General features: G+C 35.0%; 90 protein-coding genes, 4 tRNA genes and 1 pseudogene (1 of these 95 running past the window's edge). 18 read left to right on the forward strand and 77 right to left on the reverse strand.

Annotated features, from left to right (window positions below; all coding sequences use genetic code 11):
* Positions 1-391 precede the first annotated feature (391 nt).
* Entirely contained in the window at positions 392-910 is a 519-nt protein-coding gene (locus BUA03_RS08955; RefSeq protein ID WP_066082226.1) for a hypothetical protein, read from the forward strand.
* 67 nt (positions 911-977) lie between these two features.
* On the opposite strand, the gene BUA03_RS08960 is transcribed toward BUA03_RS08955, so the two are convergent.
* The 5 genes from BUA03_RS08960 to dapF form a co-directional block, all read right to left on the reverse strand.
* Entirely contained in the window at positions 978-1,619 is a 642-nt protein-coding gene (locus tag BUA03_RS08960) for a peptidoglycan-binding protein LysM (RefSeq protein WP_066082228.1), read from the reverse strand.
* Between the two features lie 96 nt (positions 1,620-1,715).
* On the reverse strand, positions 1,716-2,639 hold the full coding sequence (locus BUA03_RS08965; protein WP_394333628.1) for a DUF2279 domain-containing protein: 924 nt from the start codon (positions 2,637-2,639) through the stop codon (positions 1,716-1,718).
* The gene (gene mltG, locus BUA03_RS08970) at positions 2,636-3,676 is read right to left on the reverse strand and encodes an endolytic transglycosylase MltG (RefSeq protein WP_066082232.1); all 1,041 of its coding nucleotides are present in this window, start codon (positions 3,674-3,676) and stop codon (positions 2,636-2,638) included. The genes BUA03_RS08965 and mltG overlap by 4 nt, the downstream gene beginning before the upstream one ends.
* 90 nt (positions 3,677-3,766) lie before the next feature.
* Positions 3,767-4,300 (reverse strand): GNAT family N-acetyltransferase, encoded by a 534-nt coding sequence (locus BUA03_RS08975; RefSeq protein ID WP_066082234.1) that lies wholly within the window; start codon positions 4,298-4,300, stop codon positions 3,767-3,769.
* A 107-nt stretch (positions 4,301-4,407) separates the two neighbouring features.
* Positions 4,408-5,190 (reverse strand): diaminopimelate epimerase, encoded by a 783-nt coding sequence (dapF, locus tag BUA03_RS08980; RefSeq protein ID WP_066082237.1) that lies wholly within the window; start codon positions 5,188-5,190, stop codon positions 4,408-4,410.
* A gap of 138 nt (positions 5,191-5,328) precedes the next feature.
* Between dapF and BUA03_RS08985 the strand changes: the two genes are divergently transcribed.
* A complete protein-coding gene (locus tag BUA03_RS08985; RefSeq protein WP_066082239.1) occupies positions 5,329-6,729 on the forward strand; it encodes a trypsin-like peptidase domain-containing protein in 1,401 nt (466 codons plus the stop codon).
* Between the two features lie 158 nt (positions 6,730-6,887).
* The gene (locus BUA03_RS08990) at positions 6,888-8,336 is read left to right on the forward strand and encodes a glyceraldehyde-3-phosphate dehydrogenase (RefSeq protein ID WP_066082242.1); all 1,449 of its coding nucleotides are present in this window, start codon (positions 6,888-6,890) and stop codon (positions 8,334-8,336) included.
* A gap of 498 nt (positions 8,337-8,834) precedes the next feature.
* On the opposite strand, the gene BUA03_RS08995 is transcribed toward BUA03_RS08990, so the two are convergent.
* Complete coding sequence (locus BUA03_RS08995; RefSeq protein ID WP_066082244.1) at positions 8,835-10,241, reverse strand: APC family permease; 1,407 nt, start codon at positions 10,239-10,241, stop codon at positions 8,835-8,837.
* A 398-nt stretch (positions 10,242-10,639) separates the two neighbouring features.
* Between BUA03_RS08995 and BUA03_RS09000 the strand changes: the two genes are divergently transcribed.
* The 6 genes from BUA03_RS09000 to BUA03_RS09025 all read left to right on the forward strand — a co-directional run bounded on the left by BUA03_RS09000 (position 10,640) and on the right by BUA03_RS09025 (position 15,492).
* The gene (locus BUA03_RS09000; RefSeq protein WP_066082246.1) at positions 10,640-11,500 is read left to right on the forward strand and encodes an NAD(P)-dependent oxidoreductase; all 861 of its coding nucleotides are present in this window, start codon (positions 10,640-10,642) and stop codon (positions 11,498-11,500) included.
* Positions 11,501-11,722: 222 nt separating this feature from the next.
* Positions 11,723-12,811, forward strand: a complete 1,089-nt coding sequence (locus BUA03_RS09005; RefSeq protein WP_066082249.1) for a DUF262 domain-containing protein — start codon at positions 11,723-11,725, stop codon at positions 12,809-12,811.
* Between the two features lie 3 nt (positions 12,812-12,814).
* Positions 12,815-13,402, forward strand: a complete 588-nt coding sequence (locus BUA03_RS09010; protein ID WP_066082251.1) for a hypothetical protein — start codon at positions 12,815-12,817, stop codon at positions 13,400-13,402.
* A gap of 256 nt (positions 13,403-13,658) precedes the next feature.
* Positions 13,659-14,039, forward strand: a complete 381-nt coding sequence (locus tag BUA03_RS09015; RefSeq protein WP_245792600.1) for a hypothetical protein — start codon at positions 13,659-13,661, stop codon at positions 14,037-14,039.
* Positions 14,040-14,206: 167 nt separating this feature from the next.
* Positions 14,207-14,731: a hypothetical protein gene (locus tag BUA03_RS09020; protein WP_066082255.1), complete on the forward strand. Its 525-nt coding sequence runs from the start codon at positions 14,207-14,209 to the stop codon at positions 14,729-14,731.
* 284 nt (positions 14,732-15,015) lie between these two features.
* Positions 15,016-15,492 carry a hypothetical protein gene (locus BUA03_RS09025; RefSeq protein WP_066082257.1) on the forward strand — a complete coding sequence of 159 codons (477 nt, stop codon included), beginning with the start codon at positions 15,016-15,018 and terminating at the stop codon, positions 15,490-15,492.
* Between the two features lie 158 nt (positions 15,493-15,650).
* Here BUA03_RS09025 and BUA03_RS09030 read toward each other — a convergent pair whose 3' ends face one another.
* Entirely contained in the window at positions 15,651-15,878 is a 228-nt protein-coding gene (locus BUA03_RS09030) for a CDGSH iron-sulfur domain-containing protein (RefSeq protein WP_066082259.1), read from the reverse strand.
* Between the two features lie 255 nt (positions 15,879-16,133).
* Between BUA03_RS09030 and BUA03_RS09035 the strand changes: the two genes are divergently transcribed.
* From BUA03_RS09035 to BUA03_RS09050, 4 genes are all read left to right on the forward strand, one after another.
* Entirely contained in the window at positions 16,134-17,453 is a 1,320-nt protein-coding gene (locus BUA03_RS09035; RefSeq protein ID WP_066082261.1) for a serine hydrolase domain-containing protein, read from the forward strand.
* Positions 17,454-17,671: 218 nt separating this feature from the next.
* Positions 17,672-18,724, forward strand: a complete 1,053-nt coding sequence (locus BUA03_RS09040; RefSeq protein ID WP_066082263.1) for a glycosyltransferase family 9 protein — start codon at positions 17,672-17,674, stop codon at positions 18,722-18,724.
* Positions 18,725-18,877: 153 nt separating this feature from the next.
* Complete coding sequence (locus BUA03_RS09045) at positions 18,878-19,270, forward strand: VOC family protein (RefSeq protein WP_066082265.1); 393 nt, start codon at positions 18,878-18,880, stop codon at positions 19,268-19,270.
* A 204-nt stretch (positions 19,271-19,474) separates the two neighbouring features.
* Positions 19,475-19,984, forward strand: coding sequence for a pyridoxamine 5'-phosphate oxidase family protein (locus BUA03_RS09050; protein ID WP_066082267.1), 510 nt, complete (start codon positions 19,475-19,477; stop codon positions 19,982-19,984).
* A 66-nt stretch (positions 19,985-20,050) separates the two neighbouring features.
* Here the strand turns inward: BUA03_RS09050 and BUA03_RS09055 are convergent, their stop codons facing one another.
* The 5 genes from BUA03_RS09055 to BUA03_RS09080 form a co-directional block, all read right to left on the reverse strand.
* A complete protein-coding gene (locus BUA03_RS09055; RefSeq protein ID WP_066082269.1) occupies positions 20,051-21,505 on the reverse strand; it encodes a peptidoglycan endopeptidase in 1,455 nt (484 codons plus the stop codon).
* Between the two features lie 721 nt (positions 21,506-22,226).
* A complete protein-coding gene (locus BUA03_RS09065) occupies positions 22,227-24,494 on the reverse strand; it encodes an aconitate hydratase (RefSeq protein ID WP_066082273.1) in 2,268 nt (755 codons plus the stop codon).
* A gap of 146 nt (positions 24,495-24,640) precedes the next feature.
* The gene (locus BUA03_RS09070) at positions 24,641-27,412 is read right to left on the reverse strand and encodes a bifunctional aconitate hydratase 2/2-methylisocitrate dehydratase (RefSeq protein ID WP_066082376.1); all 2,772 of its coding nucleotides are present in this window, start codon (positions 27,410-27,412) and stop codon (positions 24,641-24,643) included.
* A gap of 332 nt (positions 27,413-27,744) precedes the next feature.
* Entirely contained in the window at positions 27,745-28,698 is a 954-nt protein-coding gene (locus BUA03_RS09075) for an AAA family ATPase (protein ID WP_066082275.1), read from the reverse strand.
* Positions 28,699-28,816: 118 nt separating this feature from the next.
* Positions 28,817-30,247, reverse strand: coding sequence for a peptidylprolyl isomerase (locus BUA03_RS09080; protein WP_066082276.1), 1,431 nt, complete (start codon positions 30,245-30,247; stop codon positions 28,817-28,819).
* Between the two features lie 779 nt (positions 30,248-31,026).
* Between BUA03_RS09080 and BUA03_RS09085 the strand changes: the two genes are divergently transcribed.
* Together BUA03_RS09085 and BUA03_RS09090 are read left to right on the forward strand one after the other, a co-directional pair.
* Positions 31,027-32,469: an alpha-amylase gene (locus BUA03_RS09085; protein ID WP_066082278.1), complete on the forward strand. Its 1,443-nt coding sequence runs from the start codon at positions 31,027-31,029 to the stop codon at positions 32,467-32,469.
* A gap of 101 nt (positions 32,470-32,570) precedes the next feature.
* Complete coding sequence (locus BUA03_RS09090) at positions 32,571-34,160, forward strand: peptide chain release factor 3 (protein ID WP_066082280.1); 1,590 nt, start codon at positions 32,571-32,573, stop codon at positions 34,158-34,160.
* Between the two features lie 199 nt (positions 34,161-34,359).
* Here the strand turns inward: BUA03_RS09090 and BUA03_RS09095 are convergent, their stop codons facing one another.
* The 20 genes from BUA03_RS09095 to BUA03_RS09190 all read right to left on the reverse strand — a co-directional run bounded on the left by BUA03_RS09095 (position 34,360) and on the right by BUA03_RS09190 (position 53,146).
* Positions 34,360-34,719, reverse strand: coding sequence for a hypothetical protein (locus BUA03_RS09095; protein WP_066082281.1), 360 nt, complete (start codon positions 34,717-34,719; stop codon positions 34,360-34,362).
* A gap of 490 nt (positions 34,720-35,209) precedes the next feature.
* The gene (locus BUA03_RS09100) at positions 35,210-35,521 is read right to left on the reverse strand and encodes a DUF3467 domain-containing protein (protein WP_066082283.1); all 312 of its coding nucleotides are present in this window, start codon (positions 35,519-35,521) and stop codon (positions 35,210-35,212) included.
* Positions 35,522-35,524: 3 nt separating this feature from the next.
* Positions 35,525-39,838, reverse strand: a complete 4,314-nt coding sequence (gene rpoC, locus BUA03_RS09105) for a DNA-directed RNA polymerase subunit beta' (protein WP_066082285.1) — start codon at positions 39,836-39,838, stop codon at positions 35,525-35,527.
* Positions 39,839-40,079: 241 nt separating this feature from the next.
* Positions 40,080-43,892, reverse strand: coding sequence for a DNA-directed RNA polymerase subunit beta (gene rpoB / locus BUA03_RS09110; protein WP_066082287.1), 3,813 nt, complete (start codon positions 43,890-43,892; stop codon positions 40,080-40,082).
* A 275-nt stretch (positions 43,893-44,167) separates the two neighbouring features.
* Positions 44,168-44,536, reverse strand: a complete 369-nt coding sequence (rplL, locus tag BUA03_RS09115; RefSeq protein WP_039109063.1) for a 50S ribosomal protein L7/L12 — start codon at positions 44,534-44,536, stop codon at positions 44,168-44,170.
* 90 nt (positions 44,537-44,626) lie between these two features.
* Positions 44,627-45,139 carry a 50S ribosomal protein L10 gene (gene rplJ / locus BUA03_RS09120; RefSeq protein ID WP_066082289.1) on the reverse strand — a complete coding sequence of 171 codons (513 nt, stop codon included), beginning with the start codon at positions 45,137-45,139 and terminating at the stop codon, positions 44,627-44,629.
* 22 nt (positions 45,140-45,161) lie between these two features.
* On the reverse strand, positions 45,162-45,851 hold the full coding sequence (gene rplA / locus BUA03_RS09125; protein ID WP_066082291.1) for a 50S ribosomal protein L1: 690 nt from the start codon (positions 45,849-45,851) through the stop codon (positions 45,162-45,164).
* Between the two features lie 13 nt (positions 45,852-45,864).
* On the reverse strand, positions 45,865-46,302 hold the full coding sequence (gene rplK, locus BUA03_RS09130) for a 50S ribosomal protein L11 (RefSeq protein WP_066082293.1): 438 nt from the start codon (positions 46,300-46,302) through the stop codon (positions 45,865-45,867).
* Between the two features lie 66 nt (positions 46,303-46,368).
* Entirely contained in the window at positions 46,369-46,920 is a 552-nt protein-coding gene (nusG, locus tag BUA03_RS09135; RefSeq protein ID WP_066082295.1) for a transcription termination/antitermination protein NusG, read from the reverse strand.
* A gap of 10 nt (positions 46,921-46,930) precedes the next feature.
* Positions 46,931-47,128, reverse strand: coding sequence for a preprotein translocase subunit SecE (gene secE / locus BUA03_RS09140; RefSeq protein ID WP_066082297.1), 198 nt, complete (start codon positions 47,126-47,128; stop codon positions 46,931-46,933).
* Positions 47,129-47,145: 17 nt separating this feature from the next.
* Positions 47,146-47,216, reverse strand: a tRNA-Trp gene (locus tag BUA03_RS09145).
* A 54-nt stretch (positions 47,217-47,270) separates the two neighbouring features.
* On the reverse strand, positions 47,271-48,458 hold the full coding sequence (gene tuf, locus BUA03_RS09150) for an elongation factor Tu (protein WP_066082298.1): 1,188 nt from the start codon (positions 48,456-48,458) through the stop codon (positions 47,271-47,273).
* Positions 48,459-48,511: 53 nt separating this feature from the next.
* Positions 48,512-48,583, reverse strand: a tRNA-Thr gene (locus BUA03_RS09155).
* 191 nt (positions 48,584-48,774) lie between these two features.
* Positions 48,775-48,855: transfer RNA gene (locus BUA03_RS09160), tRNA-Tyr, on the reverse strand.
* Positions 48,856-48,990: 135 nt separating this feature from the next.
* Positions 48,991-49,064 (reverse strand) — tRNA-Thr (locus BUA03_RS09165).
* Between the two features lie 89 nt (positions 49,065-49,153).
* Positions 49,154-49,456 carry a ribosome hibernation-promoting factor, HPF/YfiA family gene (gene hpf / locus BUA03_RS09170; protein WP_066082378.1) on the reverse strand — a complete coding sequence of 101 codons (303 nt, stop codon included), beginning with the start codon at positions 49,454-49,456 and terminating at the stop codon, positions 49,154-49,156.
* 34 nt (positions 49,457-49,490) lie between these two features.
* A complete protein-coding gene (locus BUA03_RS09175; RefSeq protein WP_066082300.1) occupies positions 49,491-50,387 on the reverse strand; it encodes a tyrosine-type recombinase/integrase in 897 nt (298 codons plus the stop codon).
* A gap of 68 nt (positions 50,388-50,455) precedes the next feature.
* On the reverse strand, positions 50,456-50,650 hold the full coding sequence (rpsU, locus tag BUA03_RS09180; protein ID WP_035670421.1) for a 30S ribosomal protein S21: 195 nt from the start codon (positions 50,648-50,650) through the stop codon (positions 50,456-50,458).
* 259 nt (positions 50,651-50,909) lie between these two features.
* The gene (locus tag BUA03_RS09185; RefSeq protein ID WP_066082302.1) at positions 50,910-52,079 is read right to left on the reverse strand and encodes an acyl-CoA dehydrogenase family protein; all 1,170 of its coding nucleotides are present in this window, start codon (positions 52,077-52,079) and stop codon (positions 50,910-50,912) included.
* Between the two features lie 179 nt (positions 52,080-52,258).
* Positions 52,259-53,146: a ComEA family DNA-binding protein gene (locus BUA03_RS09190; RefSeq protein WP_066082304.1), complete on the reverse strand. Its 888-nt coding sequence runs from the start codon at positions 53,144-53,146 to the stop codon at positions 52,259-52,261.
* 257 nt (positions 53,147-53,403) lie between these two features.
* On the opposite strand from BUA03_RS09190, the gene BUA03_RS09195 reads away from it, so the two are divergent.
* Complete coding sequence (locus BUA03_RS09195) at positions 53,404-54,855, forward strand: amino acid permease (RefSeq protein WP_066082305.1); 1,452 nt, start codon at positions 53,404-53,406, stop codon at positions 54,853-54,855.
* A 74-nt stretch (positions 54,856-54,929) separates the two neighbouring features.
* Here the strand turns inward: BUA03_RS09195 and BUA03_RS09200 are convergent, their stop codons facing one another.
* From BUA03_RS09200 to BUA03_RS09230, 7 genes are all read right to left on the reverse strand, one after another.
* Entirely contained in the window at positions 54,930-55,157 is a 228-nt protein-coding gene (locus BUA03_RS09200) for a PspC family transcriptional regulator (protein ID WP_066082307.1), read from the reverse strand.
* An 85-nt stretch (positions 55,158-55,242) separates the two neighbouring features.
* The gene (locus BUA03_RS09205; RefSeq protein ID WP_066082308.1) at positions 55,243-56,517 is read right to left on the reverse strand and encodes a DUF2851 family protein; all 1,275 of its coding nucleotides are present in this window, start codon (positions 56,515-56,517) and stop codon (positions 55,243-55,245) included.
* Between the two features lie 159 nt (positions 56,518-56,676).
* The gene (locus BUA03_RS09210) at positions 56,677-57,159 is read right to left on the reverse strand and encodes a 3'-5' exonuclease (RefSeq protein WP_066082310.1); all 483 of its coding nucleotides are present in this window, start codon (positions 57,157-57,159) and stop codon (positions 56,677-56,679) included.
* Between the two features lie 244 nt (positions 57,160-57,403).
* Entirely contained in the window at positions 57,404-58,765 is a 1,362-nt protein-coding gene (locus BUA03_RS09215; RefSeq protein ID WP_066082312.1) for a pyridoxal-phosphate dependent enzyme, read from the reverse strand.
* Positions 58,766-59,017: 252 nt separating this feature from the next.
* Positions 59,018-60,943, reverse strand: coding sequence for a putative porin (locus tag BUA03_RS09220; protein ID WP_066082314.1), 1,926 nt, complete (start codon positions 60,941-60,943; stop codon positions 59,018-59,020).
* A gap of 375 nt (positions 60,944-61,318) precedes the next feature.
* A complete protein-coding gene (locus BUA03_RS09225) occupies positions 61,319-62,869 on the reverse strand; it encodes a RagB/SusD family nutrient uptake outer membrane protein (RefSeq protein WP_066082315.1) in 1,551 nt (516 codons plus the stop codon).
* Between the two features lie 12 nt (positions 62,870-62,881).
* Positions 62,882-65,926 carry a SusC/RagA family TonB-linked outer membrane protein gene (locus BUA03_RS09230; protein WP_066082317.1) on the reverse strand — a complete coding sequence of 1,015 codons (3,045 nt, stop codon included), beginning with the start codon at positions 65,924-65,926 and terminating at the stop codon, positions 62,882-62,884.
* Between the two features lie 744 nt (positions 65,927-66,670).
* Between BUA03_RS09230 and BUA03_RS09235 the strand changes: the two genes are divergently transcribed.
* A complete protein-coding gene (locus tag BUA03_RS09235) occupies positions 66,671-67,411 on the forward strand; it encodes a tyrosine-protein phosphatase (RefSeq protein ID WP_066082319.1) in 741 nt (246 codons plus the stop codon).
* A 629-nt stretch (positions 67,412-68,040) separates the two neighbouring features.
* On the opposite strand, the gene BUA03_RS09240 is transcribed toward BUA03_RS09235, so the two are convergent.
* The 38 genes and pseudogenes from BUA03_RS09240 to recR all read right to left on the reverse strand — a co-directional run bounded on the left by BUA03_RS09240 (position 68,041) and on the right by recR (position 114,861).
* Positions 68,041-70,401 carry a GumC family protein gene (locus BUA03_RS09240; RefSeq protein ID WP_066082321.1) on the reverse strand — a complete coding sequence of 787 codons (2,361 nt, stop codon included), beginning with the start codon at positions 70,399-70,401 and terminating at the stop codon, positions 68,041-68,043.
* Between the two features lie 9 nt (positions 70,402-70,410).
* On the reverse strand, positions 70,411-71,184 hold the full coding sequence (locus tag BUA03_RS09245; protein WP_066082322.1) for a polysaccharide biosynthesis/export family protein: 774 nt from the start codon (positions 71,182-71,184) through the stop codon (positions 70,411-70,413).
* A 313-nt stretch (positions 71,185-71,497) separates the two neighbouring features.
* Positions 71,498-73,396, reverse strand: coding sequence for a polysaccharide biosynthesis protein (locus BUA03_RS09250; RefSeq protein ID WP_082854358.1), 1,899 nt, complete (start codon positions 73,394-73,396; stop codon positions 71,498-71,500).
* Positions 73,397-75,342: 1,946 nt separating this feature from the next.
* On the reverse strand, positions 75,343-76,488 hold the full coding sequence (locus BUA03_RS09255) for a DegT/DnrJ/EryC1/StrS family aminotransferase (RefSeq protein WP_066082324.1): 1,146 nt from the start codon (positions 76,486-76,488) through the stop codon (positions 75,343-75,345).
* On the reverse strand, positions 76,481-77,098 hold the full coding sequence (locus BUA03_RS09260) for an acetyltransferase (RefSeq protein ID WP_066082326.1): 618 nt from the start codon (positions 77,096-77,098) through the stop codon (positions 76,481-76,483). Before BUA03_RS09260 ends, BUA03_RS09255 begins: the two co-directional genes overlap by 8 nt.
* Positions 77,091-77,690: a sugar transferase gene (locus BUA03_RS09265; protein WP_066082328.1), complete on the reverse strand. Its 600-nt coding sequence runs from the start codon at positions 77,688-77,690 to the stop codon at positions 77,091-77,093. The genes BUA03_RS09260 and BUA03_RS09265 overlap by 8 nt, the downstream gene beginning before the upstream one ends.
* On the reverse strand, positions 77,683-78,840 hold the full coding sequence (locus BUA03_RS09270) for a glycosyltransferase family 4 protein (RefSeq protein WP_245792601.1): 1,158 nt from the start codon (positions 78,838-78,840) through the stop codon (positions 77,683-77,685). Before BUA03_RS09270 ends, BUA03_RS09265 begins: the two co-directional genes overlap by 8 nt.
* On the reverse strand, positions 78,827-79,921 hold the full coding sequence (locus tag BUA03_RS09275; RefSeq protein WP_066082329.1) for a glycosyltransferase: 1,095 nt from the start codon (positions 79,919-79,921) through the stop codon (positions 78,827-78,829). Before BUA03_RS09275 ends, BUA03_RS09270 begins: the two co-directional genes overlap by 14 nt.
* Before the next feature lie 6 nt (positions 79,922-79,927).
* Positions 79,928-80,296, reverse strand: coding sequence for an LbetaH domain-containing protein (locus BUA03_RS09280; protein ID WP_211266392.1), 369 nt, complete (start codon positions 80,294-80,296; stop codon positions 79,928-79,930).
* A 178-nt stretch (positions 80,297-80,474) separates the two neighbouring features.
* A complete protein-coding gene (locus tag BUA03_RS09285; protein WP_066082331.1) occupies positions 80,475-81,350 on the reverse strand; it encodes a glycosyltransferase family A protein in 876 nt (291 codons plus the stop codon).
* Positions 81,350-82,438 (reverse strand): EpsG family protein, encoded by a 1,089-nt coding sequence (locus BUA03_RS09290; protein WP_066082333.1) that lies wholly within the window; start codon positions 82,436-82,438, stop codon positions 81,350-81,352. The genes BUA03_RS09285 and BUA03_RS09290 overlap by 1 nt, the downstream gene beginning before the upstream one ends.
* A gap of 3 nt (positions 82,439-82,441) precedes the next feature.
* Positions 82,442-83,551 carry a glycosyltransferase family 4 protein gene (locus tag BUA03_RS09295; protein WP_066082336.1) on the reverse strand — a complete coding sequence of 370 codons (1,110 nt, stop codon included), beginning with the start codon at positions 83,549-83,551 and terminating at the stop codon, positions 82,442-82,444.
* A complete protein-coding gene (locus BUA03_RS09300) occupies positions 83,548-84,645 on the reverse strand; it encodes a glycosyltransferase family 4 protein (protein ID WP_066082338.1) in 1,098 nt (365 codons plus the stop codon). The genes BUA03_RS09295 and BUA03_RS09300 overlap by 4 nt, the downstream gene beginning before the upstream one ends.
* Positions 84,614-85,690: an acyltransferase family protein gene (locus tag BUA03_RS09305; RefSeq protein WP_066082339.1), complete on the reverse strand. Its 1,077-nt coding sequence runs from the start codon at positions 85,688-85,690 to the stop codon at positions 84,614-84,616. Before BUA03_RS09305 ends, BUA03_RS09300 begins: the two co-directional genes overlap by 32 nt.
* 652 nt (positions 85,691-86,342) lie before the next feature.
* Positions 86,343-86,807, reverse strand: a complete 465-nt coding sequence (locus BUA03_RS17175; protein WP_394333629.1) for an acyltransferase family protein — start codon at positions 86,805-86,807, stop codon at positions 86,343-86,345.
* Positions 86,808-87,076: 269 nt separating this feature from the next.
* Positions 87,077-87,958: a glycosyltransferase family 2 protein gene (locus BUA03_RS09320; RefSeq protein ID WP_066082345.1), complete on the reverse strand. Its 882-nt coding sequence runs from the start codon at positions 87,956-87,958 to the stop codon at positions 87,077-87,079.
* Between the two features lie 4 nt (positions 87,959-87,962).
* Complete coding sequence (locus tag BUA03_RS09325; protein WP_066082347.1) at positions 87,963-88,880, reverse strand: glycosyltransferase family 2 protein; 918 nt, start codon at positions 88,878-88,880, stop codon at positions 87,963-87,965.
* Positions 88,867-90,003 (reverse strand): hypothetical protein, encoded by a 1,137-nt coding sequence (locus BUA03_RS09330; RefSeq protein ID WP_066082349.1) that lies wholly within the window; start codon positions 90,001-90,003, stop codon positions 88,867-88,869. Before BUA03_RS09330 ends, BUA03_RS09325 begins: the two co-directional genes overlap by 14 nt.
* Positions 90,004-90,433: 430 nt before the next feature.
* Positions 90,434-91,519, reverse strand: coding sequence for an acyltransferase family protein (locus BUA03_RS09335; RefSeq protein WP_072675730.1), 1,086 nt, complete (start codon positions 91,517-91,519; stop codon positions 90,434-90,436).
* A gap of 10 nt (positions 91,520-91,529) precedes the next feature.
* Positions 91,530-92,168 carry an acetyltransferase gene (locus BUA03_RS09340; RefSeq protein ID WP_066082353.1) on the reverse strand — a complete coding sequence of 213 codons (639 nt, stop codon included), beginning with the start codon at positions 92,166-92,168 and terminating at the stop codon, positions 91,530-91,532.
* A complete protein-coding gene (locus BUA03_RS09345; protein WP_066082355.1) occupies positions 92,162-93,238 on the reverse strand; it encodes a DegT/DnrJ/EryC1/StrS family aminotransferase in 1,077 nt (358 codons plus the stop codon). Before BUA03_RS09345 ends, BUA03_RS09340 begins: the two co-directional genes overlap by 7 nt.
* Positions 93,235-94,674, reverse strand: a complete 1,440-nt coding sequence (locus BUA03_RS09350) for a lipopolysaccharide biosynthesis protein (RefSeq protein ID WP_066082358.1) — start codon at positions 94,672-94,674, stop codon at positions 93,235-93,237. The genes BUA03_RS09345 and BUA03_RS09350 overlap by 4 nt, the downstream gene beginning before the upstream one ends.
* A gap of 428 nt (positions 94,675-95,102) precedes the next feature.
* Positions 95,103-95,675, reverse strand: a complete 573-nt coding sequence (gene rfbC / locus BUA03_RS09355; RefSeq protein WP_066082360.1) for a dTDP-4-dehydrorhamnose 3,5-epimerase — start codon at positions 95,673-95,675, stop codon at positions 95,103-95,105.
* Positions 95,665-96,558 carry a glucose-1-phosphate thymidylyltransferase RfbA gene (rfbA, locus tag BUA03_RS09360; RefSeq protein ID WP_066082362.1) on the reverse strand — a complete coding sequence of 298 codons (894 nt, stop codon included), beginning with the start codon at positions 96,556-96,558 and terminating at the stop codon, positions 95,665-95,667. Before rfbA ends, rfbC begins: the two co-directional genes overlap by 11 nt.
* Before the next feature lie 18 nt (positions 96,559-96,576).
* Positions 96,577-97,620: pseudogene (locus tag BUA03_RS09365) on the reverse strand (dTDP-glucose 4,6-dehydratase).
* A 19-nt stretch (positions 97,621-97,639) separates the two neighbouring features.
* The gene (gene gmd, locus BUA03_RS09370; RefSeq protein ID WP_066082364.1) at positions 97,640-98,779 is read right to left on the reverse strand and encodes a GDP-mannose 4,6-dehydratase; all 1,140 of its coding nucleotides are present in this window, start codon (positions 98,777-98,779) and stop codon (positions 97,640-97,642) included.
* A gap of 132 nt (positions 98,780-98,911) precedes the next feature.
* On the reverse strand, positions 98,912-99,844 hold the full coding sequence (locus BUA03_RS09375) for a GDP-L-fucose synthase family protein (protein ID WP_066082366.1): 933 nt from the start codon (positions 99,842-99,844) through the stop codon (positions 98,912-98,914).
* 1,479 nt (positions 99,845-101,323) lie between these two features.
* Positions 101,324-101,764, reverse strand: coding sequence for an endonuclease domain-containing protein (locus tag BUA03_RS09380; protein WP_245792602.1), 441 nt, complete (start codon positions 101,762-101,764; stop codon positions 101,324-101,326).
* 462 nt (positions 101,765-102,226) lie between these two features.
* Positions 102,227-103,234 carry a mannose-1-phosphate guanylyltransferase gene (locus BUA03_RS09385; RefSeq protein ID WP_066082368.1) on the reverse strand — a complete coding sequence of 336 codons (1,008 nt, stop codon included), beginning with the start codon at positions 103,232-103,234 and terminating at the stop codon, positions 102,227-102,229.
* A 45-nt stretch (positions 103,235-103,279) separates the two neighbouring features.
* Positions 103,280-104,563 carry a nucleotide sugar dehydrogenase gene (locus tag BUA03_RS09390; RefSeq protein WP_066082370.1) on the reverse strand — a complete coding sequence of 428 codons (1,284 nt, stop codon included), beginning with the start codon at positions 104,561-104,563 and terminating at the stop codon, positions 103,280-103,282.
* A gap of 303 nt (positions 104,564-104,866) precedes the next feature.
* Positions 104,867-105,913 carry a dTDP-glucose 4,6-dehydratase gene (rfbB, locus tag BUA03_RS09395; RefSeq protein WP_066082372.1) on the reverse strand — a complete coding sequence of 349 codons (1,047 nt, stop codon included), beginning with the start codon at positions 105,911-105,913 and terminating at the stop codon, positions 104,867-104,869.
* 361 nt (positions 105,914-106,274) lie between these two features.
* Positions 106,275-106,739, reverse strand: a complete 465-nt coding sequence (locus BUA03_RS09400) for a UpxY family transcription antiterminator (RefSeq protein ID WP_066082375.1) — start codon at positions 106,737-106,739, stop codon at positions 106,275-106,277.
* Between the two features lie 122 nt (positions 106,740-106,861).
* Positions 106,862-108,253 carry a UDP-glucose 6-dehydrogenase gene (locus tag BUA03_RS09405; protein WP_066082387.1) on the reverse strand — a complete coding sequence of 464 codons (1,392 nt, stop codon included), beginning with the start codon at positions 108,251-108,253 and terminating at the stop codon, positions 106,862-106,864.
* Positions 108,254-109,044: 791 nt separating this feature from the next.
* On the reverse strand, positions 109,045-109,320 hold the full coding sequence (locus tag BUA03_RS09410; RefSeq protein WP_245792603.1) for a four helix bundle protein: 276 nt from the start codon (positions 109,318-109,320) through the stop codon (positions 109,045-109,047).
* 561 nt (positions 109,321-109,881) lie between these two features.
* Positions 109,882-110,865: an SDR family oxidoreductase gene (locus tag BUA03_RS09420; protein WP_066080965.1), complete on the reverse strand. Its 984-nt coding sequence runs from the start codon at positions 110,863-110,865 to the stop codon at positions 109,882-109,884.
* 25 nt (positions 110,866-110,890) lie between these two features.
* Positions 110,891-113,359: a polysaccharide biosynthesis tyrosine autokinase gene (locus tag BUA03_RS09425; RefSeq protein WP_066080968.1), complete on the reverse strand. Its 2,469-nt coding sequence runs from the start codon at positions 113,357-113,359 to the stop codon at positions 110,891-110,893.
* A gap of 16 nt (positions 113,360-113,375) precedes the next feature.
* Positions 113,376-114,167: a polysaccharide biosynthesis/export family protein gene (locus BUA03_RS09430; protein WP_066080971.1), complete on the reverse strand. Its 792-nt coding sequence runs from the start codon at positions 114,165-114,167 to the stop codon at positions 113,376-113,378.
* A 73-nt stretch (positions 114,168-114,240) separates the two neighbouring features.
* A complete protein-coding gene (gene recR / locus BUA03_RS09435) occupies positions 114,241-114,861 on the reverse strand; it encodes a recombination mediator RecR (RefSeq protein WP_066080976.1) in 621 nt (206 codons plus the stop codon).
* A 283-nt stretch (positions 114,862-115,144) separates the two neighbouring features.
* Here recR and BUA03_RS09440 point away from each other — a divergent pair, with 283 nt between their 5' ends.
* Positions 115,145-115,343: the 5' portion of a sodium:solute symporter gene (locus tag BUA03_RS09440; RefSeq protein ID WP_066081241.1), read on the forward strand. 1,310 nt of this gene lie beyond the right edge of the window; the window shows 199 of its 1,509 coding nt (coding positions 1-199); it begins with the start codon at positions 115,145-115,147; its stop codon lies off the right edge, out of view.

Genomic DNA, 115,343 nt, shown 5'->3' on the forward strand with positions numbered 1-115,343 from the left:
CGCTTATAACGAATCTTAAAAATTCGATTATAAGCGTTTTTTTTGGTCTATAAAAATGACACAAATCAAAACAGACGATGTTTTTCAGTGCCCTCCGAAAGCTTGGTGTTTTTTTATTTTTAATTAAAATAAAAAAACACAAAAATCTTAAGAAAAAGAATCTAATTTGACTCTTTTTATTAACATAAATTATAGTAAAATTAACGCTAAATTCTGAATTAAAAAACTAAATTTACATGTATATATTTCTTTTTAGCAAAGAATTTAAATTTTAAAATACTGATCTTAAGACAATTAACAAATATAAAAAGGGGAAGTAAAAAGTAAGCCTTAGAATCTTTTAGTTGAATATAATTGAAAAAATCATTAATTAATTTAAAACTTAAATAGTATGAAAGCACTTATTATTATACTTTTTTTAAGCGTTACACTAGCAGTAAATGCTCAAGTAACTGAAAAAGGAAAAATCAAAATCGAGGAATTACCTGGAGTGATAATTAAGAGAGTAGGAACTGATTTTTCAGTATACATTCCTGATAATAATCCGGATCAAAAGGTCAAAATGGTAGAAGAGAAATTCATTGCTTATGATTTAGGAAAAGATGCTGAAGGATACGAAGAGTATCTTGTGGTTATGGAAGTAAAAAATGGATCGTTAACCGCTACCTACAACGAACAAGGAAAATTAGTACGTGTTGTAGAACAATTCAAGAATGTGGTTCTTCCTAGCGAAGTAATCTACTCCATCTACCGAACATATCCCGGCTGGTTTATTGTAAATGATAGTTTTGTTTACACACAAGAGGATGGAGACATTATCAAAAAACAATACAATGTAAAAATAAAAAAAGATAAGGAAACCATTAAATTATTGGTTAGCCCTAATGGCGAAATTCTTAAAGCAAAGTAATCTAATAATAAAAAAAATAGGCTGTCAACCTTGCTTGACAGCCTATTTTTTTTATCCAATAATGTTATTATCTGATTTTGGCTTTCGCATTGCTGTCTGCAACAATAAACGAAGTATCATAACCTCCAAACATTTTCATGTAACTGCGTACGGAACTTCCATAAGCATCTCTAAAATTTCGCTTGCCTTTGTATCTAAAATATTTTTTAACGGATCCCGCACCGCCAAGGTGAGCAGCTGCTAATATCCCAGATTCTGTGACACGGATGCCATTTAAGATTGTTCCCTCGTATTTTTCAATTTCTTTTTTTAATTCCCACTTGTTCTGTGCCAGAAGGGCTAAAAATGCCTTTTCTTGCAGTTCAGGACTATTTAAAAAAGCGGAGCGATTGTAGATGCCCACTGATTTTAAGGTTTCAATACCAAATTGGTATTTACCCATATATCCCAAAGAATTAATTTTTTTGTATTTGCTTTCTGATTCCCGATAGCCTAGCGCTTCTCTAAAACCAATAAAGAAATTTCCGGTAAAAGGGATGTTTAAATTCGTGTATTCTTCTTGTTCTTGAGATGGATATAAGTAGTGTGTACCATCTTCTTCATTGATAAGAAACCATGGGTTGGTTTCTAAATTAAAAGGTCTAAAACCTGAGCTCAAAAAAACTGTAATTACAGTCAAACTTGTATAAAAATACCATTTCTTTATCATAAATTGTTTTTCTTCAAACGCTGTCCCGTTGTGAAATTTCTACGGGCAAAGATACAATAAAAATAATTATACTGATAATCAGATAGTTAAACTTTTCTAAAAATAGATAAAGTGATATTTAACATCGTTAAAATGCACCAATTCGATTGTTGGCGCAGGAATTTTAACGGTATTTAATACCGAAAAAACAGTCTTCAAAAAAGGAGAATTTGTCTTTATTTTTGTTAAATCGACATCTACACTCAAGTAAAATTGTCTAAATCTTTCTGGGTTCGAAGCTAAAAAAGTGCTGTTAATTTCCTCTTTTCCACTTACCATTCCATCTGCTCCATAGCCCAATGCTACATTCAGCCATTTTGGTATTTTGGAGTCTTTAGCAAACGAATGTAGATTGACCGAAAGCCAATACGTTTGACCATTGTAGTCTTTTAGTATTTGCTCTGAAATTGAACTTCCTAAAACTTCGGGTCGATCATTGGCATATTTCGTAGTAAGGAAAGAAAATTTCGGAGTAATACGCTGTTCCTTCCAGATTAATTCTTGCGAGACATACAAAGCGGTTCCAGAAGCATTAGCTACTATATCTCCAGAAGAAGCGCCCCACTCAGCAGAAAACCCGTCTAAGACCTCAACAGCGGTAAGAAATACAAATCCCAAACCGGCGCCGTAAAGCAATTGATTCTTTTTTGAGGTGCCGCTCCATTCTAACATTTCTGCACCAAATCGTCCCAAATGGTAAGATGAAAACACATGACCTGCTTTATCCATTTGCAGCCAGTCTGCATTGTCATTTATAAAATGGAAATCAGATTTAGCATAATCAGCATACCACAGTTTATTCAGGCTAACTAAGGCTCCCGTTGCTAAAACTGCCTCTGAGATAACAACTGAATTTTGTCTTTTAGGATTTAAAGAATCGGATGGTTTAAAGAAATTTCTAACTGGGCTATTTTGTGAATAACCAATTTGAAAACTAATTATGAACGCTACTATAAGAAGGACTTTACAACTCACAACTATCTTTTAACGCCTTGACTGTTGATCCAATCTGAATATTTTTTGGCGTTTTTATTGTGCTCGTCTAAGGTGACTGCAAATTCGTGGTAACCAAAACGATCTACACTAGCACAGAAATAAATAAAATCATTTTTCTCTGGATCCAAAACAGCTTCAAGTGCGGTGATATCTGGCATAGCGATAGGTCCTGGAGGAAGACCAGTATTTTTATAGGTGTTGTACGGATGACTCATTGTCAAATCGTTGTAAAAAACTCTTTTGATGACTTGATTAAAATCATTTGACTTCTTTTTCAGCGCATAGATTACGGTCGGATCCGCTTGTAAGGGCATTCCAGCTCTTAATCGATTCAAGTACACCCCTGCAATTCTAGGTCGCTCGTCTTTTTTTACGGATTCTTTGTGTACAATTGAAGCGAGAATAGTTGCTTCAACAGGTGTTAATCCTTGTTTTTCAGCTTTAGCAACGCGTTCTTTATTCCAAAAATTACGGTATTCTTTGATCATTTTATCTCGAAACTTTTCGGCTGTGGTATTCCAATAAATCTCATACGTATTGGGAATAAACAATGCCAAAATAGTCTCTTCATTGAATCCGTTTTCTTTTAAGAATATAGAATCTTTGAACGAATTCAACAATGACAAGCTATCGGCTTCTATTTGTGAACCCACACGTCCCGCTAAATTCTCTACTCGTTCTTGATTATTGAATGCTAGTTTCACCGCTGAATTAAGTCGTAACGTCTTTACCAACTCATAGCTATTCATTCCTTTGGTCAGTAAAAAACGGCCTGGTATCACATTCTCAGCATAGCCCCTTTTGTTTGCAACCATCTCAAAGCGATCTACGTTTTCAATATAGGGTGCCACTATTTTTTTTACCGCTTCATAATTCGAATCCGTTGGGATATAAACATAGACTTCATTTTCTGAAAATTTTGTGTTGGAAGAAAAAATCTGACGCAAAATAATTAATCCGTAAATCATTAAAATTGATATTAAGACTACGGATACTATTGTGATAATTTTCTTTAAATTCATGTGTGGTATTTTTTAGTTTTATGGAATCAAAGCGTTACTTTTTTGCTAATTATTTGCTTTTAAAATGGCAACCATTCAAAACTTAACAATTTAAAATTTAGTATTGATTAATTGAAAAATAAATTCGTCTTTGTATTTTCCATTCACAAAAGTCCATTCTTTTTTTACGCCTATCATTTCGAATCCAAATTTAGTAAAAAGCGCCTTACTTGCTACATTTTCAGCACCAATATTTGCATACAGTTGGTGTAAATTTAGATTGCAAAACGCATATTCAATTAATAACGCTAAAGCTTCCGATCCTATATTCTGATTTCTATTTTCATTTCCTTGAATAACAATACCCACTCCTGCTCTATTATTCTTTGGATCAAAATCAAATAAATCAATTAAACCTAAGGCTGGAAAATCCTGATCTTTACAAATAGCCAACCGCAATTGCTTGGCTTCGTAGATATCCTGATGGGCATTTTCTAAATATTGCTTGACGAGAAACCGACTGTACGGAGTATGTGTGTTGCTAACTTCCCAAATGCTTTGGTCGTTTTCTATAGCGTAAATAAACTCTAAATCATTGGGCTCTAATGCTCGTATGTAGATGTTATCTCCTTTTAATGTTTTCATTTAATTATTTCACAAAGTTACACTGAGGTTCCAGGAAGTCACACAAAGTTTAATTCTAATTTTTATTACTAGCAAAAGCTTCTTTAAATAGTATTGAACGCTAAAATTTAAATCTCAATTACTCCTTTAAATACAAATTCTGCTGGGCCTTTGAGAAAAACTTGGGTAAACTGCCCTTCTTTTTTAGTGAATGAAACTACTAATTTTCCGCCTTCGACATTTAAATCTATTGCCGTAGCAGCTGTTTTCCCCAGAACATTCATGGCAATTGCAACAGCCGTTGCTCCTGTACCGCACGAAAGTGTTTCATCTTCAACTCCTCTTTCATACGTTCGTAAGGAGAATGTATTGGCATCGATTTGTTTGACAAAATTAATATTGCTTCCCGTTTTGCCATACAAATCACCGTATCGGATTCGGGCACCGTTCTCCTTTATATTGTAATTTTCTAAATCATCCACCAGTTGCACGTGATGAGGTGAACCCGTATTTAGAAACACATGATCTGAACTGACTTTTACCTCATCCACATCAATCATTTGTAGTGAAACCAAGCCGTCTGCTTCTATTGTTGCGTGATGTACTCCATCTGCTGCTATAAAAGTAGTTTCATTTTGGATTACCTGTAGCTTTTTGGCGAAAGCCACTAGACACCTTCCTCCGTTGCCACACATCGAACTTTGATTGCCATCAGAGTTGTAATAGACCATTTTAAAATCAGTTTTTACGTCATTTTCCAATAAAATCAAGCCATCACCACCTATCCCGAAACGTCGGTCACATAACTGCGCTATTCGTTTCGTATTCTCTTTTGGAAAAAACTCCGTGCGATTATCAATCATCACAAAATCATTTCCTGTCCCTTGGTATTTATAAAATTCTAATTGCATTTAAATTTGTATTTCGTTCTACAAAAGTACGAACTATTAATGAAATGTTAATCATTGTTAAAGAGCGTTAAACTGTATTTCGAAAAGTGAATTTAGTACTATTTTTACATGTAAATATTTTAATAAACGAATTTACTTATGAAAAAAATTTCAACACTTTTTTTGGTTTCCTTGTTGAGCGGAGTAGTAACACTAGGTTCATACAAATTATTATTTGACACCAATGGCTATTTTGCAAACGACAAAAACTCAGTAGTGACATTAGCAACTGATTCCTATGGTAAAAAAATTGGATTGTCACCTGATGTGCTAGATTTTACTGAGGCTGCAGAGAAAACCATCCACACCGTCGTTCACGTAAAAAATGTGTCCAGAAGGACCGTCACCAACCCAATATTAGACTATTTTTATGGATACAAAGGCGGACAATCACAGGAACAAGTGGGAACGGGTTCTGGAGTAATTATTTCCGAAGACGGGTATATCGTAACTAACAATCACGTGATTAAAGGCGCATCTGAAATTGAAATCACGTTAAACAATAAAAAATCCTATCAGGCAAAACTCATTGGAACCGATTCAAAAATGGATATTGCCTTATTGAAAATTGATGCGAATGAAAAATTACCCTACACTGTTTTTGCCAATTCGGATTCGGTTAAAATAGGAGAATGGGTTTTAGCAGTAGGAAATCCGTACAATTTAACCTCTACGGTAACCGCCGGAATTGTTTCGGCGAAAGCCAGAGATCTAGACACTAGCGGCATCCAGTCTTTTATACAAACAGATGCGGCGGTAAATCCAGGAAATAGTGGTGGCGCATTAGTCAACACCCGCGGCGAACTGATAGGCATTAATACGATGATTTCATCGATGACAGGTTCTTATGTGGGCTATTCGTTTGCGGTTCCATCGAATATCGCCCGAAAAATCATTGAAGATCTGATGGAATTTGGCAATGTACAGCGTGGAATTTTGGGTGTTGAAGGAGGCGAATTAAATGGTATTGCTTCAAAAGAGTTAGGAATTTCCCAAACGCAAGGATTCTACATTAATAAAGTGACGCAAAATTCTGGTGCGCAAAAATCAGGACTTACTAAAGGCGATATCATTATTAAATTAGACGATCAAAACATCGCTACTTTTGCTGATCTCTCGGGATACATCAATACTAAAAGACCAAATGACAAGGTTCAAGTGACGTATATTAGAGATGGTAAAACTAAAATAATTCCCGTAGTGCTTAGTAAAAATGAATTTTTCAGTACAGAATTTAAAGGAATTGAATTAGAAAACATAGAAGCAGCAGATAAAAAGAAATTCAAAATAGATTATGGCGTAAAAATCAAATCGATCACCAGCGAAAATTTAAAACAATACAGAGAGGAGTTAGTAGGAAATATTATCTTGAGTATTGACAATGTTAAAGCTACAGATATAGAAACGGTATCTCAACTTTTAAGCAAAAAAGAAGAAACGCAAACCGTACGTATTGAAATGATTACTAAAAGTGGAGAAGTAATGCGAGTGATTCTCTAATGCTACCTTTTTTTTATAAAACGAAAGCCATCTTGAAAAAACAAGATGGCTTTTTTATTTACAAATAAATAACAAAAGACGTTACGAAATCGATTGAAATGGGTACTTTTGCGGAAATTTTAAAAAATACAATTCTTTATTTTCATTAAATTTTCAACATGGCAACTACCACTTTATACGAAAAAGAAGTTTCTTTTCAAGCCGACAGGCGACGCGCAGGAGTAAAACTGATTAAAATCATCAGTGATTTATGGTATGACAAATCCATTGAGATGGTCTTATTCCGCAATCAACTGCTAGACAGAAATGTCAGTGACATCATTAACCTACATGAATATGCAGCCGAATTTGTAGGGAAACCCATTTCGATATTCGATTCTGTTAAAATTGCAAAAGCGATTCTAGAATTGAACTTGTTGCCTGCAAAATTAGACATTGGCAAACTAACCTATGAATATGGCTTAGAAGAGGACAAGTATCCAGATGCTAAGTATTTTGTGATTGACAAACTTAAAAATGCAAAACACTCAGAAGAAATTCAGCCTAAAGATGTTGTTTTGTATGGTTTTGGACGTATTGGTCGTTTGTTAGCCAGAGAGCTGATGTCTAAAACGGGGAAAGGAAGTCAGTTGCGCTTGCGAGCGATTGTTACACGTGATAAAAATGATGCAACCTCACTCGAAAAAAGAGCTTCTTTATTGCGATATGATTCTATTCACGGAGACTTTCAAGGTTCCGTAATTGCCGACCCAGAAAATAACGCATTGATTATCAACGGAACCACCGTTCATATTATTACTGCAAACGCTCCAGAAGAAATTGATTATACCCTTTTTGGTATTGACAATGCTTTGGTTATTGACAACACGGGTGCATTCACCACACACGAAGCCCTGAGCCGACATTTAGTCTCCAAAGGTACCGATAAAGTGCTGCTTACCGCTCCCGGAAAAGGAGTTCCGAACATTGTTCATGGTGTAAACCAGAACGAGTACAATCCAGATGAAATCAATATTTTTTCTGCTGCATCCTGCACTACGAACGCGATTACTCCTATTTTAAAGGCGGTTGAAGATACTTTAGGAGTTGTAAAAGGACATCTAGAAACGATTCATGCTTACACGAACGACCAGAATCTTGTCGACAACATGCACAAAAAATACCGTCGTGGAAGAGCCGCAGCATTGAACATGGTGATTACCGAAACTGGTGCTGGAAGCGCTGTTGCAAAAGCTTTGCCATCATTGGAAGGGAAACTGACCTCTAATGCGATTCGGGTTCCAGTTCCAAATGGCTCTTTGGTTGTCTTAAACCTTGAAGTTTCAAGAACTACTTCGGTGCAGGAAATCAATGCTATCATAAAAAAATATGCTTTGGAAGGCGAGCTGGTAGAGCAAATAAAATATTCTATGAATAATGAGTTAGTTTCTTCAGATATTGTAGGTACTCCACAACCTGCTATTTATGATAGTAACGCGACCATCGTTTCAAAAGATGGAAAGAATATCGTATTATACATTTGGTACGATAACGAATACGGTTACAGCCACCAAGTAATTCGATTAGCAAAATACATTGCTAAAGTAAGACGTTTTACGTATTACTAGCATTCCCTTACAGGTTGCACATTGCGGTTGTAATTTTTTAGTTATTAGTTTTTAGTCATTAATTTGTAGAATTAAAACATCCGCAATACAACCTGAATTCAATAGAAAATCCGTCACGTTATGAAAACGAGACGGATTTTTTTTATTCAAAATTTTTATAAAGAATCGAATTGGCACGCCGATGACACGAATCAAACGTATTATCACTGATTTTTTTATGGTAATTCTTAAAAAATACCCCACTATGCATTGAAAGTGCTTAGATTTAGGCGGCAGACTACAATTCTACGTAGTTGAATTACGGGAAATCAGTGAAATTTGCCACAGATGCACAGATTAAAAATGATTTTGAAAGCTGTGAATCTGTGGCATTTTTTTAAGAAGCTAAAACGAACGGTACTGAAAGTGCATCGTTTTAAACTTCTTTTCAGACCAATAAATTTAATCGCTTATAAACGGATTACTGAACTCTGAATACTGATTACTGAATACTGAATACTATTCCTTCGCTTTCGTCAAATAATACACTGGAATACCAATCAGCATAATCAAAACTCCCCAGCCACTTGTGCTCGTTTTAGTATAAAGCAAAGCGACGCAAATCGCACTAGCAACAACAATATAAAGTGCCGGCAAAAATGGATATCCAAAAGCTTTATACGGTCTTTCAACATTTGGCATTTTCTTGCGAAGAATAAAAATTCCTAATATTGTCAAGATGTAAAATATCAACACGATGATTACTACAAAATCCAGTAAATCTCCGTATTTCCCTGTCAAACAAAGTGCCGAAGCCCAAATACATTGCGCCCAAATAGACCAAGCTGGAACACTCGCTTTATTTAATTCAGCAGCTTTCTTGAAGAAAAGGCCGTCTTGAGCCATGGTATAATACACTCTCGCACCCGCCATAATCAGACCGTTATTACAAGCAAAAGTAGAAATCATGATCATTACCGCAATAATTAAAGTTCCGATGGAACCAAAAATACTTTGTGACGCCACCACAGCCACACGATCGGATTCGGCCGTTGCAATATCATATAAAGGCACTACTGCCAAATACATAATATTAGCCAAAATATAAATCACACTCACAATCAACGTTCCTAAAAACAAACTCAATCCTACATTGCGTTTTGGATTCTTGATTTCCCCTGCAATAAAAGTTACCCCTTCCCAAGCCACACTGGAAAACAGCGAACCCACTAAGGCTGCTGAAATGGCTGATATTAATGTTACTCCACTAATAGGCATCCAAGTCCCTGAAGTCGTATCAAGCGTTTGTGAAACCCAAGCATTGGTCCAGTTGGCATCCCAAACTTCCATTTTAGCAGCCATAAAACCAAAAATAATCAAACCAGCCAGCGACAAAATCTTGATTACGGTAAGAACCGTTTGTAAAATCTTAGAGTTTTTAACGCCACGACTGTTAATATAACTCAATAGAATAATGGTGACTATAGAAACAATCTGGGCCGCATTGAGTTTAAAACTACCTACCTCATACAGAATATTCTTATCGCTCAAAGGCGCATACAAATACGCAGCAAATTTAGCAAAAGCCACACCCACTGCGGCAATCGTTCCCGTTTGTATCACGGCAAAAAAGCTCCAGCCGTATAAAAAACCGACTAGTTTTCCGTACGCTTCCTTGATGTACACATATTGCCCACCCGCTTTAGGAAACATCGCACTCAATTCGCCATAACTCACAGCCGCAATCACCGTAATAGTGCCTGTAAGCACCCACATCGCAATAAGCCAACCGGCAGAGCCTACCTGGCGCACCATATCGGAGCTCACAATAAATATCCCGGAACCTATCATAGAACCCACCACAAGCATGGTTCCGTCAAGTAATCCTAATTCTCTTTTAAAATCGTCTGGTTTTTGGTCTTCCATAAAGCGGATTTTTGGTTTTTAGTTGGCTAAAGATATACTTTTTTTATAAATGTAAAATCGAATTCCTATTTTTAGGGCATGACCTTGCTTTCACTCTCGTTGCAGCAAGGTCGGGCGGTACGCTGTATCTTTATTTTCTTAAAGAAAGAAAATAAAGGATGCCGCTTCCATCCCTCATGCAAACCGCGGTGAATTGCTGTTTATCTATTTCACAACAAAACTAGAGAACCATCTTCAGTAATAAAGTAATACCCTCTTTTTAAACAGATAAGTCATTTAAGTTTTTTGTGCTATCCCAATAAAACGTACTTTAGTAAGCGCGTATTTAAGGAACATTATACTTCATTCTATACCCTTACAACACTAGGATAAATATAAAACAAACAACACCAAAAATCATGAATGCATTACAATTAGGATGGGTTGGATTAGGAAACATGGGAAACCCAATGGTTTTAAACTTACTCAAAGCCGGTTTTGAAGTAACCGTTTTCAACCGCACCAAAGACAAAGAAGGACCTTTACTTACAGCAGGCGCAACAGCAGCCACAAGTTTACACCAGCTTATTGAAACGGCTGATGTTGTAGTGACCATGTTATCTAACGACACTGCTGTAAAGGAAGTTTTTGAAGGCCCAACGGGATTACTAGCTGCTGCAATTCCCGGAAAAATCATCATCAACATGAGTACCGTTGCTCCAGAAACCTCCCGTTATCTCCACACGCTTTGCCAGCTGCATCAAGTTCATTTTATCGATGCACCGGTTTCAGGAAGCGTCAAACCAGCGCAAGACGGAACCTTAGTTATTCTTGTGGGTGCTTCCAGCGAAGATTATGAAACAGCCCAACCTCTATTTGACGCTCTCGGGAAAATCGCCATTCACGTCGGTGCGCCGGGCGTGGCGAGCTCCGCAAAACTAGCCATCAATTACCTGTTAGGATTAAACCTTCAAGGAATAGCCGAAACCGTTTTGTTTGCCGAAAAAAATGGCGTAAGCAAGCAAGACATGCTCAACATTATCAATCAAGGCGCTTGTGGGAACGGAATTTCGAATATCAAAACACCTGCTATTTTAAACGACTCTTTCCCCGCCGCATTTGCCTTGAAACACCTCGTTAAAGATTTGAGACTAGCCAAAGAAGCGGGACTCGATTCGCCACTCATTCATCCTTTGTATGACAGTTATGCTGCCGCAGAACAAGAAGGATTAGGCGACCAAGATGTAATGGCGATTATTAGTAGTTTGCAGCTTAAATAATATTTGGAATTTTATAATTAATTGTAGTTTGTTATTTTGATAAGTTACAATTTGTTCTTAATTGTAAGAAAATTTTATATATTTGAATATAAATAATACTAAATAAAGCTTCGCCAAGCTATCCAATTAATGGTGCATACACGAAGGTTTGTTTCGCATATATACGAGTTGGTGGTAATACTAAAGCAGAACATAAAATCAATCATAATTACATAAAAAAACATGAGTGAAATTAAAGATACAAAAGCATACAGCATAAATGACATTTTGAATTGGAATGATAATAAGGAATTATTACTTTCTCCAAAATACCAAAGAAATCAAGTTTGGAATCAAAATGCAAAATCATATTTAATTGATACTATTGTTAGAGGATATCCTATTCCTCAAATTTTCATTAGACAAACAATTGATATAAATACAAGACAAACATTCAGAGAAATAATTGATGGTCAACAAAGAACAAGAACTATAATTGAATTTACACAAAACCTATTCCCTATTTTAAAATCGCACAACAAAGAGTATGGCGGTTTATATTACGAAAACTTAGATAATGACATAAAAGAACAAATTTTGCATTACAACATAAGTGTTGAAATAATCAAAATTAAAGATGATGCCAGAATTTATGAAATGTTTGCTCGTTTAAACACAAATAATATGGCTTTAAATAAGCAAGAATTGCGAAATGCACAATTTTGGGGTGAATTCAAAGTTTTCGTTTATCGTAAGTCTTCAGAATTTAAAAATTTGTTTATCGAAAATAAAATTTTCAAAGACAAAGATTTAATGAGAATGATTGATGTAGAGTTTTTTAATTCCCTTATAATCCATCTAATGGAGGGAATAACAACCGATAGTTCTAAAAAAACTGATACTTATTATAAAAAATATGACAAAGAAATTGATGACATTGATGAAGTTGAATTTAAACTAAATAGAATTTTAGAATTGATTGAAAGAATTCTAGAAAACAATCTATTTACTTCTAAAATATTTCTGCGTAAAAGTTATTTTTATACATTATTTTGTGTTTTAAATCATCAATTATTCCATTCTTTAGATGATGATATTCAAGTTACTGAAACATTTAATAATGCTTCTATTGATGAACATTTAAATAATTTAATAAACAAATTGTCAATCTTTGAATCAGAATTAAATAGTGCGATTTATGACTTAGACGATGGTAATGATCCAAGCGTACAAAAATATTTAACTTTCGAAAAATACCACAGAACTAGAACGACTAGTAAAGCTGAAAGAAAAGAACGTATAAAAATATTGTCTGATTTTATTTCTGCATAAATTATGAATAATTCAGACTTAATTGACGAAATAGAAAAGTGGAGCCTAACACTTACAAGTAAATCAAATAAAGATTTATATGAATTAGCTTTTTTTAAGATTTTTATAAAATTTGAAAAATTTCTTTCTGATGCATTTGAAAATTATTCAATAGGTCTGCAAAGCGATTACGGTTATTGTCCAGAAAGAATATTGTGCTTTATTGATACTGACCATTTGTACAAAATCATAAAGAAAGATAACAAATCATTTGTAAATCATTATGAAAGCATAAAAAATTTATCTCACTGTATTTTTCAAGATAATCCTTTTGAAATTTTAACTACTGATGCAAATTATTCAACTGATATAAATAACATGAAAATACTAAGAGATTATATTGCACACGAAAGCAGTTCTGCAAGAAATAGGTTTATTAAAAGCTTACTGAATAACAAAAGTTTTATATCACCAAATGAATTTCTTTTGAAGAAGAAAAAAATATTGAATATCTCAAATTACACACATTACACAAATATAATGATGGAAATATCAGGTTATTTAATTAACGTCCCTCCGAAAGTACTACCACCAACAGCTGTTTTGATATAGTGGGGTTTTAGTGGAATTAACGTTTCGCATCAAGTTTTCGTTAAGCGGAAAATTGAGTAGTTACGTTTACCCCACCATCTCAAAGCAGCAAAACGTTATGTATTATTAATAAAAAGCGAAAAGGAATATGCATAGTTTTGAAGACTTAATATACAGAAGCACATCATTTACATTAACCACATTAGAAGACACTAATTCTAAAATTATTGATGCACTACAAACAAGTGGATCAACTGTTCATGTAAAAAATCTACAAATGATTCAACTTCAAAAGACAGTATTTGCAATCGGAATGTTCTCAATGTTTGATGCAATATTACAGGACGAATTAACTTGTCGAAATGGATTTGAAAGTGCGAAAAGAATACTTAAAGAAAAAAAAAAATTAGAACTACATGATCATTTTGATCACTTTATCAGCGCAATTAATGTATTAAAACACGGAGAAGGGAGAAGTTATGATCATTTATTATCAAAAATCGAATTGTTACCTTTTAGAATAAAGTTGAAAGATGAGAATTTCTTTGACGAAGGTGATGTTTCGGAAGTTAATACTTTAGTAGAAGTTGATGACAATTTTGTCTTGAACTGCGCAAACTTAATTGAAACGGTTTCACACGAAATTAGGAATGAATAAATTAACAACTCATAACAGCCATTTTGAGCTAGCTGGAGTTTAGTGGAATCACCGTGTCGCATCAAGTTTTCGTTTAGCCAAAAATTGAGTGGTTTAGAATTTACAGTCATCTCAAAGTGGCATAACGTACGCGGTCAGGTGGGTGCGACGGAAAAATTGAACTTAAAATGAAAGAATTTGACATTAATCTCTATTTATCAATAATATCCATTATCATAGGATTTGGTTATGTCTTTTTTTATATGTTGTCAGGAAGAAATCAAAATCCATTAACATATCGATACCAAAAAGTACTAAATAATAAGATACTTTTAAAACGACATTTAATTTTCGCTTGCTTATTAACAGCGGTAGGAATCTTTAGATATAATAGTTTAACCCTTGAAACTTATCTCTTTTCACCAATAATTTTTTTAATATTTCTTTTAATTTCAAATAGCATAATGCGAAAAATATATAAAAGAAATATACTTATCGAAACTCGCAATAAATATAGTTGTAGCCCGAGAGTTAATAAAAGTGCAAAGTTTTTAGATATTTTTTTAGGAGCTTTAATTGGACTTTTGAGTTTAGTAAGTCCAATTATTATGAAACACGATAAATTTGATGAAATAAATAAAGAACGTAGAAAATTTAAATCTGAAAAGGATTTATCAAATAATAATTATAATTCTCAACTTAAACTAGATTGAAAAACAGAAATAAAAAACTACTAAAAAACGAAATGTAAATTCCGAAAGCAAAAACAACCGAACCGCTAACCCCGACCGCGCGGAATTGCAATCTGTGCCCATTACAATTGGGTTTTTACATAATATTTGAAGCCTTTTTACTATTGTAAATCCTTAAAATTCAATTGCAAAGCATTTTACAAAACCCTTTTTTATTGTACGACAAATCAATTATATTTACCAAATAGTCAGACTGTCAAGGTTTGTAAACACACTAGCAATAGCTACAAAATTGAAAAAAAAAGATGGCAAAAGCAAGATGCTTTGATATAGCATTGATTAAATTTAAGGAAATACAAAATCGTTTCCCACATTTAATTATGACTCTAGATTATGATGATGAATTTGTTGATTTATCTATGGAAATTCCGAAACAAAGTGGAATTGATTTCGATATTTGTTTGAATTTACAAAATGAGGATGAACTCCATATCGTAACTAATTATCTTTGGTGTCAGTTCTTTTCAGCCCATTCTGAACTTTTGGTAGAAAAATTCTTTGAAAGCGTAGTAGGATTAATCAATGGAAATTATAGAATTTTGCAATATGTAAGAAATGACGAGGTTTATAAAGCATTTTTACAAAAGCCAAAAGATGATAATTGGGAAACAATTTATAAAGGATATCAAAAAATAAGAATGCCGTGGACTACGGTAAAAAAGAATGTCATTCAAAATGGTAAAGATAGTAAGTTGATTACAATACACAAAGTCAACAGCTGATACTTCGTTGAACTTGAAAAACCACAACCAAAGCAATCAGCAGCTAAAGTGTTGAATACTAATTGGAACAAAATCATTTTATCAAACCAACGCTTCCCAAAACTAAAAAAGCTAAACCAATCAAGGTTCAGCTTTTTTTAGTTTAAATCAAAAAAAATCTATTTCGTTTTTAATGGAGGCAAGTTGAAGGCGGCGGATTCATGCTCAAAACCATTGCGGTGTGAACCATCACAAAAAGGTTTGTTGGCTGACAAACCACAACGGCAAAGACCCAAAGCCGTTCTTCCTTCTAATCCGTATGTTTTTCCTTCGCAGTCTGTTATTTCAAAATCGCCTTCTATTTTTATAGATCCATTGCGATTGATTGTTAGTTTTGTTGTGCTCATAATAGTGTTCTTTTAGATGTCAAAGATTATAATTATTTTTAGAATCCTGTGACTTTACCATACTTTTTTACACGACCAGCGCATAATTTACATTAATTCTATTTTAGCTGTCTAGATTGAGAAGGAATTTTACAAAATAGGATCATGACACACTCTTTTGCTATAAATAAAATTATTCATAGTCTTTAAATCATTCTACTTTCCAAAAAAAATATTATTTTTAGAGAATAAAATCAAACCAACAATCTAACTACCATGACAAAGAAAATCGCAATTACCCTATTTTTAGCACTACTAGGTGGGTCAAGCTATAGCCAAAAGATGAACGTTGCCAAATTAGACAGTTTATTTCAAATTTTGGAAACCAAAGATAAATTTATGGGTAGCATCGCCGTTTCTCAAAATGGCACACTTCTGTATTCAAAGTCCATTGGAATGGATGACACAGAAAGCAATAAAAAATCTGGTGCTCTTTCAAAATATAGAGTGGGTTCCATTTCAAAAATGTTTACTTCCGCGCTAGTATTTAAGGCGGTTGAAGAAAAAAAATTAATGTTAACTCAAACTATTGAAACGTTTTTTCCAACCATAGAAAACGCTAGCAAAATAACTATTGGTTACTTATTAAATCACCGAAGCGGTATTCAAAATTTTACCAGTAATCCTGAATATTTGAACTACAACACGCAACCAAAATCGGAAAAAGAAATGGTTGCCATCATTACCAAAGGAAAAAGTATTTTTGAACCAAACAGCAAAGCCGATTACAGCAACTCCAATTATGTCTTATTGAGCTATATTCTTGAAAAAACCTATAAAAAGCCATTTAAAACTATTTTAAATGATAAAATTATAAAACCATTAGGTTTAAAAAATACCTATGTTGGAGGTAAAATTAACATTCTAAATAACGAAACCAACTCGTATTCCTTCTCTGAAAAATGGATTAAAGAACCCGAAACGGACATGTCAATCCCAATGGGAGCAGGTGCTATAGTTTCTAACCCACAAGATTTAGCGGTATTTATTGAAAAGCTTTTCGCAAATGCCATTATCACGGAGAATAGTCTGAAACAAATGACGAAATTGCAAGACAATTACGGCATGGGAATTTTCCAGTATCCATTTTATGAGAAAAAGAGTTTTGGACATACCGGAGGAATTGATGAATTCAGATCGACATTATCTTATTTTCCAGACGACAAACTAGCTGTTGCTTTAACCTCCAATGGCAGAACTTATGAGAATAATGATATTATGATTGCCGCTTTAAGTGCGTATTACAACAAACCGTTTACAGTTCCGACTTTTAAAACTATCATACTAAAAACCGAAGATTTAGACCCTTACCTCGGAGAATACTCCGATGCTGGATTTCCAATGAAAATCACAATCACAAAAGAAAACACAACACTTTTTGCCCAAGCAACAGGTCAAGCAGCTTTTCCACTGGAGGCTACTGAAAAGGATAATTTTGAATTTAAAATGGCTGGGATAAAGTTGGAATTCAAACCTGTTGAAAGACAAATGATTTTAAAACAAAGCGGGGGAAAATTTACTTTGACAAAAAAGTAAAGCTCCTAATCTAATTTACGGTGTACCGTATTAAAGCAATTGAATTCCTTTGATTTAAAATACAAGCTACGCCATTATTAAGGTGTTAATTGTACATTTGTCTCGTGACAATGAATTTTAGATCGTGTTTGAAGCACCGATAGTACGCAAATTATTATTTTTCAGGCCTGCTTTATGAATAAACAAAAGGGTCCAATTATAAATTCTATTATAAATCGATGAGTATCTTAAAAAAAGTAAATAAAGTCCGAAGAATTATTACGCATGGACTTACCAAAAATATTGGCAGTTCACAAAACAATCAAATTATAGATTTAACGCAAAAAATTGAAATTAAAAGAGTTTTAATTTCTAGACCCAACCACAGATTGGGAAATTTGTTGCTCATTACTCCGCTGGTTCAAGATGTAATAACTGCTTTTCCCGCGTGTAAAATTGATTTGTTTGTAAAGGGTGGTTTGGCTCCCATTGTATTTAAAAATTATCCAAATATTAATTACATTATTGAACTTCCTAAAAAACCTTTTAAAAATTTGATAGCCTATTTTAAGGTTTGGGTAAAGATCAAACAACAAAAATATGACATTGTCATTAACGTAGACAAAAACTCTTCTTCTGGACGACTATCAGCTCAATTTGCTGATGCGAAATACAAATTTTTTGGGGAAGATGATGAAGCTCTAAAAATAGAGCATATTGACTATGTGCATATTGCCAAATACCCAGTATATGAATTTAGGCATTTTCTAACCAAATTAGGATTTGCTAAAAATGACAATACAATTCCATCATTGGATTTAAAATTAAGTTCTTTGGAAATCAAGGAAGGACATAAAATAATTCAAGAATTGGTTAAAAATGACAAAAAAACGATTTGCATGTTTACGTATGCTACCTCTGATAAATGCTATTCAGAATCGTGGTGGGAGGAATTTTATGAACGATTACTAACCGAATATCAAGACTATAATATTATCGAAATTTTACCTGTTGAAAACATTTCGCAAATCGGCTTTAAAGCACTTACATTCTACAGTAAAGACATTCGTGAAATTGGATCCGTCATCGCTAATACCGAAATCTTTATTGGTGCAGATAGTGGGATTATGCATTTAGCCAGTTCCGTCCTTACGCCAACTGTTGGACTTTTCTCCCGCGCGAATCTAAAAACCTATGAACCTTATAACAACAACAGTGTTGCGATAAACACGAATACTGGCGATAAAGAAGAGTGGATCAAAATAATAAACAAGGCTCTTATAAAATCTTAACGCTCCAGACAATCAACATTCAAAAACAGCAACTTCAATAAAAAATCGCGGAAGATAAATAAAGACACCAAATACTGCAACCACATGAAAACTAAATTTTTAATTCCCTAGCTATTTACTTTCATCTGTTCAGGAGCGCTTTGCGCACAAACGATTGCGTCTTTTACTTTAAAATTAGACCCTATTGCATTGTCGGTTAAGGACCTGGAAAAATCTGTTGGTTTTTATAAAAATGTTTTAAACCTTTCCGAGATTACCAACTTTACTAAAAAAGAAGGGATTCGCTGGATCTCCTTAGGAGAGGGAAAAGAACTTCACCTTGTTGCTACGATCAAAGAACCCGTTAAAATCAATAAAGCGGTGCATTTAGCTTTTAAAGCAACTCATTTTGACGCATTGATTGACCTACTAAAAACTCTTAATATTACATATTCTGACTGGCCCGGTACACTGAATACAATTACCGTTCGCGCTGATGGAATCAAGCAAATCTACAATCAGGATCCTGATGAATACTGGACTGAGATTAACAGTGTTGAAAAATAGTACATAAGGAAGTTTTCCAGTTCAGCCGTTTTTTTTGTACTTTCTAAATTAGGGAATTTGTATGTGCAAGAGCTAAAGGCATTTACTTATACAATATGTAAAAATTGAAACTTTTCTCCTAAATTGTGTAATGCTTTTTGCTGTTTTGTTGACCAACTTTGCATAGCATAAAATAGCGATTTTTAATCATTATAAAATAAGATTATGAGCGATCAAACAAATGAATACACAATTGAAGGAATAGACAAACTTAAAAGCCTCGTTAAAGAAATTAATACTTGCCTTTTTTGCACTAATCTTAAAACAAACGATGGAGCAACGACCAGACCAATGGGTGCCGTAAAAGTCTGTGATAAAGGAAATATTTGGTTTTTCAGTGAAAAAGATAGTGATAAGAACAAAGAAATAGAACAAGATTCTAATGTTCAATTGTTTTTTGCACATCCTGGTAAAGGAAGCTATATGGTTGTAAATGGTGAAGCAACCATTAGTACAGACCGTGAAAAAATCGAAGAGTTGTGGACACCAGTAGTAAATATATGGTTCAAAGAAGGTAAAAATGATCCTAATATTTCCCTTATTAAAGTAAAACCAACGAGTGCCTACTTTTGGGATACTGACGGCAATCAAATGATTAACTTTTTAAAAATGGCTGCGTCTGTTGTTACCGGTACCAATTTAGTGAGCGGAAATGCAGGAGAAATAAAGCTTTAAAAATAGTATAAAAAAAAACGCTCCAATACATTGGAGCGTTTTTATAAAATATAATTTCTGAATAGCTTATTGTAGCACTCTATTTATTTGCGAGAAATTTTTCTCATAGTACTTTTCTTTCGTGGAAGATATAATTACACCGTTGCTGACTGAAGAGTGAATAAATTTAATTTCGCCTTCGCAAACCTCAACTACCATTCCGACGTGATTGATTTGACTTCTACCATTTGTTTTGAAGAAAATAAGATCCCCTTTTTGGGCCTCTTCTGTGTTTATTTTTGTACCAATACTGGATTGCTCGCGGGAGGTTCGAGGTAATTTAATATCAAATGCACCATAAGCAGTACACATAAGTCCTGAACAATCAAAACCCGATTTAGTAGTTCCGCCCGTGCGGTATCTCGTCCCTATATTTTCGGAAGCACGCTCTATTAATTGATCTAGAAATTCATGGCTAAAAGTAGGCTTGATTGCATTGTTAAAATCAATTTTACTACTTTCAATTTTGGTTTCTTTATCTTTTAAATTGATAGCAACAATTTCACTGTGATCAGAAACCGTTTGAGAAAGAATAGTCAATTTATAGCCTACAGGAAGACCATTTTTAATCGCTGGATTTTGTTTTTCTAACTCTTTGACTGTAATTCCGTATTCTTTTGCAATGGCATATTTTGTCTCTTTCGCCAGTACTTCTCTAACAATTTGCTCTTGAAGACCAGTTGCAGTATTTTGTGTTTGCTGCGCTATGGTTTCTTGTGTTTTTGATTCACTTGTTGGCGTTGACACTATGTTTTGAGACCCTATTTCTGCTATAGATGGGATTCCAATTGAGGCTGCAACCACTGCTGAGTCTGGCGCATTAACTCCTGGGATAACTACTTTCTGACCAACTTTAAGGGCCTTAACTCCTAAAGATGGATTAGCCTTATCAAATTCCTTAATTGTAATTCCGTATTTTTTTGTGATCGAATATTTAGTTTCTTTTGCTACTACTTCCCAAATGAAGGATTGTGGACTTTGGGTTGCTTCGGTTGCAGTTTTAGATTCTTTAACTAGTTCTGTATTGGTGGGAAATTGTTTTGATGTTGCAACATTTGCTATTTCGTTTGTAATTGCCGCAGCAGGAATATTTATTTTTTGACCAATTTTCAATTCGGCAGTTGCCAGGGAAGGATTGATTTGGTTTAATTCTTTAACAGAAATTCCATATTGTTTTGCGATTCCGTAAATTGTTTCTTTAGCTTGAACTTCGTGTTCTTTGGTCGCTTGAACTACAGTACTTTTGGTTTTAACGGTAGTGTTTTTGGCTGAAGTTACGGGAATTAATAAAACGGAATTGAGTTTTAAAAGATTTTTAGCATTGGGATTTAATTTAAAAATGGTGCTTTGCTTGACTTCATATTTCTCAGCGATACTCGATATTGTTTCCCCTTTTACTATAGTGTGCTTTGTGATTTTTTCTTGTGAAAAAAGAACGATACTATTCAAAAAAATTAGTGCTACTGTTACCTTTAATCTCATGTTTATTTGTTTCAAATTACCTACCCCTTTGTATTTTTTCTAGCGATTTCGGGATATAATTATTAGATTTCGCTAAACTGTACTTTTTTACAATTTTATTGAAAGATGTAAAAATAATCTCAGGCTCTTTTTATAAAAGAGACTCAGGATGTGTCTGTTTAAAATCCCCGTTGCTTTTTAATTCATTTGCAAAAACACTAAAAAAAGTGAGTCGTTGCAATTCTGCTGCAATTGTTAAACTGGATGTCAAATATTGAAGAATATTGATTACAAAAACAAGCAAAAAAAGCTTCATTCCAAACAGAATATTTCAAAAAAGCTAATATAAGAGATTTAATCAAAAATCAGCCTCTTTTTTTTAATTTTAACGTTCAAAAATTAAAAAACTGCCCTGTTTTTTGAATTTTACTTCTATTTCACACTTTTGACTCTTTTCTTTTTCTTAAAAAAATCTCATTTGACTAAAAAGAAATATCTGAAAACACGGGGTCTCGTTTGTAGCCCTGATGAAAGAGGAAAGCCTTTTGAAATAGAATTGCTTATTTTTCCTGATCATAAAGAGCGACCAGCGGAAGCTCCTTTATGCTCAGGAAAAAGCAATTGTATGAAAAAGCTTGAAACGGCCAGCAGGAAACAGCTCCCAAAACAAAAGTGAATTTGAACCATAAAAAAACTCCCAAGCTTACTTGAGAGTTTTTAATACAAAAATTGTTTGCTTTAATTATATTTTTCCAGCAGCAGCAATCAGGTTTAATGCTGAACCAGCTACGAACCAACCTATTTGACCTTCATTATAAGTATGGTTTGCCAAAATTATATCTTTGGTTCCATCTGCGTGAACGAATTCTAACGTTAAGGGTTTTCCGACAGCAAAATCAACTAAATCCGTGAAATTGATTGTGTCATCTTCTTGAATTTTATCGTAATCTGCTTCTGTTGCAAAGGTCAAACCTAATAGCCCTTGTTTTTTAAGATTTGTTTCGTGAATACGGGCAAATGATTTTACCAATACTGCTTTTACACCTAGGAAACGCGGTTCCATAGCGGCATGTTCACGAGAGGATCCTTCTCCGTAATTATGATCACCCACTACAATCGATGGAACTCCAGCTGCTTTGTACGCGCGTGCAACGGCGGGAACTGCATCATAAATACCAGTCAATTGGTTTTTAACTTTATTTGGTTTTTGGTTGAACGCATTGATAGCACCAATCAACATATTATTAGAAATATTATCTAAGTGTCCACGGAAACGCAACCATGGTCCAGCCATCGAGATGTGATCCGTGGTGCATTTTCCGAATGCTTTGATAAGCAATTTAGCTCCTGTAATATTTTTTCCATCCCAAGGTGAGAATGGTGCTAATAACTGCAAACGCTCCGAAGTTTCGCTCACAGAAACCACGATACCGGAACCATCTTCGGCTGGTGCTTGAAAACCGGAATCTTCAGCAGCAAAACCTTTTGGAGGTAATTCATCACCTGTTGGCGCTTCTAATTTAACTTCTTCCCCATTTTCATTGATCAAAGTATCTGTCAATGGATTGAAACTTAAATCACCCGCAATGGCCAGAGCGGTTACTAATTCTGGCGAACCAACGAATGCTAAAGTATTTGGATTTCCATCAGCACGCTTAGAGAAGTTGCGGTTAAAGGAGTGAACGATCGTGTTGCGCTCTTCTTTCTCTGCTCCTTCTCGATCCCACATCCCAATACAAGGTCCGCAGGCATTTGCAAATACGGTAGCTCCCATTTTATCAAAAATATCAATAAATCCGTCACGTTCTATCGTGTATCGAACCAATTCTGAGCCTGGAGTAATGGTGAACTCCGACTTTATTTTTAAATTTTTATCCGTCACCTGTTTTGCGATGGAAGCTGCTCGCGCGATATCCTCGTAAGACGAGTTTGTACAAGAGCCAATTAAACCCACTTCAATTTTCAAAGGCCAGTTATTTTTGATGGCTTCCTCTTTCATTTTAGAAATAGGTGTTGCTAAATCTGGAGTAAAAGGACCGTTTAAATGTGGTTCTAATTCGTCTAAATTGATTTCGATTACTTGATCAAAATACAGTTCGGGATTAGCATATACGGCAGCATCACCTGTTAAGTACGGTGCAATTTTATCTGCAGCATCAGCAACATCGGCTCTGTCTGTAGACCGTAAATAGCGACTCATAGACGCGTCATAGCCAAATGTAGATGTGGTTGCGCCAATTTCGGCACCCATATTACAAATTGTTCCTTTTCCGGTGCAAGACATAGCAGTAGCACCTTCACCAAAATATTCAACAATAGCGCCAGTTCCCCCTTTTACGGTAAGAATTCCAGCGACTTTAAGGATTACATCTTTTGGCGCTGTCCAACCAGAAAGTTTACCTGTTAATTTTACTCCAATTAATTTTGGGAATTTTAATTCCCAAGCCATTCCTGACATTACATCTACGGCATCAGCACCACCAACACCAATAGCAACCATTCCTAAACCACCCGCATTTACAGTGTGTGAGTCGGTTCCAATCATCATTCCGCCTGGAAATGCATAATTCTCTAACACTACTTGGTGGATAATTCCAGCTCCCGGTTTCCAGAAACCTATTCCATATTTATCAGATACTGATGAAAGGAATTCAAACACTTCATTACTTTGTGTTTTGGCTCTTGCCAAATCTGTCACAGCATTAACTTTAGCTTGAATCAAGTGATCACAATGCACCGTTGTAGGCACAGCTACCTTAGACTTACCAGCATGCATAAATTGCAACAATGCCATTTGAGCTGTTGCATCTTGACAAGCTACTCTATCGGGAGCAAAATCGACATAATCAGCGCCTCGTATAAAAGCTTTTGATGGCATACCATCCCATAGGTGATTGTATAAGATTTTCTCCGTTAAAGTAAGTGGATGTCCAACTATTTCGCGTGCTTTGTCAACACGAGTTGCCATGTTGTCGTACACTTTTTTAATCATTTCAATATCAAAAGCCATAATATATAGGATTGTTTGTTATGTGTAATAAAATTTACGTTTTTAATACTCACAAGATACAAAAAATAGAGAAGCTATACCCATAAAAAAAGCCTAAGTCTTTGTGCAGACCTAGGCTTTTTGATATAATTAACAAATATGCGTTGTTATTTTACTAATAATTTATGAGATGGTGCAAACTGAGTTAAATTGATCCCTTTCACCGCTGCTTTATATTCTTCCATAGTTGGAGTTCTACCTAATATTGTAGACAATACAACAACAGGTGTTGATGAAAGCAAAGATTCTCCTTTTTTACCTTCTGTATCCTCAACAACCCTTCCTTGGAAAAGGCGCGTAGATGTTGCCATAACTGTATCTCCTTTGGCTGCTTTTTCTTGGTTACCCATGCATAAATTACACCCTGGACGCTCTAAATACAAAATATTTTCATATCCAGTACGAGCAACGCCTTTAGGAGCAGTATCATCAAATTCGAATCCAGAATATTTTTGTAAAACTTCCCAGTCTCCTTCTGCTTTAAGTTCGTCTACAATATTGTACGTAGGTGGCGCTACTACAAGTGGCGCTTTGAACTCCACTTTTCCATATTGCTCGTCGATGTTTTTTAGCATTTGAGACAGAATCTTCAAATCGCCTTTGTGTACCATACAAGAACCTACAAAACCAAGATCTACTTTTTTCACTCCGCCATAAAAAGAAAGAGGTCTAATGGTATCGTGTGTGTAACGCTTAGAAATATCGGCGTTATTCACGTCTGGATCGGCAATCATTGGTTCTACAACGATATCTAAATCAATAACAACTTCCGCATAATATTTTGCATTAGCATCTGGAGTCAAAGCTGGTTTCTCCCCTGATTGAATAGCTGCAATTCTATTATTAGCGATAGCAATCAATCCTTTCAGCACTTGCTTTTCGTTGTCCATTCCTTTATCAATCATGATCTGGATTCTTCTCTTGGCGATCTCTAATGATTCAATCAAAGTGTCGTCCTCAGAAATACAAATAGAAGCTTTCGCTTTCATCTCAGCGGTCCAATCTGTAAAGGTAAAAGCCTGATCAGCTGTGAGTGTACCTAAATGAACCTCAATAATGCGTCCTTGAAATACATTTTCACCCCCAAATTGCTTTAACATTTGAGACTGCGTAGCATGAACCACGTCACGGAAATCCATGTAATTTTTCATGTCGCCTTTGAAGGTGACTTTTACTGATTCTGGAATTGGCATAGACGCCTCTCCAGTAGCCAAAGCAAGTGCAACGGTCCCTGAATCAGCACCAAAAGCAACTCCTTTTGACATTCTGGTGTGCGAGTCACCACCAATAATGATTGCCCATTCATCAACAGTAATATCATTTAAAACTTTGTGAATTACATCCGTCATAGCGTGGTAAATGCCTTTAGGATCACGAGCAGTGATTAAACCAAAATCATTCATAAACTGCATCAGTCTTGGGATGTTTGCCTTCGATTTATTATCCCAAACCGATGCCGTATGACAACCCGATTGGTACGCTCCATCGACAATTGGCGAAATCACAGTAGCAGCCATCGACTCTAATTCTTGAGAAGTCATTAAACCAGTCGTATCTTGTGAACCAACAATGTTTACGGTAACGCGAACATCAGATCCAGCGTGCAACACTTTCCCTGGCGTTGAACCAACAGCATTTTTATTAAATATTTTTTCAACGGCTGTAAGACCTTGTCCATCGATCGAAACTTCTTTGGATGGAGCAAAAACGGGAACAATCGCAATTCCTAAAGTCTTAGAAGCAAACGTTTGTAATTTTTTACCAAAAACAATCGCGTAAGACCCTCCAGCTTTGATAAATTCCATTTTCTGAGGAGTAAAGGCCTTAGAAATATCGATCAACTCTGTATCGCCGTTATATAATTTCTTTGTTTTCGTATTGATGGTGAGCACCGTTCCAGTAGCCACAGAATAAGCTTCTTCTAAAACGACATCACCACTTTCATTGCGAATTGGATTACCATTTTCATCTAATTTCTTTACCCAGTTTTTAAGGTCAAGACCAATACCACCGGTCACATCAACAGTAGTTAAGAAAATTGGAGAAATTCCGTTTGTGCCTGCTACAATTGGTGCACTATTTATAAATGGAACGTAAGGACTTGCTTTTTTACCAGTCCAAAGCGCCACATTGTTCACACCTGACATTCTTGAGGAACCCACACCCATTGTTCCTTTCTCAGCAATCAACATCACACTTTTATCAGGATGTTGCGCTTGTAAGGCCTGAATTTCATCCTGAGCTGCAGGGGAAATCAAACATTTACCATGAAGCTCACGATCAGATCTGGAATGCGCTTGGTTTCCTGGCGACAATAAATCAGTTGAAATATCTCCTTCACCGGCAATGTAAGTAACTACTTTTATTTCTGCTACTACTTCAGGAAGCTTCGTAAAAAACTCCGCTTTAGCATAGCTTTCTAAAATTTCTTTAGCAACTTTGTTACCACTTTTGAATGCCAATTCTAAGCGATTGGTATCCGCTTCATAAAGGAAAAATTGTGTTTTAAGAACCTCTGCTGCTTCCTTTGCAATAGCAACATTTGTATCTAAAGCTAGGTCAAGTAACACCTTTATCGAAGGACCGCCTTTCATGTGAGACAATAGTTCAAACGCAAAAACAGGAGTAATTTCTTTTATATCGTATATGCCAAGAATAATCTCCTTTAAAAAAGCAGCTTTTCTACCAGCAGCAGGAGTAGTTCCAGGAACTGTATTGTAAATAAAGAATGAAAGAGAGTCTTCGCGATTTGCGTTATCTAAATCTTTAATTTGTGTAATGATTTCGCCTAATAATTCAGCTCCATCAATTGGCTTTGGGTGAAGTCCCTGCCCTTTTCTTTCTTCGATTTCCTTTAGATAATCGTTATAAATGTTCATAATACAATTGTTTTCAATGTTAAAGGCTGCTTTTTTTGATCCTCTCAAAATTAAAAGCCATAATATCTTGTTCTTTATTTATGACGCAAATTTAGCTCTTTAAGATGAAATTTAAAAAAATTTAATGAACGCCATGTTTTCAAATGATATTATTACCTAATACTGATTTTTACTGTTTAAAAATGATAAAATTTAAAAAATTTAACACAAAATTGATTAATCCATAACTAATCAATTGCATTCGTATCGTTTCTGAAACACAAATAATAGGATAAGTAAGAAAACGTTGTAGTTCAAACAAAAAATCAAGCTCAAAACAACAAACAAAGCATTTAAAACAACTTTGTAATTATCATTTCTTCGGTGATGCCTTCAGCATCTGCTTTGTAATTTTTAATGATACGATGGCGCAAAATACCAATCGCAACTGCTTTTACATCTTCGATATCTGGAGAGAATTTTCCGTTGAAAGCAGCATTGGCTTTTGCAGCCAAAATTAAATTTTGTGAAGCTCGTGGTCCCGCTCCCCAGTCTAAATAATTTTTCACAAATTCAGTAGACAATGGATTATCAGGTCTGGTTTTACTCACTAATGTCACGGCATACTCAATCACATTATCTGCGACAGGGATTCTGCGAATTAAATCTTGAAAATCAATAATTTGTTGTGCCGTAAATAATGGATTTATGGTATTCTTCATGTTGGAAGTCGTACGCTTTACGACCTGAACTTCCTCTTCAAAAGAGGGATATTCTAGTTTTATGGCAAACATGAAGCGGTCTAATTGTGCTTCAGGTAAAGGATAGGTTCCCTCTTGCTCTATTGGATTTTGGGTTGCCAAAACAAAATAGGGCAAATTTAACTTGTAATTTTCACCCGCAATAGTAACGGAACGTTCCTGCATGGCCTCCAACAAAGCAGCCTGAGTTTTTGGTGGTGTCCTATTGATCTCATCGGCTAACACGATATTAGAAAAAATAGGTCCTTTTATAAATTTAAAATGCCGGTTTTCATCTAATATTTCACTTCCTAGGATATCCGAAGGCATTAAATCAGGAGTAAACTGAATTCTTTTAAAATCAAGACCCAGTGCTTGCGCAAGCGTATTTACCATCAAGGTTTTTGCTAATCCGGGAACTCCTACCAATAAGGCGTGACCACCAGAAAAAATACAAAGTAAAATTTGATCTACCACAGCATCTTGCCCAACAATAATTTTTGCTATTTCGCTTTTTAACTCTTGTCTTTTTTGAACTAAGTTCTGTATTGCTGCTACGTCTGACATTTATAGGTATTTAAAATTAAAAAAGAGTTAGCGTTATGAGATCATAAAACTAACTCTTTTTATTTATTAAAAGAAAAAATTTTTAGCACTAAACGCACCTAAACTTTGAAAAATAGTACTATTTCTTAAGCCAATTATTTGCAAAATCACAGTCTCGATATTCTCCAATGATTTTGATATAGGTTTCTTTTATTTTTTCATTAAACCATTTCCCTATAGCCGTAATCTGCTTATTTTTTAAAGCTAACTCTTTAATTTTTATATAATCCTTAGCATAATCAGCGGTATGTTCATCAATTCTATTGGTGATAGTGATTAACTTGAATTTCTTCTTTCCCTCTTCTCCTTGGTCTAATATAGGAGCGGAAACTTGATTAGCTTTCAAATTAGAGACTTGGCTGTAAAAAGCAGGGTCCATTTTTGTCAATTCAAAACGAGTGTCTTGCGTTTGTGGATTAATCAATGCTCCTCCATTAGCTCTTGTTTCTTTCTCGTCAGATAGTGTTCTGGCTGCTTCCGCAAAAGTAATTTCTTTGTCTTCGATTCTTTTCTTGATCAAAGTGATTTTTTCTTTTGCTTCTGTCAAAGCTGCTTCGGTCACAGTTGGCGCTAGCAATATATGACGTAATTCTACTTCTTGCCCTTTTATCTTTTCTACATAAATAATATGATACCCAAAATCTGTTTCAAAAGGAGCTGATATTTCCCCTTCCGCTAAACTAAAAGCAACCTCCTTAAATTCTTTGACAAAAGGAGTTTTGCGATTCATTTTATAAAACCCTCCATTAGCTCTGGAACCGGGATCTTGTGAATACAAGACTGCTTTAGTTGAAAAACTAGACCCTTCTTCTATTTCTTTTTTGAAATCATTTAGTCGATCAATAACTTTTTGTTTATCGGCTGCCGAAACTTTCGGTGTAACAACAATTTGAGCTACCTCTAATTCTACGCCAAAAGTTGGCAAATCGGTTTTAGGAATAGTTTTGAAATAATTACGTACTTCTTCTGGAGTAATTTGAACTGCTTCAACTATCTTATTTCGCATTTCAGAGGTCAACTTCCCCTCTTTTAAAATATCAGAAAAATAAGTTCTAAATTCCTCCTCAGAATCCTTTTTATAATATTGAACTACTTTTTCTAAAGAACCAATTTTTTCAATCATATAATTCAATCGGTCTTCCATCATCCCTTTTACTTCTGAATCTGTTACTACGATACTATCTTGGATTGCTTGATGCGCATACAATTTATCCTCTAATAATTTTCCTAGCATTTGACATCTTGAAATATCACTTACAGAACCTCCTTGAGTAGAAATTTCAAGAAAGGACTTATCAATATCTGAATCTAAAATAATATAGTCTCCCACCGTTGCTATTACCCCGTCAATTTTAAGTTTTCCAGTCGATTTTATCTTTTTAACAGGAGCGATAACGGAGTCCTTAATAATTTCCTGAGCACTTGTTATGACACTTGTAAAAAGCAAAAGAAAAAAAGTCAGTGCAATTCTATTATTAATAGATTTCATTTGTATTTTATTTATTGGCATTATTATAATTTATATTAAATGTAAAACATCCTGATTGTGTTGTTTTTAAATCCAACTATAAAAGCCAGAATAATTTTGGCAAATATACACTTTAAGAATCAAGTATTGAACTGCTTTACATAATACAATTCCGTAGCTTTCCTCAAATTTAAAACGAACAAAAATAGCAATTCAATTAGATAATACAAGTTTCCTAACTAGTATTAACAAAATATTATAAAGACATTTTATAATTAGCTTAATAAGCTACTACACTAGAAATAATCTGACTGTTATGAGTCAATACAGCTTCTACTTTCTAAAATCTCACCTTAATCATTTACTCAAAATTTTCCTTTGCCCTGTATTTGTCGTTTCAAAATTAAAAACTGCTACTTCATATCGTTTCAATACTAATGACTATTAACAAAAATCTCACTGAAATTTAATGATTTCACCGCAAAACGCAAACTACATTTTCTTACAATTCTCATTTTAAAAGCCCTAAATAAAAAGTTCTCAACACTACAACGTTTTCGTTTCGAATAAAAAAAACACTGACGCATCTCGTGTGAGAAATTGCATAAATTAGCTAAAACATATTAATTTGATAGAAAAAAAGATATAAAAATAAAGTAATACTACTTTTTATCGCCCTCTATTTCAGAATTCACAAAAAGGTACAGATTTGAAATTCCGAAACAACCTTCAAATAAAAATCTAAAACAAGAATTCATTTCTAAATCTGCTTTTAAAAACGTTTACCCAAATCTCTTAACTAACCCCAAATTACTCTTTTTATGAACAAACAAAATTTTAAAAAGTACTTACTGGCCGCATTATTGGTTGGCTTGTCTTCGTGTAATTCAAGTGATGATTTCACAAACGATGTTACTGCTGCTGCGAAACAATTTAAAGTTATCGACGTCACCCATCATGATGGTCATCCTTTCAGCACCGGAAAAGCATCCAATACTACAAACGGAAAATACCTTGCAAATCCAGGCGGAGGTGTTATGATGCAAGCTTTCTACTGGGATGTACCTGCCGGCGGTACTTGGTGGAATACGGTAAACACTAAAATAACGGCGTGGTCAAATGCGGGTATTGGATCCGTTTGGCTTCCACCCGTTTCAAAGGCTCAAAACGGACCTTTTTCTATGGGATATGATCCTACTGATTATTTCGATTTTGGAAATTACAATCAAAATGGCACGGTAGAAACTCGATTTGGTTCTCGTACCGAACTAGAAAGTTTAATCACGAAAGTACATAGTGAAAACATGCAAGTATATGCTGACATGGTACTGAATCACAATAGCGGGGGACAATTAGAGAACAATCCTTTCACAGGAACTCAAACGTACACCAATTTTGCCGGGGTGGCTTCTGGAAAATTCCCAAGAACTAGTGCTGATTTTTATAAAAATTCTTACGGAAACAATGATGAAGGCGCTTTTGGTGGCTTTCCAGATTTAGCCCATGTGGCACCAAACGTACAAGACTGGCTTTGGAAAAGAGCAGATGGCGTAGGAAAGTATTACAAGAACACGATGAAATTTGATGGCTGGAGATTTGATTACGTGAAAGGTTTTGGTCCTTGGGTTGTCAAAGATTGGAATGCTAATGTTGGTGGATTCTCTGTTGGAGAATATTGGGATGCAAATGTAAATACTTTAGAGTGGTGGGCAAACAATGCCAATAGCTCCGTATTTGATTTTGCATGCTACTATAAAATGAACGATGCTTTTGATGGAAATAACTTGAACATCCTCAACGATGACATGATGTGGAAAAGAAACCCTTATAAGGCAGTAACGTTCGTCTCGAACCATGATACTGATGAGATTTGGAAAAAAGAGCTCGCCTATGCTTACATTTTAACACATGAAGGATATCCAACAATTTTCTACAGAGATTATGAAGAATGGATCAACAAAACCAAAATGAACAATTTAATTTGGATTCACAACCAAAAAGCAACTGGAACAACCTCCATTTTATATACAGATACTGATGAATACATCGCTAGAAGAAATGGATATAATGGAAATCCCGGATTAGTGGTCTATATAAATAACTCTTCCACTTGGCAAGAAAGATGGATCCAGACTAACTGGGCTAATGCTAAAATAAAAGATTTTACTGGAAATTCTGCATGGATACCAACTACTCAGGCTGACAAATGGGTCAAAATACAATGCCCACCAAATGGGTATTCGGTTTGGTCCATTAACATGTAAACTTAAAAAAAATGTAAAAAAAATGAGGCTGTTCTAAAAGACAGTCTCATTTTTTTTATTCACACTTATAAATAGTACTTTTGCAGACTATTTATACAAATATGGGCTTTTTAGAAGAAATACAACGCAGAAGAACTTTCGGGATTATATCGCATCCAGATGCAGGTAAAACAACACTGACAGAAAAACTACTCCTTTTTGGGGGAGCCATCCAAGAAGCGGGTGCTGTTAAAAACAATAAAATCAAAAAAGGAGCCACGAGCGATTTCATGGAAATTGAACGCCAAAGAGGAATTTCAGTTTCTACATCGGTTTTGGCATTCAATTATAAAGATAAAAAAATAAACATACTAGATACTCCGGGGCATAAAGATTTTGCAGAAGATACTTTTAGAACTTTAACGGCAGTGGATAGTGTGATTGTGGTAATTGACGTAGCCAAAGGTGTTGAGGAACAAACAGAGAAATTAGTAGCGGTTTGTAGAATGCGAAAAATACCAATTATCGTTTTCATTAACAAATTAGACCGAGAAGGGAAAGATGCTTTTGATCTAATGGATGAAGTGGAACAAAAACTGGGTTTAACCGTAACCCCTCTGAGTTTCCCAATAGGAATGGGATATGACTTCCAAGGAATATACAATTTATGGGAGCAGAATATCAATCTGTTTAGTGGAGACAACCGGAAAAACATTGAAGAAACTATCGCTTTTTCGGATGTACAAAATCCAGAATTGGAAAAAATTATTGGGCAAAAACCTGCCGATACTTTGCGAGAAGAATTAGAATTAATAGATGAAGTGTATCCAAAATTTAATCGTCAAGATTATTTAGATGGAAAATTACAACCAGTCTTTTTTGGTTCGGCATTAAATAATTTTGGAGTACGGGAATTACTAGACTGTTTTATCCAAATTGCCCCATCTCCAAGACCAAAAGATTCAGAAACGCGACTTGTAGATCCAAAAGAAGAGAAAATGACTGGTTTTGTTTTTAAAATCCATGCCAATATGGATCCTAAACACAGAGACCGATTAGCCTTTATAAAAATTGTTTCAGGTACTTTTGAACGAAATAAACCGTATTATCACGTTCGTCAAAAAAAGAACTTAAAATTCTCCAGTCCAAATGCATTTTTTGCTGAAAAAAAGGAAATCGTTGATATTTCCTATCCGGGTGATATTGTAGGTTTACACGATACCGGGAATTTCAAAATTGGAGATACTTTAACAGAAGGGGAAATCATGAGTTTCAAAGGGATTCCAAGTTTCTCTCCAGAGCATTTTAGATACATCAATAATGCGGATCCTATGAAAGCCAAACAACTCGATAAAGGAATTGATCAGTTAATGGATGAAGGTGTTGCGCAATTATTTACACTCGAAATGAATAACAGGAAGATCATTGGAACAGTAGGAGCACTACAGTACGAAGTAATTCAATACCGTCTAGAACATGAATATGGTGCTAAATGTACCTATGAAAATTTCCCAGTACACAAAGCCTGTTGGGTAAAGCCAAATGATATAAAAAGTGATGAGTTTAAAGAATTCAGACGAATCAAGCAAAAATTTCTAGCACATGACAAGTACGGACAATTAGTATTTCTAGCCGATTCAGACTTTACAATTCAGATGACCCAAAATAAATATCCAAATGTTAAGTTGTTCTTTACTTCTGAATTTGAATAATTATTTACGATTATGCAATTGCGTTTCATCTTATTAGTACCTTCTTTATTCTATATAGTAAAAAAACAGCGTTGACAGAGACAGAACGTCATCACAGAAAAGTTCCTGCTAAGAAAAAATGCTGAAATTGAATAAATAAAAAAAACGCTAATTAATCAATTAGCGTTTTTTTTATATCTATTTTGGTAATGATTTTAAGTTAGGCAACCATACTCTCCAAGTTCACCGCTTTCTTTAAAAAAGCTTTAATCAATAGGCGATTTGGTGCTACGCCAGAGGTAATTACCTGCTTTTTTGTGTTGCTACCTTCAGTAGAAATGGCACTATTTGGATCTTGTTTCGAACCCATAAACCACAAGACAAAATTCATACTGCTAGAAGAAGATCCTGCTGAAACACTTTCTTTTTTCACAGTAACACTAACTTCAATTGTATTCAAATCTGCAACATTATTTACAGTTTGTGCCACAACATTTGTGTTTGAAATTAGAATAAAAGCAAATAGAATAAGGCCATTAACCATGGTTTTTTTATTTGCTCTTAAAGGAAAATAGTTCATAACAATTCGATTTATATAATAGACGCGTTTTGCATTTTTATTTCAAATGCGAAAGTATACCATTTAAAACCGCCTCGAAAATATTTTCGATGAAGCACCATTATAATCGTTTAAAGCACAAACTTGTTGTTTAAAGCCACTATTTAATATGCACTTACCACTGAATTATGATGTTCTTGATGGCAAGCCATCATACTAGGAGCGAATTCATTTGAAATTCTTAAACCAATATTTCGACCAAAAAAGTACACGCTACAGTTTGAAGTGGAATCATAACAAATATAAATAGCCTAAAAATGTAGTCGTATAGATTGACTACCGATCCTAAAATCGATTTTACAAAAAAACCAAATGCGAAGTAGAAAAGAATAAAACTGAAGATTTCATTCGTCATAAGCAGCGTTTTACCTTTGTAAAATAACAATGCTATCCTTAGAAATAGGGTGTAAATAAAAAAGGCTTCCGTTGTGACGGAAGCCTTTTAAATAACTTATGCTTGTCCCGCAGGACCAAAATTAAGCGGTATTGGTGTTTGTTCAGTATCTTTAATTTCGCCATGAGCGACTTCAAAACGGTGAATGTTTTCCCCAATTGCTTTTAATAATCTTTTAGCATGCTGCGGCGTCAAGACAATTCTTGATTTCACCTTAGCTTTTGGTATACCTGGCATGATACTTACAAAATCTAAAACAAACTCGGATGAGGAGTGATTTATTATTGCTAAATTAGAATAAATTCCTTCAGCAATTTTTTCGTCTAACTCAATGTTAATTTGCTCTTGTTGTTGATTAGAATTACTCATACCTTAATAAATATATTCCTCTTTGTTAGCCATCATATCATTGTAATCCTCTTTTGAACCTACAATCGTATTGTCATATTCTCTCATACCCGTTCCGGCAGGGATTCTATGTCCTACAATTACATTTTCTTTCAATCCTTCTAAGTAATCGATTTTACCTGCAACCGCAGCTTCATTCAATACTTTAGTCGTTTCTTGGAACGATGCAGCAGAGATAAATGATTTTGTTTGAAGTGATGCTCTTGTTATACCTTGTAAAACTGGTGTTGCTGTTGCAGTTACAACATCACGAGCTACAACAAGATTTTTATCTGTACGTTTCAATAGAGAGTTTTCATCACGCAACTCACGAGGCGTAATAATTTGACCTTCTTTAAGCGCACTAGAATCTCCAGCATCTTCAACAACTTTCATACCGTATAATTTATCGTTTTGAACGATAAAATCTTTAGTATGAATTAATTGATCTTCTAAGAATAAAGTATCACCTGGATCTTGAACTCTTACTTTACGCATCATTTGACGTATGACTACTTCAAAGTGTTTGTCGTTAATTTTCACTCCTTGTAAACGGTATACTTCTTGAATTTCATTTACCAAATACTGTTGAACAGCCGCTGGTCCTTGAATTCTCAAAATATCATCTGGGGTAATAGCACCATCAGACAAAGGTACACCTGCTCTAACGAAGTCATTTTCTTGAACTAGAATTTGGCTTGATAACTTAACCAAGTATTTTCTAATGTCTCCAAATTTAGATTCGATAACAACTTCACGATTCCCTCTTTTGATTTTTCCAAAAGAAACGACACCGTCAATCTCAGAAACTACAGCTGGATTAGAAGGATTACGAGCTTCTAATAACTCTGTAATTCTAGGTAAACCTCCTGTAATATCTCCAGATTTAGAAGAACGACGCGGAATTTTAACCAATACTTTACCTGCTTTAATTTTCTCCCCGTTTTCAACCATCAAGTGGGCTCCAACTGGTAAGTTATAAGAACGAATCAATTCATTGTCTTTACCGTAAACCAATAAAGTTGGAATTAATTTCTTAGCTCTCGATTCAGAAATTACTTTTTCTTGGAAACCCGTTTGCTCATCAATTTCAACCATGAATGATTGACCTTGCTCTAACTCTTCGTAAGCAATTTTACCAGTGAATTCAGAAACAATAACTCCATTGTATGGATCCCATTTACAAATTACATCTCCTTTAACGACAGACTGACCGTCTTTAACGAAAATACTTGAACCATAAGGAATATTATTGGTACTTAATAAAATACCTGTTCTTTCATCAATTAATTTCAATTCAGTAGAACGAGAAACTACAATATCAACTGCATTTCCTTCACTATCTTCTCCCTTAACAGTTTTTAAATCTTCTATTTCAAGTTTACCATTAAATTTCGTAATGATACTTGACTCTTCAGATATACCACCTGCAACCCCACCAACGTGGAAGGTACGTAATGTTAATTGTGTACCAGGTTCTCCAATAGATTGTGCTGCAATTACACCAACAGCTTCTCCTCTTTGTGTCATTTTTCCAGTAGCTAAATTTCTACCGTAACATTTAGCACAAATTCCTTTCAACGCTTCACAAGTCAATGGAGAACGAACTTCTACTTTCTCGATAGGAGAAGCATCAATTGCTTTCATTATAACTTCTGTAATTTGCTGACCAGAATGAATTAAAATTTCATTGTTTAAAGGATTAATTAAATCTTGTAAAACAACGCGACCTAATATTCTTTCTCCTAATGTTTCAACAATTTCTTCATTTTTCTTCAATGCTGCAACTTCAACACCTCTAAGTGTACCACAATCATCGATATTAACAATAACATCTTGAGATACATCATGCAGTCTTCTTGTTAAATATCCTGCATCCGCCGTTTTCAACGCTGTATCCGCAAGACCTTTACGCGCACCGTGAGTAGAAATAAAGTACTCAAGGATAGAAAGACCTTCTTTAAAGTTAGAAAGAATAGGGTTTTCGATAATTTCACCACCACCGGCAGTAGATTTTTTTGGCTTAGCCATCAAACCACGCATACCAGTTAACTGACGAATTTGTTCTTTGGAACCCCTTGCCCCAGAATCAAGCATCATATACACCGAGTTAAAACCTTGTTGGTCTTCTCTAATGTTTTTCATTGCTAACTCTGTAAGTTGAGCATTCGCTGAAGTCCACACATCAATAACTTGGTTGTAACGTTCGTTATTGGTGATAAGACCCATGTTATAATTAGCAGAGATGCCTTGAACTTGTTCTCTAGCGTCTGCAATTAATTTAGGTTTTTGATCTGGAATTCTAATATCACCAAGAGAGAATGACAATCCACCTTTAAAGGCAAATTTGTATCCCATGTCCTTCATGTTATCCAAAAAAGCTGCAGTAGTAGGTACATCAGTAGCGCTTAAAACATGTCCAATAATATCTCTAAGATTTTTCTTAGTCAATACATCATTGATGTATCCGGCTGCTTCCGGCACTACTTCATTAAACAAGACACGACCAGCAGTCGTTTTAATGATTTGGTAAACCAAATCACCTGCTTCATTGAAATGTTTTGCTCTAATTTTAACAGAAGCATTCAATTCTAATCTACCTTCATTCAAAGCAATATTTACTTCTTCAGCAGAATAAAAAGTGATTCCTTCGCCTAAAATTTTAAGTTCTGGAGTGGACAAACGTTCTTTGGTCATATAATAAAGACCAAGCACCATGTCTTGAGAAGGTACCGTAATAGGAGCTCCATTAGCAGGATTCAGAATATTGTGAGAACCCAACATTAACAATTGTGCTTCCAAAATAGCTTCTGGTCCTAGTGGCAAGTGAACTGCCATTTGATCCCCATCAAAATCCGCATTAAATGCAGTACAAACTAAAGGGTGCAATTGGATTGCTTTTCCTTCAATTAATTTTGGTTGGAATGCTTGGATACCTAATCTGTGCAAAGTAGGAGCACGATTCAGTAATATTGGATGCCCTTTGATTACATTTTCAAGGATATCCCAAACTACAGGCTCTTTCTTATCTATTATTTTCTTAGCTGATTTTACAGTTTTTACAATTCCTCTTTCTATCAATTTACGGATAACAAAAGGTTTGTATAATTCTGCTGCCATATCTTTTGGGATACCACACTCAGATAATTTTAATTCAGGTCCAACAACAATTACCGAACGAGCAGAATAATCCACACGTTTTCCAAGTAAATTTTGACGGAAACGTCCTTGTTTACCTTTAAGGGAATCTGATAACGATTTTAATGGACGGTTTGATTCTGTTTTTACTGCAGATGCTTTACGCGTATTATCGAAAAGTGAATCTACCGATTCTTGCAACATACGTTTTTCGTTTCTCAAGATTACTTCTGGAGCTTTAATCTCCATTAATCTTTTCAAACGGTTGTTCCGTATAATTACACGACGGTATAAATCATTTAAATCTGAAGTTGCAAAACGACCTCCATCAAGCGGCACAAGCGGACGTAATTCTGGTGGAATAACTGGTACCACTTTCATAATCATCCATTCCGGACGATTTTCACGGTTCAAGTTAGACTCCCGGAAAGATTCAACAACTTGTAATCTTTTTAATGCTTCCGTTTTACGTTGTTTAGACGTTTCATTGTTAGCATTATGTCTTAATTGGTAAGACAATTGATCTAAGTCAATTCTAGCTAATAAGTCCATAATACACTCTGCTCCCATTTTGGCAACAAATTTATTTGGATCAAAATCATCAAGATATTGATTGTCTGCAGGAAGCGTGTCAAGGATATTCAAATATTCTTCCTCTGTAAGGAAGTCCAACCTTTGTACTGATTCCCCTTCTGCGTTTTTAGCAATACCTGCTTGGATTACTACGTATCTTTCGTAATAGATAATCATATCTAATTTCTTAGATGGAAGTCCAAGGATGTAACCTATTTTATTTGGAAGAGAACGGAAATACCAGATATGAGCAATTGGCACAACAAGGTTGATGTGACCTACTCTATCTCTACGTACTTTCTTCTCCGTAACTTCAACACCACAACGGTCACAGATAATCCCTTTGTAACGTATTCTTTTATATTTACCGCAAGCACATTCAAAATCTTTTACTGGTCCGAAGATACGTTCGCAAAAAAGACCATCACGCTCTGGTTTGTGCGTTCTGTAGTTAATAGTTTCCGGTTTTAACACTTCACCTCTTGATTCTTTCAAGATAGATTCAGGAGAAGCAAGACCTATTGAGATTTTATTAAACCTTTTTACAGGGTTTTTATCTTTGTTGTTATTATTTCTATTATTCATCATAGCTTTTACTATTGATTTATTTGCAATTAAAAATTGATTTTTGTTTAAACGTTACGGTGTACCGTCTAAACTCCGCGGGTTACTTCTCTAAACTTCAAATTAGAAGTGCTAGTTATAAACATTTGAAATATTTATAAAAAATCGGAACGGTTTACGGGTATAAATCCTGAAAACTAATTAAAAAAGTAAACAGTATTCAGTATTCAGTTTTGAACTGAACACTGACACTGATTACTGAATACTATTCTTCTAAACGAATGTCAAGACCAAGCCCTTTCAATTCATGCATCAATACATTGAATGATTCCGGCAATCCTGGTTCTGGCATAGATTCTCCTTTTACGATGGCTTCGTAAGTTTTGGCTCTACCAATTACATCATCCGACTTCACAGTCAAGATTTCTCTAAGTGTACTTGATGCTCCATAAGCCTCAAGTGCCCAAACTTCCATCTCTCCAAAACGTTGTCCTCCAAATTGAGCTTTACCTCCAAGTGGTTGTTGTGTAATCAACGAGTATGGACCTATAGAACGTGCGTGCATTTTATCGTCAACCATGTGTCCAAGTTTCAACATATAGATAACTCCTACTGTTGCCGCTTGATGGAAACGCTCTCCTGTACCACCATCATATAAATGTGTATGTCCAAAACGTGGTATTCCAGCTTCGTCAGTCAATTCATTAATTTGATCCAAAGTCGCTCCGTCAAAAATTGGTGTAGCAAATTTTCTACCCAAGTTCATTCCAGCCCAACCAAGTACCGTTTCATAAATTTGACCAATGTTCATACGTGAAGGTACACCTAATGGGTTCAACACGATATCAACTGGCGTTCCGTCTTCAAGGAAAGGCATGTCTTCGTGACGAACGATACGAGCAACAATACCTTTGTTACCGTGACGTCCCGCCATTTTATCCCCAACTTTCAGTTTACGTTTTTTGGCAATATATACTTTCGCTAATTTCAAGATTCCTGCTGGCAATTCATCTCCAACAGTAATAGTGAATTTCTCTCTACGTAATGCACCTTGTAAATCGTTCAATTTAATTTTATAGTTATGAATTAAATCATTAACCATTTTATTAGCTGCATCATCTGCAACCCATTGACCTTTACTTAAGTGAGCAAAATCTTCTACAGCATAAAGCATTTTTTGTGTGTATTTTTTACCTTTTGGTAAAACTTCCTCACCCAAATCGTTCATTACCCCTTGAGATGTTTTTCCGTTTACGATCAAGAAAAGTTTCTCCACTAATTTGTCTTTTAATTCAACAAATTTATCTTCAAATTCCATTTCAAGTGCTCCTAAAGCATCCTTGTCTTGCGTACGTTTACGTTTATCTTTCACTGCTCTTGCGAACAATTTTTTGTCTAAAACAACACCATGTAAAGAAGGAGATGCTTTTAATGAAGCATCTTTTACATCACCTGCTTTGTCCCCGAAGATTGCACGAAGCAATTTTTCTTCTGGAGTAGGATCTGATTCTCCTTTTGGAGTAATTTTTCCAATAAGAATGTCACCAGGTTTAACCTCGGCTCCAATTCTAATCATACCATTTTCATCTAAATCTTTAGTAGCTTCTTCAGAAACATTCGGTATATCATTGGTCAATTCTTCGTTACCTAATTTAGTATCCCTAACTTCTAATGAATAATCATCCACGTGAATAGAGGTAAAAATATCGTCACGAACTACTTTTTCAGAAATTACAATCGCATCCTCAAAGTTGTATCCTTTCCATGGCATAAAAGCAACTTTAAGGTTTCTACCTAAAGCTAGTTCCCCATTTTGAGTCGCATATCCTTCTGATAATACTTGTCCAGGTACCACTCTATCCCCTTTTCTTACGATAGGTTTAAGGTTGATACTTGTCCCTTGATTGGTTTTTCTAAATTTAATTAGATTGTATGTTTTTTCATCAGGCTCAAAACTCACCATTCTTTCTTCCTCAGAACGATCGTATTTGATAGTGATAATATTTGCATCTACATATTCAATAACTCCATCTCCTTCAGCATTAATCAATACTCTAGAATCAGAAGCTACTTGACGCTCTAAACCAGTTCCAACAATAGGAGCTTCAGGACGAATTAATGGTACGGCCTGACGCATCATGTTAGATCCCATCAAGGCTCTATTCGCATCATCATGTTCCAAGAAAGGAATCAATGAAGCAGAAATAGAAGCGATTTGATTTGGAGCAACATCCGTGTAATCCACTCTTGCTGGCTCAATTACTGGGAAATCACCTTCTTGACGTGCAATAACGTCTTCGGCAGTAATTTTTCCAGTAGCATCCATTTGAATGTTTGCTTGCGCAATTAACATTCCTTCTTCTTCTTCTGCGCTTAAGTAAACAGGAGTAGACACTAAATCTACAGTTCCATTAGTTACTTTACGGTACGGTGTTTCAATGAAACCCATTCCGTTTACCTTCGCATAAACACCAAGAGATGAAATCAAACCAATGTTTGGTCCCTCAGGAGTTTCAATTGGACATAAGCGTCCGTAATGCGTATAGTGAACGTCACGAACCTCAAATCCTGCTCTCTCTCTCGAAAGTCCACCTGGTCCTAGTGCAGACAATCTTCTCTTGTGCGTAATCTCGGCAAGTGGATTCGTTTGATCCATAAACTGAGACAACTGGTTTGTACCAAAGAAAGAGTTGATAACCGATGATAATGTTTTAGCATTGATCAAATCGATTGGTGTAAACACCTCGTTATCTCTAACGTTCATTCTCTCACGAATAGTTCTCGCCATACGCGCTAAACCAACACCGAATTGTTGAGACAATTGTTCTCCAACTGTTCTAACACGACGGTTTGATAAGTGATCAATATCATCAATCTCTGCTTTAGAGTTGATCAATTCGATCAAATATTTCACGATAGTTATGATATCTTCTTTGGTCAAGACTTGCTTTTCCATTGGAGTATCCAACCCTAATTTTTTATTTATTCTGTAGCGACCTACTTCACCTAAGTTGTAACGTTGGTCAGAGAAGAATAATTTATCTATAATACCACGCGCCGTTTCTTCATCAGGCGGTTCAGCGTTACGCAATTGTCTGTAGATATGTTCAACAGCCTCTTTTTCAGAGTTTGTTGGATCTTTTTGTAGCGTATTATGGATGATGGCATAATCGCCTTGATTAGCATCTTCTTTATGCAACAAAATAGATTTAACGTTAGAATCAATGATTTCTTCCACATTATCTTTATCGATAATTGTATCTCTATCAAGGATTATTTCGTTACGTTCGATAGAAACGACTTCACCAGTGTCTTCATCAACGAAATCTTCATGCCATGTATTCAATACACGAGCCGCTAATTTTCTACCAATATATTTTTTTAGTCCTGTTTTAGAAACTTTAATTTCTTCCGCAAGATCAAAAATCTCAAGGATATCCTTGTCTCTTTCGAATCCAATAGCACGGAATAAAGTAGTTACAGGTAATTTTTTCTTTCTGTCGATATAAGCATACATTACGCTGTTTATATCTGTAGAGAATTCTATCCAAGAACCTTTAAAAGGAATTACTCTGGCAGAATATAATTTTGTTCCATTTGCATGGAATGATTGACCAAAGAAAACACCTGGAGATCGGTGTAATTGAGAAACAACTACACGCTCAGCACCATTAATAACAAAGGTACCGCTTGGCGTCATATAAGGAATTGTACCAAGATAAACATCTTGAACAATCGTTTCAAAATCTTCATGTTCTGGATCTGTACAATATAGTTTTAACCTTGCTTTTAAAGGCACACTATAAGTAAGTCCTCTTTCTATACATTCTTGAATTGTATAACGTGGTGGATCTACAAAATAATCAAGAAATTCTAATACAAAGTTATTTCTTGTATCAGTAATTGGGAAATTTTCCATGAAGGTATTGTAAAGCCCTTCGTCACCTCTTTCGTCAGATTTGGTTTCTAATTGAAAAAAATCTTTAAACGATTTAACCTGAACATCTAGAAAATCTGGATAGTCAGGAATATTTTTTGTGGAGGCAAAATTCAATCTTTCAGTCTGATTTGTTAGCATCAATGGACAAAATTTTGATTAAAAAAGTAATTTTTTGGTGTAAACAATAAATTATTTACCTTAAAATTTTACAACCATTACATCTTTAAAAATCAATTTAAGATAACTACTTTCTTATTATCTGTTAATTTTTTTTCCTCGTAATGGGTAAAATGAATTTAATTAAAAGACTAAAATGCAAGTACACAAGGCAGCCTTTTGTTATACGAAAAATGGTTTAGGTCATTGGGTGACTAAACCCAAGACCTAAACCGTATTCTTTAAACTGATTTTAACTATTTAAGTTCAACCTCAGCTCCAGCTTCTTCTAAAGATTTTTTAAGCCCTTCAGCCTCTTCTTTAGAAACACCTTCTTTAACGTTGCTTGGTGCGCTATCTACTACATCTTTAGCTTCTTTCAAACCTAAACCTGTAAGTTCTTTAACCAATTTCACTACAGCTAATTTAGAAGCACCTGCTGCTTTCAATACAACTGTAAATTCTGTTTGCACATCTTCAGCAGCAGCTTCGCCACCACCTGAAACTACTACAGCTGCAGCAGCTGGTTCGATTCCGTACTCATCTTTTAATATTGTTGCTAATTCGTTAACTTCTTTTACTGTTAGGTTAACTAATTGTTCTGCGAATTGTTTCAAATCTGCCATTTTTTCTATCGTTTTAAAATGATTTGTAAAAATATAATTTATTTATTGTGCGCTTTTTAAAATAAAACACTGACTATAAAGTCGGTTTTATTATGCTTCCGCTTCTTCGGTAGCCTCTTCGCTTTTTGCGAATTGGTTTTGAAGAGCAGAAATAACTCTTTGTGCTGGTGACTGTAACAATCCGATAAGTTCGCCGATAAGCTCTTCTTTCGATTTGATAGTTGCTAATGCATCTAATTGATCGTCACCAATGTAAACTTCAGCGTTGATATAAGCACCCTTTAATAAAGGGGTAGCAGATTTTTTTCTGAAATCTTTAATTATTTTTCCAGGTGCATTTGCAACGTCTGAAATAAAGATAGCACTGTTACCTGTCAAAACTGAAGGTAAATCACCATAATCATTAGCAGAAGCCTCCATTGCTTTTGCAAGCAACGTATTTTTTACAACCTCTAATTTTATACCTGCTTTGTAACAAGCCCTTCTCAAGTTTGAAGTAGCCTCTGCATTCATACCAGAAATATCAGATACATAAACAATGTTTGTACCGGCTAACTGTGCAGTTAAAACTTCAATCGCGATTGATTTCTCTTCTCTAGTCATACTAAAAATTTTTAACTACCAATTATACTGCTTTAGGATCCAATGCAATTGCAGGACTCATTGTGCTAGTTAGGTAAATACTTTTAATGTATGTTCCTTTAGCCGCAGTTGGTTTAAGTTTGATTAATGTTTGAATAATTTCGTGAGCATTGTCAATGATTTGTTCTGTTCCAAAAGAAACTTTACCAATTCCTGCATGCACTATACCAGTTTTATCAACTTTGAAATCGATTTTACCGGCTTTAACCTCAGCAACAGCTTTTGCAACATCCATAGTTACAGTACCTGTCTTAGGGTTAGGCATTAAACCTCTAGGTCCTAATATACGACCTAATGGGCCTAATTTACCCATAACAGAAGGCATAGTGATAATTACATCAACATCTGTCCAACCGTCTTTGATTTTTTGTAAATAATCGTCAAGACCCACAAAGTCTGCACCAGCTGCCAAAGCTTCCGCTTCTTTATCTGGAGTCACCAATGCTAATACTTTAACGTCTTTACCAGTTCCATGAGGTAATGTTACCACACCTCTAACCATTTGATTCGCTTTTCTTGGATCTACACCCAAACGTACTGCGATATCAACAGACTCATCAAATTTTGCAGAAGCAACTACTTTTATCAATGCCGCAGCATCTTTAAGAGAATATAGTTTGTTCTTTTCAATTTTTGAAGCAGCCTCTTTTTGCTTTTTTGTCAATTTTGCCATGTCTTTCTCTTAATTAAAAAGGAGCGTCTCCTGATACAGTTATACCCATAGATCTAGCTGTTCCAGCAACCATACTCATTGCAGACTCCATAGTGAATGCGTTTAAGTCTGGCATCTTGTCTTCAGCAATAGCTCTAATTTGTTCCCAAGTAACACTAGCTACTTTTTTACGATTAGGCTCACCAGAACCAGATTTTAGCTTTGCAGCTTCCATTAACTGAACTGCTGCTGGAGGAGTTTTTACAACAAAATCAAATGATTTGTCTTTATACACAGTAATTTGTACTGGGCATATTTTGCCGGGTTTATCTTGAGTTCTTGCATTAAATTGCTTGCAAAACTCCATGATGTTTACCCCAGCAGCTCCTAAAGCAGGTCCAACCGGTGGCGACGGATTCGCAGCACCTCCCTTAACTTGTAGTTTAACTACCTTACTAATTTCTTTAGCCATTTTTTAAAAATTTAACATTACAATCATTGGAAGCGATTGTAATGGATATTATAGATGTAACAAAAATTATACTTTTTCAACTTGCATAAAACTCAACTCTAATGGTGTTTTTCTTCCGAAAATCTTTACCATCACCTCTAGTTTACGCTTTTCTTCATTAATTTTCTCAACAGTACCGTTAAATCCATTGAAAGGACCATCAACAACCTTAATTGTTTCTCCTATATTAAAAGGTATTGCACGCGTATCGGTATTAACCGCTAACTCATCCACTTTACCTAACATTCTGTTTACTTCTGAAATTCGTAAAGGAACAGGCTCTCCACCTTTAATTTCCCCTAAAAATCCAATAACGCTTGTTATTGACTTAATAATATGAGGTATTTCTCCAATAAGATTTGCCTCAATCATAACATAACCCGGAAAATAAACTTTGTCTTTGATTATTTTTTTTCCTTCTTTAACGGTAACGACTTTTTCAGTAGGAACTAAAACTTGGGAAACATAATCACCCATACCTAATCTTGCGATTTCGGTCTCGATGTATGCTTTCACCTTATTTTCTTGTCCGCTTACTGCTCTAACGACATACCACTTTTTAATATTATTATCTGCCATAACAAAAAATTTAAGCTTTTATCCAGTTAAAAAATCCAGCTAAAGCTTTTGCAAAAATTTCGTCTACTCCCCAAGTTGCCAAGGCGAACAGTACTGAAAAGACAGCAACAACAATCGTTAGACGTTGCACCTCAGGCCAAGCTGGCCAAGTTACATTTGACTTTAATTCCTCAAATGCTTCCGATATGTAATTTACAACTTTTGTCATTATGATTTGTTTTTTTGCACGGGCGGAGGGATTCGAACCCCCATCAACGGTTTTGGAGACCGCTATTCTACCCTTGAACTACGCCCGTATTAAAGCCAGTAACAACCATTATAATAGTTACTGGCTATATAATTTAATATAACTATGCTGTTATTTCAGTTACCTGACCAGCACCTACTGTTCTACCACCTTCACGGATCGCAAAACGTAAACCAACACTTAATGCAATTGCGCTAAGCAATACAACACTAATAGTTAAGTTATCCCCAGGCATAACCATCTCTACACCTTCTGGTAAAGTAATGATACCTGTTACATCAGTTGTACGTACATAGAACTGTGGACGGTAGTTATTATGAAATGGTGTATGACGACCACCTTCTTCTTTTTTCAAGATGTAAACCTCTGCTTTAAATGTAGCATGCGGTTTAACTGAACCTGGCTTACAAATAACCATTCCTCTTTTGATGTCTTCTTTTTGAATACCTCTTAAAAGAATACCTACGTTGTCTCCAGCTTCTCCTCTATCAAGGATTTTACGGAACATCTCAACTCCTGTAATAGTAGAAGTCAATTTTTCAGCACCCATACCAATGATTTCAACTGGATCTCCAGTATTAGCAACACCAGTTTCGATACGACCTGTAGCTACAGTTCCACGACCAGTGATTGAAAACACATCTTCAACAGGCATCAAGAAAGGTTTTGCAACGTCTCTTACTGGCTCTTCAATCCAAGAGTCAACAGCAGCCATCAATTCAAGAATTTTTGGTACCCAAACTGGATCATTATTCAATCCACCTAAAGCTGAACCTTGAACAACTGGACCATTATCTCCATCATATTCGTAGAAAGATAACAAGTCTCTGATTTCCATCTCAACTAATTCAAGCAATTCCTCATCATCAACCATATCCACTTTATTCATGAATACAACCATTCTAGGAATACCTACCTGACGGCCTAGTAGGATATGCTCACGTGTTTGTGGCATTGGTCCATCAGTCGCAGCAACTACAAGAATAGCACCATCCATTTGAGCAGCACCAGTAACCATGTTTTTTACGTAATCCGCGTGACCAGGACAGTCAACGTGAGCGTAATGACGGTTAGCAGTTTCATACTCTACGTGAGATGTATTAATTGTAATACCTCTTTCTTTTTCTTCTGGAGCATTATCAATTTGATCAAATGATTTTGCTTGACAGTAACCTGCATCAGACAATACTTTTGTAATTGCCGCAGTTAATGTAGTTTTTCCGTGATCCACATGCCCAATTGTTCCAATGTTTAAATGGGGCTTGTTACGGTTAAAATTTTCCTTTGCCATTTTACTTAATTTTTAATCTTGTTATATATTAATTTCTATTTCCTACTTACTTGAGCCAATGTCGGGAATTGAACCCGAGACCTCTTCCTTACCAAGGAAGCACTCTACCCCTGAGCTACACCGGCAGAGCAACATTTTGTTTCAAGTTTACCATTTCTAGCTATACCAGCCAATTGAAACTTACAAACTTTAAACATTCTTTCGTTGCGATTATCTCGTTTCCTTGATCATCCTGTACCCCTGAAGCGGTACTCAAACTTTTAAAACAAAATTACTCGAAAGCAAACTTTCGCATAATTTCTTGCTTAAATTTTTGTGGGGAGAGCAGGATTCGAACCTGCGAAGTTTACACAGCAGATTTACAGTCTGCCCTCGTTGGCCGCTTGAGTATCTCCCCTACTCCTTTTATTGTCAAATCCTTACAGTCTTGATTCGGTAAAGGGCCTCCCCTTGTCTTCACCCGAGATAAACTTCTCCTCTTTACGGATTCAAAGAAATATACTGCGAGGTACTACAACCTTCCTCTTTCTTGAGCCGGCGGAGGGACTCGAACCCACGACCTGCTGATTACAAATCAGCTGCTCTAGCCAACTGAGCTACGCTGGCAATTCAATAAAAAAAGTCCGCTATTTCTAACGGACTGCAAATGTATAGATTTTATCTCTCAATCAAAACATTTTTTAAAAAAATTTATATTAAATATGCGAACTTATTTTTTCTTTTCTTTTTACCAGCAACCGCTCTAATGATTCTGAAGCGAGTTCTACTGCTTCTTCAAACGTTTTACATTGTTTTTTAACTAAGAAATCGTCTCCAGGCACGTTAATTTTTATCTCTGCAATTTTATTTTCTTTCTCACTTGTCTTTTCAACTTTTAAAAAAACATCTGCAGACACGACTTTATCATAATACTTCTCCAACTTGTCCAATCGTTCTTGAACAAAATCTACTAGCTTTTTGTCAACAGTAAAGTTAACTGCATGAACACTTACCTTCATAATCATCTTTTTTAATTGTTAAACATTTGTAAAATTACTTCCGCCCGCGAGGGTGAGCCTCTTTATATACACTTTTAAGCTCTGAAAGACTATTATGCGTATAAATCTGCGTAGACGCCAGACTAGAATGTCCTAATAATTCTTTCACTGAATTCAAATCTGCTCCATTATTTAATAAATGGGTGGCAAAGGTATGTCGCAATATGTGTGGACTTTTTTTTACTTTTTCAGAGACAGTACTAAAGTAAGAATTAATTAGACGATACACAAAGGAATCATTTAATTTTAACCCTTTTTTAGTGAGAAAAAAATAATCCGCATCAACACCCACCAATACCGAAGTTCGTTCTTTTAGGTACCAATAAAACTGATCTGCAATAACCGGCAAAATAGGAATAATTCGCTCTTTATTTCGCTTCCCAACCACTTTGACCGCACGATTTGCTAAGTCAATATTTGCCATTTTAAGATGAATCAATTCCGCTCGACGCATCCCTGTTGTGTAGAGCAAATCAATGAGGAGCTTATTTCTGACATCTTCAAAACCAACCGTCCCTTGCAGCTGATTCAAAACCGCGGTCACTTCCTTTTCAGAAAAAGGGATTTGAATTATTTTTGGAACCTTAAGCGCTCTGTGCCTCAACATTGGACTAGTCTCTATCTGCTTTGTCCTAACTAGAAATTTATAAAAAGCTTTCAAAGAAGCCATTTTTCTATTCACTGATACATTAGAAATAGCACTGTTAACCAATGCTACAATCCAATTTCTAATTTGTCCGTAGCCTACATGATCTATTTCTTCCTGGTCAAAATGCGTTTTATGAAATGATTCAAAAGAAGCGACGTCATCACAGTAAGCCGTGACAGTATGTGTAGAGTATTTTTTCTCCAACTGGAGGTAATCCCGAAATGCATCTTTATTTGTAGACATAAAAAAACCGTTAGCATCAAAGTTATAAAATTTTGATGACTAACGGTATTTTTATTTAATGGAATCGACTAACTCTCTAAGTTATCTCTCATATTTTGGATATAAGCCGCTTTTTGAATTTTGATTCTATTTGTTACTGAAGGCTTAATAAAAGCAGTACGTGCTCTTAGTTGACGAACAGTTCCTGTTTTATCAAATTTTCTTTTGTAGCGTTTTAACGCTCTATCGATATTTTCTCCGTCTTTAATTGGTATAATTAACATAATATAGACACCCCCTTTCTTTAAGTGTGCAAAAGTAATCATTATTTTGACTTATGAGTTATTAATTGCCAATTTATTTTTGGTGTGCCGGCAAAAACAGCCTTTCGCTCCAAAACAAATCCGCGTTTGCCGTCAGGCTATCCGTTGCAATCTTTTACTCCGCAAAGCTTCATAAAAGGATTTCCACTTCTATCCTTCACACAAAAAAAAGAGCCAATAACAAAATTGACTCTTTTTTTTTCTTTATTTTAAAGCACTACTATTTCACCGCTGGTTTATAATCTTGCTTATCAATTATCATTTTTGATAAAATCTCCTTAAGAATTTCTGAAGTTCCACCACCTATTGGCCCCAAACGACTGTCTCTAAACAAACGTGCTAAGGGATATTCTTCCATGTAACCATAGCCTCCCAGCATTTGCAAACAACTGTAAATAGTTTCATCTGCAACTTTAGTAGATTTTAATTTAGCCATAGTAGCTTCCTTAACTACATATTCTCCTTTGTCTAATCGCGCAACAGCAGCATAATTAAATACTTTACAATGCTCTACCTCTGTTGCATGCTCTACTAACGTATGCCTTAATGCTTGGAATTTATTTATTTTTTTTCCAAAAGCCTCACGTTGTGACATATATTCTATTGTATAATCAATCGCATATTCCGCTCTCGCATGGGCATTTATAGCCATAATCAAGCGCTCTAAAGCAAAATGTTGCATAATATACGGAAAGCCCTTTCCTTCCTCTCCCATCAAATTCTCGACAGGAATTTCTACATTATCAAATGCAATTTCTGCCGTATCGGAAGCTCTCCATCCTAATTTATCTAGTTTTACAGCTGAAACTCCTTTCAAATTCGTATCCATCAAAAAGATACTAATCCCTTTATTCCCCAACTCAGGACTTGTTTTTGCAGCCACTATATAATAATCAGCATAAACTCCATTTGTGATGAATGTTTTAGAACCATTAATAATGTATTTGTCTCCCTTTTTTACTGCATTGGTGCGCATACCCGCAACATCACTACCCCCAAAAGGTTCTGTTATACACAAAGCGCCTATCTTGTCACCAGCAATGCTTGGAGCTAAATAATCTTGTTTTATTCTTTCGTCTCCTTCTGCATTCAAATGAGTCATGGCCAAATAAGAATGAGCCCACATAGCAGCAGCGAAACCAGATGATTTAACTTTTTGAAGTTCTTCTAGAAAAATAACGGTATAAAATAAATCTAAATTCAGTCCGCCATAAACCTCTGGATACCCGATTCCAAAAAAGCCCATTTCCCCGAACTTTTTCCATATAAATCGCTCAATTGACCCGGTTTTTTCCCATTTTTCAATATGAGGCACAACTTCTTTTTGTAAAAAATCTTTTAAACTTTCTCTAAATAATTGGTGTTCTTCTGTGAAATAACTTGAATTCATATAACTATTATTATTTTTAACAAATTGATGTAATTGAAACCAAAAGCAGCAGCTTTGCGTTTCAGACTTAAGTTTTTTTTTGAGTCAAACCATAAAGCCGCATTTTAAAAAAGAATTATAGTACAAAACGACCGTTTTGCAGTAAATTACACTATTTTAGAGCAGCAAATTATAGACTTTTAATCAAAGTCCAAATATAAGTCAATTATTTTTGCTTTATCAACAGGAAATCCCTTAATTTTTGTTAAATCCTCAATGTTGTTAAAATCTCCTTTCATACTTCTGTAGGTCACAATTTCCTTTGCCAAAGTATATCTGAAATAATAAAACTGTGATAACTCTTTTAATGACGCGTTATTGATATCAATTTTCTTAAATTCTGGCAACGTCGTGATCTTAAAATGGGCATTCAAATTTTCAATCACTTCTGGCGACAATCCCCAAACATCCTGCATTTGTTCCATGGAAACAAACCCTCCTAAAGTTTCTTTTTGTTTTAAAATTCGAAGGGAAATGGCTTCGCCGATACCGTAAATTTTGATCAGATCCTCTTTAGTTGCCCGATTTATGTCTAGAACTACTATTTTTTCTTTTTTGGCGAAAGCCGGATTGGAATAATTTTTAAATTTATTCGGCGCTTTTTTATTATTTACCCAATCCGGAAATTTAAAAAATGGCGCTATCTCTTGCAATAAAGAATCAGACACTTTTGTAACATCCTGAAATTCTTCAGGAGAGTTTACAAATTTATTTTCTTTTCTAAAGGCTAACAATCGATCAATCTCCTTCACGGACATTCCCAACTTATACCCTTTATAATCCGTTATAAAATTAGGATTAAAGAGATATACTTTTGGCGTCCTAATTTCAACATTCCTTTTCATGGAATCTAATCCAGATTGTAGCGAAAGCCATTTTTGCTCCGCTGGATCTTCTTTTGTTACTCTGGTAAAATCCCCAAAATAATAAACGAGTTGTAAAGAAATGATAATTACAAACAAACAGAAGATCCCTGTGCCTTGCTGTTTGGAAAACTTAAAATAAGTCTGAATCGTTTTAAAACTCATTTGATGCGATTGTATTTACCCATTGATAAAAGAAATCTAAATTTATAAATAAAAGCAAGACTTGTAACATGTTGAAGAAAAATATATTTGCAAAAAATAACACATTGACAGCGCCTATTATATTGGGTTTTCAAAAGATTTGATTCCGATACTGCACATTATATTGTATTTTATAACTTAAAACTAAATTATTGTTTTTTATTTTTTGTAAAAAAGAATACATTTGGAGCTTAATAACAAACAAAACCATATAACCCATGTCAATTTGGAAAACTAAACCCCTTTCGGTCTTGCTTAATGAAGCATCTGAATCCGAAAAAGGATTAAAAAGGACTTTGTCATCACGTTCATTAGTAGCACTTGGAGTTGGAGCTATTATTGGAGCTGGATTATTCTCATTAACTGGTATTGCTGCTGCGGAACACGCAGGTCCAGCAGTTACCCTTTCCTTTATCTTAGCTGCAGTAGGATGTGCCTTTGCAGGACTTTGCTATGCTGAATTTGCGTCCATGATACCTGTTGCAGGTAGTGCTTATACTTATTCCTACGCCACCATGGGAGAATTTATGGCTTGGATTATAGGTTGGGATTTAGTTCTTGAATACGCATTAGGTGCCGCTACCGTTGGAGTTAGTTGGTCACGATATTTACTGGAATTATTAAATAAGTACGGCATTCATTTGAATCCGAAATTTATATGTTCTCCCTGGGAAACCTTAACATTAGGTGACGGTACCGTTATCGAAGGAGGTTATATTAACCTTCCTGCTATTTTAATCGTTTCTGCACTGTCATTATTATTAATCAGAGGTACAAAAGAATCTGCCTCCATCAATAATATTTTAGTAGTAGTAAAGGTTATTGTTGTAATTATGTTCATTGTTTTAGGATGGGACTACATCGATCCTGCAAATTATTCCCCATATATTCCAGAAAACATTGGTGTTAAAGGCCAGTTTGGTTGGTCAGGAATAGCTGCTGGAGCCGGAACTGTTTTCTTTGCCTTCATTGGTTTTGATGCTGTTTCAACTGCTGCACAAGAAGCAAAAAACCCTCAAAAAGGAATGCCTATTGGTATTTTAGGATCCTTGGTAATTTGTACTATATTATATGTATTATTTGCTCATGTTATGACGGGTCTTGTACCGTATTATGATTTTGCAGGCGATGCAAAACCGGCTGCAACAGCGTTTGCAGTAACAGGCTATACGTTCCTTCAAACGGGATTAATTGTCGCCATTTTGGCAGGATATACCTCTGTAATGTTAGTAATGCTAATGGGACAAAGTCGCGTTTTCTATACGATGAGTAAAGATGGATTACTCCCTGCTTTCTTCAGCGATATTCATGCAAAATTCAGAACTCCTTGGAAAACAAATCTTTTCTTCATGGTATTTGTAAGCCTTTTTGCAGGTTTTGTACCGGTAAGTGATTTGGGTCACATGGTTAGTATTGGAACCTTGTTAGCCTTTGTATTAGTTTGTATCGGCGTATTAGTGATGCGTAAAAAAATGCCGGATGCGCCACGATCTTTTAAAACTCCATTCGTTCCTTACGTTCCTATTGCTGGAGTTTTAGTTTGTAGTTACTTAATGTACTCGCTACCGTATGAAAGTTGGATTCGATTGATTATATGGATGGCACTCGGTGTTGCACTGTACTTTGTTTACGGAAAGAAAAACAGTAAATTAAACAATCCTGATAAATAGATTTACCACAAAAATAAAAAAGGGGATTATAAAGTGCAAGTACTTTATAATCCCCTTTATATTTTTATACCTTATTATAAATCAAAAACTGACGTGCGTTTAGCGCGGATTAAATCCTTTAACCGAATCCAAAAAGCCAAGGTTAGATAAACCGCAAACCACAATCCTGCAGTTACGAATGATAAATAAATAAAAAAAAGCCGCACACTACTGGCACGCATTCCTAATGTATCTGCTAAACGGGAGGAAACATGAAAGCCATGCTTTTCAAAAAAGAACTTGAGCTTAATAATTGCTGACATTTTCTTGAATTGTATGTTGGCAACAAAATTACAAAATTTAACAATCGGTTTAGGTATTAATCATTGCAATTTCCAATGGAGACCTTTACACCTTACTTTTGACTAATTCCAATCCCAAAGCACATTCTAAGCATCTGCTTTTATTACAATACTCCTTTTTGAGTTGCAGCAACGATTGTGTGTCAAAAGCATTTTTTGAAACGATACCAAACGAAGTAAACTTATCAATGATAGCGTTTTTCTCAGGATTCAAGCCGTTTAATAAATGTATCAAATCTTCCGTAATTTCTTTTCCCTGACTTTTGGCAAAAGCAAACTGCAGCGGAATTATTGTATTCACCAACAACAAATCGACGAAAGATTTAGAAAGCATTTTCTTTTTAATGGGACTTTCTTTGTCAAACTGATAATGATTTTCCCAATAAGGAGACACCCCAATTTGAAAAACTTCAACATTATTTTTCAAGGAATTCAAAGTACTTATTTTAGAAAATAAATTTTGGTGTGTGTGATATAAATTAGCCAACTGAGACAAACGAATCGTTGGGAAATTATCCGGTCGATGCTTAAAAAACTGAACCTGCTCTGCGATTAGATGCTCCATTTGATATTTATGCAACAAATAAAAATATCTGAATTTTAAATCTTTGTAATAAGTATCCTCTTTTTCAGAATCCAATAATCCAGCCATTCCAAAAAATAATGCTTCTAGATTCTCAACTTCAAAACATTCTTTTCGGATTATAGAAAAAGGAATAGTTTGGGCCATTTTAAAGAAAGCGTCCCCGTTCGTATTCAAACCAAAATTCTTAGCCAAAAGACTAAACAAAACAGCTTCCCAATCTTGACTGGTTTGCTCTAACAAATCAAAAATAGGCTTAGATTTTCTTTCTAAACGCTCAAAAAATAGCCGCTCCTGCCAATTTTTGAACACAAACTCATCGACCTCTTTAATTTGCTTTTCACAGAAAATCCATGATTTAGGAGCCAGTAACGATTGATAGTTTTGGATGGTGGCTGGATCAACATATTTTTTAAGTTCCAGCACGGGAATTTCAGTATTGTTGTTCCTAAAAATCTCGGTATCGTGTTCCCAAACCACATGAAGAATTACATTTTCATACGCTGAATCCATTTCATGATGATGCACATACCAGTCTGAAGATTTGAGATGAATTTCGACGTTTCCCGCCCATTTTTGATTTCCAATGGTAATTTGAGCATTGAAAAAATCAGGACCTGCCAATTCAAGATACTGACCGACATTGATAATTGTGATTTCTTCATCATTGAAAGTTCTCAAATTCAAAGCATCAAACTTTTTGAATTTCCAAAGGTAATGGAGAAAATCTTCTTTCATTTTTTAGATTTTAGAAAATCCTCAACCCAAACCCGCTCCATTGAAAAGAGCGAAAGACGAAATCGAGGATTTCACATTTCATCATTAAAGGAGAACTAAGATAGTAAATAATACAAGAAGTCTTACTTTAAACAACAATCAATTGAAATCTAAATAAATTTATCGCAGCAGATACAATTTGGCGCAAGCCCTAGCATCTGACAAAGCTTCGTGATGATTCAAAACGATGTTCATTTGGCGGCAACAATCACTCAATTTGGTTGGTTTTAATCCTTTGCTTTTATAGATTTTTACGGTGCATTCCCATCGGGCTGCAAGGTTTAAATCAGCATACTCCAAGCCATAAAGCATCATCGATTTTGCTAAAACGTTTCGGTCAAAACTTTCATTGTGAGCCACTACCACTCTGTTTTGCAGCCGCTTTTTAATTTCTGGAAAAACTTGTATAAATGACTTTGCATGAAGTGTATCGCGAGGATAAATCCCATGGACTTGTATTGTAAAGTGAGAATACAAGTTGTTTGGTGGTTTGATTAAGGTTACAAACTCATCTACAATTATTCCGTTTTCTACAGTAACAATTCCCACGGAACACGGATGATAAGCGGTAGCAGTTTCAAAATCTATAGCGGTGAATGTCATTTTCGAGGTTTTAGGTTTTGGGTTATCGGTTATCTGTTATGAGTTATCTGTTATCGGTTATGCGTTATCGGTTATCTGTTATGAGTTATCTGGTATGCGTTATCTGGTATGCGTTATCTGGTATCGGTTTTGGGCTATAATTTAAATATTGGTTTCATTATAATTTAAAAAAAAGCCACAAATTAGAAGAACTAACACAAAATCAATTTGTGCTGATTGGTCTAATTTATGGCAAAAAAAAAAATTACTTTATCGAACCAATAATATCATATTTGGTAATAATATGGTGATTACCATTTTGCAATTCTATTAAAACTGCGTCATTTTCTTTGGTAAACAATTTAGAAACCTCTTCTATTGGGGTTCCTTGTTTAACAATTGGAAAAGGTCTTCCCATAATTTCTTTAATAGGTTTATCGGCCACATCTTTATCCGCAACATAACTTTGAAACAAATCACTTTCGTCCACAGAGCCAACAAATCCATTGCTATCGATGACCGGAATTTGTGAAATTTTATATTTACGCATGCGTTCAATAGCATGTGAGACTAATTCTTCTGTACGCACAACAATTAATGGTTTATCGATATGGTCCTTGATGACATCTTCTGCTTTTGTAATTTCCTCCTCTAGAAAACCACGTTCGCGCATCCAATCGTCATTGAACATTTTACCTACATAACGACTTCCTGAATCATGGAAAAGAACCACAACTACATCTTCAGGTTTGAAATGTTCTTTGAGCTGCAACAGTCCTTTTACCGCTGCACCTGCTGAATTACCTACAAAAATTCCTTCTTCCAAAGCAATTTTACGGGTATATACTGCGGCATCTTTGTCCGTTACTTTTGTAAACCCATCTATTAAAGAGAAATCCACATTTTTGGGAAGAATGTCTTCGCCAATTCCCTCCGTTATATAAGAATAGATTTCGTTTTCGTCAAATATCCCAGTTTCGTGGTATTTTTTAAACACAGAACCATAAGTATCAATTCCCCATATTTTAATATTTGGATTTCGCTCTTTCAGGTATTTTGCTACTCCCGAAATAGTTCCACCAGTTCCTACACCTACAACAAAGTGTGTAATTTTACCTTCCGTTTGCTCCCAAATCTCCGGACCTGTCTGCTCGTAATGCGCTATAGCGTTGGATGGATTATCGTATTGATTAACATACCACGAATTAGGCGTCTCTTCAGCCAATCTTTTCGAAACTGAATAATACGATCTTGGATCCGTAGGTTCCACATCTGTAGGACACACTACTACTTTTGCTCCTACGGCGCGAAGAATGTCCATTTTTTCTTTAGACTGTTTGTCTGATATCACACAAATCAGCTTGTATCCCTTAATGATAGCTACTAATGCCAATCCCATTCCTGTATTTCCTGAAGTTCCTTCAATGATGGTTCCGCCAGGTTTTAATCTCCCATCAGCTTCCGCATCGGCAATCATTTTTACAGCCATTCTGTCTTTGACAGAATTCCCTGGATTGAATGTTTCCACTTTTGCAAGCACCAAAGCAGCCACTTCAGCGGTTACTTTATTTAATTTAACTAATGGCGTGTTGCCTATTGTACCTAATATATTTTCTGCGTAACGCATTGTATCGTAATTTAAGATTGTAATTTGTTGTAATTAATGCTGCAAAGATAGTATTTTGTTACAAAATAATCTTCGTTGTGGAACTAAGGATAAAAGATTCCTTCGCTACTCTTTTATTACATAGTAATGGAATCAATTTCATTTAAAGGTACCTCCTTTTCTTGTTCGCTTTACTAAGTGCAACCAGACTTTACACCCCTTCTAAAAACACTTGAGAGTGAAACTTCTAGAACATATTCCTTTACTACTTTCTTAATTAAAGAAATTCCAAATCAACCCAAAACGAATGGTAAAATCTCTAGATGGATTGTTGGGTGAAGCGTAAAAATTATTTCCGGTTAGCGCCGAATTAAAATGTTCAACTTTAAAATAGATTCTTGTTCTTTGGATTTTTGCGTTTATAAAAAAATCAAGATTGGGATGGTTACCAATTTGTTTGTCCTTTTGAACAAAAAACTCCCCTATAACAGGATTGTATTCGTTCGCATAATAACTAGAAAAATAATTTAACGAAATACCTGTCTGCAGGAACAATGCTTTTTTAAATATAAAATCAGAGTAGTAAAACGTATTGCGCGTTACAATTTCCGGCACATTTAATATGGCGTCCTGTTGTTCTGCTTTTTGATAGAGAATAGTATTATCCAAAGCAAAGTTTCCGAATTTTACTTCTCTGCTGATTTTAACCGACAAATAATTGATCGTTCCATCGTATTGTGCAGGTGCTACTATTTGCGTTTTTTCTGCTTTCTGCTGGGCACTCGATGCATCTGTAAAATACAAATGATCATTCAAAACTGAAAATTGCAGTTCTGCATTTATCCAAGGCGAAATTGCATTGGCTTTTATGGTATTAATTTTTTCATTCTTGAACTCTTTGGACCAATTGTATTGTACATAACTACTTTGATGCAAATTATAATTATTGTTGGGTAATTTGTTTATATTCTGATATTGAAAGACGAGCTGAATTTCGTCATTTACATCATATTCCAACTTCGCATCCAAATTGGACAGTGACTGTGCCGTTACCGATCTGGAATATAAAAATTTACCCTTCCACTTATTGCGTCGGTATTCATATTGTCCACCAGCGCTGTTGATTTGTTGACTGAATGCGCTGGGAATCGTATTTTGATTGTCAAATACCAGAATCCGATTGTAGTAATAATTAGACCTAAAATCATCAACGAAAAATTGAAAATTCCCCAAAGTAGTATTCTCATAAATCAATCCTACTCTATTGTACATTTTATTATAACGCGTTTGATCATTAATACCACTATCTAGGAAGGAACCACCAAAACGATTCACCTGCTCGGAACCCACCGTAGATAGTAAGGTGGCTTGATTGTATTCGAAGAACTTATTTTCGTAATTAAATTGGTGCGTCACATAGAGGTTATTTGCACCCTTACTCGGATTGACTCTAAAATTATGATCTAAAAAAACACGCTTGCCTTTTAAAAATGATTTAGCATCATTAAAATACACTTCAAATCGCTGCCGGTTATTGTAGTTCGAGTCTTCACTTTCAAAATTCTCGATGGTAGTAATTCCGCCATTTTCTTCATTGAGAATGTCTTGAAAGGTATAATGCGCTTTCGCAAAATAGCGCCTGTTCTTCGTATTGTAGCTGGTCGTAAATCTAAAGTTTCCAGTACTAGACAATTGGTTGAGATACTCACCTTCAGATCGCAATCCTTTATAAGCTATTGAAAAATTTAGATTTTCAGAAGTATTTAGGGTAATAAAAGCATCAACCGACTGTCCTTTTTTGATTGTGGTTTTAAAATACAATTCGGTTACGGGCGTAGCCACAGCGTAATACCTAATTTGGTTGGCTTCTAAAAAATTAAAATGTTTTGCTTTAAAGCCAAATTCAGGATACGGAGAAAAATCCGTTAAGCTGTATTGCAACGTATTATAAGTTTGACCGTCATTAGCAAACGGCAACAATCCAAAAATATCTTTTCGCAAATAATTATGACTGTACTCTTTTTGAATCGTAAGTGACGTATCGATATAGGTCGTGTCATTTTCAATTGTAATCACCTTATACAAATCAATGGTGGCAATTTTAACTGCTGTTGTATCTTTAATTCGCTTTTGCTGACTTACATCTTGAGCAATACATACGTTTGTTACTAATAAAAATAATAATACCGCTTTTTTCATAAATAAAGAATACAGGAATTAATTTGGGAGCAAAAAATAGAATTACGTTATACTGCAGGTATTAATTTGGATTTCATACCAACATAAAAATATAAAAAACAAAGGTAGTTAAATAACTAAATAAAAATTTAAACTTAACAATAATCCAACTCACTATTTAAAAGTATGCCGGAAAAGCCACTTATTAAGTTCTGCTGATTAGCACAACCAATACTAAGTATCCCTATTTTCAATTTTGATATTGCTATAGATTACGCTAACTGCTCTAAATTTAGACCTAAAGCAAAAAAAAAGTTGCAAGAAATAAATCTTGCAACCTTTTAAAAATATTCTGATTAAATAATCAGCACTGTCTCTTAGGACTTGTCCTTAAAATTAGTAACCTGTATTTTGTTGAATAAGAGCGTTACCATTAACTTCCACTTGCGGAATTGGCAAAGCAAACTTGAAACTACTTAAAGGCAAGTTAGTTGGGTTAGCAGCAGGGAAACTCCATGAACCTGAGGCATACTCTGCAGCATCTCTGTCTAAAGTTGCACCCGCCAATGTACCAATACGTTTTAAATCAATAAATCTAAAACCTTCAAATGCCAATTCTTTTCTTCTTTCGTCCAAGATTCCCTTCCAAGCTGCTTGTGGATTAGCAAACACAGGAAGAACTTGAGGTGTTGGAAAACGAGCGTCTAATATTGCTTTCAAATTTGTACCAACACCAACTAAATCGCTAGCTGCAGCTCTCGCTTCAGCTCTGATAAAATACATTTCAGAAAGTCTAGAGACCATAAAATCAGGATTAAATCCATTCGCTGCTGTAACAGCAGATTGACCACCATGTTTTTGCAAAACAATAATATCAGAGTTTCTAACATCCGTTGCAGTAGCATAGTTTGGATCAATTAAGGATGGACTAGTACCAGTCAAATGTACAATAGTGTTAAGTCTAAAGTCATTTGGCACTGCAGCAAGTTTGTTATACAAAGCTCTACTTACCTCATAAAATGGAGAACCATTTCTTCTATTTGCAACAGAAACCCAACCGTTATTTAAGTTAGTGGTTTGAACGTTTTGTTGAACCGTTCTTCTCAATCTAAAAATAACTTCAGTATTAGCACTTTCACTATGCGTATGAAAAACAGCATTGTACTGCGCTTGCGTATTCGCTAATGTAATTCCTGATGTATTAATTACAGTATTAGCAAAAGTTTCAGCATTAGGATAATCCCCTTTTAGCGCGTAAGCACGAGCCTTAAGTGCTTGAGCTAGTACTTTAGAAGGATAATACGTCTTCGATATACCTGCATAAGCTGGCGCCGTATTAGCATCATAAATAGCTATAGCATCGTTCAAATCCTTGTGAATTGCTGTATAAAACACTCCATTTGAAACTCTCAATGGTTTTTCTGTTGTAAGAATAACTCTATCCGCTAAAACTCCTGCTAATGCAGCATCGTCTTTAGGGTTAGGAGAAAAGTAAGACATGATCTTTAGGTGAGCCAATGCTCTCAAAACCAGGGCCTCTGCTTTTGATCTGTTAATTATCTGCTGATCTGCAGGAGTTTTAGCAACAACTTTATCAGCAAAAGTAACAACACGGTTTATTCTAGCAAGAGCAAAATATTGTGATTGCCAAATTATACGAGCAGATTCATTATCAACATTCATTAAAAAAACATAATCTTCAGTAATTCCCTGACCACCATTATTGAATCCAGGCGCAGCTTCATCAGTAAAAATAGAGCTAAAAACATAATCCGCTCTATTAGTCAATATATTCATAGATGAATTTACAAGATTGACTAAATCACTACTTTTGGTTAAAGCGACATCCTCTGTAAGAGAACCAGGAGTAAAAGGCTCCAACAAATCATTTGTACACGAAACAAAAAGTACAAACGAAACAATTAATATTCCAAATATTTTCTTCATAATTTTCTTTAATTAAAATTTAACATCTACGCCAAAAGTATACAACCTAGGTGTTGGGTACTGATATACGTCAAGAGTTCTACTACTTTCAACATCAAATCCATTCCACTTAGTAAAAGTTAATAAATTTTCTCCTTGTAGAGAAAAAGACATCGCAGTCAAAAAAGTATTTTTCAAAAACTTTTGTGGCACATTGTAACCCACTTGAACGTTTCTCATACGAATGTAAGAAGCATCTTTAAGGAAACGATCAGAAGTATCACCTAAACCTAAGTTACCAGCATTTAATGCAGGAACATTTGTATTAGTATTAGTTGAAGTCCATGCATTTAATAAGTCATCAGTAACAGTAAACTGTCCAATATTACCCACAGAATACAAATTGCTTAAATCAGAATCAAATCTAGCTACGTCATATGCATACGTAAACAAAGTAGATACGAAAAAGCCTTTTACACTAAAATCAAATCCAAAACCACCTTGATACTTCGGCAAATTGTTTACACCTGCTCTTCTTTTATCTGCTTGAACAGGATTTTCAGTTGGATTCCCTGCGGCATCCTCAAATAACAATTTTCCATTCACTGGATTAACGCCTAAATAATGAAAAACAAATGGTTCGTTGATACTACCGCCGTTCTCACTTACATAAAGGCCTGCACCTGCAAATATTCTTCCGTTACCCAAAATGTTACTAACAACGTTATTGTTACGAGAACCATTAACTCTAACTGTTAAAGTGATATCTTTTTCTTGATTTTTGATTAAATCATACCCTAAATTTAACTCTAACCCTTTATTTGTTACTGTTACATCAGAATTTTGAGTCAAAGTTGCAGCACCTGAAGTAGATGAAACTGGATTATCTAGAAACAATCGTGAAGTTGCTCTATTGTAATAATCAAAAGATCCCCTAAGTCTTCCTCTAAAAAATTCAAAATCTAAACCAGCATTCCACTGTGTAGTAATCTCCCACTGCAATTCAGGATAACCAAAGTTAATTCCATACCCAGTTCCACCATTGTAGGCATTGTTTGCTATACTATAGATATCAGTAAAACGAGGTGGTTGAATACCAGCGAAAACATCGCCTCCAACTACTCTTTGATTACCTACAGTACCATACGATCCTCTTAATTTTAAAACATCTACAAAAGTAAGATTATCCATAAAAGCCTCTTCATCGATATTCCATCTACCCCCTACAGAATAGTAAGTAGCCCATTGTTTTGACTCAATAAATCTTGAAGAACCATCTCTTCTTACAGAACCCACGATGCCATACTTACCTTTAAAGTCATAATCAAATGAACCAAAATAGGAAATCAAATCATTTCTCACGTTACGTGCTGAAATTCCAGGTACATAAAAATCATTAGTTCCAGTGTCCGCAGCATATCCAGCCCCTGTATTAGGAACAAAAACGCCAGCAATCAAACCTCTTTGTCTAAAATTATTAGTATACAAACGAGAGTGATTGTACTCCATGTTAGCATTCACATTGAAGGTATGATCTCCTAGAGTCTTACCATAATTAACTTGCCATAAATTATTGAAATACCACTCTCTTCTTGAGTTAATATCCTCAAAACCAGTAAAGGTCTGTCCTGCAGCTTGAAACAACAATGCATTAAATGAGTTTGGAAACTCCGATTGAAAAAATCTAGTATCTAATAATTGACCGTTCAGTCTACTGCGTATTGTCAAATCTTTTGTGATATCATACGAGAAATCTGTAGCAACATCAATACGTACTTCATCTGTTTGATTTTTGTACTGTTGAAGTTTATCAACCAACATAATCGGCGTAGCCAATAACCCTGGAGTACTATTATAGTAATCCAATGCTGACTGAGGACCAGTGTAAATACTAGGCGAAACATAAGGAGCTGAAATAAAAGCACCTAAGACATAGTTTCTATTAATAGCACCGTCACCTAAACTAGTCGCTTCATTGTTTTTACTAAAACCAAACGATGTATTAACTTGATATTTAAACTTCTCGTTTACAGATCTACCATTAATGTTATTTCTTAATGTAAATCTTTTCAAACCAGTTGTTGCTAAAATACCTTGTTGCTCAAAATAACCCAATGACGTGTAAGAAGTCATGTTTTGACCACTATTTTCAACGGATATGTTATGTGATGTTGTATTTGATTGATTAAAGAAATAATCAACCCAGTTCGTATCAATATCATAGGCTGCGATTTGAGCATCCGTTAACGTAGCTCCTAAACCACTACCAAAATTTTTCTCAATTTGCAATAATTGTTTCGAACTAGCATAACTGTACTTTGGTTTTTGCAATTCACCAACACCAAACTGAGAGCTTACTCTAAAAGTAGTTTTAGCCTCTCCAAACTTACCTCTTTTAGTTTTGATAACAATAACACCATTTGACCCTCTGTTACCATACTCAGCAATTGCTGCAGCATCTTTCAGTACAGATGTAGACTCAATGTCATTAGGGTTAATAGAACGGAAGTTGTCACTGTTAGAAGGAAAACCATCAATCACATATAATGGATCTGAATTTCCTGTAATAGTTCCTACCCCTCTAATAACAACCGATGATTTAGCACCTGGCTGACCTGTGCTAGCAGTAATATTAACCCCCGCTAATTGACCTTGAAGTGTATTAATCGCATTTGCATTAGGTCTGTTTTCGATTGTTTTACTAGAAACAGTCGCATCTGAAACAACAGCTGACTTTTTAGTTACTGTTCTATACCCTTGAACAACTACCTCAGCTAAAACCTTAGCATCATCTTGCATCGATACGTTGATAGTACTTGCAGCACCCACTGTTTTTGACGATTGACTCATCCCTACGAAAGAGAAAACCAAAACATCTCCCGTTTTCGCTTTTATTGAATAAGCACCATCGAAATTGGTTTGTACTCCTACTTTAGTACCTTTAATTAAAACATTTACACCAGGAACAGGACCAGAAGCGTCAGAAACGACACCGGTAATAGTTCTCTCTTGTGCAAACGCAAATTGCATTGACAGGGCCAATAGCAATGAAAAAATCCATTTGAATTTTGATCTCATATTAAATTTGTTTTGAATTAGTTATTTCACAAAAATCATAATAATTTCTTAAAGAAACAAATATATACTAGAATTAACACAATTTATTTTTTTACAACTTAACCGATCAAAAAAAACATTTACATGCATCGTATTAATAGTTAAACCACATTATTCGCAGATATTTACCTTTAAGTATGTTTTTATGCTAAATTAACATAATGTTAAGCTACTGTCTTTTTAACTCAAAATTTAGAAGAAACACGCATAAAGCTGCACTATAACAGGAATGACAGTTCGCGAAAAAGAACATAAGATTTGCGGCAAACAGAATTTTTAGTCGCCGATAGAGCGACAAAGTGCATTCTCTTTTTTATACCACAAACCCCCTAAAACAGGGCGAGAAAAAATCATTTTTCCCATAAAACAATACCATCCTACTAGTGATTTGACTAGCCTTACCCTTCCCTTTCCAAAGACCGACCTGTGTGCGTTTAAGCCCGTAAAATGAACTACTTACCTAAACAAAGGCTTTTCCACGTTTAAAACCCATAAATTGGCAGAAAAAACATAAAATAGCAAATTTCTTATAAAAAATTACATACTAAAAAGATTTTTTTTACGTTTTAAAAGAAAATTTATGCTCCAAAACATCACAAATTGGCTCCTTACACTCTAGAATACAGACCAATTAAAACCCAATTTTCTTTAGGAATACTGCATATCTAGACCTAAAAACTGTTTCCTTTTTTCTACCTTTGCAGCATGTTTTCACTTTTCAAATCAAAACCCGTACTGAAGGACCTAATCCCAGACGATCATATCGACATTCACTCTCATTTGCTGCCTGGCATAGACGATGGAGCAAAAAACTTTGAAGATACGCTTCGCCTTACTGCCGCGCTTCAAGGTTTTGGTGTTTCGCAATTGATAACCACTCCTCATATCATCCAGCATGTTTGGGACAATACTCATGAACAAATCCTATCCAATAAAGTAGCGACAGTTCTTGAATTACAGCACCACCATATTTCCATCCCCTTTAAAGCTGCCGCCGAGTATTTGATGGACGATCAGTTTGTACGGCTGTTTCAATCCAAGGATTTACTGACCTTGAAAGATAATTATGTACTGGTCGAAATGTCGTATATCAACGCACCTATTCAATTATACGACATCCTTTTTGACTTACAGGTGGCAGGCTACATTCCAGTATTAGCCCATCCGGAGCGCTACCTATTTTTCCATAATAACTTTAATGAATACGTCAAATTAAAAAGAGCTGGTTGCTTGTTTCAACTGAATCTGTTGTCCATCGTAGGCTATTATGGTGCTGGTATAACTAAAATAGCGGAACAGTTGCTTCAAAAAGGCCTTTACTCCTATGTAGGATCCGATGTGCATCACAACAATCACATTGCAGCCTTTGACCAAAAAGTACAAATAAAAGACATCATGCCATTGCAAGAAGCCATTTCAAACAATCAATTTTTTAAATTTGGCTAACACGAGTAGTTGCCGCACCTTGCTTATTATTTATTTTCAAACCTGAATTTTGATTCAGTAGACCAAAACGGAAAGCGATCAGCCTATAAATTTTTAAACCTATAGCTTGCGGTAAGAAAAAAAATTTAAAAGATACAGCGCGCTCTAGTAAAAGAATAGTTTAATTCTATTTGCGTTTCGCAGATGTACCATTTGTTAGATTATGTAAAAACGCTCGATCAATTAATGTATAGGACTACCCGAAACTAGTACCAAAACAATTTGTACCACAGATTTCACAGATTCACACAGATTACAGAAAAAGTGAATTAGATTAACTGAAGAGATCCATGAAAATCCTTTGAATCAGTGGCAAAAAAATGAAGTAGGTGCTCAAAGCAGACTGTCATATTAATCTATAGCGAAAACAAGCTTACTTTTTGACAGTTTGCTAAACGTTCTCTTTCAAAAGTGGCCCACTCACCTACAAAGACGTTATTCCACTTTAGCAGGAATAACTTATTTCATTTATTTGAAATACTGTTATACCCTAATAAAACTATAGAAAACAAAACACTTTAAAAAAAAAAAAAGGTTTACACAGAAATTAATTCTTTGTAAACCTTTTTGAAAGTAAGTCGGTAGAAAAATTACATTTTAAATATTTTTTTATACCAAGGCGTTTTTTCAATTTTGACTCCATAGCCATACCCATATCCATATCCTTTTGTAGAATCGGTATCATTAAGCAGCAAACACATATTGGGCAACTTTTGCTCTTTATATAAGGTGTTGGCAATATTTAGCATTCTCTTCTCTAAGAAATTGGCACGAGCCACATAAATAAAACAATCTGCATGCTTAGCAATCAAGAGCGTATCTGTGACTAAACTAACCGGAGCGGTATCTACAATAATATAATCGTATTGATTTTTTAATGTTTCAAACAGCGTATCCACTTTCTTATTCATCAATAACTCCGCAGGATTTGGCGGAATTACACCAGCAGGCAGTACATGAAAATCTTCGAACCCATCATATTTCACAATAAGATCTTCCAATGGTACATTTTTAGAAGACAAATAATTAGTAACACCACGATCCGGCAAAGTCAGATACTCATCTAATCTAGGATTCCTGATGTCCATTCCAATCAGCAAAACCTTTTTCCCTGAAAGTGCAAAAGTAGCAGCCAGATTAGCAGAGACAAAAGTTTTCCCCTCTTTAGGAAAAGTGGAAGTTAAAAAAATAGTTTTAGCCTGACCGTCTGGAACCTTGCTGAGCATAAACTCTAGATTGGTTCTAATAATTCGCAAAGCCTCGGCTGAACTTGTTCTGCTTTCTGATTTGATAATTTCTGATGGACTATCAGAAGTCGGCACATCTCCTATAAAAGGAATTAATGTTTTTCCTTCTAAATCCAAGCGGCTCTTTATTTTAGTGTCTAACAAATCCATTAAGTAAATCACTCCAAATGGAACTAAAATACCCAACAGTAGTGCACCCAAATAAATAATATTTTTTTTGGGAGAAACAGGAACATCCGAACCTTTAGCAGAATCGACTACTCTGGCACTAGACTCTGTTGCTGCTAAAGAAATAGCTGTTTCCTCTCTTTTTTGCAACAAATACAAGTACAGCTCTTCTTTTACTTTTTGTTGTCTGGCTATCACCCTAAACTGCCGTTCCTGAACCGGAATTTTACTTATTTTTTGATTCAAAAGTCCTTCCTGATTGTTGAGATCTCTTTTTTGAATCCTTAGATTGGATTGCATGCGACTCAAACTTGATGCAACATTTGACTTTAAGGACGCCAATTGCTCATTCAGTTTAATCACAGTAGGATTAACATCGGTAGCCGATTTCAAGATTCTGTTCCGGTCTAAAACCAACTGATTGTAAGATCCTATTAATTCGGTGGCTTCCCCGCTTACAATATTGGTAGGCAATAAATCAGACGGCTTGCTTTTTTTTATAAAATCGACCATCGACGAAATAACATTCAATTGTATATCAGTCTCTATGCCTTTTTTATCGTATTCATTAGACCCCGTAATAAAAAGTCCTGCCTCTGTTTCGATGTCTGTTACCTGATTTGCATTTTTAAAATTCTGAACATTTTGCTCTACACCATCCAATTCGTCGGTGATCAAGGCTAATCTATTGGCTATAAACTTAGAGGTGTTTTCAGAAATAAAATTTTTATCAGCGGCAGCATCCTCATTGTAATTTTGAACTAAATTATCCAAAAAATCTTCCGCTTTTTGCCGTACAGGATCTACGAGAGAAAGCTCGACAATACTACTGGTTTTACTTAATGGAGCTACATTCAAACGCGCTCTGTAACTCGCGGCTACATTTTCAAGCGGACTGATTACAATATTGATCGGCTTTACATCTTCATTATAAGGCCTTGGATTAACAAGCGATTTATTTAGCACTAACGTACCATATTTCGTCTTCACCGGTTCTCCATAGCGAAAAACTTTTTTATTTCCTTCCAACACATTCCCTTGACCCAACAGGTCTTCAAACTGAAAAGTAGATTCCGACAGCGCCAAAAATTGATAAGACCGGTTTGTACTGTAAAAATCAGGCTTTTGTTCTAAATAATTGATTAAAATTGGAGCATTTTTGTACAAATTAGTATTGATTACTTTACCCTCCACCACAAAGGCGATATTCAAATTCATTTTGCGAACGGTACTCTCCACCAAAGTTCTGGATTTCAAGATTTCCACTTCATTGTCTAGATTGCTTTTTCCACCACCAATTCCCATATCAGCAAAAGCAGATAATTCTGAGGACAATCCGCCTTTCTTTTCATCTTTTACTAAAATAGTCGTCGCCGCGCGGTACTGTGGAACGGTATATCGCAAATAGAGGTAGGCGCCAAACAAACTGACAAAAACCCCTAATACAAACCATCTCCAATAGGATGCGTACTGATCTACAACAGCCCTTATTTGAAAATCCTGTTCTGAATTTTCATTTATCATATTATTTTCCATGAAACTGTTTTATTTTGAAGAAGTAATTATTAATGTGGTTAAAGCAATCAAGATGGACATGACTGAGAATATCAAACCAGTACTCGGACCCACTGCCGATCCGTTTATTTTGTTTTGGTTAGGCTCCACATAGACTACATCATTTTGTGCCAAATAATAAAAGGGAGTATTCATAAAACCCGCTTTGGTAATGTCCACTCTATTGTAGGATTTCACACCGTCAATTTCTCGAATGATTAAAATATTGTTTCTTTTTCCATACACCGTTAAATCTTTAGCCATAGTCAAAGCTTCAATTAATGTAATTCGCTCCGAAGCAATAGGATAAGATCCTGGAGCATTAACCTCTCCTTGAACGGACACTTTAAAATTTGTGATTCGAAGACTAATTATCGGTTTTTTGATGTATCGTGAAATCTTAGCATCTAATATCTCAAGTACATTGGTTCTGGACAAACCACTCACCTTAAGCTTTCCCAAAGTAGGAAAATCAATAAATCCATAAGCATCTACTAAATAAACAGAACCCGCAGTAGCACCGGCAACCGTTTCGCTAGAAACATTCAAACTAAAAGACTTTGCAATTTCAGGATCTTCGGCATAAACTGAAATTTGAAGCAAATCATCCGGCTGTATTTTAATTTCATACGAATTTAATTTTTCTTGCCCTGCCAAAGCATCAATGTCTTGGTAATAAATCATGTCTTTTTTGGACGCACAAGAACCCAACAACACTAAAAACAAAAATGGGATTGATTTTTTTAATAAGAAAAAGTATTTCATATAGTATATTTTAAAAGGGCGCAAATATAAGGATTATTATTATATTATTTTTAGACATTCACTAATACAGCTTACTCGAATCTAATTTTGATTAAAAGTTCTATTGAAAGCACCCTAAAATAAAACTGCAACTACTTAAAACAAGAGATCACAAAACGCTTTCATTTTAAATCATATAAACAAAAATCACTATGTTTAATTCCAAAAAAAGCATTAAACCTTTCTTGAAGAATCTAAAAAACAACAGTGCAATAAAAAGATTAAAAAATAAAGGGTTGTCACTTCTCTTTGCTTCAGTGAAAGTGTTGTCCATTTATTTATCTAATAGCTCATAGGTCGAATTCATACTTTTGAACTCTGGCACGATCTTTTTCATCTGCGTAACTATAGCGTCGTTAGCAAACAAATTAGACAGACGGATCAACTCATTGATATCGGTATGCAGGGCTTCAAACTCGTCTTGAATTTCTTGAGCAATCATGATTTTAGCATGGTGCGTAGGAATGGACTTGGACGTGTCATTAAGTAATTCTTCATAGAGTTTTTCACCTGGTCGCAATCCTACAATCTCGATCTTAATATCTCTCTCCGGCATAAATCCTGCTAACTTAATCATCTTTCGAGCCAAGTCAATAATTTTGACCGGTTTTCCCATGTCAAAAATGTATATTTCGCCTCCATTTCCCATTGCTCCAGCTTCCAGCACTAACTGACAAGCCTCAGGAATAGTCATAAAATAACGAATGATGTCTTTATGGGTAATCGTTAGTGGCCCACCCTCGGCAATTTGTTTGGTAAACAAAGGGACAACCGAACCATTGGAGCCTAATACGTTCCCAAAACGGGTAGTAATGAATTTAGTAGCCCCTGTTCCCTTCTCTTTTTGATCTCTGAGCTGCAGCGACTGTACATATTTTTCGGCAATTCTTTTACTGGCCCCCATAACATTGCTGGGATTAACCGCTTTGTCTGTAGAGACCATGACGAATTTTTTCACATTGTACAAACAAGCTAAATCGGCGAGATTTTTGGTTCCCTTTATGTTGGTAAAAATGGCTTGACACGGATTTTCTTCCATCAGCGGCACGTGCTTGTAGGCAGCAGCATGAAAGACTACTTGGGGTTGGTATCTTTTAAATACCATATCCATCGCCTCTACATTTCTAATATCTGCAATTACGGTTCGTATTTTTGCCGTAGTACCGATACTTTCTGTCTCTAATTGCAAATGATGGAGCGGTGTCTCGGCCTGATCCAGCATAATAATTTTTTTCGGATTAAAAACCAAGACTTGACGAACGATTTCACTTCCTATGGAACCAGCGGCACCGGTAATCAAAATCACTTTATCCTTCAATTGTTTAGAAATCGCTTTACTGTCCAACACAATTGGTTTTCGCTCTAGTAAATCTTCAATTTGTATGGTCTTAACTTTCTGGGAAATTTCTTTTTGATTTTCCCAATCCGAAATTAAAGGCACCGTAAAAACTTTGAAATTGTATTCCAAGCATTGATCCACAATAATAATTTGCTCCTCTCGCGATAGTCCCTTGTCAGCGATAATTACACTTTCCGCACCAACGGAACGCATTAATGCAGGCAACTTTTTCTTTTGCACTAAAATTGGCAAATCCAACATCCTCTTGGAGGCGTTTTGATTGTTTTTGTCCACGAATCCAACAATTTTAAATCGCGTTGGGGTTTCAAACTTTAGGGCGTTAGCAACTGATATCGCATTGGCGTCGGTACCATAAATCACCGTTCGCATCAATTTAGCATTGTTCTTTTCCGAGAAGTAAAGCTCAAAAGTTTGTTTCACCACGACACGGTATAAAAACAAAGCACAAAAAGAAAGTACAATATTGATAAAGAGAGCGGTATTTAGGAAGGGCTTCTGGTGGTAAAAAATCTGACTTGTAAAATTAAATAGAAGAAACAAAACCAAAACAGACAGTTGCGAGAAGAGCAATTTCACTGCATCAATATTGGAGGAATGGCGGATGATACCAGAATAGGTTCTGAATAACCAAAAGAAAAACAAATTGAGCCCAAAAAAAGAACTAATGAAAGTAATATTATGAGATGTTGCAATATAATTCATGCCGATTCCTCTAAATATCATGTAAGTAGAGAAAAAACAAAACATTAAAATCAGCATATCAATGCTGACGATAATCCATCGGGGTAAATAGCCTAAATTATGCAAGTTCATTCTACGATTTAACGCTGTCGTAAGTTCAGAAATGAACTGGGATACTTTTTTATTGATAGGAATACTCAATTTAATTGGTCTTATTTTAAGTGATGTTTTTTTGATTGAAAAATGCAAATCAAATATAGGAAATAAAATAGTTGCTGCTACGCAACTGCCTTTTTTTATATCTAAACGAATAAAATACCTGTAGCGTATATTTTAAAACTTCTTTTACGAAATATAATACGTTTTAGCGGCGTGTATCGGGAACGCGTCAGTTCGAGTAGACCGCTTTTTAGCGGGGTGTATCGAGAACTCGTCAGTTCGATTGGACCGCTTTTTAGCGGGGTGTATCGAGAACCGTTGCACACACAAAACTTCTCGATACTTTTTTGGCTGATGGCGATTTGTTTTTAATTCTAAACTTTCTAGCCAAAAACACTCGAAGAGACGTTAAGCATTAGAATAGTGAAATTTGTATAATCAATCCGTCAGTTCGAGTGGCTCGCTTTTTAGCGGGGTGTATCGAGAACTCGTCAGTTCGAGTGGACCGCTTTTTAGCGGGGTGTATCGAGAACCGTTGCAAACACAAAACTTCTCGATACTTTTTTGGCTGGTTGCGATTTGTTTTTTAAATCTGAACACTCTAGCCAAAAACACTCGAAGAGACGTTAAGCATTAGAATAGTGAAATTTGTATAATCAATCCGTCAGTTCGAGTGGCTCGCTTTTTAGCGGGGCGTATCGAGAACTCGTCAGTTCGAATGGACCGCTTTTTAGCGGGGTGTATCGAGAACCGTTGCAAACACAAAACTTCTCGATACTTTTTTGGCTGATGGCGATTTGTTTTAAATTCTAAACTTTCTTAGCCAAAAACACTCGAAGTGACGTTCTGGGGAGCGAGAATGTCTGAAAAACGAGAGCGCGTCAGTTCGAGTGGACCGCTTTTTAGCGGTGTGTATCGAGAACCGTCGCAAACACAAAACTTCTCGATACTTTTTTGGCTGGTTGCGATTTGTTTTTTAAATCTGAAATTTCTAGCCAAAAACACTCGAAGAGACGTTAAGTATTAGAATAGTTAAATTTATATCGAGAGCGCGTCAGTTCGAGTGGCCCGCTTTTTAGCGGGATGTATCGAGAGCTCGTCAGTTCGAGTGGCCCGCTTTTTAGCGGGATGTATCGAGAGCTCGTCAGTTCGAGTGGCCCGCTTTTTAGCGGGGTGTATCGAGAACCGTTGCAAACACAAACTTCTCGATACTTTTTTGGCTGGTTGCGATTTGTTTTTAAATCTAAACCTTCTAGCCAAAAACACTCGAAGAGACGTTCTGGGAAGCGAGAATGTCTAAAAAACGAGAACGCGTCAGTTCGAGTGGCCCGCTTTTTAGCAGGGTGTATCGAGAACCGTTACACACACAAAACTTCTCGATACTTTTTTGGCTGATGGCGATTTGTTTTTAATTCTAAACTTTCTAGCCAAAAACACTAGAAGATACGTTAAGCATTAGAATAGTGAAATTTGTATAATCAATCCGTCAGTTCGAGTGGACCGATTTTTAGCGGGATGTATCGAGAACCGTTACACACACAAAACTTCTCGATACTTTTTTGGCTGATGGCGATTTGTTTTTAATTCTAAACTTTCTAGCCAAAAACACTCGAAGTGACGTTAAGGATTCGAATAGTTAAATTTATATCGAGAGCTCGTCAGTTCTAGTGGCTCGCTTTTTAGCGGGGTGTATCGAGAACCGTTGCAAACATAAACTTCTCGATACTTTTTTGGCTGGTTGCGATTTGTTTATAAATCTAAACCTTCTAGCCAAAAACACTCGAAGAGACGTTCTGGGAAGCGAGAATGTCTAAAAAACGAGAACGCGTCAGTTCGAGTGGACCGCTTTTTAGCGGGATGTATCGAGAACCGTACACCGAAACAATTGACGTCTGTACCGTATTTTTAAAAGTATACCCCTACTCTTTCGAGAAGAAAGCCATTACCGCTTCCTTTATTCTTATTCTTTCGTTATCTGTTAAATTAGACCCAGATGGCAGACACAGACCGTTTTCAAACAGAGTTTCCGCTACTTTGCTGCCGTAATACGAATAGTGCTCAAAAATAGGCTGTAAGTGCATTGGTTTCCACAAGGGACGCGATTCAATATTTGCCTGATCCAAAGCCAGTCTCAGTGCCTCTCGGTCAATCCCTTTCGCGGCATCGGGGGCAACTAAAATAGCGGTTAGCCAATAATTAGCAAAGTAGTCCGAGTTAGGAACAGTGAAAACGCTTACCGCCGCTATATCTTTGAATACATCAACATAAAAATCATGCATATCCCTGCGCAATTGTACGTGTGCATCCAACACTTCCATTTGGCCTCGACCTATTCCTGCACAAATATTACTCATCCGGTAATTGTATCCTATTTCGCTGTGCTGATAATGAGGTGCTGCATCTCTGGATTGCGTAGCAAAAAAAATGGCTTTTTCTTTGAGCGCAGCCGTTGGTGTTACAATAGCTCCACCACCAGAGGTTGTAATGATTTTATTGCCATTAAAAGACAAGACTCCAATGTCCCCGAAGGTGCCACATTTTTGTCCTTTGTAACTACTTCCCAAAGCTTCGGCACTGTCTTCCAGTATAGGAATACCGTATCCATCAGCGATGGTTCGGATTGCTTCAATTTGATACGGTACTCCATAGAGATGAACCGCTATAATGGCTTTTGGCTTTTTGCCTTTTTCAATTTCACTACGGATCGCTTCCTCTAGCGCTACAGGACATAAATTCCATGTGTCGTCTTCGCTGTCTATAAAAACGGGAATGGCTCCTTGATACAAAATAGGATTGGCTGAAGCCGAAAAAGTCATGCTTTGACAAAGTACAGTATCTCCTGCTTGAACACCTAGCAAAACCAAACCCAAATGAATGGCTGCTGTTCCAGAACTCAGCGCTCCAACCTGCGCTTCATGGCCCAAGTAGCTCTCTAAATCTTGTTCTAATCCTGTAACATTAGGACCTAGTGGCGCTACCCAATTGGTATCAAAAGCTTCTTGTACGTAGTTGCGTTCGGTTCCTCCCATGTGTGGAGAAGAAAGCCATATTTTTGTGTTATTCATTTTTTTTAAATTTAATTATTTTACCAGGATTACCTACTACTACTGCATAATCTGGCACGTCTTCAATTATGACAGCACCTGCACCAATTACAGTCCACTTACCAATTTTAATTCCTTGAATTACAGTAGCGCCAATTCCAACATGACTTCCTTCCCCAACACTTACGTTTCCTGCTAAAGATACATTTGGTGATAGATGGACAAAATCCGCCAGTAAACAATCGTGTTCAACGACAGCACCGGTGTTAATGATGCAATGTTTTCCTATGTGTGATTCCACATTGAGTATGGCACCTGCCATAATTACGCTACCAACCTCTATAGTGGCATATTGTGAAACAATGGCCTTTGGATGTACCGCACTATAAAAAGCAGTACCCAATCCTTCCGCAATCCTTTTTCTTATATTATTATTTCCAATGGAGATCAGCATTTTTTTTTCCGAAAAATCAATATCCGCTTTTACAGAAATTATGGGAACTCCTAATGTAAAGTCCGTTGCAGGATTATCATCAAAAACGGCTTCCACAGCTTCATTATTTGATTGTAGAATATCAATAATTACTTTACAATGCCCACTGGCTCCGTATAAATATTTTTTATTATCCATGGAAAGGTTCAATTGTTGCTGTATCTGCAGCATTTATGCCTTCGCTTTTCACTACTTTTTGAATGGTCTTGAATAGTATTTTGACATCCAACACAATGGAAATATGGTCTACATACCAAACATCCAATTCAAATTTTTTATCCCAGCTAATTGCGTTTCGCCCATTGACTTGTGCCCAACCCGTGATTCCAGGCTTCACTTCGTGCCGTCTACTTTGAAAATCAGAATACAAATGAAGGTATTGAACCAACAACGGCCTAGGTCCAATCAAACTCATATCTCCTTTAATGACATTTAGTAATTGTGGTATCTCATCTAAGGATGTCTTGCGCACAAAAGATCCAATTTTTGTCAAGCGTTCCGCATCAGAAAGGAGATTCCCTAGCGCATCTCTCTTATCATTCATGGTTTTGAACTTGATAATCTTAAATATTTTTCCGTTTTTACCCGGACGCGGCTGAATGAAGAATGGTTTTCCTTGGTTGGCAAAAAACAATCCAATCGTCACAATAATAAATACCGGAGCCAAAATAACCAAGCCAATAAAGCAGGCCAGAAAATCAAATATTATTTTAAAAAAGTTTTTATACATATTTTTCTACTCTTTTATATTCCGCTAAAATAGCTTCCCAAACCAGTTGCTGCTGGTAACGTGAGGCAATCAGAGGTCGTGCATTTACTTGTAGTTGGTTTCGAAATACAACATCAGTACTCATTTTGAGCATACTTTCATACAGGGCGTTCACCTCTTTGACTGGGATAATCGTTCCATTTTTTCCTTCTATGATTATTTCATTGCAACCGCTGATGTTTGTTACTATACTTGGCAGACCCATTGCTCCTGCTTGTAAGACAACATTTGGGAATCCCTCCCGATAACTGGGAAACACCAGCGCATCAGCAATTGCAAAATAAGACCTCACATCCGTTTGAAATCCAACACATTGAATGTGATCTGATTGATTTATTATTTCAAGCGTTTGTCCATTCAACGGATCTAATTCCTGCTCAAACGGTCCTACTAAAAGCAATTTAATATCATTTACAACTAAATGTAATTTTTGAAAAGCAGTTACAAGTTCATTAATTCCTTTATCCCCAACTAACCGACCTACAAAAATAAAGACAAAATCATGTTCTTTAATATTCAATTGGCTTTTCAGCTTTACTTTCTCTGCTGCGCCATATAATTCAGGATCAAAAAAGGAAATATCAATACCATTCACATTGCCGTTTGCGATAACTTTTAAGGGTTTAGTGGTTATTCCGTACCGTTTCAAATCTTCCTTTACTCCTTCACCCTCTGGATAAATATGCGTAGCGAAACGGCACAACAGTCGATCCATAACAATAAGAATTTGCTGAAGCACTCCCTTTTTAGAAGGGAAAATTAAACCGGTAAAAGTATGTATTCTAATAGGAACACGTGCAAAATAAGCAGCAGTCATACTCAGTAAACCCGCTTTTGGAGTTATGGAATGCACTATCTGTGGTTTTTCTTTTCGAAACAAAAGGTATAGTTTCCATAAAGATACCACATCTTTCCATGGGCTAATGCTACGTTGCATAGCAACTGCCTCGGTACGTACTGCTTCTCTTAAAGCTACAGTATCTAGATGTTTATCTTTTCCAGAAACCGCCACTACTTCGTAATGATCGTTCAAAAAAGACAATTGCCCTTTGAGTAGATAATCCAAAGACATGGCCACTGTAGCGGTGCGGATTAGTTTAGGTTTTTGCAAGGCTTCTGTAAAGAGTTATATGTTTGTCAACCATTTTATGAATGTCATAATCTGCTGCCCTTTGTTGGCAAGCTACAGCAACGCTTTGATAGTGTTCTTGATTTTCTAATAGTTTTGCAATTTCAGCCGCGAGTTGTTCTGAATTACCAACAGGAAAAAGAATTCCTGCACCTTGAACTACTTCCGAGAGACCGGGAACATCGGAAGCTATAAATGGTTTTCCTGCTGCCATTCCTTCAATACTGGATAGAGAAAGACCCTCATATTTAGAGGACAACACTATAATATCCGCAGTTTTTAGAAGTTGTGGTACATCCATGCGCAATCCTAAAAACAGTACTCTATCTCCTAATTGAAGTTCATTTACTAATATTACGCATTCTTTACGTAAAATACCGTCCCCGACTAGTACTAATTTTACACTTAACGGCAAATATTTCAATGCCTTTATCAAAGTAGGCTGATCTTTTTGTTCCCTAAATCCAGCAACCTGAATAAGCAAAGTATCCGATTGGTTGATTTTTTTGTCAATATAATGTTTTAACAATGAACTAGATTCAGCGATTACACTCAAATTGACTCCATTCTTAATAACAATAAATCTCGAGGAACTTAAACCGGTATGACTGAGTAAAATTTCTTTTATTTCTTGAGTTATGCAAATCACTTTGCTGTATCCTTTGTAGATTAGACGGTCTATAAAACTAAAAAATTTGTTATCTAACCTTCTGTTAGAAGTATTATGCTCTGTAAAAACTAATTTGACTTTAGTAAAAGAAATTATTTTAGCCAATATAATCCAATATTGTGCAGGAAATAAATGTACATGAACGATATCATATTCCTTTAAGTAGGGTAACAGGTTAAAAATATGAATCGGATTATACACAGATGTATTACCCAATGAAAAGATCTTGCAACAACCTAACTCTTTTAACTCTTTTAGAAAAGGATACTCAAATCCATTTAATACTAAGAGGTCTGTAGCAACTCGTTTTTCTTGATATAGAGGAAGTGTGTCTAATAGTAATTTCTCAGCTCCACCTGTGGCTAAACTATTAATAACGTGAAGAATTTTCATATTTTTTTATTCTACTTTGTAAACAATATATTTTTCACTCGCTTTATCTTTCAGAATTATTTTCCCAGAATTACCAAGAACTATCGCACCATCCGGAACGTCAAAATTTACAAATGCATTTGGTGCTATCAGTGCGTCATTCCCTATTACAACCCCGCCAACGACAACAGCATTAGTTTGTATACTCACATTATCTTTTATTATTGGACTGCCGACTTGTCTGCCTTCTGCATGACCTAATGTAAAACCATGTGAAATATTAAAATTCTTACCTATAATAGTTGCAGGATTAATAACAATATGACCAAAATGTACGATTCTAAATCCGCTACCAATTTTTGTATTTTCAGGAATTTGTATTCCTGTGGAAAGCATACATCGTCTTAAAAGTATTTTTCAGAATATTCGATTTAGTACAGAATCTGCAAGCGAAGATTTTCTAAATAAAAAAACATATCGAAATCCTGATTTAAAAAAAGAAACCGCAAAAGTAATAGGAAACTTCGTTAACCGGTATAACGAAAAAGATCGTCGTAGATAATGTATTTATTTCTCATAAAGATTTAAAACGAATGTATAAATTCAGGGCTACTCCCAGAGGGATAGCAGTAATAATTAAAATAGGTTTATCAGATTTCAACAACCAAGATAAATTTTTTGCAAATACCGCGGAAGATACCAAATGAATGGCGTTTTTAAATCTTTCTTTGAATGTCTTACCATATTTAATCCTGCTGATTCTGGAAAAAGCAAAACCATTTGGATGTTTCCTGTATTGTTTATACATATTCATCGAAGACCCATCCTCTTGATACTCCACAATACAAAAAACAGCATTCACAGGCTTTAAATCATAATCCTGATCTATCAACAAATAAAGGTAATCCAGCGGAACGAACCGCTCATTTTCATACAAAGGATAAGAAGGATATTTTTTTACAATAGCAGTTTTATACACTATCTTCTTATCTCCTCGAACTTGGTGCACTGAATACAATTCATTTAATTTAACAGCCGATAGGTGTTCCGGAATGATCGTTCCTATTAATTTCCCTTGCTTATTGGCATCTAGACCTACAATACCTGCAAAATTATCATCAAGATTTTTGCAGTTTACCAAAATTAGAGCTACGGCATCATCCGGCATAAAATCATCCGAGTCAATACAAACATTAAATTGGGTTACAATATTTTGATAAGCCGTATTATGACCACCATGCATCCCTTGGTTTTCCTGGTAGATATATTGTATTTGAAGGATCTGCTCTTGTTGCCACGAAGCTACTAAGCTTTTCGTAGTGTCAGTGGAACCATCATCCACAATAAGCCAAATAAAATCTTGGATCGTTTGTTTGCAAAGACTGGCATATAATTGAGGTAGCAAATACGCTCTGTTATACGAAGTTGTAAATACAGTTAAACTTTTCATTAAGCTAAAATTACATTCATTAAAAAAGAAAATCCAAAATAAGCAACTAAAACGATACCCAACACCTTATGTTGTTTTTTTATTTGAATTTTTGTTAAAAAGGGATAAACAATAATAATCGCCATAAGAAACCAGGACAAATAGGCAAAACGATTCGAAAAATTAGCCCTGATCACTAAAATCCAGAAAGCATTTGTGGTCAAATAAATACTCACTAATCTGTTGTATTTAGCATCGGTAAAGTTTTTTTTAAATATAAAAAAAGAAGCACCATAAATTGCGGAAGCACTATACAATACAAAATCCCAACGAAAACCGGTACTGGAAAAGGCATCGTCATTAATATTTCCATCAGTTAGGTAACTCGCTCTGTCGTCAGACATAAATCCAGCAAATAAACTTTCCCAAAAACCACCCGATACCAATGATAAAGGAATACACAACAACCAACCATAAAAGTAGGTCTTGGGATTTTTATAAAAATACGTCAATCCTAAAGCTGTCGCTGGTATAATCAGTGAATTATGAATCCCAATCGCAAGTAGTACTAAAGCTAATTTGTAATGGAGTTTTTCTTTGGATAATGCATACAAAAAAATTGAGGTGGCAATACCATTTCGAATTCCGTTCGTTCCATAAGCCCAAAAAGAAAACGAAATTAAAAGTGCTAAAAAAGCATAAAAGGCATATTCTTTAAACCACTTTTCACAGGCGCCCCACAAGGGCAAAACATAAAATAAAATACAAACCAAAAAAAACAGTTGCACACTCATGATTTTTGAGCAAACCTCTAAAAAAAAATCAAAAACAACATCTTTTCTAAACATGCTAGTCCCACCTGTTTGGTAACGTTCAAAGGTATTGGCATAAGTAGCCATATCACCAAAATAAACACCGCTAATAGGACGAAAACCCATATAAAAAATGGTGACAAGCAAAAGAAAAAGACCTAAGTAACGATTAGTATTTATGCTCTTATTACTGGTTATGTCTGTTGATCGGGAGCGAGTAAACATCAAAAAAACAACTACTAACAAAAAATAGTAATATATCGAGGTATAATAATGAAGTGGTATGAAATCAAACATAATTTAAGAATGCAGTAAATTAGACCAATGTTGCATTACGATCGCCGTGGCAAATTTACTACTATTTTTTTTAGCGTTTGCACCAAATTTTTTTCGGAGAGTTATATTTTGCACCAAAAATAGTATTTTTTCAGCTAGGTCTTCTACATTTTGATTTTTAGCTAAAAAACCATCGTCTTCAACACTGATTATATTACGCGGTCCGTTGGGACAATCAAATGAAACTATAGGTAAACCCACAGCTATTGATTCTAGCAGCACCATAGGAAAACATTCGGTAACTGAACTTAATACATATATACTGTATTCCTGCAATGTCTGGCTCATATTAGACGAAATTCCTTTAAAATAAATTACTTGATCTAAATCATTTTCCTTTATCAGCATCTCTATTTGATTTTGAGTATCAACATAATCTTCTCCATAAATATGTAATTCCCATTCCGGAGCACGTGAATGGACAATTTTCCAGGCTTCGACCAGTTTATCAAACCCTTTTACAGGAGAGATTCTCCCCGCAGCCACTACCTGTTTGTTTTCTAATAGTGCTACTTCTTTTGGAATACTAATGGGATTTGGAATAACTACAACATTATTGCTTCTATAATATGGAACCTCATCTTTATTTAAAACAACTAAATGATCATATTTTGATTCAATCCAATCATTGAATCGGTAATTTAGTTTTTTTAGGACAGCCATGTTCTGATCTCTTGTAACCGCATCAAAATAGCGGGAGGAATGAAACTCCTTAATTTTTTTTGCCTTTTGATAAAAAAAAGGGAAGGCGTAATGATCAAAACCAAAATTACAGACTATGACAACATCGGGTTCCAGCTCCTTTAGTTTTTGATTTAATTTATACAAATGACTGGGTACTTTAAGAAGATTGTCTGGAGCAAAATAACTTTTTTGGCGATGATAATTGATTCCCAAATCAACCAATCGTATCTTATCACTTAAAGAATAGCATGGTTTGTTGCCTCCTTGCTCACAACATAGAATAATAACATCAAAACCCAATTCATCTGCAAAATAATTGGCCTTTGTGGCCATAACTTTTTCGATTCCTCCATGTCGGTATATTTGATCCGTACTAAATACTATTTTCATTGCATCAGTTGTTTAAAAAGCATGTCCCATTGCTCCACAATGATTTCTGGAAGAAATCGCTTTACATTTGATTTTGATTTTGCTCCCATATTAAGACGAAGTTGCTCTTGAGACAGTAATGTTTTAATACCATCAGCTAAAGCTAAGATATCCCCATTAGGAACAACAAGACCATCCTCGTTGTGGGCAATTATATCCGAAGGTCCATAATTACAATCAAAAGATACGCAGGGAACGCCACAAGCCATTGCCTCAATTAAAACCATACCAAATCCTTCAAAACGAGAAGACATCACATATAAGGAGGCATCTAGATACTTACTTTGTATTTCTTTTTCTGGTGGATAAAAAAATACACTTTCACTAATTCCTAACGATTTTGACAGTTCTTCTAACTTGAATTCAGGAGCTATTGTGCCGTAAATTTCCAATTGCCAATCAGGATGTTTATGATTCACTAACTGCCAAGCAGCGAGTAAACGATCATATCCTTTTTGAAAACCTTGCTTACCCACGGCAATCACTTTTTTATTTTGTAACCTGCTTGATTCTTTTGGATAAAAAGATAATGGATTTGGAATCACTATACTATTTGTTAACGATTGCCATTCTAAAGTATTCCCTTTCGTCAACACTACAAATTTTGAAAAATGGGAAGCCAAATGCTCCATCACTTTCCATTTCATTCGTATTACTAATTTTTTAAAAATAGAAAAAGAATCATTCATTTCTATTTCTTTAGATACATGTCTTTCATAGATAATAGGTATTTTACTATCAATTATTGTAGGAATAAAAAAACCTTTTAAACCATCGTCACATACCGAAATCACATCGGGTTGTACCTGAGCAACTATTTTTTTTATGCCTTTTCTGTATGTTCGAGCATACTTCAAAGGATTTCCTTCTGTGACAATGGAAAGCATAGAAATTTTTTGTGAAAAAGTATAAAAAGGATGGAGATGGCTGTTGTTTAACGATAGGATGGTTACTTCATAACCGAAGTGTTCCGCTAAATAGGAGGCTTTAACAGACAACACACGCTCCAAACCACCTGCACCGTTAATTCCGTTGGTTATGTAGAGTAATTTCATTGGGTTTGTTTGTTTTTATAGCGACCAGTTTTAATATTGGATAGTAAATTAAATTAATTGAGTAAGATGCCATTACACTCCAAAATAACAAGTTTAAAAAAATTAAAATTGGATGTTTAGGGGCATAGATATAAGATTCAAAATAAATCATATAAAAAAACATATGCACTAACCAAATATTGGTAGCGTGATCACTTAGCCAAAGAAAAAAATCCTCCATATATTTACTCAAGTGTATCTGATTCCATAAAAAGATAAAAGGAATTGCAAGAAATGGTGCAATAACTAAATTAGGTATGAAACCATGTAGTACTATCAAAGCACCTATACCCAATGATGCAAACAGAGTTTTATATTTTAGTATACCAAACCGATTGCTAAATTGGCTGTGCCACTTTTTTTGTAGCACCATCGCTCCAACGATAAACGGAAACAAGGAAGTGCCAAACAAATAAAACTGTTTAAAAAGCCAAGCTAAATATGGGTTTGTAAAGAGTTCGTTATTATAAATTCTAAAATAAAAGGACACAAAATAAAAAAGCAAAACGAAAGCTAAAAATAAATCAGTTTTACAAAACTCTAATACCTTAAAAAGCAGAGGAGCTAATACAGTTAAAAGGATGTATGTAAAGAAAAACCACCATCCACCATTATACGAACTTACTAATCCTAAAAAATTCAATACAAACTTAGTAAAGGTACCAGGATATCCTTCTTTGCCTAGTAAGAATCCCAAAAGCACTCCAAATAACAACACTACAATCCAATAGTTGATATACAATTTAAAAAGTCGCATGCTATTAAATTTTACCATGCTATCCTTATTTTTTTGGTAATTAAAATATAATCCATACCCACTGATAAATAAAAATATAGGCACACAAACATCAGAAAACAAAGATATATAATAGGATAAAGGTTGCTTACCAATGAATAGTATCGGTGTAAATAAACCTTCATAACCCCTATTAAACATATGTAGACAAAGCATCATTAAAATGGCTACCGACTTGATTATTTTTGATTGCGGAATGCTTATTTCCATTTAGTGGGTCTTTATAAAAAATAATGCTTTTATTTTTTTACCAAAAGGTACTTCCAAATATTTATAAATATAAATTCCAAATAAATACAGTAAAGAAAGTATTAGTATCCCAAGCATCCAATTTAAATCATTAAACAAATGAGACAACTTATTTATTGTAGGAACTCCTATATTTTGGTGTAACAAATAAATGGAATAGGATGCTATTCCAACTTTACTTACAGATTTATTGTCTAACAAATTAATTAAAGTATGGCGATAAATAAACAATAAAAGCAAAGTACAGGGTATAATAATAAAAGACAGTGCATATGAATTAAATATAAGTATGGCTTGAAAGATAAATAGTGCCAAAAGGAATAAAACTAATCGTTTATTAGTTTTATCAAAATATAATTGTTCTAAAACCATACCAATTAGAAACCAAATTCCATATTCAAAAAAAGTAAAAATCTTAAAAAAAATTGTCATATGTGGTAAAAATGTTCTCCTATGTGAGGAGTCAGAATTCGCATACCTCTTTTACTTATAAACAAAAAGTGAGATATAACTCCAATTAATACAAGAAACCAAAAGTTTTTAATTAAGCTTTTGGGATATAAAAATATAGCAACCCTGCAATAATATAAAATGTAATCTCAACCCAAAGAGACTAATATGCGCCATCAATATAGGAAACATTTATCGGTAATATGCTATTCAGTAATATTAGACTAATAAAGGCATTTGAAATCACTAAATTTAGTACACTTTTGGAGCTCGCAAAAAAATTATTGTTATCAAAGAGACTTATCAATAAAAAAGTTATTGCAGAGCACATAACCATTCCCGGAATTAACCTTACAAATCTCTTTTTTATAAATTCAGTAAAACTAGTACATTTAGTAAGCGTAAGTGAAATTACAAAACCCGAAATTATAAAAAACAATTCTACGCTTAGGTAGCCATATTTAAAAATTATTGGCATATTTACATTATCGACGTAATGAGTATCTAAAAACCTAAAATAACAATGATAAATTATTACCATTAGCAATGCTGTTACACGCAAACCATATAATATTGAAACCCTAGCTTTAAAGATAAAAAAATAATTTATTTTTTTTAATTGTGTAATTTAGTTAACCAAATGTTTTGTAAGTAATGCACATGTTTTTAAACCTATTTTGAATATTTCCATTCTTGCCTTAAACAACTTCTAATAACCGAAAATATAGGCACACAAATATCCGAGAACAAAAACAATCATTATGCCAAGCGCTCAACTCTCAAAAAACAGCAAAAGTTCAAAAGCATTATGATAATTTCATTTGAACAAATGAATACATAACTTTTCTATGTTAGTGAATGTTTTTAGTTGGTGCCATTTCAGGTAAAATTTTCCCGTTACATTTTCACAATTGATTTGAAAGCAAATTTTATATCATTGATCTGTTTCGATAACCTAAATGCTTTTAAAAAATAACCAAATCCTTTTATCCTATCCTGGTAACTATCAGCAACATAAAAAACAAAACCTCTCATTCTCATATCTTTTTCTAAAAAAGAATTCCACTGTTTGGCTGTAAATTGCAATTTATAATTCTGAATGAAATTTTTCATGACATTCAGTGAATCAACAGATTTTGCAATACTTTTATTAGTAATTCTGTCACCGTTGTGTTCGTACATAATATGCAACGGTTCTTGTATACATTCAAATTTTAAACCTTCTACTAATGCATGCAACATCATATAACGATCTTGAAATCGCTCAATCGGATAGAAACCTCCCACTTTAAGTAACGAAGTTTTTCTTATACAGAGCATGGGTGTAAAGAAATTACCGTTAATCACGAAATTTTTAAAATCACCTACAGCAGGAAAATTAGACGTTGCTTTAATTTCCAGATTATTTTCTCCAATTCTTTTAAACGCAGCCAAACATCCATCCAACTCAGTGTGATTATTTAAAAAATCGACTTGAGTTTGAACCTTGTTGGGTAAAAAAACATCATCATCATCTAAAAAGAATATGTAATTTCCCTTTGCTTCTTCATAACCTTTGTTACGTGCATAACAACCTCCACAATTTTTTGAATAGGTTATTAGCTTAACTTTAGGGTAGGGTTTAGCAATTTTTTTTGTTATTTCTTGTTGTGCACCTAAGCCATTATCATCAACTATTATTATTTCAATATCTTGATAGGATTGATTAAAAACGCTTTCTATAGCCCTAATTAAAAATTCAGAACGCTTATAGGTAGGTATAATAACGGAGACGTTCATGATATTAAAATTTTAAATTTAAAAAAGCACCAAATTGGTTTTTAGATAGATTTCTATTTATAAGAATCTTTTTCTTATCAGTATTTAATAGAGCCCTTAAATATATTTTATTTTTAAGTTTATCAGGATTATTTTTTAATATGTCAATTGCTAAATTAAAAAATGTAGCTATCAAAATCTTAAAATAACTAATTCTCAAAATTGGATTCGACAACGTCATCGCTATATCCCGCTCAAAAATTTGATACAAGTCCGAATAAAAAACATTTTCTACCCTATCAGCTCTGTCGTGATATCCCTCAGCATCTCTTAAAACTCCGATTTTAAAACCATGATATTCTAACCTATGTAAATAATTATTATCTTCGCAATAATGAAAAAAAACTGGACTAAATCCTCCTACGACCTCAATACATTTTCTGGATAATAACCATATAGCCGCATTTACAAATTTTACTTCAATATGTTTTTCATCAGTATCAATTTTGATATCCAAATTTATATTTCCCAAAGCCTTTTTAAAACCAAAATCTAAATCTGAACCCATACCATTCATATGAACAGGAGAAAAAATCCCATAACTAGGATTTATTTTCAAAGCTTCAATAAGCTTCTCTATTGTTTTATCATCTACCCATGCATCCTGATTTAAAAGTAATATATAATCCGCACCTTGACTATAGGCTTTTTCAATTCCAATGTTATTTGCCTTTCCAAAACCTAAATTTTCAACTGATTGGATAAAGTCAATTTCAGGATAGTTTTTTTTGATTATTTCTTGAGAACCATCTGTCGATCCATTATCAATGACAATAGTTTTACACTCTAGTGTACTATTGCGTAAACTATTGAAGCATTTATCTATCCATTTTTTTGGATTATAAGTAACAATAATTACATAGACACTTTTATTTAAAGTCATAGTTCCCTAAAATATAATTTTTAACTCTATTTTGATATTTTTGATAACTGTATTCAATTTCTACTATATCTTTTAATACTTGATGATAAGCAGTAAACTCAGATTTATCATTATAAGAATCAATATCCCTGACTATTTTTTTAAACAAGTCATCTATTGATTCATAAACTGTTGGAAGATTTTTATAATCCTCCGTGAAGAATTTATCATTGTAAACGGCAAAAGCGATACCTCCTGACAAAACAGTTTCAATAAAATAGCCATCAAGTCCTTCACCTAACGTAATCATAAATTTCGATTTTGAGACTAATGCTTTATAATCATCATAGGTAAGATTTTCAATTACAATTATTTCAAAATCAGGTAAGGCAATCTTTAACATATCTATTAAATCCTGTTTAGTGCAATGATAGATAATATTTAATCTTGCTAACTCATCAGGAGAAAAAAGGATTACATTCTCTTTTTCAGCAAAACTCTTAACTTCATAAGGTACTGGATTTAACCAAGCCGATAAATAATGTAACGACACATTGTACTTGTTTCTTTTGTCGATTGTCGCATATTTTTTATGAGCTACAGTCATAGTCACATTTTCAGTTACTAACTCTTTTATTTTATCAATATATTTATAATCAGGCATCAACATATCGTTTTGATTTAAAATGTTGATGTGTAAAACATCCATATTTAATAGCTTCTTCTTATCTAATGATGACCATTCCTTCTCAAAGCTGTCAATGAATTCTTTAAGAAATAATTCAGGGATGTGGATATGCAATTCTTTTACTTCTTGTATTTTTTTTAATACTCTTTTTAAATCAAAAACTATCATATTGTTTTTGAATTTACTGAATTTTAAAAAATACTCATTTGAACGATACGTATGTGTAGCGGCAATAACATCGCATTCATGAAGTCCTTTTAAAGAATTAAATTCATTAAAAATAGAAACTATGGATAGTATCCCTCCATTAATACTATCATCATTAGGTAATAGTAGTAAAATAATTTTCTGTGAGTATTTAAATCTTGCTAAATGTTTACTTCTTAAATACGCAACTTCCAGATTATTTAATTTTCTTTTTATCTTAGTAATTATTTTTAGTGCAATTTTTATCATTTCTAATATCTAATCTTTTACTTATTTCTTTCAGTCTTCTTTTATAATTTATTTAAAGAATATAAACTTTTTTTCAAAAGAGAAAATCTTTTTCTACTATTTTAATGCATTAGTATGCTAATATTCGTGTTCGTAAATCTTAATCTGTCTTCTACTTATTTAAAAAAAAATCAATTAGGCATCATTTCAATTATTTTGAGTTTTATTTTCCAAACAAGGAGCTTCGAAATAATATTTGATATTTTTCTTCCAAATAATACATTTTGTTAAGCGAATAATGTTTTAAAAAGTTAACTATCCTTCGAAATTGCATTCTTAAATTAAAAAGTCTTTTCTGGACTATTACATTCGATTTTCATGATTATAAGTAATCATTACTACATTTAAGACAGGCTACTACGATATAAAATTTTCATTTAAAATACGCTCTTTAAATATGACTTCTTTTAAATTTTAAAAAATATTTTTCAAAATATCTGTATGAAATTCCGGAAAATAAAATAGTTAAAGCAAAAGTTAATATATAAATTATCAAATTATTTTTAAAAAAAATACCACATCGGATAGCAATTTGTAACGCTATTAAATGATACATATACATCCCATAAGAAATACTACCCAAATAATTCAGTATTTTGTATTCCAGTAGATTTTTATACCGTTCGTTACAGGCTAAATTAAAAATTATAACTCCAAAAAGAATAGCATACACGTCATAATGAAAAAAACCGAATTTCAAACCAAATCCTAAAAAAGATAGAGTAAGGATTACTACAGACAAAAAAACAACTTTATTGAACAAAAACTTTGTTACTGCATGATATTTATCGTAATAAATTACGGCAAAAATACCACCTATCGCCATACAGTCCACTTTGAAAAGATACCAAAAATTAAAAAGATGTTGCCAAATGATATCATAAATGGCTAATTTCCCTAATAAAACTTTAAATCCAAGATAAAACAGGATTATTCCAATCATACCGGGTAATAAAAACTTTCTACATTTATCTATAAAAAGAGGCCATATAAGGTAAAACTGCTCTTCTGTACCAAGCGACCAGCTTTGGGAAACATTAGCAACTTCTTTAAATAATGCTACGGATAAATTAGGAAGGATAATTATATACAACAGAAGTTTTATCCAAAAATTTTCTGAGACCGGATGAAACATCGAAGAAGGAATATTCCAAAATGAAAAATTTGGAAAGACAAAAAAACCTAAGAAAAGTATTAAAAAATATACAGGCCAAATGCGCAATACCCTTCGCATATAAAAGTCTTTGTATAAAATTTTCCCAAGTTTATCTTTTTCCTTTAACAAAAGGACACTTATTAAAAAACCGCTTAAAACAAAAAACAAAACGACACCCAGCTTTCCAATAATTTTGAAAAAAGGAATATTTGACAAATTTGATAAATGAAAAAAATTCTTATATAACTCTATATGAAAAATAATAACTAAAAATGCGGCTATGCATCTGAGTGCATTAAGATTGGGGAAATATGTTTTCAATTCTACAATATTATATTTTTAACATTTTTTTTATTTGCGCAGGAATTCCTGCTACCATAACACTAGTCGGCACATTATTTCTAACCACAGATCCAGCGGCAACTATAGCAAATTTTCCAATTCTAACATCCGGTAAAATGACAGCACCTGAACCGATTTTTACAAAATCTTCAATTTTACATCTTCCCAAAAGTTTAACATCAGGAGATATTTCACAAAATTTTCCTATGGTAACATCATGCGTAATAACAGAATTATAATAAATCATTGTTCCGACACCAATCGTTACATCGTTGCTAACTTTTACACCGGCTAAAATATTACAACCTTCGGCAATCTGTATCCCAAAGTGGCCGATTTCAGCATTTTGACTGACAGTGGAAATAAACGTACCTCCCAAGCCAGTAAACTTCTGAAACAATTTAAAACGCAATTCTGGATTTCCTATACCCAAAGTAAAATGACAATCAATATTTTTAAAATATTTTTTGGCTTCCTCCAAACTTTTAAGAACTGGGAAAATATCATATAATTTTTCTGGAACGTCAGCGTTTATATCGTCATAAAAACACAGATTTTCAGTTTCTCCATTCTGATGGAGTATTTCTAACACTTCTTTAGCAAAACCTTTGGCTCCAATTATCAGCATATTTCTGCATTTATCAGATTGATGATTCTAAGAACATCCTCCTCTTCCAAACCTTCATATAAAGGCAAACACATTACCCGTGCAGCAATGCTTTCGGATATTGGCATACTGTTACCATTCACATAAGGGATCGTATTAAGTGAAGGATAAAAGTACCTTCTAGGGAAAATATCATTCTGGTTCAATACATTTTGAACGGCTAATAATTGGGTTTCTGTTTCAAAGATTACCGGATAATAACTGTAGTTCCAAATGGCATTCTCTCTAATTAGTAAGGCGTTTAATTTAGTAAAATCCAAATTCAAAGTGTAAAGATCAACAACTTTTTTTCGGCTGATCATTATAGCATCCATGTGAGGTAAAACACTTAATCCCATTGCAGCCTGCAACTCTGATATCTTCCCATTTATCCCCAACCCATGAAAATCCAATGGTCCGTTATGTCCAAAGTTGTGGCTGTAAAACAACTGATGACTTAAGGCTTCGTCGCTGCAAAACAGCGCACCGCCTTCGCCAGTATGAAACAATTTTGTCGCATGAAAACTACAGGTACTGACATCGCCATACTCAAAAATAGATTTACCTTGGTACGTTACGCCAAAAGAATGGGCAGCATCATAAATGACTTTAAGATTATGTTTTGCGGCAATAGCGGAAATGGCTTCTATAGCGCAAGGATTACCAAATACATGCGTGGCTAATATAGCCGTGGTCTTAGCCGTTATGGCTTGCTCAATCTTAGTTTCATCTATGGTTAAATACTCCGGATGGATGTCTACAAAAACAGGAGTACAATGTTCCCACAGTATTGCTGCGGTAGTGGCAACATAACTGAATGGTGTGGTGATTATTTCCCCTTGCTGTCCCAGTACCTGTAAAGCAATCTGGATGGGAATTGTGCCGTTATTCATTACGATAATGTTGGAAACATCTAATTTATCTTTCAGTTTTTCTTCTAGTTCCTGAAGTAATTCGCCACGATTAGTTAACCATTGGTTGCGCCATACGCGCTCCAATTGTTGAGTATATTCTTTTATAGGCGGAAAAAAAGTCTTTGTTACGTTGATCATTGTCTTTTTACAATTGTAATTAATTCAAATAAGGAGCTTAGTTTAAAAAGATAAGCCGATGTAATGTAGAGAACTATTCCCAAAAAACTGCCCAAAGCAAGTCTAAAAAAATCGATAAAATAATAATTTTTTAATACCAAATCAGAAACCAAAACAAGCCCGCCTACCAAAACACTAACAAAAATAATGGGCAAAATATCCTTAGTTTGTTCCCAACCCGTATAATTTAAAAACTTACCACTATAATGGGTATTAATAAAAAAAGCAAGTACCGAGGTTAATACACTCCCATACAATAATCCATAAATACCATATTGAAATGAAACCAACAAGACCATTACTACGATTATTTTTTTAATTACCTCTAGCCTTAAAAATAAATCACTGCGTCCTTTAACTGTCAATATTTGCAAATTGTACGAATGGATAGGGTACAAAATACCGTTTACACATAAAATCTGAAAATACGGTACGGCAGGCAACCACCGTTCTGTAAATAAAAATCGAAATAATGGTTCTGCAAGCACAGCCATCAAAATCAATGTGGGCGCTACTAGAAAAATAACCATCTGCATTATGCGCTTATACACACTTTTCAGACGAACATCATCATTTTGTATTGACGAAAATAAAGGATAGGTAACCTTTGTAACAACAGAACTTAAAGTTCCTACAGGCAACATTTGCAGTGTATCAGCACGATTGTAAAATCCTACCTGAGCCGGAATAAAAAATTTACCTATAACTATAGTGTACGCATTGGTAAAAATGACATCCAAAACACCAGAAAACATTAACTTAATACCAAATTGAAAATGATGATTAAATTTTTCTTTACTGAATACCCAAAGCGGTTTCCAGTTCGCCCAGTACCAAAGCTGGATAGTACCTGCCAAAGCCTGAACAATAGAACTCCATACTAGACTCCATACCCCAAATCCGATATAAGCTAAAGAGATACCTGTTAAACCGCTAAGAACAATAGAAGGGATAGATATTTTCAATTGTGTCTTAAAATCCATCATTTTATTGAGTCGTGTAAGCTGTATGGCACCAAAAGCGTTAATGATAAAAATAATCGCATACACTCTGACGATTAAAACAAGTAATTCCTGTTTATAAAAGTTAGCTATTAAAGGCGCGCATACAAAAACGATGATGTAAATCAATATACTTCCAACCAGATTAAAATAAAACACTGTAGCAAAATCTTCCTCATCAGGGTCTTGGGTACGAATTAACGATTGTGTTAATCCGCCATTAATTAAAACAGTTCCCAATCCCATAAATATACTCAGCATGGCAATCAAACCGAATTCAGAAGGCATTAATAGCCTTGCCAAAATTACCGAGATCACAAAACTCACACCCTGAGTTCCAAACAATTGTAAGGACGACCAGAATACTCCCGATAAAGCTTGTTTTTTTAAAGACATTTTTTAATTAATAATCATAATCAAACGATAAATATTTTTTTGTCCTGCCGACATGCAGTATTCTATAACCTATTTATAAAACTGTCAATCTATAACCAATTTAAATACTTTGATAAAGTTAGTGAATCATGCTCTCAAAGCCTTATCACTTCTTTTAATTGATTTCGAGGATATTTTTACTTTGTACTTTAGAGCTTTCAATAATTAGCAGTATTGAAAATTATCAAATTATTTATAAACAATATTATTACAAAAAATAGAGATTGAAATATTTAACTTCTTTATCAGTTAACAGTACTTTAATTATTTATTTATTCTTCAATTAAACTTATTGCTACATCGGTAAAGAAAAAATGGTATGAGGATAACTTTCTACCAACCCCCTTCTTTCATACCCAAGTTGCCTATTCACGCCTGTAGCTATTATATTATACATACAATTTTGTAATTTCCTTAAAATATTCAGCACTTTCAAAAACTGGTTGTATCAAATCTTTTGGAGAAAGCTGTAAGTCCTCTAATTTTACTTTCCAGTCAACGCCAATTTTTTTATCGTCAAAGGCAATTCCCCTTTCACATTCTAAACTGTAATAATTGTCCACTTTGTAAGCAAAAATGGCTTCTTCGCTCAACACCACGAAACCATGGGCAAACCCCCTTGGAACCAACAGTTGTTTTTTGTTCTCTTCTGTTAATTCGACTGCCAAATGCTGCCCAAATGTTGGAGAATCTTGTCTAATATCTACGGCTACATCCAAAACACTTCCTTTAATTACCCTTACCAATTTAGTTTGTGCATAAGGTGGTAATTGGTAGTGTAAACCTCTCAATACACCGTAAGTAGATTTTGATTCATTATCTTGACAAAAATTAATGTTGAAACCTAAAAACTCTTCTAATTTATCTTGTCGGAAAGTTTCAATAAAATAGCCTCTATCATCTCCCCTTATTATAGGTTCACAGATAATTAAATCGGATATCGCTGTTCTTTTAAATTTCATATAGAGGTTTTTCATTGGCTATTTCGAGCAAGTATTGGCCATATCCGTTTTTTCTCAAAGGTTGAGCCAGTAATAATAGTTGTTCTTTTGAGATATAGCCCATATTAAAAGCAATTTCTTCTAGACAAGCCACTTTTAATCCCTGTCTGTTTTCTATAGTTTGAATAAAGTTTGAAGCTTCCAAAAGACTTTCGTGCGTGCCAGTGTCTAACCAAGCATAGCCTCTTCCCATCAACTCAACTTTCAGATTTCCTTGTTCTAAATATTCCTGATTTACAGTTGTAATTTCCAATTCTCCGCGACCGCTGGGTTTTACATTTCTAGCAATCTCAATTACACTATTTGGGTAAAAATAAAGTCCAACCACAGCATAATTTGTTTTTGCCTTTAATGGTTTTTCCTCAATACTCAATGCTTTTTTTTTCTCGTCAAATTCTACTACTCCATAACGTTCTGGGTCCTGAACGTAATATCCAAAAATTGTTGCTTTTTTCTTTTCAATAACGTTTTTCAAAGCTTTTTCCAATAGTTTTGAAAATCCATGACCATAAAAAATATTATCGCCTAATACCAAGCACACATCATCATTACCAATAAATTCCTCTCCTATAATAAATGCTTGTGCTAGACCATCAGGTGAGGGTTGTTCTTTATAAGTAAATTGCATACCAATATCCGATCCATTTCCAAGTAGCTCAATAAACCTTGGTAAATCGGTTGGTGTTGAAATAATCAATACTTCTCTGATCCCTGCCAGCATTAGTACAGAAAGTGGATAATAAATCATCGGCTTGTCATTAATTGGCAGCAATTGCTTTGAAGTTGCTTTGGTTAATGGATAAAGCCTTGTTCCTGAACCTCCGGCTAAAATAATTCCTTTCATTTGTACTAATTGTTAGAATTAATTATATTGTTTTTCATAAAATTTTTGATAATCCCCTGAAGTAACAATATGCAACCATTTTTTATTATACAAATACCAATCAATAGTTTTTTCTAAACTCTGCTCAAGAGTTACGGATGGTTTCCAAACTAGTTCTTTATTTATTTTAGAAGCGCCAGTAGCACACGTCAAATCATGTCCTGGACGATCTTTTAAATAAATAATTAATTTTGCAGATGTACCGATTGACCTTACTAATTTCCTATTCATTATCTGACAGAGCAGCTGGACCGAATGGATATTTTTACATTCATCAAATCCGCTAATATTATAGGTTTCATGATTGTTCCCATCATGAAAGACTAAATCAATAGCCACGGCAGGGTCTTCGACAAAAAACCAGTCACGAGTATAATTGCCATCGCCATAAACCGGCAACGGATTAATGTTTATAATATTATTGATAAAACGAGGAATTAATTTCTCAAGAAAATGATTCGGTCCATAATTATTGGAACAATTTGTCAACACGAACGGCCTAGCAAAAGTTTCCCCATAAGCACGAACAAAATGATTCGAACTGGCTTTTGCAGCAAAATATGTGGAATTGAGATCGTAAGCTGTAGTTTCTGTGAATATTCCGTCAACACACACAGAGACCTAAACCTCATCAATACTGCTGTGATCTAATCGCTTGCCCTCAAAATTATTATTCCAAATAGTTTTAAAAGCATTTAGTAAATTCATCGTTCCCAACACATTTGATTTAACAAATGACATAGAATCTATAATAGAGCGATCCACATGAGACTCTGCCGCTAAATGAATTACATCTTCAAATTGATGTTCAGCTAACAAAGATTCTTCAAAAACGGAATCAACTATATCTCCTTTTATGAAAGTATAATTCAGTTCGTTTTCAATGTCAGAAATACACTTAAGTTGTCCAGCATAGGTCAGAGCATCTAAATTATATGTTTGATACTGCGGATATTTGTTGAAAAACTATTTTACCACATGTGACCCTATAAATCCCGTGCCACAAGTAATTCGTATTAGCATATAAATATATTTAGATTTATTAATCTTCCTGCTTAGAAACCGAATGTCCCGCACTTATCAAATGCAAGTCCTTTTTAAACAAGGCTACATCAGCCGCGACCATTTCTTCTACCAAATCAGCAAGATTATAGTGTGGCTTCCATCCCAATTGCGTTTGTGCTTTGGTTGGATCACCCATAAGTACATCAACCTCTGTCGGGCGGAAATAGGTTGGATCTATTCGAACTAGTATTGTTCCTACTGCAATGGTAGGTGCCACTGCATCCAAAACTGCTTCCACTACGGTTTGGTTGAAACCATCTAAAATTCCAACTTCATCCACTCCTTCTCCTTCAAATCGAAGGTGGAAACCTACCTCAGCAAATGCTAATTTTATAAAATCCCGTACTTTAGTAGTCACTCCTGTTGCAATAACAAAGTCTTCGGGCTTGTCTTGTTGTAGGATGCGCCACATGGCTTCGACATAATCTTTAGCATGTCCCCAATCACGTTTGGCATCTAAATTCCCCATATAAAGGATTTCTTGCATGCCTAAAGCGATTTTGGCTACGCCACGTGTAATTTTTCTAGTGACAAAAGTCTCGCCACGCAAAGGACTTTCATGATTGAACAAAATCCCGTTACAGGCAAACATACCATACGCTTCTCTATAATTTACGGTAATCCAATACGCATATATTTTGGCTACAGCATAAGGAGAACGGGGATAAAAAGGAGTAGTTTCAGATTGTGGTACGGCTTGCACCAAACCATACAATTCAGAAGTACTGGCTTGATAGATTCTCGTTTTCTTTTCTAATCCTAAAAGCCGAACCGCTTCTAGAATTCGCAAGGTTCCAATCCCATCAGCGTTTGCCGTATACTCTGGAATATCAAAGCTTACTTTGACATGACTCATCGCACCTAAATTATAAATCTCATCCGGCTGTGTTTCCTGAATGATTCGCGTCAGATTCATAGAATCCGTCAAATCTCCATAATGGAGTTTTAACCTTGGGTTTTTTTCATGAGGATCCTGATACAAATGATCAATCCTACTGGTGTTAAATGAAGAAGCTCTTCGTTTAATGCCATGAACCATATATCCTTTATTCAATAAAAGTTCCGCTAGATAAGCACCGTCTTGACCCGTAATACCCGTTACTAATGCTACTTTCATGTTTTTATTTGTTCGTTGCTGGACTGTGCATTTAAGTGTTTAAAGTGCTATTTGTTTAAGTGGTTAGGTGTTTTTGCAGATTGAACTCTTTCCAAACCAAATAACTATTTTCCTATCCTTTTAAACTATTTTCTAAACTCCTAAACTTTTTAAAAACCAGTTATAGGTTTTCTGAATTCCTTGTTCTAATGAAACGCGGTGTTTCCATCCTAACGCATTCATTTTGGAAACATCCATTAATTTTCGCGGGGTACCATCTGGTTTTGTGTCATCCCACATAATCACGCCTTGATGTCCTACGATTTTTTGAATCGTTTCAGCTAATTGCTTTATGGTCAAGTCTTCTCCGCTTCCCACATTGTATAGGGAATCTGATAACTTATTTTCCAAAGCAAAAACAACTGCCTCGGCCATGTCGTCAACATACAAAAATTCTCTCCTCGGCGTTCCACTTCCCCATAAAGTTACGGGAGCATTGTTATTTTCTTTTGCCTCATGAAATTTCCGAATCATAGCTGGTAAAACATGCGAACTATGTAAGTCAAAATTATCATTCGACCCGTATAAATTTGTTGGCATTAAACTGAAATAGTCTTTGCCGTATTGTTTTCTAATTGCTTCACATGCTTTTACTCCCGCTATTTTTGCAATAGCATACCATTCGTTTGTGGACTCCAAAGCGCCAGTTAATAAATACTCTTCTTTCAAAGGCTGAGGCGCCAATTTAGGGTAAATACAAGAACTGCCTAAAAAAATAAACTTCTCAACACCTGATTGTAGCGCAGAATCAATTAGATTATTTTGGATCTGCATGTTCTGCATTATAAACTCATAAGGCGAATTCATATTTGCCAAAATACCGCCCACACGAGCTGCCGCATCAATTATTACAGTTGGACTTTCAGTGGCAATATAATTGAAAACCGCTTTTTGATCCCGTAAATCTAATTCCGTACTGGAAACACCAATTAGATTGGTATAGCCTTTCGAAGTTAACGTGCTCCACACCGCACTGCCTACCATGCCCTGATGTCCTGCGATATAGATTTTGGAGTTTGTATTCATTACTAATTTAAAATCGCCAACTTGCAGTTTTGTTAAAATCTGTTTTCATTTTTTCCTATCGAAAGGATGAAGTCTCTTACCGTTTTTAATTTTTGCTCCTCTGTGAAGGGTTAAAGCACTTGCCGTTTTTCATTTTTTCCCCTCCCTAAAGGGTGAAATGAAAAACTATGAATAAAAAAAGATATTCTCGCTTTAAAAATAATTTGGCTCCCTTTAGGGCTGGGGCAAACAAATTATTTTTTATAATTATCAACACGAAGTTTTTCATTATTTCCCTGCCCTAAAGGTAAAAGACACACCGTTTTTCATTTTTTCCCCGCCCTAAAGGGTGAAATGAAAAACTATGAATAAAAAAGATATTCTCGTTTAAAAATAATTTGACTCCCTTTAGGGCTGGGGCAAACAAATTATTTTTTATAATTATCAACACGAAGTTTTTCATTATTTCCCTGCCCTAAAGGTAAAAGACACACCGTTTTTCATTTTTTCCCCGCCCTAAAGGGTGAAATGAAAAACTATGAATAAAAAAGATATTCTCGTTTAAAAATAATTTGACTCCCTTTAGGGCTGGGGCAAACAAATTATTTTTTATAATTATCAACACGAAGTTTTTCATTATTTCCCTGCCCTAAAGGTAAAAGACACACCGTTTTTCATTTTTTCCCCGCCCTAAAGGGTGAAATGAAAAACTATGAACTAAAAAAGATATTCTCGTTTAAAAATAATTTGGCTCCCTTTAGGGCTGGGGCAAACAAATTATTTTTAAAGTTAGTATGTTTTATTTTACTACAATTTCGTCTTAAAATAATTTGACTCTCTTTATTCCCCCCATTTCGGGAGGGGCAAACAAATTATTTTTTATAATTATCAACACGAAGTTTTTCATTATTTCCCTGCCCTAAAGGTAAAAGACACACCGTTTTTCATTTTTGCCCTTCCCCAAAGGGTGAAATGAAAAACTATGAATAAAAAAGATATTCTCGTCTTAAAAATAATTTGGTTCCCTTTAGGGCTGGGGAAAAACAAATTATTTTTAAAGTTAGTATGTTTTATTTTACTACAATTTCGTCTTAAAATAATTTGGCTCCCTTTAGTCCCGACATTTCGGGAGGGGCAAACAAATTATTTTTTATAATGTTTCTTATCATTTTAATTTTTCGACAATACCGTTTTTCATTTTTTCCGCGCCCTAAAGGGTGAAATGAAAAACTATGTAATAACAAAAATATTCTCGCTTTAAAAATAATTTGGCTCCCTTTAGGGTTGGGGCAAACAAATTATTTTTAAAGTTAATATGTTTTATTTTACTACAATTTCGTCTTAAAATAATTTGGCTCCCTTTAGTCCCGACATTTCGGGAGGGGCAAACAAATTATTTTTTATAATGTTTCTTATCATTTTAATTTTTCAACAATACCGTTTTTCATTTTTTCCCCCGCCCTAAAGGGTGAAATGAAAAACTACCTAGTGAACAAAAGATTACTCTATACAATATTGTCCGATTTCATTTAAGACAAAATCAATTTGAATTAGCACCTGTTCATTAGTAAAACGAATAACTTTTAAACCTTGAAAATTCAAAAAATCTGTTCTTTCTTGATCATTTTCAATTTGTGCTTTATTATTATGATACGGTCCATCTAATTCAATAATTAGTTTCTGTTTATGACAATAAAAATCAACTATATAAATACCAATCGGATGTTGCCTTCTGAATTTTAAACTATGAAATTGATTCGCTTTCAATTTTTCCCATAAATAAACTTCAGCTTCTGTCAAATTTTCGCGCAGTGATTGAGCTTTTACAAAACCACTAGCGGGAGCTCCCTTCCACATGCTTTCATCGTGCTGTAAATCTTTCTGTTTCATACCGCATAATTTAGTTCCGTCAAGCTTTTGGATCATTATGTCATTTTTCATTTATTTTCCCTCCCTAAAGGTAAAAGAGACACCGTTTTTCATTTTTCTCCGCCCTAAAAGGTGAAATGAAAAACTATGAATAAAAAAGATATTCTCGTTTAAAAAAGATTTGGCTCCCTTTAGGGCTGGGGAAAAACAAATTATTTTTAAAGTTAGTATGTTTTATTTTACTACAATTTCGTCTTAAAAATAATTTGGCTCCCTTTAGGGCTGGGGAAAAACAAATTATTTTTTATAATTATCAACACAACGTTTTTCATTTTTCTCTGCCCTAAAAGGTGAAATGAAAAACTATGAATAAAAAAGATATTCTCCTTTAAAAATAATTTGGCTCCCTTTAGGGCTGGGGAAAAACAAATTATTTTTAAAGTTAGTATGTTTTATTTTACTACAATTTCGTCTTAAAATAATTTGGCTCCCTTTATTCCCGACATTTCAGAAACAGATAAACAAATAAAATTCTTAATTCAACAATTCTGGATTTTCGCGTTCCAATTCATTGTACACATTCTTAACATCTTGAGAATGGTCTTTTTGAAGGATTAAATTAGCCGTATCCGTATGTACAAAAATAGTATTTTTGAGTCCGACAAAAGCGGTATAATTAGTGGTTCCTATGACCATGTTCCCATTTTTATCCGCAGGATGTCCATGAGCCACTAAATAATCATAAACGGCTTCAAAAGAGCCTAGATCCGACCATACAAAGGTAGAAGAAACCACCTTAATTTTCTTACTTCGCTCCATAACAGCATAATCAATACTGATGGATGGTATATCGAGGGACAAGTTTAAATCTAATTTTCCATTTTGATTGGCTTCCCATGCAATTTTGGATTTTTCATAAACCTCGGGGGTAAATGATTTTAACTCTTCTAAAAATACGCCTGCTTTAAAGCAAAACATACCACTATTCCATAAAAAGTTACCGCGCGAAATAAATTCTCTTGCTGTAACATGATTTGGTTTTTCTCTAAAAGAAAGGACATCATCCCCTTTTCTTTCGATGTAACCATAGCCTGTTTCTGGTTTTGTAGGGATAATTCCAAAAGTTACAATATATCCTTTTGAAGCCTTTTCAATAGCATCACCTATAGCTGCTTCGTATTCTTCCATCTTATCAATGATATGATCGGAGGGAGTGACAATCAATATGGCTTCTGGATCAGATGCAAAAGCGGCAAAAGCAATAGCTGCTGCTGTATTTCTGGGAGTGGACTCTACAATATCAATATAGGAAGTGTTTGATTTTTCCAATACTTTTTTACTTAAATGACAATTATCGCTATTTCCGACCACCATAATGGTATCTGCAACATTGCGATTGCGCTCTACAGTCATTTCAAACAAAGACTTTCCTTCAAACAATGCTAAATATTGCTTGGGCTGGCTTTTACGGGATAAGGGCCACAAACGGCTACCAACACCACCGGTAAGAATGACATGTGTAATTGAATGCTTATTTTCCATATTTCACGACTCTTTGTATTTTAATTCTTTTTGGGAGTGTCTGATCTATAGTCTTCCGTCAGCCACATTCCCTAAAACTCCTTTTACATCATACAGCAAACTGTTGGTATTTTGCAATTTAGAAAAATCAATAGCTAGGAATTCTCGGTGTGCAACACCTAAAACTACGGCATCAAATTTTTGATCAGGCAATTCGGCAGTCGTTACCAAGGCGTATTCATGTTGCACTTCCGCTGGATTTGCCATAGGATCAAAAATGGTGATCGTAATTCCATAATCTGCCAAAGCAGTGATCACATCAACAATTTTTGTATTGCGCACATCAGGGCAGTTCTCTTTAAAAGTAATTCCCAGCATTAATAACGTAGCGCCATTCACTGAAATCCCTTTTTTAATCATTAATTTCACAATCTGCGACGCAACGTAATCCCCCATACTATCATTCAAGCGACGTCCTGCCAAGATAATTTCCGGATGATAACCAAATTCCTGTGCCCGTTGTGCTAAATAATAAGGATCAACGCCAATGCAATGTCCGCCCACTAAACCTGGTTTAAAAGGGAGGAAATTCCATTTCGTTCCTGCCGCCGCTAAGACTGCATGGGTATCAATATTCATCAAGTTAAAGATCTTGGCTAATTCGTTGACAAAAGCGATATTGATATCCCGCTGGGAGTTCTCAATGACTTTGGCTGCTTCTGCTACTTTTATGGTCGGTGCCAAATGGGTTCCTGCCGTAATAACAGATTGGTATAATTTATTGACTTCAGACCCTGTTTCTGGAGTAGATCCCGAAGTAATTTTTAAAATTTTCTCTACCGTGTGTTCTTTATCGCCCGGGTTAATGCGTTCTGGCGAATAGCCTACAAAAAAATCAACATTAAACTGTAATCCGGAAACTTTTTCTAAAACGGGTACACACTCTTCCTCTGTTGCCCCTGGATATACGGTAGATTCATAAATAACGATATCCCCTTTTTTCAAGACCTTTCCAACTGTTGCACTGGACTTATACAGCGGATTTAAGTCAGGGCGATTGTTTTTATCTACTGGAGTGGGAACGGTTACAATGTAATAATTACAATTTGCCAGATGGGCTGTATCAGTGGTACAATACAAACCATTGGAATCACTCGGCTGATTTAAGAGTACTTTTTGCAAGACAGCATCTTCAACCTCAAAGGTCGTATCCGTACCGGATTGTAAGGAAGCAACACGAGCTGGATTGATATCAAATCCTACTACAGCATGTTTTGTGGCAAATAGTCTTGCTAATGGCAATCCTACATACCCCAAACCAATTATTGCTATTTTTTTATTTGGACTCATTTCCTACTAATTCTAATTACTTGTGTTCCTTTTACTCCACCGCTACGCAGTTCAAACTCACATAAATGAATAAGAACTGGATTATTTTCAGGGCGCAAATATACTTACAAAAGGTCATTAAAATGGCTACCGACTAACAAATCGATGTTAAAAAATTATTTTGACTGAATCTAAAAATACTAATTACTTGAAAATCAATAACTAATAAAGCCGCAAATGAAATACTATTCGTACTCTTCCAAAATCAGAACAATTGTAGTGTCTCTTTATAGTATTCTTTTACTATCCTGTACGAAGCTACACTTACAGATACTGTTTTTCATAATAGGAAGCGTACGCACCAGAAGTAACGTGCTGCAACCAGTCCGAATTGTCTAAATACCAGCTTACTGTGATTTCTAATCCTTGTTCAAAAGTCACCGATGGTTTCCACCCTAGTTCCTTATTTATTTTAGAAGCATCAATAGCGTAGCGCAAATCATGTCCTGGTCTGTCTTTTACGTACGTAATTAATTCTGCTGATTTGCCAGCAGGACGACCCAGTTTACCATCCATAATAGAGCACAATAGGCGCACTAAATCAATATTTTTCCACTCATTGAAGCCACCAATATTATAGGTCTCGTGATTTTTTCCACGGTGAAAAACCAAATCAATTGCGCTCGCATGATCCACTACAAAAAGCCAGTCGCGCGTGTAATTCCCATCACCATAAACGGGCAATGGTTTGTTGTTAATTATGTTATTTATAAATAAAGGAATTAATTTTTCAGGAAAATGATTGGGACCGTAATTGTTAGAGCAGTTCGTTATCACAAAAGGAAAATCATACGTTTCACCGTACGCTCTTACAAAATGATCTGAGCTCGCTTTAGAGGCAGAATACGGAGAATTAGGATCATACCCGGTCGTTTCTGTAAAAAGTCCCTCAGCTCCTAAAGAGCCATAAACCTCATCGGTACTGATGTGATAGAATCGTTTGCCTTCCGGTTTATTCAACCATTGCTTTTTCGCCGCATTCAGCAAATGTACGGTTCCAAAAACATTGGTTCGTACAAAGGCCAGCGGGTCTTCAATGGATCGATCCACATGAGATTCGGCAGCCAAATGAATTACCCCGTCGAATTCCTGTTTGTCAAACAAATCAGCAATGAAAGCTTCATCCGTAATATCGCCTTTTACAAAAGTATAATTAGGTTCTTTTTCAATATCCACCAAATTTTCTAAATTACCCGCATAAGTAAGAGCATCTAAGTTATAAATATGATATTCTGGATATTTGATAACAAACAAACGAACTACATGAGACCCAATAAATCCAGCGCCTCCCGTTATTAATATTTTTTTCATTTAACTTTATATTTTATATTTAAAATGCAATTAATTTTTTGACATCATCCTTCCGATCGCGTTGAAAAACTACTTTCCCTCTACTTTACAATACACATCTTTCTAAACTGCATCAACATCTTGGCTACCGCTAATCTTCAGCAAGAGCTATTAAAAAACCAACTACAGTTAGACAGCCCCAGAGGAACACTGTAGTTCCGTCCTATTTAACTTGTTTGGTTAAGTGACTGCTAGCGTATTAATTTAAGCAAACATGATGTGGAAAGTGAAGCACAATTTATTTATTTTGCAGAAATAAGTAAATCAATACCTTACACTTCTTTTATTTTTAAAACTAACCACCTTCTTTTAATCTGTTTCCCTATTTTATTTTCATTTTCAAAACACATCCCAAGGATTCCAAAACCAACACATAATGGGTATTCGTCATCTCTTGAATTGTAGCCTTTTGTGCCATAAAAGGGCCAGATTCCAACTGTATGGAATCTCCAATTTGATACCCCCCCACGGTTACATCAATACAATCCGAAGTGTCGAGCCATTTCTTTATTACACTGATTTCTTCATCGCGAACAACAGCCGGCTTCCCTAGCCAAAATAAATACCGAACTGCTCCAACGGATTGAAATACGGAGTTCCGCTCTGATTCCGCTAATTGAACAAAAACATAGGAGTTAAAAAGAGGCACTTCCACTTTTTTCTTTCGATCGGACCATTGTCGGATTTGAGTAATCAAAGGACAATAGCACTCTATTCCACTATTTTTTAATTGTTCTGCTACTTTTTTCTCCCATTTGGGTTTTGTATACACTACATACCAATTCATCTTATGTTTTGTATTGCAATAAAAATGCGTTTCTTTTTATTGATTCTGTTTTCTACTCTTTTAAATCTTCTTTAGAATGAAAATCATTTCATCCAATCAAACAAAAATCGCTACTTCCTTATTTAAGAGCCTACCGCTTGATATACAAATCCAATTGCCTCTAAGTTAGGGCCATTTAATAAATTTCTACCATCAAAAACAAAAGCTGGCTTTTGCATGGAATCATAAATTTTTTGCCAATCATAGGTTATAAATTCATCCCACTCTGTCAGTACAGCAATGGCATGTGCATTTTGGCAGGCTTCATACGGATCTGTAAATGAAGTGATGCTATTAGCATTACTGTCTGCTGTTCTGGTTTCTAAATAATTTAAATCATCCAAGATTTTTTTATTGGAAACCTTTGGATCATAGACGGCAATTTTTGCGTGCTCATTGATCAAATCATCAGCAACATAAATAGCAGCCGATTCTCTGGTATCATTAGTATCTTTTTTGAATGCCCAGCCCAAAAACGCGATTTTTTTGTCGGAAACCGTGTTGTAAAGCGTTTGAACTATGTTATTGGAAAACCGCTTTTTCTGATGGTCATTCATTATGATTACTTGTTCCCAATAATCTGCTACTTCATTTAATCCATACGATTTTGCGATGTACACTAAATTCAGAATGTCTTTTTGAAAGCAAGAACCTCCAAACCCTACCGACGCTTTTAGAAACTTTGACCCTATTCTGCTGTCCATCCCAATAGCTTTAGCCACTTCATTAACATCGGCTCCCGTTTTTTCACAAAGTTCCGACATGGCATTAATGGAGGAAATCCGTTGTGCCAAGAAAGCATTAGCAGTAAGTTTTGACAATTCTGAAGACCAAACATTTGTGGTCAATATTTTATCCTCCGGAACCCAATTGGCATACACATCCACTAATGCTTGGATTGCTTTGCGACCTTCCTCTGTGGCATCACCACCTATCAATATCCGATCTGGATTTAACAAGTCTTGAACGGCAGTTCCTTCGGCTAGAAATTCTGGATTAGACAATATTTGAAATTGCACCCCATTACCGGTATTATCCAAAATACTTTTTATCGCTTCGGCAGTTCTTACGGGAAGTGTCGATTTCTCCACTACAATTTTATTGTCTTTGGCTACTCTGGCGATTTGTCTGGCGCACAATTCTATGTATTTTAAATCGGCGGCCATACCTTTTCCTTTTCCGTAGGTTTTTGTGGGTGTATTAACCGAAATAAAGATAATTTGAGCTTCGGCAATGGCCTTGTCAACATCGGTGGAAAAAAATAAATTTCTTCCTCTCGCTTCCCCAACAATCGCGTCCAAGCCAGGCTCATATATTGGTATATTATGTACATTCTCATCATTCCAAGCTGCAATACGTTCTGCATTCAAATCCACAACGGTAACTTGTATTTGCGGACATTTTTGTGCTATAACTGCCATAGTGGGACCACCAACGTATCCTGCTCCTATGCAGCAAATTTTTGTGATTTTCATTTCTTCTTTTTTATATTCTTTGTTGGTCATCGGTTTTCTGTTTTCTGTTTTCTGTTTTCCGTTTTCGGTTTTCGGTTTTCTGTTTTCTGTTTTCTGTTTTCTGTTTTCTGTTTTCTGTTTTCTGTTTTCTGTTTTCTGTTTTCTGTTTTCTGTTTTCGGTTTTCCGTTTTCGGTTGTCCGTTTTCGGTTGTCCGTTGTCGGTTTTCTGTTGTCAGTTTTCGGTTTTCTGTTTTCGGTTTTCCGTTTTCCGTTTTCGGTTTTCTGTTTTCCGTTTTCGGTTCTCCGTTTTCATTTTTCGGTTGTCCGTTCTCGGTTTTCGGTTTTCGGTTTTCGGTTTTCCGTTTTCGGTTTTCCGTTTTCGGTTCTTCGTTTTCCGTTTTCTGTTGTCTGTTTTCGGTTTATTAACGAGTATCTTCTATTTTTATTTGCTAGCTATTCTCAATCCGCAACTATTCGTGTAATAACAGAAAACTCATATCGGATAACAGATAACTCATAACAGATAACCCATAACAGATAACTCATAACAGATAACCCATAACAGATAACTCATAACAGATAACTCATAACAGATAACTCATAACAGATAACTCATAACAGATAACAGACAACTCACAATAAATAAAGCATTACAGACAACTCATAACACATAACAGAAAACTCACAACACATAACTCATAACAAACAATTCTTTACTCAAATTTATTCCAATTGCTTTCAACATAGCGTAAAAATGAAAATAATTTTGCGCCTAATATATCGTACTCTTTTTGTAAAGTAATCATTTCAGTTTATACATTTGGATAGAGAACTGCTAACTTCTCTAGATGACAAATTGTTTCCAAATTACTTGCATGAGAATATGTTAAAAACTTTATAAAATCCATCTTATATCTTTTTCTACCATATCCCTCCACAATATTAGTTGCCACAGAATCAGAGGACCTTCTAATTTGGCTGCCTAATTCATATAATTCATACTTTGGTAATTGTAACGAAAGCCGATGTGTTCTATAAAACAATGCTAACGCCAAAGTGTATATATCTAAATCCTTGTAGCTTTTCATATTTACTGTTTTCGGTTGCTCGTTTTCGGTTGTCGGTTGTCCGTTGCCCGTTTTCGGTTGTCGGTTTTCGGTTTTCTGTTGTCGGTTGTCCGTTGTCCGTTGTCGGTTTTCTGTTTTCTGTTTTCTGTTTTCTGTTTTCTGTTTTCGGTTTTCGGTTGTCTGTTTTCGGTTGTCGGTTGTCGGTTGTCGGTTGTCGGTTTTCGGTTGTCGGTTGTCCGTTGTCCGTTGTCCGTTATCTGTTTTCGGTTTATTAACGAGTATCTTCTATTTTTATTTGCTGGCTATTCTCAATCCGCAACTATTCGTGTAATAACAGAAAATTCATAACGGATAACTCAAAACATAAAACAGATAACCCATAACACATAACCCATAACAGACAACTCATCACAGATAACTCATAACAGATAACCCACAACAGATAACAGACAACTCATAACAGATAACAGACAACTCATAACAGATAACTCACAACAGATAACAGATAACTCATAACAGAAAACAGATAACCCACAACAGATAACAGATAACTCATAACAGATAACAGACGACAAAAATCTTCTATCTTAAATTATTCCAATACCATCCAACCGCTTCTTTTAGCCCTTCCTGCATGGAATATTGTGGATTGTATCCCAGCAAATCCTTTGCTTTATCAATACTAGCTAACGAATGTGGAATATCTCCTGCTCTATTGGGACCGTATTCTACGCTAACAGTACCAATACGCGGATCGTATTCTGATAAATATTCTTTCAAATAATCTACTAAATTATTCAACGTATTTCGGTCGCCATAAGCCGTGTTATAAATCGTATTCACAGCCTCTGGGTTGGTTGTTAACATCGCTAGCTCATTCATTTGAATGACATTGTCAATGTAAGTAAAATCCCTAGAATAGTTCCCGTCTCCATTTATTTTTGGACTTTCTAATTGCATCAATTGCATAACAAATTTTGGGATAACCGCAGCATAAGCGCCATTAGGATCCTGCTTTCTTCCAAACACATTAAAATAACGCAAACCAATCGTTTCTAAACCATACGTTTTACTAAAAATTTCGGCATACAACTCATTAACATATTTCGTTATGGCATAAGGAGAAAGTGGCTTTCCTATTACTTCTTCCACTTTTGGCAAAGATTCTGAGTCTCCATATGTAGAGGAACTTGCCGCATATATAAAACGTTTTACTTTTTCATCACGTGCTGCTACTAACATATTCAGAAAACCGGTCACATTCACATCATTGGTGGTTACAGGATCCTTTAAAGACCTTGGTACCGAACCTAAAGCTGCCTGATGTAAAACATAATCTACTCCTTTTACAGCAGTTGCACAATCTATCGCATTGCGAATATCACCTTCTATCAAATTAAAATTAGGATGATTTATAAAGTCCTTTAGGTTGTGTCTGTGTCCTGTTGCAAAATTATCCAAACAAACAACCTTATCTCCTTTTGATAAAAAATAATCACACAGATTAGACCCTATAAAACCTGCCCCTCCGGTAATTAAAATGACTTTTTGCATGTCCTCTTTCATTTTATTTTGTTTTAAAACCAACCCGCTACTGCCTTGGCTTTTTTAATATTTTTTGTGCTATTTTTTGATAAATACTCTTTGGCTTTTCTTCTTCATAATAACCATTAGCATACGTTCCATACCCGTACCCATAGCCGTAGCCGTACCCATAACCAGTTCCGTATTTTGCTTTATTTTCTAATCCATTTAAAATAATGCTGGTATTGTTCAGCTCTCCGCGTTTCACCCTATTGTTTAACAAAGTAATCATGTCTTTTTTAGTAAAGTTCTGTCTTACAATGTACAGCGTCACGTCACAATATTGCGCCAGTTCTAACGCATCAGAAACCAACCCTACTGGCGGCGTATCCAAAATAATATAATCGTATTTTTTCTTTAATTCTTCAATTAACTCTCCCATTCCTTCACTCATAATCATCTCTGCAGGATTGGGCGGAATAGGACCTGATAGAATAACGTCCAAATATGGAATATGAGTATGGTTTATAATTTCATCAACTGTTTTTTGTTTGATTAAATAATTAACGATCCCCACGTCATTGGACAAATTAAATTCGGATGCCAATTTGGGTTTTCTTAAATCAAGACCAATAACTACTGTTTTTTTCTCGCTCAAGGCAAATACGGTAGCGATGTTTATCGAGCAAAATGTTTTTCCCTCGCCACTAACCGAAGAAGTGATCATCAAGGTTTTGGCTCCATCTACATTTTGTTGTTTGTACAAAAACTGAAGCGACGAACGAATGGCTCTAAAGGACTCCGATAAAGCAGATTTAGGCCGATCATAAACGGCTAAATTAGTATGCTCTCTATTTACTCCAACGACTCCTATTAAAGGAATTTTTGTCATTTTACTGATGTCTTCCGTATTTTGAACCGAATTATTGATAAAAAAAACAGCAAAGACAAAAATCAACGGAAAAAGAATTCCCAGAAATAAAGCCAGTACATAATTCACAGAGGTTTTGGGACCAATCAAGCCTCCACCAACATCTTTGGCAGGATCTATAAAATGAACATCGGAGAGATTGGCTGCTTTAACAATATCTGCTTCGCTTCTTTTTTGCAAAAAAGTACTGTAAATATTATCGCTTAAATCGTATTTCCTTTTGATTTTTATGAGCTCTTGTTGGTCCTCTGGAAGTTGTTTTATGGTACTCTCTGTTTCATTTATTTTACTGCTAACCATGGCTAAATCATACTGTAAAGAAGATTTAGCGGTGGCGATGTTCTCCAGCAATACATTTTTAACGGCTTCCATCTGATTGTCAAAATCTTTGAAAATTTTGTCGCTTTTTACCGCATAAGCCATTTCTGATCTTTGAGTGGATAAGGCAATTAACTTGGAAACATTAACCACAATATTTGGATCTTCGATTCCAGCTACCGATGGTGCCGGTAGTTTTGCATAATTCACGCTATTTTTAAGGTACGCTTTTAAGGAATTATAGTAGGCCATTTTACGATTAACCTCGTCTTTCTTGACATCAAACTCCAAAATCTTCTCTGAGAATTTAGCTCCGCCTTCCTCAATATCATAAATATTCTTTCCCTGTCTAAAGGTTTTCAGCTCGTTTCCCGTTTCCTTTAATTGGGATTCCATTGTAACTAATGTGCTATCTATAAAAGCAATGGTATTTGTAGCAAATTGATTCTTACTATCCAACTGTCTTTTAATAAGCATTTTAACAGTGGAATTCAAATATTCTACCATTCTAGCTTTGTTGGTTCCTTGCATTCCTAAAGTAATGATGGAACCTCCTTTGTCATCTGACTGTACACTGATGCCTTTGTAGCCGGAAACCGTTCCGTCAAAATCGTTAAACTGCACGAAATATTCGTTTCCTTTATAGAAACCAGGATTGTCATTTATTTGTAATTTCCAATTTAAAAAAGGAAGTGCCACTTGTTGTCCGACTTTGTATCTTTTGACAAATTCGCCCGGTTCCACTGCAGTATTACTGTATGTATTATTTGAATAAGTGAGTATAGAAACGCTTGGATTTTCAAATGGGATTCTGATTTCATATTCACTTTCACTGACAAACTTAATCCCTATAAGCATTCCCGTAAGTTGTCCCTTAGATTTATCAATATTTACGAAAAACGGAACAGCACCGTACGCGTCGACCAAATTATAATCCCCTTGAACCTGGTAATTAATATAATATTGCAGCTTATCCACTACTAACTCGTTATGAGATCGAGACTGCAAGGTGGTTGAAATGGTTTGAACCTGATCAGAGGTACCACCCCAATTGAAGACCAAACTCGTATTTGACGTGAAAAGCGGATTACTTTCTTCTTTTACGGCAATGAGTGTCTCCATACCATAGATTTTTTCCTTTCGAATATTGACTTGATAAGCAATCGTAAAAGTGATCAATAAACTGATCAAAAACCACTTCCAATAACTCCCGATTTTTATTAAGAATCCTTTAAAGTCAAAACTGACTTGGTTTTCAAAAATCGAAAAATCTTTTATATCTAACATTTTTTAATTTTAGTTTTTAATTTTTTAACAGCAAGAAAGTCGTTGTAGCTAATGATAACAGTGTGATAATTGTTCCCAATGATTCGATTCCCGTTTTTCCAGTTCCCCACGTTTTCTGTTTGAGTGGCTTGATGTATACGTAATCGTTAGGCTGCAAGTAAAAATAAGGGGACCGCATTACATTGATATCCGTTAGATCCAGATCATGCATTTCAACTCCTGTTGGTGTTTTTCTCATGATTGTAACTTCTTTTCTATTTCCCGTAATGGTAATATCTCCAGCATTTGCAATAGCTTCCATGATATTCACATGCTCTTGAAACAAGGTCTTTGTGCCAGGACCGCCTATTTCCCCATTGATTGTATATCGAAAACCCGCTAGTTTTACAGTCACGAAAACATTTGCCTCTTTGTTGAAATATTCCGCTAATAATTGCTTTTCAAGCCGTATCCTTACTTCATCTAGCGTGTAACCAATAACGTTTAAATCCCCCAAAACAGGGACTCTAATCATACCATGGTCATCAACTGTAAAACCATCAAAATACAATCCCGATTCCGACTTACCTGCCACACTACCTTCGTTGGAAGGGCTAAAGATAGCCACTAATTTAGGATCGATGGCTTTTATAGTAATACTCAACACATCATTGATCTGCAATCGATAGGGCTTTGCTTCTACTGCTGCGATGGTAGCTTCTGGTTGCGAATTATCTTTTTTCTGCAGATAAATTAAATCCTTAGTTGGGATACACGAGGAAAGCAACACACTAGTAACTAGCAATAAATAGAGTACGGATCTGCTCATTTTTAATATTTTTTAAGCGACAAATATAGCTTTTCATTTACGATTTAAAAAGCATCGCTATTCTTTACGTGTATTAATTGTTTTTAAAAGACTTTTCAAATGGAATTCGATGTAAAATACTTCTTCCCAGGGTAACTTCATCAGCATATTCCAGTTCGTCCCCTACTGAAATTCCTCTAGCAATTGTTGAAATAAGTATCTCACAGTCCGTTATTTGCCGGTAAATATAAAAATTAGTAGTATCCCCTTCCATCGTGGAGCTCAAGGCAAAAATAATTTCATTCACTACGCCCGACTTTACTTTTTCAACTAAAGTGGTTATGTTTAATTGGCTGGGGCCAACGCCATCTATAGGTGAAATTTTGCCGCCCAGCACATGATAAATCCCTCTAAACTGCCCCGTATTTTCAATTGCCATGACATCGCGAATGTCCTCAACAACGCATATTATCTGGTGATTACGGCTTTTATTTGCGCAAATTTCACACAGCACACTATCCGAAATGTTGTGGCAACTCTCGCAGTACTTAATATCTTCCCGCATTGCAACCAAAGCTTGTGACAAAAAACCGGTTTGCTCTTTGGGCTGTTTTAACAAATGTAAAACCAATCGCAATGCTGTTCGTTTACCAATTCCTGGTAACTGAGACATTTCATTCACTGCTTTCTCTATTAATTTCGAAGAAAATTCCATAACTGCAAAAGTAGTCAATTAGATAATTCGAAGAATTAGAAAATGAGATAATGAGGAAAAAGCATTAAAGAATTTACTTTGATAACAATTGGAGCTTGAGGTCCGCCATTTAAACAATACTTTTTATCGTCTCAGCGCAGAATCTCATTAGTATTTTCTTCAACAAAGTGGCGTCCTTCCTCTGGAGAGCGTTAAGATGAAGACGTACCGGTTTTCAAATAAACAAATTCCCGATTCAACGATTAACCAAAAAATCGTATTTTGGTCACTTCAAACTCAGCAAATGGCACCAAGCACTATCCTACTCCTTATTATCGTTTATTTTGGCATTTTATTTTTGATTTCACACTTTGTCAGCAAAAAAGACAGCGGAAATGATGCTTTTTTTAAAGCCAACAAGAATTCAAAATGGTATTTAGTAGCTTTTGGAATGATTGGAACGGCACTTTCTGGAGTCACATTCATTTCGGTTCCCGGGGAAG

Origin of the sequence: Flavobacterium fryxellicola (assembly GCF_900143245.1) — a bacterium.
GTDB lineage: Bacteria > Bacteroidota > Bacteroidia > Flavobacteriales > Flavobacteriaceae > Flavobacterium > Flavobacterium fryxellicola.

Excerpts from the sequence above, each read along its gene's own strand:
- BUA03_RS08955 (WP_066082226.1), top strand. The coding sequence starts at position 392 with ATGAAAGCACTTATTATTATACTTTTTTTAAGCGTTACACTAGCAGTA.
- BUA03_RS08960 (WP_066082228.1), bottom strand. The coding sequence starts at position 1,619 with ATGATAAAGAAATGGTATTTTTATACAAGTTTGACTGTAATTACAGTT.
- mltG (WP_066082232.1), bottom strand. The coding sequence starts at position 3,676 with ATGAATTTAAAGAAAATTATCACAATAGTATCCGTAGTCTTAATATCA.
- BUA03_RS08975 (WP_066082234.1), bottom strand. The coding sequence starts at position 4,300 with ATGAAAACATTAAAAGGAGATAACATCTACATACGAGCATTAGAGCCC.
- dapF (WP_066082237.1), bottom strand. The coding sequence starts at position 5,190 with ATGCAATTAGAATTTTATAAATACCAAGGGACAGGAAATGATTTTGTG.
- BUA03_RS08985 (WP_066082239.1), top strand. The coding sequence starts at position 5,329 with ATGAAAAAAATTTCAACACTTTTTTTGGTTTCCTTGTTGAGCGGAGTA.
- BUA03_RS08990 (WP_066082242.1), top strand. The coding sequence starts at position 6,888 with ATGGCAACTACCACTTTATACGAAAAAGAAGTTTCTTTTCAAGCCGAC.
- BUA03_RS08995 (WP_066082244.1), bottom strand. The coding sequence starts at position 10,241 with ATGGAAGACCAAAAACCAGACGATTTTAAAAGAGAATTAGGATTACTT.
- BUA03_RS09000 (WP_066082246.1), top strand. The coding sequence starts at position 10,640 with ATGAATGCATTACAATTAGGATGGGTTGGATTAGGAAACATGGGAAAC.
- BUA03_RS09005 (WP_066082249.1), top strand. The coding sequence starts at position 11,723 with ATGAGTGAAATTAAAGATACAAAAGCATACAGCATAAATGACATTTTG.
- BUA03_RS09010 (WP_066082251.1), top strand. The coding sequence starts at position 12,815 with ATGAATAATTCAGACTTAATTGACGAAATAGAAAAGTGGAGCCTAACA.
- BUA03_RS09015 (WP_245792600.1), top strand. The coding sequence starts at position 13,659 with ATGATTCAACTTCAAAAGACAGTATTTGCAATCGGAATGTTCTCAATG.
- BUA03_RS09020 (WP_066082255.1), top strand. The coding sequence starts at position 14,207 with ATGAAAGAATTTGACATTAATCTCTATTTATCAATAATATCCATTATC.
- BUA03_RS09025 (WP_066082257.1), top strand. The coding sequence starts at position 15,016 with ATGGCAAAAGCAAGATGCTTTGATATAGCATTGATTAAATTTAAGGAA.
- BUA03_RS09030 (WP_066082259.1), bottom strand. The coding sequence starts at position 15,878 with ATGAGCACAACAAAACTAACAATCAATCGCAATGGATCTATAAAAATA.
- BUA03_RS09035 (WP_066082261.1), top strand. The coding sequence starts at position 16,134 with ATGACAAAGAAAATCGCAATTACCCTATTTTTAGCACTACTAGGTGGG.
- BUA03_RS09040 (WP_066082263.1), top strand. The coding sequence starts at position 17,672 with ATGAGTATCTTAAAAAAAGTAAATAAAGTCCGAAGAATTATTACGCAT.
- BUA03_RS09050 (WP_066082267.1), top strand. The coding sequence starts at position 19,475 with ATGAGCGATCAAACAAATGAATACACAATTGAAGGAATAGACAAACTT.
- BUA03_RS09055 (WP_066082269.1), bottom strand. The coding sequence starts at position 21,505 with ATGAGATTAAAGGTAACAGTAGCACTAATTTTTTTGAATAGTATCGTT.
- BUA03_RS09065 (WP_066082273.1), bottom strand. The coding sequence starts at position 24,494 with ATGGCTTTTGATATTGAAATGATTAAAAAAGTGTACGACAACATGGCA.
- BUA03_RS09070 (WP_066082376.1), bottom strand. The coding sequence starts at position 27,412 with ATGAACATTTATAACGATTATCTAAAGGAAATCGAAGAAAGAAAAGGG.
- BUA03_RS09075 (WP_066082275.1), bottom strand. The coding sequence starts at position 28,698 with ATGTCAGACGTAGCAGCAATACAGAACTTAGTTCAAAAAAGACAAGAG.
- BUA03_RS09080 (WP_066082276.1), bottom strand. The coding sequence starts at position 30,247 with ATGCCAATAAATAAAATACAAATGAAATCTATTAATAATAGAATTGCA.
- BUA03_RS09085 (WP_066082278.1), top strand. The coding sequence starts at position 31,027 with ATGAACAAACAAAATTTTAAAAAGTACTTACTGGCCGCATTATTGGTT.
- BUA03_RS09090 (WP_066082280.1), top strand. The coding sequence starts at position 32,571 with ATGGGCTTTTTAGAAGAAATACAACGCAGAAGAACTTTCGGGATTATA.
- BUA03_RS09095 (WP_066082281.1), bottom strand. The coding sequence starts at position 34,719 with ATGAACTATTTTCCTTTAAGAGCAAATAAAAAAACCATGGTTAATGGC.
- BUA03_RS09100 (WP_066082283.1), bottom strand. The coding sequence starts at position 35,521 with ATGAGTAATTCTAATCAACAACAAGAGCAAATTAACATTGAGTTAGAC.
- rpoC (WP_066082285.1), bottom strand. The coding sequence starts at position 39,838 with ATGATGAATAATAGAAATAATAACAACAAAGATAAAAACCCTGTAAAA.
- rpoB (WP_066082287.1), bottom strand. The coding sequence starts at position 43,892 with ATGCTAACAAATCAGACTGAAAGATTGAATTTTGCCTCCACAAAAAAT.
- rplL (WP_039109063.1), bottom strand. The coding sequence starts at position 44,536 with ATGGCAGATTTGAAACAATTCGCAGAACAATTAGTTAACCTAACAGTA.
- rplJ (WP_066082289.1), bottom strand. The coding sequence starts at position 45,139 with ATGACTAGAGAAGAGAAATCAATCGCGATTGAAGTTTTAACTGCACAG.
- rplA (WP_066082291.1), bottom strand. The coding sequence starts at position 45,851 with ATGGCAAAATTGACAAAAAAGCAAAAAGAGGCTGCTTCAAAAATTGAA.
- rplK (WP_066082293.1), bottom strand. The coding sequence starts at position 46,302 with ATGGCTAAAGAAATTAGTAAGGTAGTTAAACTACAAGTTAAGGGAGGT.
- nusG (WP_066082295.1), bottom strand. The coding sequence starts at position 46,920 with ATGGCAGATAATAATATTAAAAAGTGGTATGTCGTTAGAGCAGTAAGC.
- secE (WP_066082297.1), bottom strand. The coding sequence starts at position 47,128 with ATGACAAAAGTTGTAAATTACATATCGGAAGCATTTGAGGAATTAAAG.
- tuf (WP_066082298.1), bottom strand. The coding sequence starts at position 48,458 with ATGGCAAAGGAAAATTTTAACCGTAACAAGCCCCATTTAAACATTGGA.
- hpf (WP_066082378.1), bottom strand. The coding sequence starts at position 49,456 with ATGAAGGTAAGTGTTCATGCAGTTAACTTTACTGTTGACAAAAAGCTA.
- BUA03_RS09175 (WP_066082300.1), bottom strand. The coding sequence starts at position 50,387 with ATGTCTACAAATAAAGATGCATTTCGGGATTACCTCCAGTTGGAGAAA.
- rpsU (WP_035670421.1), bottom strand. The coding sequence starts at position 50,650 with ATGTTAATTATACCAATTAAAGACGGAGAAAATATCGATAGAGCGTTA.
- BUA03_RS09185 (WP_066082302.1), bottom strand. The coding sequence starts at position 52,079 with ATGAATTCAAGTTATTTCACAGAAGAACACCAATTATTTAGAGAAAGT.
- BUA03_RS09190 (WP_066082304.1), bottom strand. The coding sequence starts at position 53,146 with ATGAGTTTTAAAACGATTCAGACTTATTTTAAGTTTTCCAAACAGCAA.
- BUA03_RS09195 (WP_066082305.1), top strand. The coding sequence starts at position 53,404 with ATGTCAATTTGGAAAACTAAACCCCTTTCGGTCTTGCTTAATGAAGCA.
- BUA03_RS09200 (WP_066082307.1), bottom strand. The coding sequence starts at position 55,157 with ATGTCAGCAATTATTAAGCTCAAGTTCTTTTTTGAAAAGCATGGCTTT.
- BUA03_RS09205 (WP_066082308.1), bottom strand. The coding sequence starts at position 56,517 with ATGAAAGAAGATTTTCTCCATTACCTTTGGAAATTCAAAAAGTTTGAT.
- BUA03_RS09210 (WP_066082310.1), bottom strand. The coding sequence starts at position 57,159 with ATGACATTCACCGCTATAGATTTTGAAACTGCTACCGCTTATCATCCG.
- BUA03_RS09215 (WP_066082312.1), bottom strand. The coding sequence starts at position 58,765 with ATGCGTTACGCAGAAAATATATTAGGTACAATAGGCAACACGCCATTA.
- BUA03_RS09220 (WP_066082314.1), bottom strand. The coding sequence starts at position 60,943 with ATGAAAAAAGCGGTATTATTATTTTTATTAGTAACAAACGTATGTATT.
- BUA03_RS09225 (WP_066082315.1), bottom strand. The coding sequence starts at position 62,869 with ATGAAGAAAATATTTGGAATATTAATTGTTTCGTTTGTACTTTTTGTT.
- BUA03_RS09230 (WP_066082317.1), bottom strand. The coding sequence starts at position 65,926 with ATGAGATCAAAATTCAAATGGATTTTTTCATTGCTATTGGCCCTGTCA.
- BUA03_RS09235 (WP_066082319.1), top strand. The coding sequence starts at position 66,671 with ATGTTTTCACTTTTCAAATCAAAACCCGTACTGAAGGACCTAATCCCA.
- BUA03_RS09240 (WP_066082321.1), bottom strand. The coding sequence starts at position 70,401 with ATGGAAAATAATATGATAAATGAAAATTCAGAACAGGATTTTCAAATA.
- BUA03_RS09245 (WP_066082322.1), bottom strand. The coding sequence starts at position 71,184 with ATGAAATACTTTTTCTTATTAAAAAAATCAATCCCATTTTTGTTTTTA.
- BUA03_RS09250 (WP_082854358.1), bottom strand. The coding sequence starts at position 73,396 with ATGAACTTGCATAATTTAGGCTATTTACCCCGATGGATTATCGTCAGC.
- BUA03_RS09255 (WP_066082324.1), bottom strand. The coding sequence starts at position 76,488 with ATGAATAACACAAAAATATGGCTTTCTTCTCCACACATGGGAGGAACC.
- BUA03_RS09260 (WP_066082326.1), bottom strand. The coding sequence starts at position 77,098 with ATGGATAATAAAAAATATTTATACGGAGCCAGTGGGCATTGTAAAGTA.
- BUA03_RS09265 (WP_066082328.1), bottom strand. The coding sequence starts at position 77,690 with ATGTATAAAAACTTTTTTAAAATAATATTTGATTTTCTGGCCTGCTTT.
- BUA03_RS09275 (WP_066082329.1), bottom strand. The coding sequence starts at position 79,921 with ATGAAAATTCTTCACGTTATTAATAGTTTAGCCACAGGTGGAGCTGAG.
- BUA03_RS09280 (WP_211266392.1), bottom strand. The coding sequence starts at position 80,296 with ATGCTTTCCACAGGAATACAAATTCCTGAAAATACAAAAATTGGTAGC.
- BUA03_RS09285 (WP_066082331.1), bottom strand. The coding sequence starts at position 81,350 with ATGAAAAGTTTAACTGTATTTACAACTTCGTATAACAGAGCGTATTTG.
- BUA03_RS09290 (WP_066082333.1), bottom strand. The coding sequence starts at position 82,438 with ATGTTTGATTTCATACCACTTCATTATTATACCTCGATATATTACTAT.
- BUA03_RS09295 (WP_066082336.1), bottom strand. The coding sequence starts at position 83,551 with ATGAAAATAGTATTTAGTACGGATCAAATATACCGACATGGAGGAATC.
- BUA03_RS09300 (WP_066082338.1), bottom strand. The coding sequence starts at position 84,645 with ATGAAATTACTCTACATAACCAACGGAATTAACGGTGCAGGTGGTTTG.
- BUA03_RS09305 (WP_066082339.1), bottom strand. The coding sequence starts at position 85,690 with ATGGAAATAAGCATTCCGCAATCAAAAATAATCAAGTCGGTAGCCATT.
- BUA03_RS09320 (WP_066082345.1), bottom strand. The coding sequence starts at position 87,958 with ATGAACGTCTCCGTTATTATACCTACCTATAAGCGTTCTGAATTTTTA.
- BUA03_RS09325 (WP_066082347.1), bottom strand. The coding sequence starts at position 88,880 with ATGACTTTAAATAAAAGTGTCTATGTAATTATTGTTACTTATAATCCA.
- BUA03_RS09330 (WP_066082349.1), bottom strand. The coding sequence starts at position 90,003 with ATGATAAAAATTGCACTAAAAATAATTACTAAGATAAAAAGAAAATTA.
- BUA03_RS09340 (WP_066082353.1), bottom strand. The coding sequence starts at position 92,168 with ATGCTGATAATTGGAGCCAAAGGTTTTGCTAAAGAAGTGTTAGAAATA.
- BUA03_RS09345 (WP_066082355.1), bottom strand. The coding sequence starts at position 93,238 with ATGATCAACGTAACAAAGACTTTTTTTCCGCCTATAAAAGAATATACT.
- BUA03_RS09350 (WP_066082358.1), bottom strand. The coding sequence starts at position 94,674 with ATGTCTTTAAAAAAACAAGCTTTATCGGGAGTATTCTGGTCGTCCTTA.
- rfbC (WP_066082360.1), bottom strand. The coding sequence starts at position 95,675 with ATGAAATTTAAAAGAACAGCGATATCCGATTTAATTATCTGTGAACCT.
- rfbA (WP_066082362.1), bottom strand. The coding sequence starts at position 96,558 with ATGAAAGGAATTATTTTAGCCGGAGGTTCAGGAACAAGGCTTTATCCA.
- gmd (WP_066082364.1), bottom strand. The coding sequence starts at position 98,779 with ATGAAAGTAGCATTAGTAACGGGTATTACGGGTCAAGACGGTGCTTAT.
- BUA03_RS09375 (WP_066082366.1), bottom strand. The coding sequence starts at position 99,844 with ATGAATACAAACTCCAAAATCTATATCGCAGGACATCAGGGCATGGTA.
- BUA03_RS09380 (WP_245792602.1), bottom strand. The coding sequence starts at position 101,764 with ATGAAAAATGACATAATGATCCAAAAGCTTGACGGAACTAAATTATGC.
- BUA03_RS09385 (WP_066082368.1), bottom strand. The coding sequence starts at position 103,234 with ATGGAAAATAAGCATTCAATTACACATGTCATTCTTACCGGTGGTGTT.
- BUA03_RS09390 (WP_066082370.1), bottom strand. The coding sequence starts at position 104,563 with ATGAGTCCAAATAAAAAAATAGCAATAATTGGTTTGGGGTATGTAGGA.
- rfbB (WP_066082372.1), bottom strand. The coding sequence starts at position 105,913 with ATGAAAAAAATATTAATAACGGGAGGCGCTGGATTTATTGGGTCTCAT.
- BUA03_RS09400 (WP_066082375.1), bottom strand. The coding sequence starts at position 106,739 with ATGAATTGGTATGTAGTGTATACAAAACCCAAATGGGAGAAAAAAGTA.
- BUA03_RS09405 (WP_066082387.1), bottom strand. The coding sequence starts at position 108,253 with ATGAAAATCACAAAAATTTGCTGCATAGGAGCAGGATACGTTGGTGGT.
- BUA03_RS09410 (WP_245792603.1), bottom strand. The coding sequence starts at position 109,320 with ATGAAAAGCTACAAGGATTTAGATATATACACTTTGGCGTTAGCATTG.
- BUA03_RS09420 (WP_066080965.1), bottom strand. The coding sequence starts at position 110,865 with ATGAAAGAGGACATGCAAAAAGTCATTTTAATTACCGGAGGGGCAGGT.
- BUA03_RS09425 (WP_066080968.1), bottom strand. The coding sequence starts at position 113,359 with ATGTTAGATATAAAAGATTTTTCGATTTTTGAAAACCAAGTCAGTTTT.
- BUA03_RS09430 (WP_066080971.1), bottom strand. The coding sequence starts at position 114,167 with ATGAGCAGATCCGTACTCTATTTATTGCTAGTTACTAGTGTGTTGCTT.
- recR (WP_066080976.1), bottom strand. The coding sequence starts at position 114,861 with ATGGAATTTTCTTCGAAATTAATAGAGAAAGCAGTGAATGAAATGTCT.